The 110938-nt window shown below is 72.7% G+C and carries 109 protein-coding genes and 2 pseudogenes; 70 read left to right on the top strand and 41 right to left on the bottom strand.

Annotation, left to right across the window (positions count from 1 at the left end; genetic code table 11):
• The 4 genes from ABD296_RS12155 to ABD296_RS12140 all read left to right on the top strand — a co-directional run.
• The coding region (locus tag ABD296_RS12155; RefSeq protein ID WP_344265089.1) for an outer membrane protein assembly factor BamB family protein at window positions 1–1200 on the top strand (1200 nt) is incomplete at its 5' end.
• Window positions 1200–3332 (top strand): protein kinase domain-containing protein, encoded by a 2133-nt coding sequence (locus ABD296_RS12150; RefSeq protein ID WP_344265087.1) that lies wholly within the window; start codon window positions 1200–1202, stop codon window positions 3330–3332. The genes ABD296_RS12155 and ABD296_RS12150, both read left to right, overlap by 1 nt.
• A gap of 97 nt (window positions 3333–3429) precedes the next feature.
• Window positions 3430–4317: an oxygenase MpaB family protein gene (locus ABD296_RS12145; protein WP_344265084.1), complete on the top strand. Its 888-nt coding sequence runs from the start codon at window positions 3430–3432 to the stop codon at window positions 4315–4317.
• A 13-nt stretch (window positions 4318–4330) separates the two neighbouring features.
• A complete protein-coding gene (locus tag ABD296_RS12140; RefSeq protein WP_344265081.1) occupies window positions 4331–4951 on the top strand; it encodes a TetR/AcrR family transcriptional regulator in 621 nt (206 codons plus the stop codon).
• A gap of 48 nt (window positions 4952–4999) precedes the next feature.
• Here ABD296_RS12140 and ABD296_RS12135 read toward each other — a convergent pair whose 3' ends face one another.
• The gene (locus ABD296_RS12135; protein ID WP_344265078.1) at window positions 5000–6424 is read right to left on the bottom strand and encodes an aldehyde dehydrogenase family protein; all 1425 of its coding nucleotides are present in this window, start codon (window positions 6422–6424) and stop codon (window positions 5000–5002) included.
• 185 nt (window positions 6425–6609) lie between these two features.
• Here ABD296_RS12135 and ABD296_RS12130 point away from each other — a divergent pair, with 185 nt between their 5' ends.
• On the top strand, window positions 6610–8697 hold the full coding sequence (locus ABD296_RS12130; protein ID WP_344265075.1) for a phosphocholine-specific phospholipase C: 2088 nt from the start codon (window positions 6610–6612) through the stop codon (window positions 8695–8697).
• A 19-nt stretch (window positions 8698–8716) separates the two neighbouring features.
• Here the strand turns inward: ABD296_RS12130 and ABD296_RS12125 are convergent, their stop codons facing one another.
• Entirely contained in the window at window positions 8717–9115 is a 399-nt protein-coding gene (locus ABD296_RS12125) for a VOC family protein (RefSeq protein WP_344265072.1), read from the bottom strand.
• 193 nt (window positions 9116–9308) lie between these two features.
• Here ABD296_RS12125 and ABD296_RS12120 point away from each other — a divergent pair, with 193 nt between their 5' ends.
• The 6 genes from ABD296_RS12120 to ABD296_RS12095 are packed head-to-tail and all read left to right on the top strand — an operon-like array spanning window position 9309 to window position 14922.
• Window positions 9309–10178, top strand: a complete 870-nt coding sequence (locus tag ABD296_RS12120) for an SIS domain-containing protein (RefSeq protein WP_344265069.1) — start codon at window positions 9309–9311, stop codon at window positions 10176–10178.
• The gene (locus ABD296_RS12115; RefSeq protein ID WP_344265066.1) at window positions 10178–11062 is read left to right on the top strand and encodes a 1-phosphofructokinase family hexose kinase; all 885 of its coding nucleotides are present in this window, start codon (window positions 10178–10180) and stop codon (window positions 11060–11062) included. Before ABD296_RS12120 ends, ABD296_RS12115 begins: the two co-directional genes overlap by 1 nt.
• The gene (locus tag ABD296_RS12110) at window positions 11050–11898 is read left to right on the top strand and encodes a class II fructose-bisphosphate aldolase (protein WP_344265064.1); all 849 of its coding nucleotides are present in this window, start codon (window positions 11050–11052) and stop codon (window positions 11896–11898) included. The genes ABD296_RS12115 and ABD296_RS12110 overlap by 13 nt, the downstream gene beginning before the upstream one ends.
• Window positions 11892–13196 carry an alpha-glucosidase/alpha-galactosidase gene (melA, locus tag ABD296_RS12105; protein ID WP_344265061.1) on the top strand — a complete coding sequence of 435 codons (1305 nt, stop codon included), beginning with the start codon at window positions 11892–11894 and terminating at the stop codon, window positions 13194–13196. Before ABD296_RS12110 ends, melA begins: the two co-directional genes overlap by 7 nt.
• The gene (locus tag ABD296_RS12100) at window positions 13196–14104 is read left to right on the top strand and encodes a carbohydrate kinase family protein (protein ID WP_344265058.1); all 909 of its coding nucleotides are present in this window, start codon (window positions 13196–13198) and stop codon (window positions 14102–14104) included. Before melA ends, ABD296_RS12100 begins: the two co-directional genes overlap by 1 nt.
• A 56-nt stretch (window positions 14105–14160) precedes the next feature.
• Window positions 14161–14922 carry a DeoR/GlpR family DNA-binding transcription regulator gene (locus ABD296_RS12095; RefSeq protein ID WP_344265055.1) on the top strand — a complete coding sequence of 254 codons (762 nt, stop codon included), beginning with the start codon at window positions 14161–14163 and terminating at the stop codon, window positions 14920–14922.
• A gap of 35 nt (window positions 14923–14957) precedes the next feature.
• On the opposite strand, the gene ABD296_RS12090 is transcribed toward ABD296_RS12095, so the two are convergent.
• The 3 genes from ABD296_RS12090 to ABD296_RS12080 are packed head-to-tail and all read right to left on the bottom strand — an operon-like array spanning window position 14958 to window position 18012.
• Window positions 14958–15809, bottom strand: coding sequence for a carbohydrate ABC transporter permease (locus tag ABD296_RS12090; protein WP_344265052.1), 852 nt, complete (start codon window positions 15807–15809; stop codon window positions 14958–14960).
• Window positions 15806–16741, bottom strand: a complete 936-nt coding sequence (locus ABD296_RS12085) for a carbohydrate ABC transporter permease (protein ID WP_344265048.1) — start codon at window positions 16739–16741, stop codon at window positions 15806–15808. The genes ABD296_RS12090 and ABD296_RS12085 overlap by 4 nt, the downstream gene beginning before the upstream one ends.
• A complete protein-coding gene (locus ABD296_RS12080; RefSeq protein ID WP_344265045.1) occupies window positions 16741–18012 on the bottom strand; it encodes an ABC transporter substrate-binding protein in 1272 nt (423 codons plus the stop codon). The genes ABD296_RS12085 and ABD296_RS12080 overlap by 1 nt, the downstream gene beginning before the upstream one ends.
• A gap of 389 nt (window positions 18013–18401) precedes the next feature.
• On the opposite strand from ABD296_RS12080, the gene ABD296_RS12075 reads away from it, so the two are divergent.
• The gene (locus ABD296_RS12075; RefSeq protein WP_344265042.1) at window positions 18402–19346 is read left to right on the top strand and encodes a Rieske (2Fe-2S) protein; all 945 of its coding nucleotides are present in this window, start codon (window positions 18402–18404) and stop codon (window positions 19344–19346) included.
• Window positions 19347–19349: 3 nt separating this feature from the next.
• Here ABD296_RS12075 and ABD296_RS12070 read toward each other — a convergent pair whose 3' ends face one another.
• Window positions 19350–20228 carry an NmrA family NAD(P)-binding protein gene (locus tag ABD296_RS12070; protein WP_344265039.1) on the bottom strand — a complete coding sequence of 293 codons (879 nt, stop codon included), beginning with the start codon at window positions 20226–20228 and terminating at the stop codon, window positions 19350–19352.
• A gap of 117 nt (window positions 20229–20345) precedes the next feature.
• Between ABD296_RS12070 and ABD296_RS12065 the strand changes: the two genes are divergently transcribed.
• Complete coding sequence (locus tag ABD296_RS12065; RefSeq protein ID WP_344265036.1) at window positions 20346–21389, top strand: LysR family transcriptional regulator; 1044 nt, start codon at window positions 20346–20348, stop codon at window positions 21387–21389.
• Here the strand turns inward: ABD296_RS12065 and ABD296_RS12060 are convergent.
• The gene (locus tag ABD296_RS12060) at window positions 21308–21934 is read right to left on the bottom strand and encodes a TetR/AcrR family transcriptional regulator (protein ID WP_344265033.1); all 627 of its coding nucleotides are present in this window, start codon (window positions 21932–21934) and stop codon (window positions 21308–21310) included. The two genes, ABD296_RS12065 and ABD296_RS12060, sit on opposite strands and share 82 nt — an antisense overlap.
• A 103-nt stretch (window positions 21935–22037) precedes the next feature.
• Here ABD296_RS12060 and ABD296_RS12055 point away from each other — a divergent pair, with 103 nt between their 5' ends.
• Window positions 22038–23000 carry an AurF N-oxygenase family protein gene (locus ABD296_RS12055; protein ID WP_344265030.1) on the top strand — a complete coding sequence of 321 codons (963 nt, stop codon included), beginning with the start codon at window positions 22038–22040 and terminating at the stop codon, window positions 22998–23000.
• A 37-nt stretch (window positions 23001–23037) separates the two neighbouring features.
• Complete coding sequence (locus tag ABD296_RS12050; protein WP_344265027.1) at window positions 23038–24528, top strand: FAD-dependent oxidoreductase; 1491 nt, start codon at window positions 23038–23040, stop codon at window positions 24526–24528.
• A gap of 209 nt (window positions 24529–24737) precedes the next feature.
• On the opposite strand, the gene ABD296_RS12045 is transcribed toward ABD296_RS12050, so the two are convergent.
• The 3 genes from ABD296_RS12045 to ABD296_RS12035 form a co-directional block, all read right to left on the bottom strand.
• Window positions 24738–24995 carry a phosphotransferase gene (locus ABD296_RS12045; RefSeq protein WP_344265024.1) on the bottom strand — a complete coding sequence of 86 codons (258 nt, stop codon included), beginning with the start codon at window positions 24993–24995 and terminating at the stop codon, window positions 24738–24740.
• A 178-nt stretch (window positions 24996–25173) separates the two neighbouring features.
• Window positions 25174–26118, bottom strand: coding sequence for an aminoglycoside phosphotransferase family protein (locus tag ABD296_RS12040; protein ID WP_344265022.1), 945 nt, complete (start codon window positions 26116–26118; stop codon window positions 25174–25176).
• Between the two features lie 121 nt (window positions 26119–26239).
• Entirely contained in the window at window positions 26240–26734 is a 495-nt protein-coding gene (locus tag ABD296_RS12035) for a winged helix-turn-helix transcriptional regulator (RefSeq protein WP_344265020.1), read from the bottom strand.
• Between the two features lie 104 nt (window positions 26735–26838).
• On the opposite strand from ABD296_RS12035, the gene ABD296_RS12030 reads away from it, so the two are divergent.
• Entirely contained in the window at window positions 26839–28287 is a 1449-nt protein-coding gene (locus ABD296_RS12030; RefSeq protein WP_344265017.1) for an MFS transporter, read from the top strand.
• Between the two features lie 94 nt (window positions 28288–28381).
• On the top strand, window positions 28382–28567 hold the full coding sequence (locus ABD296_RS12025; protein WP_344265015.1) for a hypothetical protein: 186 nt from the start codon (window positions 28382–28384) through the stop codon (window positions 28565–28567).
• 64 nt (window positions 28568–28631) lie between these two features.
• Here the strand turns inward: ABD296_RS12025 and ABD296_RS12020 are convergent, their stop codons facing one another.
• On the bottom strand, window positions 28632–28958 hold the full coding sequence (locus tag ABD296_RS12020) for a hypothetical protein (RefSeq protein WP_344265013.1): 327 nt from the start codon (window positions 28956–28958) through the stop codon (window positions 28632–28634).
• 640 nt (window positions 28959–29598) lie between these two features.
• Here ABD296_RS12020 and ABD296_RS12015 point away from each other — a divergent pair.
• Both ABD296_RS12015 and ABD296_RS12010 read left to right on the top strand, forming a co-directional pair.
• The gene (locus ABD296_RS12015) at window positions 29599–30426 is read left to right on the top strand and encodes a helix-turn-helix domain-containing protein (protein WP_344265010.1); all 828 of its coding nucleotides are present in this window, start codon (window positions 29599–29601) and stop codon (window positions 30424–30426) included.
• On the top strand, window positions 30423–30710 hold the full coding sequence (locus tag ABD296_RS12010) for a DUF397 domain-containing protein (protein ID WP_344265007.1): 288 nt from the start codon (window positions 30423–30425) through the stop codon (window positions 30708–30710). The genes ABD296_RS12015 and ABD296_RS12010 overlap by 4 nt, the downstream gene beginning before the upstream one ends.
• Before the next feature lie 172 nt (window positions 30711–30882).
• Here the strand turns inward: ABD296_RS12010 and ABD296_RS12005 are convergent, their stop codons facing one another.
• From ABD296_RS12005 to ABD296_RS11995, 3 genes are all read right to left on the bottom strand, one after another.
• A complete protein-coding gene (locus ABD296_RS12005; protein WP_344265005.1) occupies window positions 30883–31707 on the bottom strand; it encodes a hypothetical protein in 825 nt (274 codons plus the stop codon).
• A gap of 243 nt (window positions 31708–31950) precedes the next feature.
• Window positions 31951–32589 carry a hypothetical protein gene (locus tag ABD296_RS12000; protein WP_344265003.1) on the bottom strand — a complete coding sequence of 213 codons (639 nt, stop codon included), beginning with the start codon at window positions 32587–32589 and terminating at the stop codon, window positions 31951–31953.
• A gap of 101 nt (window positions 32590–32690) precedes the next feature.
• Entirely contained in the window at window positions 32691–33164 is a 474-nt protein-coding gene (locus ABD296_RS11995; RefSeq protein WP_344265000.1) for a hypothetical protein, read from the bottom strand.
• Between the two features lie 194 nt (window positions 33165–33358).
• Between ABD296_RS11995 and ABD296_RS11990 the strand changes: the two genes are divergently transcribed.
• Window positions 33359–34150: a hypothetical protein gene (locus ABD296_RS11990; RefSeq protein WP_344264997.1), complete on the top strand. Its 792-nt coding sequence runs from the start codon at window positions 33359–33361 to the stop codon at window positions 34148–34150.
• Between the two features lie 11 nt (window positions 34151–34161).
• Entirely contained in the window at window positions 34162–35013 is an 852-nt protein-coding gene (locus tag ABD296_RS11985; protein WP_344264994.1) for a PhzF family phenazine biosynthesis protein, read from the top strand.
• A gap of 84 nt (window positions 35014–35097) precedes the next feature.
• Here the strand turns inward: ABD296_RS11985 and ABD296_RS11980 are convergent, their stop codons facing one another.
• Both ABD296_RS11980 and ABD296_RS11975 read right to left on the bottom strand, forming a co-directional pair.
• Window positions 35098–36678: a caspase family protein gene (locus ABD296_RS11980; RefSeq protein ID WP_344264991.1), complete on the bottom strand. Its 1581-nt coding sequence runs from the start codon at window positions 36676–36678 to the stop codon at window positions 35098–35100.
• Window positions 36633–37013 carry an effector-associated constant component EACC1 gene (locus ABD296_RS11975; RefSeq protein ID WP_344264988.1) on the bottom strand — a complete coding sequence of 127 codons (381 nt, stop codon included), beginning with the start codon at window positions 37011–37013 and terminating at the stop codon, window positions 36633–36635. The genes ABD296_RS11980 and ABD296_RS11975 overlap by 46 nt, the downstream gene beginning before the upstream one ends.
• A 166-nt stretch (window positions 37014–37179) precedes the next feature.
• Here ABD296_RS11975 and nadE point away from each other — a divergent pair, with 166 nt between their 5' ends.
• Window positions 37180–38019: an ammonia-dependent NAD(+) synthetase gene (gene nadE / locus ABD296_RS11970; protein WP_344264985.1), complete on the top strand. Its 840-nt coding sequence runs from the start codon at window positions 37180–37182 to the stop codon at window positions 38017–38019.
• Window positions 38020–38028: 9 nt separating this feature from the next.
• On the opposite strand, the gene ABD296_RS11965 is transcribed toward nadE, so the two are convergent.
• A complete protein-coding gene (locus tag ABD296_RS11965) occupies window positions 38029–38316 on the bottom strand; it encodes a Fe-S cluster assembly protein HesB (protein ID WP_344264982.1) in 288 nt (95 codons plus the stop codon).
• Between the two features lie 316 nt (window positions 38317–38632).
• Here ABD296_RS11965 and ABD296_RS11960 point away from each other — a divergent pair, with 316 nt between their 5' ends.
• From ABD296_RS11960 to ABD296_RS11945, 4 genes are all read left to right on the top strand, one after another.
• Entirely contained in the window at window positions 38633–39757 is a 1125-nt protein-coding gene (locus ABD296_RS11960; RefSeq protein ID WP_344264979.1) for an acyl-CoA dehydrogenase family protein, read from the top strand.
• Window positions 39758–39766: 9 nt separating this feature from the next.
• Window positions 39767–40603 carry a phosphate/phosphite/phosphonate ABC transporter substrate-binding protein gene (locus tag ABD296_RS11955; protein ID WP_344264976.1) on the top strand — a complete coding sequence of 279 codons (837 nt, stop codon included), beginning with the start codon at window positions 39767–39769 and terminating at the stop codon, window positions 40601–40603.
• Window positions 40600–41778, top strand: coding sequence for a ferritin-like domain-containing protein (locus ABD296_RS11950; protein ID WP_344264973.1), 1179 nt, complete (start codon window positions 40600–40602; stop codon window positions 41776–41778). Before ABD296_RS11955 ends, ABD296_RS11950 begins: the two co-directional genes overlap by 4 nt.
• A gap of 75 nt (window positions 41779–41853) precedes the next feature.
• The gene (locus tag ABD296_RS11945; protein ID WP_344264970.1) at window positions 41854–42417 is read left to right on the top strand and encodes a Uma2 family endonuclease; all 564 of its coding nucleotides are present in this window, start codon (window positions 41854–41856) and stop codon (window positions 42415–42417) included.
• Window positions 42418–42436: 19 nt separating this feature from the next.
• Here the strand turns inward: ABD296_RS11945 and ABD296_RS11940 are convergent, their stop codons facing one another.
• On the bottom strand, window positions 42437–43033 hold the full coding sequence (locus ABD296_RS11940; RefSeq protein WP_344264967.1) for a hypothetical protein: 597 nt from the start codon (window positions 43031–43033) through the stop codon (window positions 42437–42439).
• 82 nt (window positions 43034–43115) lie between these two features.
• On the bottom strand, window positions 43116–43589 hold the full coding sequence (locus ABD296_RS11935) for a MarR family winged helix-turn-helix transcriptional regulator (RefSeq protein ID WP_344264964.1): 474 nt from the start codon (window positions 43587–43589) through the stop codon (window positions 43116–43118).
• An 83-nt stretch (window positions 43590–43672) separates the two neighbouring features.
• Between ABD296_RS11935 and ABD296_RS11930 the strand changes: the two genes are divergently transcribed.
• The 4 genes from ABD296_RS11930 (at window position 43673) to ABD296_RS11915 (ending at window position 47556) form a co-directional block, all read left to right on the top strand.
• On the top strand, window positions 43673–44584 hold the full coding sequence (locus ABD296_RS11930) for an SDR family oxidoreductase (protein ID WP_344264962.1): 912 nt from the start codon (window positions 43673–43675) through the stop codon (window positions 44582–44584).
• Window positions 44585–44600: 16 nt separating this feature from the next.
• Window positions 44601–45479 (top strand): amidohydrolase family protein, encoded by an 879-nt coding sequence (locus tag ABD296_RS11925; protein ID WP_344265091.1) that lies wholly within the window; start codon window positions 44601–44603, stop codon window positions 45477–45479.
• Window positions 45476–45931, top strand: a complete 456-nt coding sequence (locus ABD296_RS11920; RefSeq protein WP_344264959.1) for a MaoC family dehydratase — start codon at window positions 45476–45478, stop codon at window positions 45929–45931. Before ABD296_RS11925 ends, ABD296_RS11920 begins: the two co-directional genes overlap by 4 nt.
• Window positions 45932–46029: 98 nt before the next feature.
• Window positions 46030–47556, top strand: coding sequence for an acyl-CoA synthetase (locus tag ABD296_RS11915; protein ID WP_344264956.1), 1527 nt, complete (start codon window positions 46030–46032; stop codon window positions 47554–47556).
• Window positions 47557–47608: 52 nt separating this feature from the next.
• Here the strand turns inward: ABD296_RS11915 and ABD296_RS11910 are convergent, their stop codons facing one another.
• The 7 genes from ABD296_RS11910 to ABD296_RS11880 are packed head-to-tail and all read right to left on the bottom strand — an operon-like array spanning window position 47609 to window position 54331.
• The gene (locus tag ABD296_RS11910; RefSeq protein ID WP_344264954.1) at window positions 47609–48358 is read right to left on the bottom strand and encodes an SDR family NAD(P)-dependent oxidoreductase; all 750 of its coding nucleotides are present in this window, start codon (window positions 48356–48358) and stop codon (window positions 47609–47611) included.
• Entirely contained in the window at window positions 48355–49290 is a 936-nt protein-coding gene (locus ABD296_RS11905; protein ID WP_344264952.1) for a fumarylacetoacetate hydrolase family protein, read from the bottom strand. The genes ABD296_RS11910 and ABD296_RS11905 overlap by 4 nt, the downstream gene beginning before the upstream one ends.
• 15 nt (window positions 49291–49305) lie before the next feature.
• Complete coding sequence (locus tag ABD296_RS11900; RefSeq protein ID WP_344264949.1) at window positions 49306–50244, bottom strand: VOC family protein; 939 nt, start codon at window positions 50242–50244, stop codon at window positions 49306–49308.
• On the bottom strand, window positions 50244–51245 hold the full coding sequence (locus ABD296_RS11895) for an amidohydrolase family protein (protein ID WP_344264946.1): 1002 nt from the start codon (window positions 51243–51245) through the stop codon (window positions 50244–50246). Before ABD296_RS11895 ends, ABD296_RS11900 begins: the two co-directional genes overlap by 1 nt.
• A complete protein-coding gene (locus ABD296_RS11890) occupies window positions 51242–52369 on the bottom strand; it encodes an FAD-dependent oxidoreductase (RefSeq protein WP_344264943.1) in 1128 nt (375 codons plus the stop codon). Before ABD296_RS11890 ends, ABD296_RS11895 begins: the two co-directional genes overlap by 4 nt.
• Before the next feature lie 7 nt (window positions 52370–52376).
• Entirely contained in the window at window positions 52377–53339 is a 963-nt protein-coding gene (locus ABD296_RS11885) for a cyclase family protein (RefSeq protein ID WP_344264940.1), read from the bottom strand.
• Window positions 53336–54331, bottom strand: a complete 996-nt coding sequence (locus tag ABD296_RS11880; protein ID WP_344264936.1) for a fumarylacetoacetate hydrolase family protein — start codon at window positions 54329–54331, stop codon at window positions 53336–53338. The genes ABD296_RS11885 and ABD296_RS11880 overlap by 4 nt, the downstream gene beginning before the upstream one ends.
• A gap of 84 nt (window positions 54332–54415) precedes the next feature.
• Here ABD296_RS11880 and ABD296_RS11875 point away from each other — a divergent pair, with 84 nt between their 5' ends.
• The 4 genes from ABD296_RS11875 (at window position 54416) to ABD296_RS11860 (ending at window position 59622) form a co-directional block, all read left to right on the top strand.
• A complete protein-coding gene (locus tag ABD296_RS11875; protein WP_344264933.1) occupies window positions 54416–55378 on the top strand; it encodes a LysR family transcriptional regulator in 963 nt (320 codons plus the stop codon).
• Window positions 55379–55452: 74 nt separating this feature from the next.
• Window positions 55453–55827 carry a BlaI/MecI/CopY family transcriptional regulator gene (locus tag ABD296_RS11870; protein WP_344264930.1) on the top strand — a complete coding sequence of 125 codons (375 nt, stop codon included), beginning with the start codon at window positions 55453–55455 and terminating at the stop codon, window positions 55825–55827.
• Between the two features lie 114 nt (window positions 55828–55941).
• Window positions 55942–56685, top strand: a complete 744-nt coding sequence (locus ABD296_RS11865; protein ID WP_344264927.1) for a COG4705 family protein — start codon at window positions 55942–55944, stop codon at window positions 56683–56685.
• Window positions 56686–56835: 150 nt separating this feature from the next.
• Window positions 56836–59622: a bifunctional glycosyltransferase/CDP-glycerol:glycerophosphate glycerophosphotransferase gene (locus ABD296_RS11860; protein WP_344264924.1), complete on the top strand. Its 2787-nt coding sequence runs from the start codon at window positions 56836–56838 to the stop codon at window positions 59620–59622.
• Between the two features lie 16 nt (window positions 59623–59638).
• Here the strand turns inward: ABD296_RS11860 and ABD296_RS11855 are convergent, their stop codons facing one another.
• Both ABD296_RS11855 and ABD296_RS11850 read right to left on the bottom strand, forming a co-directional pair.
• Complete coding sequence (locus ABD296_RS11855) at window positions 59639–60580, bottom strand: alpha/beta hydrolase (protein WP_344264921.1); 942 nt, start codon at window positions 60578–60580, stop codon at window positions 59639–59641.
• 2 nt (window positions 60581–60582) lie between these two features.
• Entirely contained in the window at window positions 60583–61341 is a 759-nt protein-coding gene (locus ABD296_RS11850) for a glucose 1-dehydrogenase (RefSeq protein ID WP_344264918.1), read from the bottom strand.
• A gap of 109 nt (window positions 61342–61450) precedes the next feature.
• Between ABD296_RS11850 and ABD296_RS11845 the strand changes: the two genes are divergently transcribed.
• Window positions 61451–62071 carry a PadR family transcriptional regulator gene (locus ABD296_RS11845; RefSeq protein WP_344264915.1) on the top strand — a complete coding sequence of 207 codons (621 nt, stop codon included), beginning with the start codon at window positions 61451–61453 and terminating at the stop codon, window positions 62069–62071.
• Here ABD296_RS11845 and ABD296_RS11840 read toward each other — a convergent pair whose 3' ends face one another.
• The gene (locus tag ABD296_RS11840; protein WP_344264912.1) at window positions 62072–63661 is read right to left on the bottom strand and encodes a FadD3 family acyl-CoA ligase; all 1590 of its coding nucleotides are present in this window, start codon (window positions 63659–63661) and stop codon (window positions 62072–62074) included.
• 117 nt (window positions 63662–63778) lie between these two features.
• On the opposite strand from ABD296_RS11840, the gene ABD296_RS11835 reads away from it, so the two are divergent.
• Window positions 63779–64300, top strand: coding sequence for a flavin reductase family protein (locus ABD296_RS11835; RefSeq protein ID WP_344264909.1), 522 nt, complete (start codon window positions 63779–63781; stop codon window positions 64298–64300).
• Between the two features lie 28 nt (window positions 64301–64328).
• Here the strand turns inward: ABD296_RS11835 and ABD296_RS11830 are convergent, their stop codons facing one another.
• Window positions 64329–64961, bottom strand: a complete 633-nt coding sequence (locus ABD296_RS11830) for a PadR family transcriptional regulator (RefSeq protein WP_344264906.1) — start codon at window positions 64959–64961, stop codon at window positions 64329–64331.
• Between the two features lie 98 nt (window positions 64962–65059).
• On the opposite strand from ABD296_RS11830, the gene ABD296_RS11825 reads away from it, so the two are divergent.
• Together ABD296_RS11825 and ABD296_RS11820 are read left to right on the top strand one after the other, a co-directional pair.
• Window positions 65060–66199, top strand: a complete 1140-nt coding sequence (locus tag ABD296_RS11825; protein WP_344264903.1) for an LLM class flavin-dependent oxidoreductase — start codon at window positions 65060–65062, stop codon at window positions 66197–66199.
• A complete protein-coding gene (locus ABD296_RS11820; RefSeq protein WP_344264900.1) occupies window positions 66196–66930 on the top strand; it encodes a glucose 1-dehydrogenase in 735 nt (244 codons plus the stop codon). The genes ABD296_RS11825 and ABD296_RS11820 overlap by 4 nt, the downstream gene beginning before the upstream one ends.
• 75 nt (window positions 66931–67005) lie before the next feature.
• Here ABD296_RS11820 and ABD296_RS11815 read toward each other — a convergent pair.
• A pseudogene (locus tag ABD296_RS11815) lies at window positions 67006–67932 on the bottom strand (tyrosine-protein phosphatase).
• Window positions 67933–68044: 112 nt separating this feature from the next.
• A complete protein-coding gene (locus ABD296_RS11810) occupies window positions 68045–68833 on the bottom strand; it encodes an IclR family transcriptional regulator (RefSeq protein ID WP_344264897.1) in 789 nt (262 codons plus the stop codon).
• A 148-nt stretch (window positions 68834–68981) separates the two neighbouring features.
• On the opposite strand from ABD296_RS11810, the gene hsaA reads away from it, so the two are divergent.
• From hsaA to ABD296_RS11770, 8 genes and pseudogenes are all read left to right on the top strand, one after another.
• On the top strand, window positions 68982–70148 hold the full coding sequence (gene hsaA / locus ABD296_RS11805) for a 3-hydroxy-9,10-secoandrosta-1,3,5(10)-triene-9,17-dione monooxygenase oxygenase subunit (protein ID WP_344264895.1): 1167 nt from the start codon (window positions 68982–68984) through the stop codon (window positions 70146–70148).
• Window positions 70145–70633, top strand: a complete 489-nt coding sequence (locus ABD296_RS11800; protein ID WP_344264893.1) for a flavin reductase family protein — start codon at window positions 70145–70147, stop codon at window positions 70631–70633. Before hsaA ends, ABD296_RS11800 begins: the two co-directional genes overlap by 4 nt.
• 14 nt (window positions 70634–70647) lie before the next feature.
• Complete coding sequence (locus tag ABD296_RS11795; protein WP_344264891.1) at window positions 70648–72360, top strand: FAD-dependent oxidoreductase; 1713 nt, start codon at window positions 70648–70650, stop codon at window positions 72358–72360.
• A complete protein-coding gene (locus ABD296_RS11790) occupies window positions 72357–73505 on the top strand; it encodes a Rieske 2Fe-2S domain-containing protein (protein ID WP_344264889.1) in 1149 nt (382 codons plus the stop codon). Before ABD296_RS11795 ends, ABD296_RS11790 begins: the two co-directional genes overlap by 4 nt.
• 3 nt (window positions 73506–73508) lie before the next feature.
• Window positions 73509–73739: a ferredoxin gene (locus tag ABD296_RS11785; protein ID WP_344264886.1), complete on the top strand. Its 231-nt coding sequence runs from the start codon at window positions 73509–73511 to the stop codon at window positions 73737–73739.
• 46 nt (window positions 73740–73785) lie between these two features.
• Window positions 73786–74124 (top strand): annotated as a pseudogene (locus ABD296_RS11780) (SDR family NAD(P)-dependent oxidoreductase); the annotation flags it as partial.
• Window positions 74125–74353: 229 nt separating this feature from the next.
• A complete protein-coding gene (locus ABD296_RS11775; protein ID WP_344264883.1) occupies window positions 74354–75466 on the top strand; it encodes an NDMA-dependent alcohol dehydrogenase in 1113 nt (370 codons plus the stop codon).
• Window positions 75467–75657: 191 nt separating this feature from the next.
• The gene (locus ABD296_RS11770) at window positions 75658–76332 is read left to right on the top strand and encodes an HAD family hydrolase (RefSeq protein ID WP_344264881.1); all 675 of its coding nucleotides are present in this window, start codon (window positions 75658–75660) and stop codon (window positions 76330–76332) included.
• 11 nt (window positions 76333–76343) lie between these two features.
• On the opposite strand, the gene dmpG is transcribed toward ABD296_RS11770, so the two are convergent.
• From dmpG to ABD296_RS11755, 3 genes are read right to left on the bottom strand one after another with little or no spacing between them, the layout of a single operon-like run.
• The gene (gene dmpG, locus ABD296_RS11765) at window positions 76344–77378 is read right to left on the bottom strand and encodes a 4-hydroxy-2-oxovalerate aldolase (RefSeq protein WP_344264879.1); all 1035 of its coding nucleotides are present in this window, start codon (window positions 77376–77378) and stop codon (window positions 76344–76346) included.
• Complete coding sequence (locus tag ABD296_RS11760; RefSeq protein ID WP_344264876.1) at window positions 77375–78322, bottom strand: acetaldehyde dehydrogenase (acetylating); 948 nt, start codon at window positions 78320–78322, stop codon at window positions 77375–77377. The genes dmpG and ABD296_RS11760 overlap by 4 nt, the downstream gene beginning before the upstream one ends.
• The gene (locus ABD296_RS11755) at window positions 78319–79116 is read right to left on the bottom strand and encodes a 2-keto-4-pentenoate hydratase (protein WP_344264873.1); all 798 of its coding nucleotides are present in this window, start codon (window positions 79114–79116) and stop codon (window positions 78319–78321) included. Before ABD296_RS11755 ends, ABD296_RS11760 begins: the two co-directional genes overlap by 4 nt.
• A gap of 102 nt (window positions 79117–79218) precedes the next feature.
• Here ABD296_RS11755 and ABD296_RS11750 point away from each other — a divergent pair, with 102 nt between their 5' ends.
• A complete protein-coding gene (locus ABD296_RS11750; protein WP_344264871.1) occupies window positions 79219–79959 on the top strand; it encodes an IclR family transcriptional regulator in 741 nt (246 codons plus the stop codon).
• On the opposite strand, the gene ABD296_RS11745 is transcribed toward ABD296_RS11750, so the two are convergent.
• Complete coding sequence (locus ABD296_RS11745; protein WP_455363855.1) at window positions 79928–82732, bottom strand: FAD-binding and (Fe-S)-binding domain-containing protein; 2805 nt, start codon at window positions 82730–82732, stop codon at window positions 79928–79930. The genes ABD296_RS11750 and ABD296_RS11745 overlap by 32 nt on opposite strands.
• Window positions 82733–83159: 427 nt before the next feature.
• Between ABD296_RS11745 and ABD296_RS11740 the strand changes: the two genes are divergently transcribed.
• The 6 genes from ABD296_RS11740 to ABD296_RS11715 all read left to right on the top strand — a co-directional run bounded on the left by ABD296_RS11740 (window position 83160) and on the right by ABD296_RS11715 (window position 88629).
• On the top strand, window positions 83160–84689 hold the full coding sequence (locus tag ABD296_RS11740; protein WP_344264867.1) for a pyridoxal phosphate-dependent decarboxylase family protein: 1530 nt from the start codon (window positions 83160–83162) through the stop codon (window positions 84687–84689).
• A gap of 74 nt (window positions 84690–84763) precedes the next feature.
• Complete coding sequence (locus ABD296_RS11735) at window positions 84764–86320, top strand: phenylacetate--CoA ligase family protein (protein WP_344264862.1); 1557 nt, start codon at window positions 84764–84766, stop codon at window positions 86318–86320.
• Window positions 86321–86352: 32 nt separating this feature from the next.
• Window positions 86353–86796 carry a hypothetical protein gene (locus ABD296_RS11730; RefSeq protein ID WP_344264859.1) on the top strand — a complete coding sequence of 148 codons (444 nt, stop codon included), beginning with the start codon at window positions 86353–86355 and terminating at the stop codon, window positions 86794–86796.
• Window positions 86797–86824: 28 nt separating this feature from the next.
• The gene (locus ABD296_RS11725) at window positions 86825–87601 is read left to right on the top strand and encodes a hypothetical protein (protein WP_344264856.1); all 777 of its coding nucleotides are present in this window, start codon (window positions 86825–86827) and stop codon (window positions 87599–87601) included.
• Between the two features lie 57 nt (window positions 87602–87658).
• Window positions 87659–88105, top strand: a complete 447-nt coding sequence (locus tag ABD296_RS11720) for a hypothetical protein (RefSeq protein WP_344264853.1) — start codon at window positions 87659–87661, stop codon at window positions 88103–88105.
• Window positions 88102–88629: a hypothetical protein gene (locus ABD296_RS11715; RefSeq protein WP_344264851.1), complete on the top strand. Its 528-nt coding sequence runs from the start codon at window positions 88102–88104 to the stop codon at window positions 88627–88629. The genes ABD296_RS11720 and ABD296_RS11715 overlap by 4 nt, the downstream gene beginning before the upstream one ends.
• Window positions 88630–88683: 54 nt before the next feature.
• Here the strand turns inward: ABD296_RS11715 and asnB are convergent, their stop codons facing one another.
• From asnB to ABD296_RS11700, 3 genes are all read right to left on the bottom strand, one after another.
• On the bottom strand, window positions 88684–90486 hold the full coding sequence (asnB, locus tag ABD296_RS11710) for an asparagine synthase (glutamine-hydrolyzing) (RefSeq protein WP_344264849.1): 1803 nt from the start codon (window positions 90484–90486) through the stop codon (window positions 88684–88686).
• A gap of 129 nt (window positions 90487–90615) precedes the next feature.
• Window positions 90616–91830: a globin domain-containing protein gene (locus tag ABD296_RS11705; protein ID WP_344264847.1), complete on the bottom strand. Its 1215-nt coding sequence runs from the start codon at window positions 91828–91830 to the stop codon at window positions 90616–90618.
• Window positions 91827–92291: an RrF2 family transcriptional regulator gene (locus ABD296_RS11700; RefSeq protein ID WP_344264845.1), complete on the bottom strand. Its 465-nt coding sequence runs from the start codon at window positions 92289–92291 to the stop codon at window positions 91827–91829. Before ABD296_RS11700 ends, ABD296_RS11705 begins: the two co-directional genes overlap by 4 nt.
• A 135-nt stretch (window positions 92292–92426) precedes the next feature.
• Between ABD296_RS11700 and ABD296_RS11695 the strand changes: the two genes are divergently transcribed.
• The 17 genes from ABD296_RS11695 (at window position 92427) to ABD296_RS11615 (ending at window position 109525) form a co-directional block, all read left to right on the top strand.
• Complete coding sequence (locus ABD296_RS11695; protein ID WP_344264843.1) at window positions 92427–92825, top strand: rhodanese-like domain-containing protein; 399 nt, start codon at window positions 92427–92429, stop codon at window positions 92823–92825.
• A gap of 72 nt (window positions 92826–92897) precedes the next feature.
• Complete coding sequence (locus tag ABD296_RS11690) at window positions 92898–93683, top strand: DeoR/GlpR family DNA-binding transcription regulator (RefSeq protein ID WP_344264840.1); 786 nt, start codon at window positions 92898–92900, stop codon at window positions 93681–93683.
• 315 nt (window positions 93684–93998) lie between these two features.
• Window positions 93999–95075 carry a substrate-binding domain-containing protein gene (locus tag ABD296_RS11685; protein WP_344264837.1) on the top strand — a complete coding sequence of 359 codons (1077 nt, stop codon included), beginning with the start codon at window positions 93999–94001 and terminating at the stop codon, window positions 95073–95075.
• A 53-nt stretch (window positions 95076–95128) separates the two neighbouring features.
• Window positions 95129–96049: an ATP-binding cassette domain-containing protein gene (locus ABD296_RS11680; RefSeq protein WP_344264834.1), complete on the top strand. Its 921-nt coding sequence runs from the start codon at window positions 95129–95131 to the stop codon at window positions 96047–96049.
• Window positions 96042–97286 (top strand): sugar ABC transporter permease, encoded by a 1245-nt coding sequence (locus ABD296_RS11675; RefSeq protein ID WP_344264831.1) that lies wholly within the window; start codon window positions 96042–96044, stop codon window positions 97284–97286. Before ABD296_RS11680 ends, ABD296_RS11675 begins: the two co-directional genes overlap by 8 nt.
• 31 nt (window positions 97287–97317) lie before the next feature.
• Complete coding sequence (locus ABD296_RS11670) at window positions 97318–98829, top strand: FGGY-family carbohydrate kinase (protein ID WP_344264828.1); 1512 nt, start codon at window positions 97318–97320, stop codon at window positions 98827–98829.
• Window positions 98826–100301: an FGGY-family carbohydrate kinase gene (locus tag ABD296_RS11665; RefSeq protein ID WP_344264825.1), complete on the top strand. Its 1476-nt coding sequence runs from the start codon at window positions 98826–98828 to the stop codon at window positions 100299–100301. Before ABD296_RS11670 ends, ABD296_RS11665 begins: the two co-directional genes overlap by 4 nt.
• Entirely contained in the window at window positions 100298–100930 is a 633-nt protein-coding gene (locus tag ABD296_RS11660; RefSeq protein ID WP_344264822.1) for a histidine phosphatase family protein, read from the top strand. Before ABD296_RS11665 ends, ABD296_RS11660 begins: the two co-directional genes overlap by 4 nt.
• Window positions 100927–101979 (top strand): 2-hydroxyacid dehydrogenase, encoded by a 1053-nt coding sequence (locus ABD296_RS11655; protein WP_344264819.1) that lies wholly within the window; start codon window positions 100927–100929, stop codon window positions 101977–101979. Before ABD296_RS11660 ends, ABD296_RS11655 begins: the two co-directional genes overlap by 4 nt.
• 53 nt (window positions 101980–102032) lie before the next feature.
• Window positions 102033–102845, top strand: coding sequence for a hypothetical protein (locus ABD296_RS11650; protein WP_344264816.1), 813 nt, complete (start codon window positions 102033–102035; stop codon window positions 102843–102845).
• Window positions 102846–103231: 386 nt separating this feature from the next.
• Entirely contained in the window at window positions 103232–103954 is a 723-nt protein-coding gene (locus tag ABD296_RS11645) for a hypothetical protein (protein WP_344264813.1), read from the top strand.
• A gap of 369 nt (window positions 103955–104323) precedes the next feature.
• Complete coding sequence (locus tag ABD296_RS11640) at window positions 104324–105250, top strand: NAD-dependent epimerase/dehydratase family protein (protein WP_344264810.1); 927 nt, start codon at window positions 104324–104326, stop codon at window positions 105248–105250.
• Between the two features lie 8 nt (window positions 105251–105258).
• Entirely contained in the window at window positions 105259–106131 is an 873-nt protein-coding gene (gene sigJ / locus ABD296_RS11635; protein WP_344264807.1) for an RNA polymerase sigma factor SigJ, read from the top strand.
• A 44-nt stretch (window positions 106132–106175) separates the two neighbouring features.
• Window positions 106176–106667, top strand: coding sequence for a metallophosphoesterase family protein (locus tag ABD296_RS11630; RefSeq protein ID WP_344264804.1), 492 nt, complete (start codon window positions 106176–106178; stop codon window positions 106665–106667).
• Between the two features lie 49 nt (window positions 106668–106716).
• Window positions 106717–107139 (top strand): DUF1877 family protein, encoded by a 423-nt coding sequence (locus tag ABD296_RS11625; RefSeq protein WP_344264802.1) that lies wholly within the window; start codon window positions 106717–106719, stop codon window positions 107137–107139.
• 43 nt (window positions 107140–107182) lie between these two features.
• The gene (locus ABD296_RS11620; RefSeq protein WP_344264799.1) at window positions 107183–108028 is read left to right on the top strand and encodes a crotonase/enoyl-CoA hydratase family protein; all 846 of its coding nucleotides are present in this window, start codon (window positions 107183–107185) and stop codon (window positions 108026–108028) included.
• A gap of 111 nt (window positions 108029–108139) precedes the next feature.
• Complete coding sequence (locus ABD296_RS11615) at window positions 108140–109525, top strand: nucleobase:cation symporter-2 family protein (RefSeq protein ID WP_344264796.1); 1386 nt, start codon at window positions 108140–108142, stop codon at window positions 109523–109525.
• Between the two features lie 57 nt (window positions 109526–109582).
• Here ABD296_RS11615 and ABD296_RS11610 read toward each other — a convergent pair whose 3' ends face one another.
• The gene (locus ABD296_RS11610) at window positions 109583–110425 is read right to left on the bottom strand and encodes a patatin-like phospholipase family protein (protein ID WP_344264793.1); all 843 of its coding nucleotides are present in this window, start codon (window positions 110423–110425) and stop codon (window positions 109583–109585) included.
• Window positions 110426–110635: 210 nt separating this feature from the next.
• Window positions 110636–110938 (bottom strand): hypothetical protein (locus ABD296_RS11605; RefSeq protein ID WP_344264789.1); only part of this gene is annotated, 303 nt, incomplete at its 5' end.

Genomic DNA, 110938 nt, shown 5'->3' with positions numbered 1-110938 from the left:
CTGCGCCTGGCGGCGGTCGCCGCCGTCGCGGTGGCCGGCACCGGCGGCGGCGCCACGGCCTGGGCGCTGAACCGCCGGGACGCGAAGCCCGTCAAGCCCGCCCCGCGCGTCAGCCGCCTCGCGACGGCCCCCGCGCCCGCCTGGGCCCTCTCGTGGCCCGGACGGTTCGACGACGGGCTGAGCCTGAGGGTCTCGCTGGCGGGGGACACGGTGGTGTGGCGCGGGCACCGGGCGATCCTCGGCGTGCACGCCGCCTCGGGGCGCCGGCTCTGGACCTTCGACCGCCCGACCGGGGCCACGTCCATGTTCAGCCCCGGCTACCGCGTCTTCGGCACCACGGTCTTCGCGCTCGCCGCCACCGACGACCCCCGGCCGAACGTCGTCCACGTGATCGACGCGGCGACGGGGTCCGCCAGGCCGGTGGAGCTGCCCGGCGAGGTCACCGAGCTGACCGACGTGTACGGCACGATCGGGAGCACGGTCTTCGTCGGCGGAACCGTCCGCCGCACCGGTGACCAGATGGTCGTGTTCGCCGTGGACATCGGCAGCGGACGCGTCCTGTGGCGCTTCCCGAGCGGGGCCGACAAGATCTCCGGCGTCGCCGACGGCGGTCGCCTGTACGTCATGACGCCGAAGGAACTGCTCGGCATCGACGCCGCGACGGGCGACAGGGCGTGGAGGCGCACCTGGTACACGGGAAAGGCCGACAGGGCCACCACGTATCCGCTGGTGCTCGGCGACGGCCTGCTGTTCTTCGGCGCCACCGGGCTGGGGAACGTCCAGGCGGCCGCTACCCGTGACGGGAGGGCGGTCTGGACGAAGGCCAATGACGACATGCAGAGGCCCGTGGTCGTGCTGGGCTCCACCCTGGTCACGATGGGAGGGAACGGCTTCTACGTCTACGACCGGGCCACCGGGGCCCTGCGCCGGCGGCTGGCCTCCACCGCGGCCGCCCTCGACGCCATCACCCCGTCCGCCGCCGGATCGCCCGGTCTCCTCGTGGCGGCGTTCACCAGCGACCCCGACTCGTCCCGCGTCAGCAAGGACAGCGGCTTCTTCGCCGCCGTCCCGGACGGCGGATCGGCATGGGCGTACCGGGGGGCGTCCTACAACAACGGCGGCTGGAGCCTGGCCGTGTCCGGCACGACCGTCTACGCGACCGACAGCAGGCGGCTGGTCCGCTTCCGGCAGGGCGCCTGATGGCCGCGCTGGAACCCGGCGATCCCCGCCAGGTGGGGCGGTACCGGCTGCTGGGCCGGCTGGGCCAGGGCGGCATGGGGCGCGTCTACCTCGCCGCGTCCCCCGCCGGCCGGGCGGTCGCGATCAAGACGGTGTGGCCCGAACTGGCGGGCGACCCGGCGTTCCGGGCCCGGTTCCGCGCCGAGGTCGAGGCCGCGCGGCAGGTCTCCGGCGCCTTCACCAGTCCGGTGGTGGACGCCGGCCCGGACGCGGCGGTGCCCTGGCTCGCGACCGCCTATGTCAACGGGCCCAGCCTGAAGGACGCCGTCGGCCGGTACGGCCCGCTGCCCGAGCGGATGCTGCGCACGCTCGGCGCGGGCCTCGGCGAGGCCCTCGTCGCCGTCCACCGCGCCGGCCTGCTGCACCGCGACCTCACCCCGGCCAACGTGCTGCTGGCGGCGGACGGCCCGAAGATCATCGACTTCGGGATCAGCCGGGCCGCGGACGGCACCGGGCTCACCGCCGAGGGCCAGTTCGTCGGCACGCCCGGCTACATGGCGCCCGAGCGGTTCCGCGGTGAAGAGCCGGGGCCGGCCCTCGACGTCTTCGCCTTCGGCGCGGTGATGGCGTTCGCCGCCACCGGGCGCCCGCCGTTCGGAGGCGGGCCCGTGCAGAGCAAGATCTACCGGACGCTCCACGATCGGCCCGACCTGGACGGCGTCCCGCCGTCGCTGGCGGCGATGGTCGCCGCCTGCCTGAGCGCCGATCCCGCCCGCCGCCCGCCCGCGGCGCTGCTGCCCCGGCTGCCGGGCGTCCCGCAGGCCGGGCCCGGCTGGCTGCCCGGCGCCATCGACCGGGAGATCCGCGAGCACGAGCGCACCCTCGTCATGGACCTGCGGGACGCCGTCCGGCGCAGGACGCGCCGCCGGCTCCTGGCGGGCGGGGCCGGGGTGGCCGGTCTGGCGCTCGCCGGCGGTGGCACCGCGGCGGCGCTCGCGGCCACCGACCGCGGAAGGCAGGTTCCGCCGCCGCCTCGGTTCCTGTGGCAGGCCGAGCTGCCGCAGGCGGGCGACATCGCGGTGCCCTTCATCACCGCCCACGGGGTCTTCGTCCTGGAGCTCTTCAGCAGGATGGCGGTGTCCTACGACGCGACCACGGGACGGAAACTGTGGTCGGAGAAGGTGCGCAACGCCACGGTCGACAAGGACTCCGTTTATGTCCAGCTGAGCCGGGGCGGCGAGCTCGTCGCCATGGACCCGGCCTCGCGGGCACACCGCTGGACCGCCGCACTGCCGTCCGGCTACGACGTTCACGCCTTCTACGGTCCGACCGGCGGGCTGCTCGCCCTCGGCGACGGCGACGGGACCGTCCTCGGCCATGACGCGCGGACCGGAAGGCACCTGTGGACGTACCGGGGGCGGGACGCGACCGACCTGCGGGGCATCCAGGGCGGCAGCCTCATTGCCGCGTCCGGCAAGGAGGGCGATCACGGGGAGGGCACCCTCCTCGGAATCGACATCGCGACCGGCGCGGTCCGCTGGAGCCGCACCTACGGCGACACGCGCCTGCCCCGGCCGGACGGCGGCGACCTGCTCTTCGGTTTCCGGGCGGAACACACGCTCGACGCGATCTCCGCCGTCACCGGCCGGACGGTGTGGAGCGCCGGGTTCCCGGCCGCCGCGGGCGACCTCGGCGAAAGCACCCCGGCGGTCACCGTGGCGAACGGGACGGCCTACCTCGGCGCCCGGGGCCTCTACGCACTGGACCTGGCCACCGGCAGGCGCAAATGGGCGTACGAACCACCCGCGCCGGGCGGCGACGACCCCACCTTCCTGGTGGAGGGCGAGCGCGCGTACGTCTTCGACGACCACAAGCTGGTCGCGCTCGACGCCCGCACCGGCCATCGCCTCTGGTCGGCGGCCACTCCCGCCGATGACACCGCTCCTCTGATCGTCGCGGGCGGACTGGTCTGCACCGTTGCCGCGGGCGTCACCGGTCCGGGCTTCTACGGCTGGGACGCGGTCACCGGCAAGCTGGTCTGGAGGCACCCGCCGGCGTCCTCGAACACCGACGACCAATGGGTCCTGACCAGTACCGGCCCGTTCCTGGTGGCACTCCAGACCGCCGCACTGGTCGCCTTCCGGTTCGCGTGAGCCGAGCTCGATCCGGCGATCGGCCGGCTGGGTCGGGCCACCGGGCTGAATGTTTGATACAAATGAAGTATCAACGTCTCAGAGCGGGTGATGCGGTATGACCGACCTTGACGTGAAGACCGACCTCGACGTGAAGCCGGGCCGGACCGAGGCCGGTGCCATCCCCGGGCCCGGCTCCCTCATCTGGCGGTACGCGGGCGACTGGCGGGGCGCCTTCAGCGGCCGGGCGATCCTGCTGCTGCAGGTCGCGCACCCCGTCGTCGGGGCAGGGGTCGCCGACCACTCGGAGTTCCTGGAGGACCGCTGGGGACGGCTGCTGCGCACCGTCGAGTCGACGATGAACTTCCTCGGCTACCGGGGCGAGGAGCGCGGCCGGCGGGAAGCGGCCCGGCTGCGCGAGATCCACAAGGACATCAAGGGCGTCGACGCGGAGGGCCGCCGCTACCACGCGCTGAACCCGGAGGCCTACCTCTGGGTGCACGCCACCCTGCTGCACGGCATGATCCAGACGCAGCGGCTGTTCGGCACGCCCCTGACGCCCGAGCGGGAACGCGCCCTGCACGCGGAGTGGGCGCGGCTGGCGCTGGCGCTCGGCATCACCGAACGCCACATCCCCGAAAGCCCGGCGGCGTTCCACGACTACTTCGACACGATGGTGAACGAGCGGCTGGAGGACAACGCCACGGTGCGGCTGCTCATCGAGCTCGACCGCGAGCCGCTGCCGCCCCCGCCGCGCTGGCCGCTGCCGGCGTTCGCCTGGTCCGGGATCTCGGGGCCGCCGACGCTCATGCTCGGCAGGATGGGCGTCGGCTGCCTCCCGCCGGTCCTGCGGGAGCGGTTCGGGCTGCGCTGGACGGCCGCCGACCAGCGCCGCTTCCGGCTGTTCGCGCAGGCGATGCGCGCGGGCGACCGGGTGCTGGTCGACCGGCTGCGCTACTCGCCGATGGCGGCCCGCGCCATGCGCCGGGCCCGGCGCGGACACTAGGGTCGGGAGCATCATGACCGAGCCGACGGAGCGGGCGCCGCTGGGCGACCTGCTCGCCGACCCCGCCGCGTCCGGCCCGCAGGCCGACCGGATCCTCGACGCCGCCCTGGAGCTGTACGGGACGTTCGGGCTGCGCCGCACCACCATCGAGGACGTCGCCCGCGCGTCCGGCCTCGGCCGCGCCACCATCTACCGCCGCTTCCCCACCAAGAACGACCTGGTGACGGGGGTGCTGCTCCGCGAGGCGCGGCGCTTCTTCGCCGAGCTGGACGCCGCCGTCGCCGCCTACCCGTCGGTCGAGGAGCGGCTCGTCGAGGGGTTCGTCGCCACCCTGCGGATCAGCCGCGAGCAGCGGCTGCTGAACCGGCTCCTCGTGCTGGAGCCCGAGCTGCTCCTTCCGCACGCCACCGGCCGCGCCGGGCCCCTGCTCGCCGCCGCGCGCGGCTACCTGGCCCGCCGGCTCCGCGCCGCGCAGCGGCAGGGCGACGCAGGCGCGTTCGATCCCGAGGTCGTCGCCGAGATCCTGATCCGCCTCACCCACTCCCTCGTCCTCACCCCGGAGGGCCACATCCCGCTGGACGACGAGGGCGCCCGCGCCTTCGCCCGCCGCTACCTCACCCCGATGATCCGCTGACCGGCACCCGCACCACGGCGGGCGCCGGCCGGCGCGTCCGGTGGCCTGTCAGGCGCCGTAGCCCATGATGGCCTTGGTCTCGAGGAACTCCTCGAAACCGAGCACGCCCCACTCGCGGCCGTTGCCCGACTGGCGGTAGCCGCCGAACGGCGCGTTGAAGTCGGGACCCGCGCCGTTGAGGTGGACGTTGCCGGTGCGCAGGCGGCGGGCCACCGCCTTGGCGCGGTCGTCGCCGCCGGAGATGTAGCCCGACAGGCCGTAGAGGGTGTCGTTGGCGATGCTGACCGCGTCGTCGTCGTCCTCGTAGCCGATCAGCACCAGCACCGGCCCGAAGATCTCCTCGCGCGCGATCGTCATCTCGTTGGTGACGTGGGAGAACACCGTCGGGCGGACGTAGTAGCCGGTCTCCAGGCCCTCGGGCTTGCCGGGCCCGCCGACCTGGACCTTGGCGCCCTCGCCGATGCCCTTCTCGATGAGCTGCTGGATCCGGCCGTACTGCGTGGCCGACACCACCGGCCCGATCCGCGTGGTCTCCTCGCGCGGGTCGCCGACCACGATGTCGCGGGCGGCATCGGCGGCGATGGCGGCGGCCTCCTCCATCCGCGCGGCCGGGACGAGCATCCGGCTCGGGGCGTTGCACGACTGGCCCGAGTTGGTGCACATGTTGCCGACGTCCCGGGTGATGACGGCCCGCAGGTCGGCGTCGTCCAGGACGATGTTGGCGGACTTGCCGCCGAGCTCCTGCGCGACCCGCTTGACGGTCGGGGCCGCGGCGCGGGCGACCTCGATGCCGGCGCGCGTGGACCCGGTGAACGACACCATGTCGACGTCCGGGTGCGCCGACAGCGGCGCGCCGACGCCGAGGCCGTCGCCGTTGACGAGGTTGAACACGCCCGCCGGGACGCCCGCCTCGTCCAGGATCTCGGCGAACAGCACGGCGTTCAGCGGCGCGACCTCCGACGGCTTGAGCACCATCGTGCAGCCGGCGGCGAGGGCCGGGGCGACCTTGCAGGCGATCTGGTTCAGCGGCCAGTTCCACGGGGTGATCAGCCCGCAGACGCCGACCGGCTCGCGGGCGACCAGGGTGGTGCCCGTCGGACGGTCGAACTCGAAGTCGGCCAGCACGGCCCGCGCGGTGGCGAGGTGGCCGAAGCCGGCGGCCGCCTGCGCGGCCCGCGCCAGCGAGAGGGGCGCGCCCATCTCCTGGCTGATGATGTCGGCCAGCTCCTCCATCCGCCGGCCGTACACGGCGATGATGGCGTCGAGCAGGTCGAGGCGCTCCTGCTTGCTGGTCAGCGAGAACGTCTCGAAGGCCGTCTTCGCCGCCGCGACGGCCGCGTCGACGTCCTCCGCGCCGCCCATGGCGATGGAGGTGATGGGCTGTTCCGTCGCCGGATTGATGACCTCGAGCGTCGTGTCGGTGCGGGGGGCGACCCACTGGCCGCCGATGTAGAACTGCTTGACGTGGTCCACGGGCTTCCTCCGGCAGGGAACTGGCCTTTTTTCGTTGCAGGCTCAACATACGAAACCCGTTCGGTCAGGTAAACGCCCGCCCCGGGCGCGCCGCCGGACGCCACATGAATCTCTTTCATGTTCGTTACCGGCCGGACGCGTGATCGCGGTCGTCCCGTTACCCGTGCGGCTCACGCTGTGCGGTCATGAGCCCTCGCCGCGATGGTCCCTCCCGCCGCTCGTTCCTCGCCTCCGGCGCAGGCGTCGCCGGTGGCGCCGCCGCCGCCTCGCTGCTGCCGCCGTCGGTGCACGCCGCGCTCGCGGAGCCGGTGAAGCCCGGCGGTCTGCGCTCGATCGAGCACGTGGTGTTCCTGATGCAGGAGAACCGCGGGTTCGACCACTACTTCGGGACGCTGCGCGGCGTGCGGGGATTCGGCGACCGCAACGCGATCGGGCTGCGCGACGGGCATCCGGTGTTCGAGCAGCCCGGCCTCCTGCGGCGCGTCAAGCCGTTCCTGGCCCGCGACGCGGTCGGGCACGGGCCGTTCACGGACGTCAACTACATCGCGGGCGTCGACCACGGCTGGGACACCGGCCAGAGAGCGCGCGGCGACGGATGGCACGACGGCTGGATCGCGGCCAAGCTCATGCCGACGATGGTCCACTACGACCGCGAAGACCTGCCGTTCCAGTACGAGCTGGCCGACACGTTCACCGTCTGCGACGCCTACCACTGCTCGGTATTCGGGCCCACGAACCCGAACAGGACGTACCACTGGACCGGGACGATCGGCTACGAGCAGAACGGGCACCGCGCGGTCGAGAACGACGCCTACGACGAGGGGAACCATCCCGGGTACGCGCTGACGCCCTATGTGGAGCGGCTTTCGAAGGCGGGCCGGACGTGGAAGGTGTACCAGGAGTGGGACAACTTCACCGACAACCCGCTGGAGTTCCTGACCACGTTCAAGCAGATCATGCGGAAGGCGCTCGCGCCCGCCGGGTCGTACAAGAGCCTCACCGAGTTCTACGGTGCCGTCGCGAAGGCCGGCGAGAGCGACCGGAAGAGCATGCTGGCCGCACTGGACAAGGGCGTCGCTGCGCTCCCCGGGCCTGAGCGCGACCTTTTCGAGCGCGCCCTGCGCCGGAGCGCGGGCGGAACGCTCGGCGCCGCTTTCAAGGACGACGTCGCGGCGGGGCGGCTGCCGGAGGTGTCGTACATCGTCGCGCCGGCCGCCGAGTCCGAGCATCCCGGCTCCGGCAGCCCGATCCAGGGCGCGGGCATCACCTACCAGGTCCTGGACGCGATCGCCTCGGACCGGCGGACGTGGGAGACCACCGCGCTGTTCCTGCTGTTCGACGAGAACGACGGCTACTTCGACCACGTGCCGCCTCCGCTGCCGCCCGCGGACACCGCTGGCGAGCACTACGACGGCAAGCCGATCGGGCTGGGGTTCCGCGTTCCGATGACCGTCGTCTCGCCGTGGACCGCCGGCGGGCACGTGTGCTCGGAAGTGTTCGACCACACCTCGACGATCCGCTTCCTGGAGCGGTGGCTCGGCGTCCGCGAGCCGAACATCAGCGCCTGGCGCAGGACCGTCGCGGGCGACCTGACCTCGGCGTTCGACTTCCGCCGGACCGCCGGTCCGCCGTCCGTGCCCCGGCCCGGGACGCCGCCGAAGTTCTACCTGCGCTGGCCCGCGCTTCCTCCCGTCGTCCAGAAGGACCCCGTGCCGGAGCCGGGGACGCGACCGGCGCGCGCGCTGCCGTACCGCACCGACGCGTCGGCGCGCCTCGACGGCGGTTCCCTGGTCGTCACCATGACCGAGCGGGGCACGCGCGCTTCGCACCTCGCGCTGTACCCGTACGCGGGCGAGTTCGCCGCGCCGCGCCACTACGACGTGGCCGGACGCGCGGTCGAGCGGGTGGCGCTGAAGGACGGGCGGTACCGCCTCACGCTGACGGGCCCGAACGGGTTCCGGCGCGAGTTCGCGGGCTCGGCCTCCGGTGCCGCCGCCCACGCGGACGTGACGTCGCGCGCCGCCGCCGACGCGGGCCGGATCGACATCACCGTCCGGAACCGCGGCACGCGGCCTCTCACGTTCACCCTGACCGCCCTGGCCTACGGCAAGGCGACCCGCAAGGCGACGGTGGCCGCGGGCAAGAGCGCGACGATCTCCTGGGCCACCGAGCACGGCTGGTACGACGTGGAGATCCGCACCGCCCAGGACGCGGCGTTCCGCCGTCGCCTGATGGGGCACCTGGAGAACGGCCGCCCCTCGGTCTCCGGCTGACCGGACGGCCCGGGGCGGCTCAGGCCTCCTCGACGAACATCAGGGTGTTGCCCTCGGGGTCGCGGAACCAGAACATCGGCGGCACCGGGCCGCCCATGCGGCTCACCTCGGCGTCGACGTCCGCCCCGGCGGCCTTCAGCCGCGCGTGGCACGCGTCGATGTCGGCGGTCGACAGCGCGATGCCGGTCTCCCGGCCGCCCGCGTCGGTGCCCTCGGGCGGCGGGCAGAGCGCGATCGGCGTCTCGGCGCCGGCCGGGGCGACCTCGATCCAGCGGTAGCCGCCGCCGAACGGCTGGTCGGCGCGCTTGTCGAGGCCGAGCGTCCCGCAGTAGAACTCCAGCGCCCGGTCCTGGTCCCGCACCGGGATGATCACATTCGCGACCTTGCGGACGGTTCCGGTGGTGGTCGTGTCGCTCATGGTGGTTCTCCTTCAGCGTCGGATGGTCCGGTCATGGATGCAGACCGGGCGAACCCGCGGAACTCATCGCCCCCTGGCCGTCGATCTGCCGGCGGCATCCCGCTGGAGGCCGGCGCAGCGCACTTGCCGACATGTGCTCACTCTTGTACGTTACTGGCGCATAAGGCGCACAAACGAGCAATTAGGAGCCTTGGTGTCGTTCGTTCTTGAGGAGATCGCCTCGCAGCCGGGCTGCTGGGAGCGCGCCGCGGCGATGGCGGACGGCGTGGAAGGCCTGCCCGCGCGCGGCGAGCGCGTCGCGGTCGTCGGGTGCGGCACCTCGCTGTTCATCGCCCAGGCGTACGCGTCCCTGCGGGAGGCGGCCGGGGCGGGGGAGACCGACGCGTTCCCGGCGTCGGAGTTCCCGCACGGGCGCCGCTACGACCGGGTGGTGGCGATCTGCCGCTCGGGCACCACGACGGAGGTCTTGGGCCTGCTGCGCGAGACCGACCTGCCGACCACCGCGTTGATCGGGGACCCGCAGACGCCCATCGTGGACGTCGCCGGCTCGTGCGTCGTGCTCGACTTCGCCGACGAGCGCTCGGTCGTGCAGACCCGGTTCGCCACGACGGCGCTCGCGCTGCTGCGCGCGCATCTCGGCCTGCTGCCCGCGGACCTGGTCGAGCAGTGCCGCGCCGCCGTCGAGGCGCCGCTGCCCGAAGGGGCCGTCGGACGCGGCCAGTTCACCTTCCTCGGCGCGGGCTGGACGAACGGCATCGCCAACGAGGCGGCGCTGAAGGTCCGCGAGGCCGCGGGCGCGTGGACCGAGTCCTACCCGGCGATGGAGTACCGGCACGGGCCGATCAGCGTCACCGACGAGCACAGCCTGACCTGGTTCTTCGGCGCGCCGCCGGAGGGCCTGGCCGGGCAGGTCGCCACCACCGGGGCGCTGGTCGAGGCCTCCGGGCTGGACCCGATGGCCGACCTGGTGCGGGCGCAGCGGCTCGCGGTGGCGCTGGCCGAGGCGAAGGGCCTGGACCCGGACCGGCCGCGCAACCTCACCCGCTCGATCATCCTGTCCTGATGATCCTCACGGTCACCCTCAATCCCGCCTGGGACGTGACCTACCGGGTCCCCAGGCTCACGCCGCACGGCTCGCACCGCGTCGCGTCGACGCTGCAGCGCCCCGGCGGCAAGGGGCTGAACGTCGCCCGCGTCCTGCACGCCCTCGGCGAGGAGACGCTGGCGACGGGCTTGGCGGGCGGCGCCACCGGGGCCCTGGTGGCGGGCGCGCTGGAGGTCCCGCACGCCTTCGCGGCCATCGCGGGGGAGACGCGGCGGACCGTCACGGTCGTCGACACCGACGCGACGATCTTCAACGAGCCGGGCCCGGACGTCCGCCCGGACGAGTGGGCGGCCTTCCAGGAGTCGTTCGCCGCGCATGCCGCCGGGGCGTCGGTGGTGGTGCTGTCCGGCAGCCTGCCGCCCGGCCTGCCCGAGGACGCCTACGCCGTCCTCACCCGGCTGGCCCGGGACGCGGGCGCCCGGGTGCTGGTCGACGCGGGCGGACCCGCGCTGCGTGCCGCCGCCGAGGCGCGTCCCGACCTGCTCAAACCCAACGAGGCCGAGATGGCCGCGGCGGCCCTGGACCGCGCCGCCCTGGGAGAGGACGGCGCGCTCGTCGTCTCGCGCGGCGCGGACGGCATGCTCGCCGTCACCCCCGACGGCTGCTTCGAGGCGGTCCCGTACGAGGTGGTCGCCGGCAACCCGACCGGCGCCGGCGACCCCGCCGCCGCGGCCCTGGCCGTGGCGTTGCGCGACCGGACGCCCTGGCCGGAGGCGCTGGCCGAGGCCGTCGCGCTGTCGGCCGCCGCGGTCGCCGCGCCCGCCGCCGGCGAGTTCGACCCCGACGTTCTCCGGCGGCACCGCCGGGCCACGAAGGTGAGGGAGACATCATGCCCCTGGTGAGGACGGCCGAGCTGGTGCGGCCCGGACACGGCGTCGCCGCGTTCAACGTGATCACGCTGGAGCACGCCGAGGCGATCGTCGCGGCGGCCGAGCAGACCGGCCGCCCGGTCATCTGCCAGATCAGCCAGAACGCGGTGCGCTTCCACGGCGGGCGGCTCGGCCCGGTCGCCGCCGCCACCCGCGCGGTCGCCGAGGGCTCGGCGGCGCGCGTCGCGCTGCACCTGGACCACGTGACCGACGAGGACCTGATGCACCAGGCCGCCGACCACGGCTTCGGCTCGGTGATGTACGACGGGTCCGAGCACGATTACGACGAGAACGTGTCCCGCACCGCGGCGGCCGCCGCCTGGGCCCACGGGCACGGCCTCTGGCTGGAGGCCGAGCTCGGCGAGGTCGGCGGCAAGGACGGCGCGCACGCCCCCGGCGTCCGCACCGACCCCGCCGAGGCCGCCGCGTTCGTGGCCGCGACCGGCGTGGACGCCCTCGCGGTCGCCGTCGGCAGCTCGCACGCCATGACCGAGCGCACCGCCGCGCTGGATCACGACCTGATCGCGCGGCTGCGCGACGCGGTGCCGGTCCCGCTGGTGCTGCACGGCTCGTCCGGGGTCCCCGACGACGAGCTGCGGCGCGCGGTCGGTCAGGGAATGACAAAGATCAATATCGGCACGGCCCTCAACATCGCCTTCACCGGGGCGGTCCGCGCGAACCTGGACCGGGGGGTCGACCCCCGCCGCTACCTCGCGCCCGCCCGCGACGCCATGCGGGAGCAGGTCGCGCACCTGCTGGAGGTCATCGCGCCCCGTTCCGCCGAGAGCATTGGACGACTTGCATGCTGAACATCGCCTTCGTCGGCGCCGGCTCGGTCGAGTTCACCCGCCAGCTGCTGCGCGACATCTTCTCCTACCCCGAACTCGGCGGCGTCCGGCTCGCGCTGCACGACATCGACCCCGAGCGGCTGGAGGTCGCCGAGGGCCTGGCCGGGCTCACCGCGAAGAAGCACGGCGCCGCGCCCGTCATCACCGCGTCCCTGGACCGCCGCCGCGCGCTGGACGGTGCCGACGTGGTCGTCAACATGGTCGCGGTCGGCGGGCACGCCGCGACGCTGAAGGACTTCGAGGTCGCGGCCGAGTTCGGCGTCCGGCAGACGATCGGCGACACCCTCGGCATCGGCGGGATCTTCCGCGCGCTGCGCACGTTCCCGCTGCTCGAAGGTCTGGCCGCCGACATCCAGGCCGTCTGCCCGGACGCATGGCTGCTGAACTACACCAACCCGATGGCGATGAACCTGCAGTACCTCGCGACGATCGCGCCGAAGGTGAAGGCCGCCGGCCTGTGCCACTCGGTGTACTGGACCGTCCGGGACCTGTCGGAGCTGGTCGGCGTGCCGTACGAGGAGGTCGACTACCACTCGGCGGGCGTGAACCACCAGGCGTGGGTGCTGAAGTGGGAGCACCGTGGCCGCGACCTGTACCCGGCGCTGGACGCCGCCATCGAGGCCGACCCCGAGCTGAGGCGGCGGGTGCGCGTCGACATGTACCGGCGCCTCGGCCGCTACCCGACCGAGACCAGCGAGCACTCGTCCGAGTACGTCCCCTGGTACCTGAAGGACGAGGCGGAGATCGAGCGGCTGCGGATCCCCGTCGGCGACTACGTGAAGATCAGCGCGGGCAACCTGGACGAGTACGCGCGGGTCCGCGACTGCCTGGCCCGCGGCGAGTACCCGTCGCCGCGCGAGGACGAGGACGCCACCGAGTACGCGCCGCAGGTGATCCACAGCCTGGCCACGGGGGAGCGCCGCACCATCCAGGTGACCACCGCCAACACCGGCCTGATCACCAACCTGCCGATGGGCGCGGGCGTCGAGGTCCCCGCCACGCTCGACCGGATGGGCGTCCACCCGCACCACGTCGGCGCGCTGCCCCCGCAGCTCGCCGCCCTGAACCGCAGCTTCCTCAACGTGGTGGAGCTGACCGTCGCCGCCGCCGTCGAGGGCGACCCGGCGCACGTCCGGCACGCCGCGATGTGCGACCCGGCGACCGCCGCCGCGCTGCCCGTCGAGCGCATCGCCGAGCTGTGCGACGCGCTGACGGCCGCGCACGGCGACGCGCTGCCCGCCGCGCTGCGGGGGAAGTGATGCTCGACCTGCTGGTCGTCGGGGACGCCAACCCGGACGTCCTCGTGGACGGCGCCCCCGACGTCCCGCCCTACGGCCAGGCGGAGACGCTGGTCGGGGGCGGCGTGCTCGCGCTCGGCGGGTCCGCGGCGATCGCCGCGCACGGTGCCGCCCGGCTCGGCCTGGCCACCGCGTTCGCGGGCCTGGTCGGCCGGGACGCCGCCGGCGACTTCGTCCTCGACGCGCTGAGCGGCGCCGGTGTCGACGTGTCCCGGGTCGTCCGGCACGAGACGCTCCCGACCGCGCTGACGGTGTGCCTCAACCGGCCCGGCGGCGACCGGGCGATCCTCACCGCGTCCGGCTGCCTCGCGGAATTCGGGCCCGAACACGTTCCCGACGTCGCGGCGCGGCACGTGCACGCCGCGTCCTACTTCCTCCAGCCGCGCCTGGCGGAGGCACTGCCCGCGCTGCTGCGGAAGCACCGTGCGTCCGGTGCGACGACCTCGCTGGACACCAACGACGACCCGTCCGGACGCTGGGAGCTGGCCCCGGGCCTGCTCGCCGAGTGCACGTTCCTGCTGCCCAACGAGGCCGAGGCACTGGCGCTGAGCGGACGCAGCGGGCTGCCCGAGGCGCTGGGCGCGCTGGCGGGCGCCGGCTGCGTCCCGGTCGTCAAGCGCGGCGGGCAGGGCGCCGTCGCCATGCGGGACGGCACCGCCGTGCACGCGGCCGCGCCGCGCGCCGACCCGGTCGACACGGTCGGCGCGGGCGACAGCTTCGACGCCGGGTTCCTCGCGGGCTGGCTCGACCGCGGGGACCTCGCCCACGCGCTGGCGCTCGGCACGGTGTGCGGCGCGCTGTCCACCCGCGCGACCGGCGGCACGGCCGGCCAGCCCACGCTTCCCGAAGCACTTGCGCAAATTGCCTGATTATTTCCGGCTGAAACAGCTATATTCGCGCATCCCAGCCGGTCTATAATGATCGGATGCGTCAGCAGGACCGTCTTCCCCTCATCCTCGAACGGCTCGCCCAGCACGGCTCGGTGAGCGTCGTCGACCTGTCGGCCGAGCTGCGGGCCTCGGCCGCCTCGATCCGCCGCGACCTGCAGGTGCTCGAGGAGCAGCAGCTCCTCAAGCGCACGCACGGCGGCGCGATGGCGGCCGAGGTCATCTACGAGCTGCCGATGCGCTACCGCGGCGGCCGCCGCCAGGAGGAGAAGCGGCGCATCGCGCAGGCCGCGGTGCGGCTGGTCGACGGCTCGGTGCACTCGGTCGGCTTCAACGGCGGCACCACCATCACCGAACTGGCCCGGCTGCTGTCCACCGGCCGCGCGCTCAAGGTCGTCACCAACGCCCTCAACATCGCCGCCGACCTGTCGGTGCGGCCGGCGATCGACCTGGTCGTCACCGGCGGCGGCGTCCGCCCCGAGTCCTACGAGCTGGTGGGGCCGATCGCCGACCGGACGCTGTCCGACATCAGCCTCGACCTGGTCTTCCTCGGCGTCGACGGGATCGACGCCGAGGCCGGCATCAGCACCCACGACGAGATCGAGGCGCGCACCGACCACTGCCTGATGCGCGCCACGCGCCGGGTGGTGGTGCTCGCCGACGGGTCCAAGATCGGGCACCGCGCCTTCTCCCGGATCGCCCCGATCGGCGAGATCGACATGCTGGTCACCGACGCCGGCGCCGACCGCGCCGAGCTGGACCGGATCCAGGCGGCGGGCGTCGAGGTGACCGTGGCCTGAGGCCCCGGTCACCCCCCGTTCGCCCGGCGCCCCCGCTACTTCAGGCCCGCGGTCGCCACCGACCGGACGAAGAACCGCTGTGCGACGAAGAACAGCACGAAGACGGGCAGCTGGCTGATCACCGTGCCGGCCATCAGCCGCGGCCAGTTGGTGGTGTGCGCGCCCTGGAACGTCTGCAGCCCCAGCTGGACGGTCATGTGCTCGGGGCTCTGCACCGCGATCAGCGGCCACAGGAAGTCGTTCCAGGTCTGCAGGAACGTCAGCACCGCCAGGGTCGCCAGGGTCGGGCGCATGAGCGGCAGCATCACCTGGAACAGGATCCGCAGCCGGCTCGCGCCGTCGATCCGCGCGGCCTCCTCCAGCTCGCGCGGCACCGTCATGAAGAACTGCCGCAGCAGGAAGATCCCGAACGCGGTCGCCAGGTTCGGCACGATCAGCGCGCCCAGCGTGTCGGTCAGCCCGACCGCCCGCACCATGATGAGCGTCGGCAGCATGACGATCTGGAACGGCACCATCAGCGTGGCCAGCACCGCGACGAACAGCGCCCTGCTGCCGAGGAAGCGGATGCGGGCGAAGGCGTAGCCCGCCAGCGAGCAGAACACCAGGTTGCCGATCACGCAGCTGACCGACACCAGCGCGCTGTTGCCCAGCCAGTGCCCGAGCGGCGCGTCCCGCAGCGCGTCGGTGTAGTTGTGCCACTCGATCCCCGACGGCAGGCCGGGCGGGAACCGCCGCGACTCGGCCTCGGTGGAGACCGACAGCAGCACCATCCACAGCAGCGGCGCCGTCATCACCAGCGCGATCGGCAGCAGGATCAGGTGCAGCGGGCTCGGCCGCCGGAACCGGAACCGGCGCGCGGCCGGGGCGTTCATCGTCGACATGCTCATCGGCCCTCGTAGAAGGAGGTGCGGCGGGTGATCGCGAGCTGCACCACGGTCACCAGCAGGATCACCAGGAACAGCGCGCAGCCGACCGCGGCGGCGTAACCGCCGTCGAAGTCCACGAACGCCTTGTTGTACAGGTGGTAGACGACGACGGTCGTGGCGCGCAGCGGCCCGCCTTTCGTCGTCACGTACACCTCGTCGAACAGCTGTAGCGAGTTGATGGTCAGCCACACCAGCAGGAAGCCGGACGCGGGCGCCAGCAGCGGCAGCTCGACGTGCCGGAACGCCTTGACCCTGCCGCAGCCGTCCAGCGCCGCCGCCTCCATCAGGTCGTTCGGGACGCTCTGCAGCGCGGACAGGTAGATGATGACCGCGAAGCCGAGCCAGCCCCACACCGTCATGGCGACCAGCGCGAACAGCGCCTGGTTCGGGTCCTGGAAGAAGCCCTGCTTGGGCAGCCCCGCCTTGTCCAGCACGGCGTTGACCGGGCCGAACTGCGGGTTCAGCAGCCAGTTGAAGATGATGCCGGTCGCGACCGTCGAGGTGACCAGCGGGACGAACACCGCCATCCGGTACAGCGTGATCCCGCGGATCTTCTGGTTGAGCAGCACCGCGATGGGCAGCGCCAGCACCATCGTCAGCGGCACGAACAGCACCGTGTAGATCGCCGACCGCTTCGCCGCGTCCCACATCAGCGGGTCCTTGACCAGCTCGGCGTACTTGGCGCCGCCCGCGAACGTGCCGGGCGAGGTGAGGTCGGTGTCCTGGAACGACAGCCAGAACGACCACAGCACCGGCAGCATGCCGAAGACGCCGATCAGCAGGATGGCCGGGGAGACGAAGCCCCAGCCGGCCAGGTGCTCGCTCAGCCGCCGCCGCGACCGGCGCGGCCGCCGGCCCTTGGCGGCGCGCGCGGTCAGTGCGGTGGACGCCATCAGGAGCCCGCCAGGATGTCGTCGACCTGCTTGGCGGCGTCGGCCAGCGCCGCCTGCGGCTGCTCCTTGCCGAGCAGCACGCCCTGCACGGCGGTGCCGAGGACCTTGGAGATCTGCGGGTACTGCTCGATGTTCGGCCGGGCCTTGGTGACGTTCTTGCTCAGGTTGTCGATGAACACCTTGTTGCCGGGGTACTTGGCCAGGTAGTCCTTGTAGCCGGGCAGCTTCTCCTCGGACGTGCGCAGCGGCAGGTCACCGGTCTGCGTGGCGTACCGCAGGTGGATCGGCGCCGAGGTCAGCCACTTCAGGAACGCCCAGGCGGTCTTCTGCGACTTCTTGTCGAAGAGCATGTAGTTGTCGGGGCCGGAGATCGTGGCGTGGGTGGCCTTGCCGGGCAGGTACTGCACGCCGTAGGAGACGTCCTTGTTGATCTGGCCCAGGTCCCAGGGGCCGGTCCACAGCATGGCGACCCGGCCGGAGTTGAACAGGTTGAGGTACTGCTGGTCGCCGGTGTCGAGGTAGACGGACTTGTCGGTGACGGCCATGTCCCGCAGCAGCTGCATCGCCTGCTGCCCGGCCGGGGAGTCGAAGGCGGCCTTCTTGTTCCCCGCGTCGAGCAGGTCGCCGCCGGCCTGCCAGAGCAGGGCCAGGAAGCGCCAGACGGTGTCCTCGGTGCCGTCGTTGACGTACGACCACCCGTACTTGCCGTCGCCCGACAGCTTCTTCGCGGCGTTCCGGAAGTCGTCCCACGTCCAGTCCGGCGTCGGGTAGGCCAGGCCGGCGGCGTCGAAGAGCTTCTTGTTGTAGACGAGGCCGAGGTTGTCGACCAGGGCGGGCACACCGTAGACCTTGCCGTCCACCGTCGCGGCCTGCCGGGCCGCCGGGTAGAAGTCGTCCCAGTTCAGGTCCGGGCTGCTCTTGACCAGCGAGGTGAGGTCCTGGGTCTGGTGCCGTCCGGTCAGCGCGGTGATCGAGGAGCCGAACTGGTAGGCGACGGACGGCGGCTTGCCGGACACGAAGGACGCGAGGGTCTTCTGCAGCGTGTTGTCGTTGTTGCTGAAGACCGGCTCCACCTTCTGGTCGGGGTGCGCGCCGTTCCATTCGCCGACCAGCTTGGTGATCGTGTCGGCCTGGATGTCGGTGTAGCCGTGCCAGAAGGTGATCTTCTTGGCCGTGCCGCCGCCGCCCGAGCCGCAGCCCGAGGAGAGCCCGGCCACCAAGGCGACCCCGGTGACCAGCGCGGTGATCCGGCGACCGCTCGGCTGCCTCATGATCGCCTCCAGATGCTCGTGCTCGATTGTGCAGGATGCGCGGCACTTTAGAACACAATCGCTCAGCGGGCAAGGGATCGGCCACCTACCGTGCCGCTTGCCGATCGATAGCCCGGACAAACGATCACAACGATGCATCGACTCTGCATCTTCACGGACGTTTCGCGCCGCCGGTGTCGCCCTCCCGCCCCGCGGCGGGTAGTCCGGGCCGGCGGTCGGCGCGGACCTCCGCGTCCGCACCGGCATCACCGGCGACCCGCCGGCGGGCGCCCCTTCAGGCCGTAGCGGGGCGGGCGGTTTTGCAGGCCGCAGGGCGGATAGAGAGCGTGACGAGCGACGTCGTGCGATCGCGGAACGTGACCGTTCTCTTGGGCCTTGGGGAGGCAGTGATGAGCATGCCGCACAGGATGGTGCGCCGGCTGGAGAAGGCGGAGGCGCTGGACAGGGTCGCCGGGCCGGTGAGCGCGGTGGTCCGCCGCGCGGTCCGGCCGCGGCTCGTCCGCAACCTGCTCAGCGGGACCAACCTGGGGCATCCGCTGCACCCGGCGCTCACCGACGTGGTGGTCGGCGCGTGGAGCATGTCCACGCTGCTGGACGCCGCCGGCGGGCGCGACGCCGAGCCCGCGGCCGACCTGCTGGTGACGACCGGCGTGATCGCGGCCGTGCCGACGGCCCTGACCGGGCTGAACGACTGGGCCGACACCCTCGGGGCCGAGCGGCGGGTGGGCATGGTCCACGCCACGGCCAACACCATGGCGCTGGGCCTGTACGGGGCCTCCATCGCGGCGCGGGCCCGCGGTAACCGCGGCGGCGGCAAGGCCCTCGGGCTCGCCGGGTTCGCGGTGCTGGCGTTCAGCGCCTATCTCGGCGGCCACCTGTCCTTCGTGAAGGGCGTCAACGTCAACCGCACCGCGTGGCAGCAGGGCCCGCAGGACTGGACGCCGGTCCTGGGCGAGAACGAGCTGCCCGACAGCGAGCACCGCACGGTGGACGTGGACGGCGTGCCGATCATGCTCTACCGGGCGGACCAGCGGGTGTACGCGCTGGAGGCCACGTGCAGCCACATGGGCGGGCCGCTGGACAAGGGCACGATCGCGGACGGCTGCGTCACGTGCCCGTGGCACGGGAGCACCTTCCGGCTCGCCGACGGCGGCATCGTCCGCGGCCCGGCGAGCACGCCGGAGCCCTGCTTCGAGACGCGGGTCCAGGACGGGCGCATCGAGGTCCGGGTGCCTCCGGCGGGCGCGCCGTCCCGCAAGGCCGAGGGCGCGCACGCCGGTTCCGCCGAGCGGATGGGACGGGCGGCCCGCCGCCGGCTCGCCCGGACCTCGTGACGGTCAGCCGAGGACGGCCGGCTTCAGCTCCTCCTCGCACCATGCGCGGAAGGTGGTGGGCGAGGCGGCCTCGGGGGTGCGCGGCTCGGCGTCGTCGAGGCCGTTCTCCTTGGCCACCACCATTTCGACCAGCCCCTGGGCGTTCGCCTCGGACACCCCGCGCGCGAGCATGCTCTCCTTGAACGCCTCGACGGAGATCCGCTGGTGGCGGACCGGCCGCCCGAGGACCTCGGACATGATCCGCGCCATGTCGTCGTTCGACAGGTCCTCCGGGCCGAGCACCGGGACGTCGCCGCGCCCCGTCCACGACGGGTCGAGCAGCAGCTTCACGGCGGCGTCGGAGATGTCGCGGCAGGCGCACGTCGGCAGCTTGCGGTCCCCGGAGAGCGCCGAGAAGAACACGCCCTCGTTCTTGATGCTGTCCACCTGGCCGAGCATGTTGTCCATGAAGGTCGGCAGCGTCAGCGCCCGGTAGTGCACGCCGGTGCCCGCGATGAGGTCGTCCATCGCCAGGGTCGCCGTCACGTGGCCCGCGACGGGGTGCACGCCGCGGCCCAAGGCGGAGACGCCGACGACCCGCTGGACGCCCTGGCTCTCGAACGCCTCGCAGGCCGGCCCGGCGAAGCGGGAGTAGATGTCGTCCAGGCTCGCGGCCTGATGGTCCGGCGGTGCGAGCCAGAAGACGGTGTCGGCGCCGGCGAACGCCTTGGTCACGACGTCGGGGTCGCCGTGCGACCCCTCGACCACCTCGACCCGGTCGCGCACCTCGGCGGGCAGCCGGGACGCGTCGCGGACGATCACGCGGGCCGGCGCACCGGCGGCGAGCACGCCGTCGACGACCCGCCGGCCGATCCTGCCGGTGGGCGTGGTGATGACGATCATTGATGTCTCCAGAGCGGTGAAAGTGCGGGCGCCGGAACGGCGCCGGTACCGACCAGTCAAGCCACCGCTGCCGCGAAGCTGAAGGATCGATCGGGTCCGCATTGATACCCTGGTGATATGAATGACCTGGAGTCGCGGCAGCTCAGGTACTTCGTGGCCGTCGCCGAGGAGCTGAGCTTCCGGCGGGCCGCCGAGCGGCTGGGCATGGCGCAGCCGCCGCTGTCCCGCGCGATCCGCGAACTGGAACGCGGTCTGGGCGTGCACCTGTTCGAACGCACCACCCGCCAGGTCGGGCTGACCGCCGCCGGGGAGGTGCTGCTCCGCGACGCCCGTACCGCGCTGGACGCGATCACCGCCGCCGCCCGGCGGACCCGCAACGCCGGACGGCCCGCCCCCGAGCTGCGGCTCGCGCTCAAGGCCGACTTCGACGCCGGGCTGCTGCCTCAGTTCCTCGCCGCCTACCGGGACGAGGAGGAGGCGATCCCCGTGGAACTGGTGCTGGGCGGACGGGGCGACCAGGAGGCCGCGCTGCGCGACGGCCGCGCGGACGTCGCGGTCGTCCCCGAGCTGACCGACGACCGCGGCCTGGACGTCGAGCCGCTGCTGACCGAGCCCCGGCTCGTCGGGCTGGCCGCGTCCGATCCGCTGGCGGCCCGCTCCTCGCTGTCCCTGTCCGACTTCGCCGGCCGGTTCCTGCCCGACGGGAGGCCCGCCGAATTGGGCGGCCTCGCGCCCGACCCGGCACGCGGGGACGGCGGGCCGCGGCCGCCCGCCGAGCGCGAATCGTTCGCCGGGAGCCGGCGGCCCGTCCGGGATCTGACGGAGCTGTTCAGCCTGGTGGAGGTGGGCGGCGTCATCTGGTTCGTGCCGGTGTCGATCGCGCGGCGGCACGCGCGTCCCGGCATCGCCTACCGGCCCGTCGTCGACCTCCCGCCGGCGGAGTTCTCCATCGCCTGGCCGCAGGACTGCCGCTCACCGGCCGTCGCCGCGTTCGTCCGGGCGGCCACCGCCGTCGCGGCCGCCGCGCAGCCCGTGCTCAGCGCACAGCCGCTGGACATAACGCAGCCCGTGGGTACCGGTCAGTGGGCGGACGCGGCCGGGGCGGCGCCCTCGCCGGGCTTGGCCAGGAGCGAGACGAACCCGGTGACGGTGCGCAGGTAGCGGCGGAGGTCCGCCGGGTCGTCGGCGTCGACGCCGGCGCTGTTCACGAAGACCAGCGACAGCACGATGCGGGTCAGCACGTCGATGAGGACCCGCACGTCGACCGGCGGCAGCTCGCCCCGGTCAATCTTGTCCTGGACGACCGGCGCGGCGAGGGCGGTGACCCGGGCGACGGTGATGTCGGCCTGGACCGTGAACCACGGCAGCACCATGTCGGGGACGTCCCGGACGGCGGCCGACAGCAGCGGGTGCGCGCGGGCCCGGCCGATGAGGAAGGCCAGCAGGTCCGAGACGTAGTCGGCGTCCCAGCGCGCGGCGTCGATGATCGGCACGGCCTCGGCGAGGTAGGCGGTGAGCTCGCGCTCGATCAGCGCTTCCTTGATCTCGTCGAGGGTGCCGCCGTACTTGTACAGCGTCGGCCGCGACACCCCGGCGCGGCGCGCGATCGCCGACAGCATCCGGTTGGAGCTGAACCCGCCCTCGGTCAGGCACGCGGCGGCGGCGTCGAGGATGCGGGCGTGGATGTCCCCGTCCTGCATCGGCATGCGCCGATTCTATGACGGGTCCCACAGCCGGGGCCCATTGACCCGGTAAGCGGTCACTGTTTACAGTTCATATAGGAAGTGTAAACGATCTAGGAGGTCCCCGATGGCACAGGTGACCGAGTACCGCGAGTTCCTGCGGACCCTCTCCAACGGGTCCGTCCACCGCCGGTTCGACCCCTATCTCGACATCGACTGGGACTCCCCGGAGTTCGAAATCGACGCCTCCGACCCGCGCTGGATGCTGCCCGACTGCGACCCGCTCGGCGCGCACCCCTGGTACAAGGCCCAGCCGGACGAGAAGAAGATCGCGATCGGGCTGTGGCGCACCGCCAACATGCAGAAGGTCGGGCTGAGCTTCGAGAGCATCCTGATCCGCGGGATGATGCAGTACGCGATGAAGCTGCCGAACGGCTCCCCGGAGTTCCGGTACTGCCTCCACGAGATGTCGGAGGAGTGCAACCACATCCAGATGTTCCAGGAGCTGGTCAACCGCACCGGCGTGGACGCCCCGGGCATGAAGGCGCCCTACCGGGCGACCTCCTCGCTCTGGCATCTGGCCGCCTACGCCCCGGTGCTGTTCTTCATCGGCATCCTCGCCGGCGAGGAGCCCATCGACCACTTCCAGAAGGACGTCATCCGGGACGGCGCCGCGCGCCCGCCCGCGCTGCTGCGCACCATGGAGATCCACATCGCCGAGGAGGCGCGGCACATCTCCTTCGCGCACCGGTTCCTCAACGAGCACGTGGCGCGGCAGAACAGGGTCGGCAAGGGCGTCACCTCGATCGCCTACCCGCTGGTCATGCGCTGGCTCGCCGGCGCGATCATGGCGCCGCCGCGGCAGTTCGCCAAGGAGTTCGACATCCCGCGCAAGGTGATGCGCGAGGCGTTCTGGCAGAGCGAGGAGTCCAAGGCGATCCTGCGCGGCTACTTCGGCGACGTGCGGATGCTCGCCGAGGAGCTCGGCCTGATGAACCCCGCCGCCCGGAAGGTCTGGAAGGCCTGCGGCATCGACGGCAAGCCGTCCCGCTACCGCGGCGAACCGCACCGCCAGGCGCACGCCGCCTGAGCCGCGCCGCCTGACCCGTTAAGGAAACACCCCCGCCATGCCCCACGTGGTCACGCAGTCCTGCTGCGGCGACGCGTCCTGCGTCTACGCCTGCCCGGTGAACTGCATCCATCCCACCCCGGACGAGCCGGACTTCCTCACGTCCGACATGCTCTACATCGACCCGGTCGCCTGCGTCGACTGCGGCGCCTGCGTGAGCGCGTGCCCGGTGGACGCGATCGTCCCGCACGACCGGCTGGCGGAGTCGCAGGAGCCGTTCGTGCCGATCAACGCGGCGTTCTACGCGGACGGCCGGCCGCGGCCGCTGCTGGCGCCGCACGTCCCGCCGCTGACCGTGCCGCAGGGGCGCGAGCCGCTGGACGTGGCGATCGTCGGGACGGGACCGGCCGCGATGTACGCGGCGGACGAGCTGCTCACCGTCCCGGGCGCGCGGGTCACGATGTACGAGCGGCTGTCCGCCCCGTACGGGCTGGCGCGCACCGGCGTCGCCCCCGACCACGTGAAGACCCGCCAGGTCAGCGAGCTGTTCGACCGGATCGTGGCGCAGGACGGGCTGCGGATCGTCTACGGCACGCAGGTCGGCCGGGACGTGACGCACCAGCAGCTCCTCGACCGGCATCACGCGGTGGTCTACGCGGTCGGCGCGTCCGCGGACCGGCGCCTCGACGTCCCGGGCCGCGACCTGCCCGGCGCCGCGACCGCCACCGAGTTCGTCGCCTGGTACAACGGCCACCCGGACTTCACCGACCGCCGCTTCGACCTATCGCACGAGCGCGCCGTCATCGTCGGCAACGGCAACGTCGCGCTCGACGTCGCCCGCATCCTGACCGCCGATCCCGAGCGGCTGGCGGGCACCAGCATCGCCCCCTACGCCCTGGAGGCGCTGCGGCACAGCCGGGTCGAGGAGGTCGTGATCGTCGCCCGGCGCGGCATCGCCCACTCGGCGTTCACGGTGCCGGAACTCGTCGGGCTCATGCAGACGCCGGGCATCGACCTCGTGCTCGACTCCGCCGACCTGGACCTGGAGAGCGGCGCCGCCGACCCCACGACCTCACAGAAGATCCGGCTGCTGCGCGAGCTGGCCGGACGACCCGCCTCGGGCGAGGGGAGGCGGATCGTCCTGCGGTATCTGGCGTCGCCGCTCGCCATCACCGGCGGCGACCGAGTGGAAGGCGTCGAGCTGGCCCGCAACGCCTACGTCCCCGGCTCCGGCGATCGTGTCGAGCCGACGGGCGAGCGCGAGACGCTCGACGCCGGCCTGGTGCTCAGCTCGATCGGGTACCGCGGCACCGCCGTCCCCGGCGTCCCGTTCGACGAGGCCCGCGCCGTCATGCCGAACGCGGGCGGCCGCGTCCTCACCGAACCGGACGGCGCCGTCCTGCCCGGCGTGTACGCGACCGGCTGGATCAAGCGCGGCCCGACGGGCTTCATCGGCACGAACAAGCAGGACGCCATGGAGACCGTCCGCCACGTGGTGGACGACTACGCCGCGGGCCGCCTGTCCGCACCCCGCACCACCCTCGTCTGAGCCTCGAACCGGCCGAAAGTACGGAAAGGACGTCCGCGGGTCGTGCTCCCGGCCGGTTGGCGTTACGGCCGGAGGGTGAAGAAGGTCTTGACGCGGCGCTCGTGGTAGGCGAGGTCGTCCCCGTCGTGCACCGCGCCCCGCCGCCGGGCGTGCTCGAAGTAGGCGGCGGACGCCACTTCCAGCTCGGGCGCTCCGACGACGGCCTCGTCTCAGTCCAGGACCGCCACCAGCCGGCCGTCCCGGGCCAGGGTGTTGCCGGTGTAGAAGTCCCCGTGCAGGGGGTGGCGCACGCGGTTCCGGCGGTGGAAGGCGGCGAGCCGGCGGTCCAGCTCCAGATCGGCCAGCGCGGGGACGCCGTGCGGGCGCTCCCCGTACAGCCCGGTCTCCAGGAACGAGGGCGTGCGCGCAACGGGGCGACCACCTCCGGCAGGCCGGCGGCGGCATGCGCGGCGATCCCGTGACACCACTCGGTCTCGGCGTTCGTGCGGCCGGCGGGACCGACGCGCACGACGACGTCGCCGAGCCGGTACGCCGCCGACTCCTCTCCGCCGTACAGTCGCATCGGTTCGCCGTCGGCGGGCTGTCCCCAGACGTCGTGGATCGCGCGCCGCACGGCGGCGGTCAGCGGCGTGTCGATGAACCGCATCACGCCCTCCTTTCCAACATCCGGTGGTGCAGGAGGGTGGTGGCGATGGTGACCTGGACCGGGTCCAGCGCCGTTTCGCCGTCTTCGACGTCCCACAACGCGTTCTGCAGGACGCGGCCGAGCGTCCACCCGGCCGCCCGCCGCCGGTCCAGGCCGAGGGCCTCGGTCAGCAGGTCGAAGCGGCGGAGCACCGCGCGGGGGACGTCACCGGCCGCCACGAGCTCCTCCCACCGGTTGTCCAGTGCGGGCAGCAGGTCGAAGCCGGGATCGCCGGCGAGGGGCTTGGGATCGATGGCCAGCCAGGGCTCCCGCTCTGCGGCGAGGACGTTGTCGTAGTGCAGGTCCCAGTGCAGCAGCCGGTCGCCGGGCTCGCCGATCAGCTCGGCCACGGCGGACGCGCAGGTCCGCACCAGGCGCCGATCGGCGGGGTCCGCCAGCGCGGGCACGGCGTGCGGCACCGCGCCGAGTATGGCGGCGGCGATGTCGGCGAGGCGGCGCAGGCCGTCCGGCGCGGGCACCGCGACCAGGCGCACCAGCAGCCCGGCCAGGATCTCCAGGGCCGTGCTGTCGTCGGCCACCGACGACAGCGGCCGGGCCCCGTCGAGGCGCTCCAGGAGCATCGTTCCGGTGCCGGGGTCGTGGTCGAGGAGGCGGACCGCCCCGTCGCCGTTCCACACGCGCAGGCCGACGGGCTCGCTGGCGTGCTCGTCGGTGACCGGCTGGAGCTTGAGGGCGGCCCGCGTGCCGTCCGCCCGGGTCACCGGCAGGACGAGCGAAGCCAAGCCGTGCCATCCGGGACCGTCCGGCCGCAGCGCCCAGCGGTCCAGGAAATCGGCGGCCAGGCCGGGCAGCGCCGCGATCCAGGCACGGCCGGACGCACTGCCGTGCTTGGCGTGCGAGGCAGCCAGCGCCTCGGGGACGTCGATGCGGATCGACGTGCTCATGGTGAAGGTCTCCTTCGTGGATTCGGATGTCGATCGGCACGAAGGAGTCGGCGGCGGCGCCCGGCTTCCGGGCAGGGGTCAACGCATGCCCCGAGCGTAACGGCCGCCGCGGTGAACGCGGTCAGCCCCGGGCCGGCAGGACGGCGCGGGCGATGGCGTCGCGTTCGGCCGCTTCGCGTTCGGCGGCCTCCTGCTCGGCGGCCACGCGCCGGTCGTAGGCGGCGGTCACCGCCGCGATGGCGTTCTGGTGCTCCTCCGTCCAGCCGACCAGGGCGCGGATGGTGCTGTGCAGGGTCGCGCCCATCGGCGTCAGCGCGTAGTCCACCCGGGGCGGGACCGTCGGGTGGACCGTCCGGCTCACCAGCCCGTCGCGCTCCAGATGCCGCAGCGTGCGGGTCAGCATCCGCTGGCTGACCCCGTCGATCGCGCGCCGCAGTTCGGTAAAGCGCAGGCTCCGCTTGTCCAGCAGTGCGATCACCAGGAGCGACCACTTGTCGGCGATGCGGTCGAGGATCTGCCGTACCTCGCAGTCCGCGCGCTGGTCCCACTGGAGAACGTCGTCGTCGACGCCGGTATCCGCGCAGTAACCGAGGGACTTGAGAGTGCCGTCTTCCATGGTCACCGATGGTGCCCGAGGATTCTGCCGGTAACAAGAGGGAACCGGCGGGCACTCGGGGAACCGCCCTGGGACGCGGTTCCCGACGAGGGGGTCGAGCACCGATGTCCAATTCCGTCACCGGATCCGGCGGGCGCCTGACGGGCCGCTCATGGGGCGTGCTCCTGGTGCTGTGCGGCGCGATCTTCCTGGAGGGGATCGACGTGGCGATGCTGAACGTGGCGCTCCCGTCGATCCGGGCCGACCTCGGGCTGTCCACCGGGATGCTCAGCGGCGTCGTCAGCGCCTACGTGCTGGGCTACGGCGGGTTCATGCTGCTGGGCGGGCGCGCCGCCGACCTGCTGGGCCACCGCCGGATGTTCGTGCTGTGGCTGGCGGTCTTCCTGGTCTTCTCCGGGCTCGGCGGCCTCGCCACCGAAGGCTGGACGCTGCTGCTCGCCCGGTTCGTCACGGGGGTCGCGGCCGCGTTCATGGCGCCCGCCGGGCTGGCGCTGGTCACGTCCGCCTTCCCGGAGGGGCCGGCGCGCACCAGGGCCCTCGGCGTGTACGCGGGGACGGCGGCGGGCGGCTTCTCGCTGGGCGTCGTCGCGGGCGGCGCGCTCACCTCGATCGGCTGGCGCTGGGTGTTCTTCGCCCCGGTCGTCGTCTCGGCGCTGATCCTGGTGGCGGCGCTCGTCCTCGTCCGCGACGCGGGCGGCGAGCGCACCTCGGACGGCTTCGACCTGGCGGGGGCGTTCACCCTGACCGGAGCGATGCTGCTGCTGGTGTACGGGGTCGTCCGGCTGGAGCGCGCCGGCGACGGGCCCTTCCTGACCGCCGGCGTGTTCGCCGCCGCACTGGTGCTGCTGCGGCTGTTCACCCGCGTCGAGCGCCGCTCCCCGTTCCCGCTGGTGCGCCCGGGCATCCTGCGGACGGCCCCGCTCGTCCGGGTGAACGCGGCCGCGCTGCTGTTCCTGGCCGCGTTCGCGGGCTTCCAGTTCCTGGCCACCCTGTACTTCCAGGAACTGCGCGGCTGGAGCACGATGCAGACCGGCCTGGCCATGCTGGTCATCGGGACGGACACGGTCCTCGCCCCCGTCCTCACGCCGCGCCTGGTGAACCGGTTCGGCAACACTCGCGTGCTGTTCGCCGGCATCGTGCTCGCGGCGGTCGCGTACGCGCTGTTCCTGCCCGTCGGGATGGACTGGACCTACGCCGCCATGCTCCCGGCGCTGTGCCTGCTCGGCCTGTCCTTCTCCCTGGCGTACGGGCCGCTGACCATGGCCGCCACCGACGGCGTCGCCGAGGACGAGCACGGCCTGGCGGGCGGACTGCTGTACACCTCCATGCAGTTCGGCGCGGCGCTCGGGCTGTCGGCCGTGACCGCCGTCGACGTCGCCGCGGGCGGGGGACTGGGCGGCCTGCGCGCGGCGCTGATCGTCCCCGTCGCGGCGGCGGCGCTCGGCGCGGCCGTCATCGCGTCGGGCCTCCGCACGCGCGCCGGGCGGAACGGCACGCCGCCGGACGCGACGGCCCCGGCCGAGTCCGCCACGTCCGCGACGCCCGCCGCCTGAGCCGAAGAATGAAGTGGGATGAACGGGGCATCTGTTGTCGCGGGACAACGGCCCGGCGCCCGAGCCGGGCCGATGGCGATGAGGAGTGACGGACATGAGCCTCTTGCAGCGGTTCTCACGCGCCCGGGCGGGACGCCGGACCAGGGCCGCCGAGCGGCGCCGCACGCCGAGCTTCCGCGAGATGCGCGCGCAGATGCGCACCGAGAAGGCCGAGGCCGATCTTCTCGCGACCGAGGAGCGCATCCACCTGGAGGCCTCCCGCATCCGCCGCGGCCGCTGACCCCCTCCCTCCGAACCGCGCGGCCGGGAGTACGGGGGGCTCTCCCGGCCGCGCGGCGACTCGTTCACCGGCGGGACCGCGCCTCGGCGATGATCTGGACGAGGTCGCCCGGGTCGGACGCGCTGACCAGGCGCCATCGGGTGCCGCCGGGAAGCAGCGCCCACCACTCGCCCGTGTAGGCGCCCCACCAGCAGACGACGTCCGGGAAGCGCTGCTGCAGCTCGGTGATGATCGCCGCGTGATCCAGCCGCATCGGCGGGCGTAGACCACTCCGGGGGTGCTGGTGATGCGTCCGGGCGGCCTGGATGGCCGTCACGTACGGGACGAGAATCCGGGCGATCTTCTCCGCGGCCTGGGAGGGCTTGGTGTGCGGGGCCAGGTCCTCGCCCATGCTGGAGCGGTACCACCACGTGCCGGCCTCGGCTCCAGGCGCGAGTGCGATGCTCTCCCCAAGGTGCGGCACGTCCCGATCGAAGACGTGGAGAGTCGGCTGCGCTCCCTTGTAGGTAGGTATGGCCGTCCAACCCTCAAGGACGAGTTCCCTAGCGAGACGGTCAAGCGCGTCCGTTATGTGTGAATCGGGAGCGGCGCCATTGCCGGGCTCGATTTCGTCCGACGCCATTACCATTGCACCGCCTCACTGGGCTCGGACGCCGTTCTGTTGGCCGCGCGCATGCGTTCGGTGTCCAACGCCTTGCGAAGTTCCTCCGCACTGCTGCGAACAACGGTCGGGTATAGGCCCGCCCTAGGGTCGTGTAGCGTCGCCACCCAGTCGCCTAGTAGGCCGTCATGGCGTGTCGCACGCCAGATCCGGTGTCCCTGATAGTCCGCGCGCAGCCGGGCCAACGCCTGGTCGGCGGGGTCGACGGGCGTATCCATGATCGCCTGACTTTCTGCTCCGATTTCTCTCCGTAACCGCTCCCCATCTTGCTGTGATCGGGTTATGGTCGGGAAGGGCGAGAAGCCCAAAGCCAGAAAACCCCCGGCGGACGGTTGGAAAATCGCCGCCTTTTCGGATCTTGGAGCGTGCCATGCCTCGCCGCCCCCGCGACCCCGGCGTCCCCTCGTCCCCGACCGAATACTTCGGCACCGAGTTGCGGGCCTATCGCGAAGCGGCCGGCCTCTCCCGCCCCGAACTCGCCGAAAAGCTCGGATACACCCCGCAACGGATCGGGCAGGTCGAGTCAGGCCAGAACGGACCCTCCGAGGACTTCGCCAAGGACTGCGACACCTGCTTCGGCACCAACGGCGCCTTCCACCGCATCTGGGAGTGGATGCAGCGCTTCGGCCGCCTCGCCGTCCTCCCGCCCGGCTTCCCCGACTTCATCGAACGAGAGCGCGAGGCCGAGGTGATGCACATCTTCGAAACGATGGTCATCACCGGCCTCCTCCAAACCCCCGAGTACGCCTACGAGGTACTCATAGAAGGCAGGACGTCCGAGCAGGCCAAGCAGTTGGTCGCAACCCGAATGGAGCGGCAGTCGGTTCTCGAGCGTGAGAATCCGCCGCACTTGGTTGTCGTTCTTGATGAGGCTGCCATCCGGCGTCCCATCGGGAATGTCGATGTGATGAGAGGGCAGATACAACACCTCATCGACATGGCGCAGCGACACCACATCATGCTGCAAATCGTCCCAAGCGACAGGGGCTCGTACGCTGGCCTTCCTGGTGCCTTCATGGTCCTGAGCTTTGCCTATGATTCCGACATAGTTCATGTCGGTGGCTACCTGGGTGCACAGTTGATCGATCACGTCGACGCTGTCAGAACATATGGGCTACAGTTCGATTTGATCAGAGGTGCGGCGAAGTCTGCCGATGAGTCCCTGGAGTTGCTCCAGGCGATCCTGGAGAGCCTATGAGCACGCTGGCCCTCTCGACTGTCCGCTGGCGTAAGAGCAGTCACAGCGACTCATCTGGCGCAGAGTGCGTGGAGGTTGCATTCGTGAACCCTGCTTCCCTTCAGTGGCGTAAAAGCCGGAACAGCGACAACACCGGTGGGGCGTGTGTCGAGGTGGCGGACCTGGCGTCGGCGGTGGCGGTGCGGGACTCGAAGGACCCGGACGGGCCGAAGCTGGTGTTCGGAGCGTCCGCCTGGTCCGCGTTCGCGAGCCGAGCCAAGGCCGGACACCTCGACCTGACCTGACCCGCCCCAGACCAACCGAGAGCCCCGGCCGTCGTCCCGACGACCGGGGCTCTCCGCATCTCCACCCACCCCGCGCTTCGTTGAGTTGCGGCGAGTCGTCGTTACGAGGCGTCCCATAACGACGACTCGCCGCAACTCAACGTGGGGTCGCCGACGGGGCTGGTCGTGGGGGTCAACGTCGGCGTTGTTGGGCGAGGGCTTTCCGAACGCGGTTCACCACGATGCGGGGGCTGCGGAAGAGCCCGTCCTTGTTGACACGGATGACGATCCAGCCGTCGTCGATCAGGCGGCCGTCACGTTCGATGTCGTGGCTGTACTGACCGTGGTCCTGCTGGTGGTGAAGGCCCTCGTACTCGATGGCTATCTTCACTGCGGGGTAGGAGAGGTCGGGACGCGCCAGCCACACACCCCAGTCGTTGAAGACGTCCTGGTTGGCGACGGGGCGCGGAAGGTTCGCGTCGACGATGAGCATCCGCAGCCTTGTCTCCGCGGGGGAATCGCTGCGCGGCTCCAGGTGCGGCATCGCGAACCTGGCCTTCCTGACCCCGCGGCGCCGGTAGCAGTCCTGCAGGAACTTGTTGAGCCGCTCCCTCGTGCAGAGCCGGTGCCGCAGCATGTGGTCGCCGGCGATGATCAGGTCGATGCGGCGTACGGACGCCGCCAGTTCGAGGAACAGCCGCTCGGGGCTGATGACGCGGCGTCCGTGCAGGTTGCGCAAGTGCTCCGCTGTGATGGTGTAGCTGTGGACCTTCAGCTCCCTGATCCGTGGCACGGTCGACGCGGTGGCGGGCACTGCGGCATGAACCCGCGCGTCCGTGTCCGGCACCGGGACGCCGTACAGGCGGGCGGCCGTCACTCCACAGAACACCGCGGTCGGCGGAAGCACCAGCGACGCGGCGTCGCAGCGGACGCGGACGCAATCGTCCAAGCTCGCCGGCACGTACACGTCGTGCAGTACATGCCGGTACTGCGCCGATCGCAGTTCCCTTTCGGTCACGCCCGCCTCGCGTGCCTCCGCGAAGCGAAATGGGCGATTACGTAGTGTATATGGAACATCACGGGGGGTCCTCACGGACCAGTCATAGCCGCACCCAACTCCGCCCGCCGACCTTGTGATCAGACCGCCCCCCACCCGTGTCCTTCCCGTTGAGTTGCGGCGAGTCGTCGTTATGCGGTCCGCCATAACGACGACTCGCCGCAACTCAACGAGTCCGGCGGGGGCAGGGGGTGGGGGTGGTGGTCAGCATGGGTGCCAGGTCTTGCCGCCGGGCGCGTAGCAGCGCGGCCCGTTGTAACCCGGATAGGCGCCGCCGCCGTTACCGCCGCCTGACTTCGACGGGGCTCGCCGGGGCTCCACCCTGGGCTTGGGTTTCGGCTTCGGCTTTGGCTTCGGGATCCCGACCGTCCACTTCTTCTTGCCTTGCAGCAGAACCACTCTGCTGCCGCTCGCGATGCCGGCCGCGCAGAGACTCACGCTGCCGGTGTCCCCCTGACCGGGGAGGACGCCCCAGTTGATGGTCAGGGTCCGCTTGATCGAGCGGATCTTGTGCCCCTGGGCGTCCATCAGGTCGAACGGGGAGGGGAATCGCGTGTACTCGCCGAACCCGACCGAGGTGGTGCCGCCATTGGTCACCTTCACGCGCGCGACCACGCAGTTGCGGCTGCTCGACTTCTTTCCCTTCACAGACGTCACCGTGTAGCTGAGGGCATCCGAGGTCGGGCCGGGCTTAGGAGAGCCGGGCGTCGCTGTGGGTGTCGTCACCGCGCCCACGTCCTCGCTCGGCGAGTCGTCGCCCCTGCTGGCCAGGCAGCCTGTGAAAAGCGCCAGCACGGCGCCGCCGGACGCGAACAACGCGAGCCGGTCCTTCGTGAGATTCACGGCGGGAGTGTAACGGTCCACGCGCGGCCGGCAGCGGCCGGTATGTCCTCTCTGACCTGCACTGGAGTGCTGCTCGGAGCGCGCCTTCGGCGTCTCTGCGGTCAGCGGTGGTGTTCGGCGATCGCCATCGTCCACTCGTAGAAGGCCGCGGGGTCGCCGAGTTCGGCTTGCAGGGCGGGGTCGATGACGGAGGCGTTGGCGGCGGTGAGGAGGTCGAAGAGGCCGAGATGGATCCATTCCCAGACCATGGCGCCGAAATTGTAGGCGAGCATGATCGGGGCGAGCCGCCGCCGGATGCCGGTGATCGCCTCTTGAGCGAATCCGGCTCCGTGCAGCCGGTCGATGGTGGCGCGTTCCTGGTCGGCGTCGATCCGGGTGTCGAGGAATGGTTCGAGCAGATCACCCCATGTGTCGGGGCGGGACACTCCGGCGATCCCGTGGCGGTGGCAGAACGCTTCTAGATCGGCTTTCTGGTCGTGCGGAAGGAAGAGGGTTTCGCCGCGCGCGGTCCGGATCTCGGGTCTGATGGCCTTCCAGTCGGCGTCACGGATCATGGCGGGCGTGAGCATTCCCATGGGATGGACCATGGCACCGCGAAAGCCGTAGCTCAGGAAAGAGATGTGGTCCTCGGCGAAGCGAACCTGCATCGGTTCAGGGTGGTCGTTCGCGGGCGCGGACGGTAGATGGACGCGCTGTGAGGTTCGCCGCTCCCGCTACCCGGGCGAGTGCGGCTGTCGGGGGCTCCGGGGCAGCACGTAGGGTGCCCTGGGTGGCACGTGGGAGGTCGGGCGGGATGGACGCGGCGCAGGCGATTTCCTTGGTGGCGGAGTGGATCCGGTCGCGCGGCCTGGACTACCCCACGGAGGGATTGGCGGCGGATCGGTTCGAGGCCGGCTGGAGCGTGTACGCGCCGGTGGACGTCGACGAGACCGACCCGATGGCCTTCCTGGACATGCCGGTCGGGCGGTCGGTGTTCCTGGTGGGCGACTCCGGCCGCATCGAGGAGGTCTCGTCGTCCATTCCCCCGCAACAGGCCGAAGAACGGTTCACCGCGCGGGAACGCGCCGCCCGATCGTCCGATGGCGGCATGAGGATCGTCGGTCCGATGCCCCATGATCCTTTGGCGGGCGACGATATCGACGTGGTCGCCGCCGAGGCGTCGATGCTGATCGAGCCGATCGTCCAGCAACTGGCTCTTCTCGGGCCGCCCGAATGGGAGTGGCTGTGGGCGGAGTTCGCCTTCACGGTCTCCGCTGAAATCGCCCACCTGCGCTTCTCGTCCTACCACCGGTCGGTCGTCGTCCCGGTGCCGGAGTCGGTGGCCGCGCTGGTCCGCGAGCAGCGGGGGATCGTGGCGATGATGCCGGCCGGGCCCTGGTGGCGGCTGCTGCTCACCGTCACCAACCGCGGTGAGACGACGGCGAACTACGACTACGGCGACGGCCCGTTCCCCTACGACCGACTGCTGGCGCCCGAGCATTACCGCAACGACCTGGAAGCTTATCCCCGGCCGAGCGTGCCGGCATGGCTCGCCCGGTACATCGACCGGCCCGGCCTGTGAGCGGGCGCGGCGTGCCCGTCACGATCGTGGACGCGTGCCGGCGGGACGGCCGGGGCGGCAGCCCCACCGCCGTCCTGGACGACGGGCCCTTCAGCGACGCCGAACGCCGCGCCGTCCCCGCGCTGATGGGCACCTCGCACGCCGTGTTCGTCTCCCCGGAGAACGACGGGCCCGCCGTCCCGGTGCGGTTCTTCACCACCGAGGGCGAACTGCCGGCCTGCGGCCACGGGACGGTCGCCGCCTTGGCCGTCCTCGCCGAACGCGCCGGTGGCGACGACCACCGGGCCGTCCTGCGCACTTCCCGGCGGACCTTCACCGGCCACTGCGTCCGGAACGCCTCCGGCCTCACGGCCGAGTTCGACCCCGGACCCGTGGACCTGCGCGAGCCCACGGCGCGCGAACGCGCCCTCGTCCTCCCCGCGCTCGGCATCGCACCCGGCGCCCTCGGCTCCGGCCTCCGCGTCGCGTCGGTCGGACGGCCCCGGATGCTCGTCCCCGTCACCACCCGCTCCGCCCTGACCGCCCTCGCCCCCGACCAGGACCGGCTCCGCGCCGCCTGCGACGAACTCGGCCTCCTCGGCGCCTACGTCCACACCCCGCCGACCGGCGAGGGCAGCCTCGCCGCCCGCCTGTTCGCCCCGTCCATCGGCGTCCCCGAGGACATCGCGAACGCCAACAGCACCGCATGCCTCGCCGCCCACCTGGCCGGACGGGGCATCACCGGCATCAGCGTCGACATGGGCGACGCCCTCGGCGCCCCGTCCACCATCACCGCCACCACCCGGCAGGGCCCGTCCGGCCCGGTGGTCCGCGTCGGCGGCACCGCCACGATCGAGCGGACCACCGTCCTCCCGCAGGCGTAAACGGGTGTGAGGCTACGAGTGGTCGCCACCGTCGACGGGACATCGCGGTCCTGCCGCGCGGATACGACACCATGCTGAGCAGGTTCACGCCGCCTCGGCGCGGTGCGCGACGCCGACCTCATCGTGGTGCTGAGCGAACCTTCCGCGGTAGGCGAAGCTTTCAGCGACGCGCCCCAGCCCCGTGATCCGCGGTCTCCGCCTGCGCGCGAGCGACGCCAGGCAGTAGAGCCGCAGGACGAGCGGCAGGAGCAGGAACGCCACCATGAACCCGTTGAGGCCGGGATCGTTCTGGGGCACGGGATCGCTGCCGTACCGGACGCCGGAGTAGACGGCGCCGACGATCACGCCGCCGATCATGAACGCCGCGTCGAAGGCGTCGATGAGCGCGCACTGCCACGCGTGGTACCTCGCCTCCCTGTCGCGGACGAGCAGCAGGAAAAGGCTGCTGAAGAAGGGCATGAAGTAGCAGGCCGCGAACAGGCCGAGCCCAGGAGGCCGGCCTGGCTCCGGGGCCGACCCGCGAGGCGGCGGCATCGCCGCAGGCGGCGGGGCGGCGTGCGGTGCCGGCGCGAAGGGCGGCCACGTGCCCGAGGCAGGGGCCGCGCCACCTGGCGCGCCGCCGGGAGCGTTGCCCGCCGGTCGGGGTCCGGTGCTCCCGCCGAGATGCAGGTCGACGTCCCGGAGCGCGGCTCGGGCACGGGACGAGACGTCGCGGCTGTCGTCGTCGGTCATCGCCTCGAGCTGCTCGCAGGCCGTCCGCCCGAGGGCGTCACCGGCCCGCGCGAGCCGCCGCAGCGCTTCGACGGCGCCGCCCCGCACGTCCGCGAGCGGGCTCGTGGCCGCCGACAGCAGGTCCGGCGGCAGGCTCGCCGGACGCGGGCCGCGAGGGCTCCTGGCGATCACCAGTTCGCCCTGCACGTCCAGGTACTTGGTCGGGTTCTGGTGCGGCGTGGCCGCCACGGTCGCCTCGTAGGCGTACTCGTAGAGCTCGTCGATGGAGACGAGGCCGTCCCCGTTCAGGTCGGCGTCGCCCGTCCGCAGCCCGCGGACGACGGCGCCGGTGAAGAGGGACGACGGCGCCGCGTCCGACGCGGCGGGGACCTGCGACAGGCGCCCGTCCGCCACCTCGAACGAGTACTCCAGCGCGGACGACGAGCAGATCACCGCGCGGCCGGACCCGCCGAGCCCTCCGGCGGGGTCCACCGCGCCGCCGCCCCGGTGCAGCAGGCCGCGGCTGAACGCCCCGCTGTAGCAGCAGTCGAGCAGCACGACGATGTTCCGTGACGGGCACTGCGCCACCTGCTCGCTGAGATAGGAGGCGGGCACGGCGGTGGAGTTCGGGCGGTCCAGCCGTGTCGCCGTCGTGGCGAAGAAGAGCCGGCCGCTCTCGTCCTTCCAGCCGTGGCACGAGAAATGGACGAGGAGGACGTCGGTGGAACGCGCGTCGGCGAAATGGTCTTCCAGCGCGGCCATGATTTCGTGCGCCGGCCGGTTCTCCATCGTGGACACGGTGAAGTCGCCGACGGCCGGGTCGGAAAGGACCGCGGAAAGGCTCGCCGCGTCCTGTGCGGGCGACCGGAGACCGTGCAGTTTCGGGTCGGTGTACCGGTCGGCGGTGATCAGGAGTGCTCGCCGGGGCCGGTGCCGCGGTCGCTCGTCAGCCATTCGATCAGCCGGTGTTCCTCTTCGCGGGTCGGATGGGAGAGTTCGAGGCTGCGGTCGTCCACGGTGATCTTGATGGTGCGGCCCTCGCGCGCGGCGAGCCAGGTGAACACCCCGGTGACGAAGGCGGCGGTCACCGAGCTCGACGCGAGCACCGTCGCGATCGTGCCGATCGCGGCCGCACCGCCCGACTTCGCGCCCGGCGGGGGCGCCGCCGTGAGCGGCAGGAGCGGCACGCCCCTTTCGCGGAGTTCCCGGCGCAGCCGGCGGCATATCTCATCGGTCCGGGCGGCGTCGGCGTATTGCTCGCCTATTTCCGTGATCGCGATTCCGGGCATCGTCCCCGTCTCATCGTTCGGCCGTAAATCGTGGTCGGTCCTTCTTGGGACGCGGCGCCGCGGGGCGCGGTGCACGGTCCGGTGTATCGATCCGGTGAACACCGGCGCGTAATAATCGCATTCCGGGCCATTTGGACATTGAGCTGGTTTCGGCTAGAATGTCCCGGTGACGAACCTACGTGAGCAGATAATCGCCGAGCTCGGCGTCAAGGCGTCCATTGTTCCGGGAGACGAGATCCGGCGGCGGGTCGGGTTTCTGAAGGACTACCTGCGGTCGACCCCCGGCAAGGGGTACGTGCTCGGGATCAGCGGCGGGCAGGACAGCACGCTCGCCGGCAGGTTGTGCCGGCTGGCGTGCGAGGAGCTGCGCGCCGAGGGCCACGAGGCCACATTCGTCGCGGTGCGGCTGCCCTACGGCGTGCAGGCCGACGAGGAGGACGCGAGGGTCGCGCTGGAGTTCATCCGGCCCGACCGGTCGATCGCGGTGAACGTCAAGCCGAGCGCGGACGCCGTCGCCGGCGAGGCGGCGGAGGGCCTGCGGGAGCTGCTGGACGGCGAGCCCCGGCTGCGGGACTTCGTGCGCGGCAACATCAAGGCCCGCGAACGCATGGTGATCCAGTACTCGATCGCCGGGCAGCTGAACCTGCTGGTGGTGGGCACCGACCACGCGGCGGAGGCGGTGACCGGCTTCTTCACCAAGTACGGCGACGGCGGCGTCGACCTCACCCCGCTGACCGGGCTGACCAAGCGCCAGGGCGCGGCGCTGCTGCGGGAGCTGGGCGCGCCGCCGAGCGTCTGGAAGAAGGTGCCGACCGCCGACCTCGAGGACGACCGGCCCGCGCTGCCCGACGAGGTGGCGCTCGGCCTGAAGTACGCCGAGATCGACGACTACCTCGAAGGCGTCGACGTCGCGCCGGAGGTGGCCGCGAAGGTGGAGTCGGTGTACCGCGCGACCCGGCACAAGCGGACCGTCCCCGTCACGCCGCTCGACGACTGGTGGCGCTGAGGCCCGTGCTCAGCGCGTCGGGGCGTTGATGAGGAACGAGACCGTACCGTGGTCGTCGAGGCGGACGTCGAGGACCTTGTCGTGCAGGTAGGCGGCGGCTGCGGAGTCGAGGAACAGCCGCGCCCCCTCCGCCTCGACGACCTCGTCGGTGGAGGCGGGACGCTCCGCCGGCGTCACGGCGAGGAGAGAGGCTTCGTCATCGAGCGGCGCTATGCGCATGCCCGCGCTGTCGGGCAGGTCCGGTCCGCAGGACAGGTGGCAGATGGCGCTGGCGGCCGTTCCCGTGACGATGAGCACAACGAACTCCTGAGCCTCGCTTGAACCAACCGGTGGTCATGACTGCCGTATTTTGTCTACCCCAGGGTCTGAGCACCGAATCCGTGACGCGCGCCACGGGTAAGGGAAGAGCCTGACCCGCGACAACCGGGGGAGAACATGAGCGAGCCGACGGCGGACGGCGGTATCGAGGGCGAGGGGCGCGGCGGCCGGCTCGAGGATCTCAGCCCCGACGACTTCGAATAGCGGCCGGCGGAACGGCCCGCGCCGGCGCATTCGCCGAGCGCGGCCATTGCGCCGACGTTCCGTGAACTCAACGTGAAAAGGAGCGGGCCGCTTGTCCTGCGACTATGCACGCGCCATTCAGGACGTCATCGAGGAATCCATCGCCCCGCGGGCGGACGAGGTGGACCGCGGCGGGGCCTTCTGCCGCGCCAACATCGACGCTCTCTCCGCCGCCGGGCTACTCGGCCTGATCAGCGCCGAGGACGCGGGAGGACGCGGCGAGGGGCTCGCCGCCGCCGCGCACGTGGTCGAGAGGCTCGCGGGCGCCTGCGGGTCGAGCGCGATGATCCTGCTCATGCACTACGCCGCCACGGCGGTGATCGAGACCCATGGGCCCAAGGACGTCCGGGAGGCCGTCGCCGCCGACGCACACCTCAGCACCCTCGCGTTCTCGGAGGCCGGGTCCCGCAGCCACTTCTGGGCACCGCTCGGCACGGCGATGCCGGAGGGCCGGGGCCGCATCCGGCTGGAGGCCGACAAGAGCTTTGTCACCTCGGCGGGCGAGGCCGACAGCTATGTCTGGTCGAGCCGTCCGCTCGCGGAGGACGGGCCGATGACGCTCTGGCTGGTGCCGCGCGACCGGGAGGGACTGAGCGTCCGCGGCGGGTTCGACGGCCTCGGGCTGCGCGGCAACGCGTCCAGCCCGGTGAAGGCCGACGGCGTGCTCGTCGACCGCGACGACATGCTCGGCCCGGACGGAGAAGGGCTGAACATCGCCCTCCAGACGGCGCTGCCGCACTTCCTGATCTTGAACGCGGCGTTCTCGCTCGGGCTCATGGAGGCGCTCACCGCCAGGGCAGCGGCACATCTCACCGGGACGAGGCTGGAGCACCTCGGTCAGACGCTGGCGGACCAGCCGATGCAGCGTGCGCAGTTCGCCGAACTGCGGATCCGCACCGACCAGGTCCGGGCGTTCCTGCTCGACGCGCTCGACGCGCTGGCCGGCGGCCGGGACGACGCGACGCTGCGCGTGCTGGAGGTCAAGGCCGTCGCCGCCGAAGCCGCGTCCGACGTAGCGGACGCGACCATGCGGCTGTGCGGCGGGTCGGCGTTCCGCAAGGAGTTCGGCGTCGAACGGCTGTTCCGCGACGCGCTCGCGGCCCGGGTGATGGCGCCGACCACGCAGGCACTGCACGACTTCGTGGCCCGGGCGAGCCTCGGCATGCCGCTCTTCTAGGGGGCACGGATGACGCTGGTGATGGGCGCCGTCGCCTACGACCCCAAGGTCGTCACGATCTGGGCGGGGTTCCGGGCCTGGTTCGCCCGGCAGGGCTTCGACTTCGACTTCGTCCTCTACTCCAACTACGAGCGGCAGGTCGACGACCTGGTCGCGGGCCGCATCGACGCCGCGTGGAACTCGCCGCTGGCGTGGGTCCGCGCCCGGCGCCTCGCCGGGGAAGAGGCCGTCCCGCTCGTCATGCGGGACACCGACCAGGACCTGACCTCGGTCGTCGTCGTCCGCGACGACTCCCCGTACAAGGACGTCGCCGACCTCAAGGGCGAGACGGTCGCGACCGGCGCGATCGACTCGCCGCAGGCCACGCTCCTTCCCCGCTCGCTGATCCGCGAGCGGGGGCTCCGGCCGGGCGGCGACGTCGCGATCCGGCGGTTCGACGCCGGCGCCGGCCTGCACGGCGACCACATCGGCGGCGAGCGGGACGCCGCCCGCGCGATGATGTCCGGCGACGTCGCGGCGGCCTGCATGGTCGACGCCAACCACCTGCTGTTCGTCCGGGAGGGCACGCTGCCGGCGGGCGGCACCCGCGTGATCGGCCGGACGCGTCCCTACGACCACTGCAACATGACCGCCACCGGCACGGGACCCGGAACGGAGCGGTTCCGCGACCTGCTGCTGTCGATGCGGGCGACCGACCCCGACGTCCGGACGCTCTTCGACCTCGAAGGGCTCACCGCCTGGCGGCCCGGCCGGACGAGCGGCTACGCGCCGCTGGAACGGGCCGTGGAGGAGGACGGCTTCTACGACGCTTCCGGCGCGATCACCGCGCCGGGCTACCGGCCTTGACCGACCCCGTCCTCGACCTCGAAGACCTCGGCTTCGAGAGCGGCGCGCACCTGCTCGTGCAACGGGCGCTCGGCGGCCTCTCTCCCGGCGCACGGCTCGGGATCAAGGGCCGCGACCCGCTCCTCGACCTGCACCTGCGCGCCTGGTGCCGTCCGCGCGGCCACACCGTGACGGCGGCGGACGGCCCCGTCCGCGCCTGGGTCGCCCCGGGCGGCCCGGACCGCTGGACGAACGCCGAGCGCGCCGGCGGCCCCCACGGCGTCGTCGGCGAGGCTCCCGCGCACTGGGGCCTGGCCGCCCGCGGCGCCCTCGTCGAACCGGGCGGCCCGGAACCGCCGTTCGACCTCGCCGAACGCGACCTGGTCTGGGCCGACATCGCCCCGGCCCTCTACGCGAGCGCCGCGTCCGCGCAGTGGGACCCGGCGACCGCCGTCCCGTGGGACGCCGAGTTCACCCTGCCGCCCGACATCGAACGGGCCGTCGTCCAGGTCATGACGTACCTGGTCGAGAACGAGCAGGCCGCCCTGGTCGTCCCGGCCCGGCTGCTCGCCCGCGTCCACCCGCACTTCCGCGAGGTCGTGCAGCTCCTGGCGGTCCAGGCCGCCGACGAGGCCCGGCACGTCGAGGTCTTCGCCCGCCGCGCGGCCCTCACCGGCGGGCCGCTCGGCACGTCCGCCGCCGGGGGCCGCGAGTCCCTCGCCACCCTGCTCACCGAGCCCGATTTCTCCCTGGCGTCCTTTCTCCTGTCGGTGCTGGGCGAGGGCAGCTTCCTGAACCTGCTCGCCTTCCTCGACCGGCACGCCCCTGACCCCGTCACCCGGCGGGCCGTCCGCCTCGCCCGGCAGGACGAGGCCCGCCACGTCGCGTTCGGCGTCGCGCACCTCCGGCACCGCTCCGAGGCCGACCCGCACCTCCGGTCGCGGCTGCGCGCCGCCGTCGAACGCCGCCACGACGCCCTCGCCGCGTCCACCGGCCTCAACCAGGACGTCTTCGACGCGCTGATCCTCCTCGCCGCCGGCGGCTGGTCACCGCAGGCCATCCGACGCGGCCACGCCGCGGTCCTTGACCTGCGTCACGAGATGGACGAAGGACGCCGTCGCCGCCTCGTCCACCTAGGCTTCCCCGACGACGAAGCCGCCGCCCTATCAGCCCTCCACACCCGCAACTTCATGTAGCCCGCCCGCACCGGGGCGCGGTGCTAGTTTGAAGAACACGGCGCCAGCACCCTTGAGAGGACCAGGAGAATCCCGATGACGGCGATGCCCGACGAGCCGCCGTTCGTTCGTGACGACCTGCGCGAGGCGTTCGCCGCGCTCGACGTGATGCCGGGCTTCCGTGCGGAACTGGTGGATGGAGAGATCATCGTGTCGCCGACGCCTGACGGCCAGCACGAGACCGTCGTCGTGGCCGTCGACGACTGGGTGCGCGATGTCCATGGTCTGCGCCTGCATCGCAATCTGACGCTGATCAGCCCGGAGGGGGAGTACGTCCCCGACGGGATCGCCGCCCCCAAGGGCGCTTTCGCCGGCCGGGAGTGGCACAGCAAGCCGGACGGCGTCGTCATGGTCCTGGAGGTGACCTCCGGCGGACGGCGGGACCGCAAGAGCGCCGAGCGCGACCGCGGACCCAAGCGCCGCGGGTACGCCGCCGCGGACATCCCCCTCTACCTGCTGATCGACCGCCTGGACGGCAAGGCGACGATCTTCTCCGAGCCGCGGGGCGATGACTACGCCCACAGCGTCTCCGTCGCCTTGGGCGAGGACCTGCCGGTCCCCGCCCCGCTCGAGGGCGTCCTTCCCACCCGCGACCTCTGAGCCGCCGGGCCTCGAACCGTCAGGCGACGCCGATCAGGATTATCAGGATGATCAGCAGGGCCGGGACGAGGGCGCCGATGATGGCGATCGGGCGGGACATCAGCGGCGGGCCCGGGTCGGCGGGGTGGCGGTGCGGGCTGCCGTCGGGCGGCGGCATCGGGGGAGCCAGGGAGGCGACCTTGCCGTGCCGGGTGAGGTTGATCAGGACGGTGACCGGCGTCGCGATGAAGGAGATGTAGCCCCACCAGCCGCCGATCAGGGTCTTGGCCGTCATGTCGCGGAACACCGCCAGGCCGCAGTCCCGGCAGAACGGGCCCTTGGTGTGCAGGAACGACATCATGAGGATCATGCCGCGATGGCCGCGGAAGGTGGTCTCGGCCGCCGGGACGCAGCCGCAGAAACGGCACTGGGGCCCGTAGTGGGAGGCCTGCTGCGCGCCGTAGGGCAAGGGCTGGGCGGGTGGAGCGCCGTACGGCGCCTGCTGCGGCGGCGGGCCGTACGGGGCCTGCTGCTGCGGCGGCGCGTACTGCTGCTGGCCGGCATAGGGCGCCTGCTGGGGGGCGCCGTAGGGAGAGCCGCCGTATCCGTACGGCGTTTGGTCCGATGGTGGCTGCACAGCCGCCGCCTCCGCTCTTCAGGGGGATCGGCTGATCTTGCCATGGGAACGCCGCCCGGGACGGCGATTCGCCGGTCCCGCGTCAGGACAGGGCGCGCCAGGTCTCGGTGAGGGTGTCGCGGAACTGGCCCACCTGCCGGGACGTCAGGTCGCGGATCATGTGCCGTTCGAGTTCGCGGATCGGGCCGGCGAGGTCGTCCAGCAGCGCGCGGCCGGCGGCGGTGAGCAGGATCAGCAGCTCGCGACGGTTGGCGGGGTTGCGCTCGCGGCGGACGAGGCCGCGCGTCTCCAGGGCGCGGACCATGTCGGCCATCGACTGGGCGGTGACGAACGAGTCGCGGGCGAGCTGGGCGGCCGACAGGCCGTCGTGCCGCTCCAGCACGGTGAGCGCCGTGTACTGCAGCGCGGTGATGCCGGCCGGCTTCACCAGTTCCTCCAGCCGCGACCGGACGAGCAGCTCCAGCCGCTTGACCAGGTAGAGCAGCGACGGCGGCGCCTTGCCGTCGGACGGCTCCGGCGGGCCGGCGGTCATCGGCTCTCCCTCGTCGCGGTGCACGGGCCCAGCGTAGGGCATTGACAGGAAACCTGTTGAATGTGAACACTGGCCATCAACAGGATTCCTGTCGATTGTGGGGAGCTATGGAACTGGACGGGAAGGTCGTCGTCGTCACCGGGAGCGGGCGCGGCCTCGGCCTCGCCTACGCCGAGGCCCTGGCGGCCGCCGGCGCCTCGGTCGTGGTCAACGACGTGGACCGGGACGCGGTCGACGCGGCGGTCGGCAAGATCACCGCGGCGGGCGGCACCGCGACCGGCGTGGTCGCTGCGGTCGGCGGCACCGAGGCCGCCGACGAGCTGGTCGGCACGGCCGTCCGGGAGTTCGGGCGGCTGGACGTGCTGGTCACCAACGCGGGCATCCTGCGCGACCGGGTGCTGTGGAAGATGACCGACGAGGACTTCGACGACGTCGTCCGGGTCCACCTGCGCGGCACCTTCACCTGCGCCCGCGCCGCGGCGGCGCGGATGCGCGAGCAGGGCACGGGCGGGCGGATCATCCTGATCTCGTCCCCGGCCGGGCAGCGCGGCAACTTCGGCCAGACCAACTACGCGGCGGCCAAGGCCGGCATCGCGGCGATGGCGCGCACCTGGGCGATGGAGCTGGCCCGGGCGGGTGTCACCGTGAACGCGGTCGTGCCGGTCGCGGCGACCGAGATGACCAAGACGATCCCCGCGTTCGGCCCGGTCATCGAGGAGTCCGAGCGCACGGGCGAGCCGCTGCCGGACTGGCTGCGCAAGGACGAGGGCCTCGGCACCGTCGAGGACGTCACCGGCCTGATCGCCTTCCTGGCCTCGGACGCGTCCAAGGACGTCACCGGGCAGGCGATCGGCATCGGCGGCGACCGGCTGGCGCTGTGGGCCCACCCGAAGGAGAAGGCGGTGGCGTTCGCCGACGGCGGCTGGAGCGCGGAGGCGATCGCCGAGCAGTGGAGCACGGGCGTGGGCGCCGAGCCCGAGACCTACGGCATGCCCGCGCCGAAGGCACCGGAGGGCTGACATGGCCGACCTGACGATCGACGTCGATGCGCTGACCGCCATCGACGTGCACACCCACGCGGAGGTCAGCAAGGACGGGCACGGCTCGCTGAGCCCGGAGCTGTTCGGCGCGTCCGAGGAGTACTTCAAGGCGCACGGGCACCGGCAGCCGACCATCGACGAGATGGCCGCGTACTACCGCGAACGGAGCATGGCGGCCGTCGTCTTCACCGTGGACGCCGAGCACGCCACGGGCTGGCCGCGCATCTCCAACGAGGAGGTCGCCGAGAGCTGCGCCGAGCACCCGGACGTCCTCATCCCGTTCGCCAGCATCGACCCGCACAAGGGGAAGGCGGGCGTGCGCGAGGCGCGGCGGCTCGTCGACCAGTACGGGGTGCGCGGGTTCAAGTTCCACCCGAGCATCCAGGGCTTCGCGCCCAACGACCCGATCGCCTATCCGCTGTACGAGGCGATCGAGGAGCTGGGCGTCCCGGCGCTGTTCCACACCGGGCAGACCGGCATCGGGGCGGGCGTCCCGGGCGGCGGCGGCATCCGGCTGAAGTACTCCAACCCGATGCTCGTGGACGACGTCGCGGTCGACTTCCCGGAGCTGCGGATCATCCTGGCGCACCCGTCCTTCCCCTGGCAGGACGAGGCCCTCGCGGTCGCCAACCACAAGCCGTACGTGTACATCGACCTGTCCGGGTGGTCGCCGAAGTACTTCCCGCCGCAGCTCGTCCGGTACGCCAACAGCCTGCTGAAGGACAAGGTGCTGTTCGGCTCGGACTACCCCGTCATCACCCCGGACCGCTGGCTCGCCGACTTCGCGAAGCTGGAGATCAAGCCCGAGGTCCGCCCGAAGATCCTCAAGGACAACGCCGCCCGGCTGCTCGGGCTCAGCAAGGAGAACGCATGATCACCGCCAACGGGCTCGACGAGATCAGGGCCCTGGCCGGCAAGGACCTCGGCCACAGCGCATGGCTCGACATCACCCAGGACCGGGTGAACACCTTCGCCGACGCCACCGACGACCACCAGTGGATCCACACCGACCCCGAGAAGGCCAAGGACGGCCCGTTCGGCGCCGCCATCGCGCACGGCTACCTGACGCTGTCGCTGGTCATCCCGCTGTTCAACGACCTGCTCGGCATCCAGGGCACGAAGATGAGCATCAACTACGGTCTGGAGAAGGTCCGCTTCCCCAGCCCCGTCAAGGTCGGCGCCCGGATCCGGCTCGCCGGGAAGGTCGCCGAGGTGACCGACGTCGCGGGTAACGGCGTGCAGATGGTGTGCGACTTCACCGTTGAGATCGACGGCGAGGCCAAGCCCGCCTGCGTCGCCCAGGCCGTCTACCGCCACTACGCCTGACCCGCCCCACCCGCCTGGACGACCGCGCGGCCGGCCCGCCTGGTCGACCGCGCGGCCGGCCGTCCGCACACGCTGCTCAGCAAGAGGAGTGAAACACCGTGCTCAACGCAGGACTCGGGGGATGGCCGGCCAGGCGGGCCGTGATGTCGCCCGGTCGCACCGCCTTCGTCTACCAGGACCGGCGCACGACGTTCGGGGAGGTGCACGACCGGACGGCCCGGCTCGCCGGCCGGCTGCGCGCCGCCGGCGTCGGCAAGGGCGACCGGGTCGCCTACCTCGGGCCGAACCATCCGGCGTTCGCCGAGACGATGTTCGCGGCGCACGTACTCGGCGCCGTCTTCGTCCCGCTGAACTTCCGGCTGGCGGCGCCGGAGATCGACTACATGCTCGGCCACAGCGGCGCGTCCGTGCTGGTCTACGCGCCCGAGTGCGAGCCGGTCGTCCGTGCGGCCGAGCAGACGCCGGGCACCGTCGTGGCGGTCGGCGAGCCCGCCGACGGCGAACTCGCCTACGAGGAGTGGATCGCGTCCGGCGATGCGACCCCGATCGACACCGAGGTCACCCTCGACGACGTGGCGTGCATCCTCTACACCTCCGGCACCACTGGACGTCCCAAGGGCGCGATGCTCACCCACGGGAACCTGGTGTGGAACTGCTACAACCTCCTCGTCGGCGTGGACGTCGCCGGTGACGAGGTGACCCTGGTCAGCGCGCCGCTGTTCCACGTGGCGGCGCTCAACCAGTGCCTGCTGCCGACGTTCCTCAAGGGCGGATGCTCGGTCATCATGCCGTCGTGGGACGTCGACGCGTGCCTCGACCTCATCGCGCAGCACCGCGTCACCTGGATGTTCGGTGTCACCGCGATGTTCGCCGCGCTCGCGCAGTCGCCGCGCTGGGACGGCGCGGACCTGTCGTCCGTCCGCAGCCTGATGTCCGGCGGGGCGCCCGTGCCCCCCTCGCTCATCCACACCTACCAGGAGCGCGGCCTCGTCTTCTGCCAGGGCTACGGCCTCACCGAGACCGCGCCGGGCGCGACGTTCCTCGAAGCGGCCGAGAGCGAGCGCAAGGCCGGGTCGGCGGGGGTGCCGGTGTTCTTCGCCGGCGTCCGGTGCGTCCGCCCCGACCTGACGGACGTGGAGCCCGGCGAGCCCGGCGAGGTCATCATCAAGGGGCCGAACGTGACGCCGGGCTACTGGAACGCCCCGGACGCCACCGCGTCCGCGTTCACCGACGACGGCTGGTTCCGCTCCGGCGACATCGCCCACGTCGATTCCGAGGGCTACTTCTACATCGTCGACCGGGTGAAGGACATGTTCATCTCCGGCGGCGAGAACGTCTACCCCGCCGAGGTCGAGGCGGCGGTCTTCGAGCATCCGGCCGTCGCCGAGGTCGCGGTGATCGGCGTGCCGGACGCCAAGTGGGGCGAGGTGGGCCGCGCGTTCGTGGTCACCGCGCCCGGCGCCGCCCTCGACCTCGCCGACCTGCGGACGTTCCTGGCCGGTCGGCTCGCCAAGTACAAGGTCCCCGTGTACCTGGACGTGGTCGACGACCTGCCCCGCACCGGCTCGAACAAGGTCCAGAAGGCCCGCCTCCGCGACCGCCCCCTCCCACCCGCCGCCCGTTGAGTTGCGGCGAGTCGTCGTTATGCGGCCGTCCATAACGACGACTCGCCGCAACTCAACGAAGGGCGTCGGAGATGGGTTTGGCGCCGCCGTGGGCGGTGTAGCCGCCGTCGACCGGGATCTCGGCGCCGCTGATGTAGGACGCCTCGTCGGAGATGAGGAACACGACGAGCGGGGCGACCTCGTCGACGGTGCCGGGCCGCCCGAGCGGCGTCTGCGCGTTGTTCGCCTCGCGGAACGCCGCCGGGGCGGACGCGGTCATCGGCGTCTCGATGAACCCGGGGTGGACGGTGTTGACGCGGATCCCGGCGCGTCCCAGCTCCGTGCACGCCGTCGCCGACAGCCCGCGCAGCGCCCACTTGCTGGCGGTGTAGGCGACCGGGTAGTGGCCGGTCAGCCCGGCGGCGGACCCGACGTTGACGATCGACGACCCGGGCGGCATCAGCGGCGCGAGGTGCTGGACGCCCAGCAGCGCGCCGGTGACGTTGACGCGGTGCACCCGCTCCCAGTCGGCGACGGTGACCTCGCCGAGGCGGGCCCGCCAGGTGACGCCCGCGTTGTTGACCAGGCCGTCCACGCGGCCATGGGTCTGGCGGAGCCAGGCGGCGAGATCTGCCCAGCCGGTTTCGGACGTCACGTCGAGCCGCCGGTAGGCGACGCCGTCCGGAAGGCCGGCGGGCGCGTCGTCCGCGAGGTCGGTGGCGATGACCGCAGCGCCCTCGCGGGCCAGGGCGGCGGCCTCCGCCGCGCCCTGGCCCTGCGCGGCGCCGGTCACCACGACGACCTTCCCGGCGACCCGGCTCACGGGCGTTCCCGGGTCCGCTTGCGGGCGCGCGGGACCGGGACGGGTGCGGCCCCCGGGACGATCGTGTTGGAGACCGTGCCGATGCCCTCGACGGTGAGCGCGACGGTGTCGCCCGGCTGCAGTGGCGGCGGCTTCTGCTCGCCGCCGCGCCCCCACAGTTCGGCGAGGCAGCCGCCGTTGCCGCAGGTCCCCGAACCCAGGACGTCGCCGGGACGCAGCCGGGCGCCGCGCGAGGCGTAGGCGACGAGGTCGTCGAACGGCCAGCCCATGTTGGACAGCAGGTCGCGGCCGACGACCTCGCCGTTGACCTCGGCGGTCAGGCCGAGCCGCAGGAACCCGTCCGCGTCGCGGTAGGGCTCCAACTCGTCGGCGGTGACCAGCCACGGCCCGAGCGTTGTGGCGAAGTCCTTGCCCTTGCAGGGCCCGAGCCCGACCTGCATCTCGCGGGACTGCAGGTCGCGCGCCGACCAGTCGTTGAAGATCGTGTAACCGAAGACGTGTTCGCGCGCCTGCTCGGGGGACAGGTCGGCGCCCGCGCGCCCGATGACCGCCGCGACCTCCAGCTCGAAGTCGAGGGCCTGGCAGCCGGGCGGCAGCGGGACGTCGTCGTGCGCGCCGACCATGGCGTGCGGGTTGGAGAAGTAGAACGTCGGCGCGTCGTACCAGGCGTCCGGGACGCCGGACACGCCGTCCACGGCCTTCCGCACGCCCTCGACGTGCTCCTCGAACGCGACGAAGTCCCGCACGGACGGCGGCTCGATCGGCGGCAGCAGCCGGACGTCCGCCAGCGGCACGGCCGGCCCCGTCCCCGGAACCGAACCGGAGGCGATGACGTCGAGCAGGTCGGTGCCGTCCGGGAACGGCAGGACCCGGTCGTCTTCCACGGCGCCGCAGCGGCGGACGCCCTGGTGCAGGTAGGTGGCGAGTCGCATGGGGCTCCTAGCGGGTCAGACCGGCGGGGCGACGAACACGCCCCGGTCGGGGTCGTTGAACGACTCCTTGGCGATGAGCTCGTTCATCGGGTTGGCGGTGCCCCACTGGTCGGTGACGTCGGGGTCGGAGAAGTCGTACAGGTGCGGGTGCCAGGCGTCCTCGTCGAGGGTCTCCAGCTCGGTCGTGTACTCGATGGTGTTGCCGTGCGGGTCCAGGAAGTAGGAGAAGGTGTTGTCGCCCGCCTTGTGGCGCCCCGGCCCCCAGATCATCCGCACTCCCGCGCGCAGCAGCCGGCCGGTGCCGAACATGTACTCGTCCAGGCCGCGCATCTCGAACGACACGTGGTGCAGGGACGTGTGCGGGCCCTTGGCGATCGCCATGCTGTGGTGCTGCGGGTTGCAGCGCATGAAGTGCATGACCTTCCCCATGTGCGGGGACGTCAGCGTGTCGCTGAGCGCGAAGTCCAGGTGCGTCTCGTACCAGGCGCGAGTGGCGTCCAGGTCGGGGGCGTTGAGCACGACGTGCGACAGCCGGACCGGCACCGCCTCGCGCTCCTCCAGCTTGCGGTGCTCGCGGACGGCGACGTCCGCCGACACCTCGACCGTCCGGCCGTCGATGTCGAAGAACCGGAACCCGTAGCCGCCGCCGGGCGTGGCCAGCTTCCCGGGCTGGGCGACGATCGTCACCCCGGCCGCGCCGAGCCGCTCGGCGAGGGCGTCGACGTCGGCGGGGGACGCGGCGCCGAACGACACCAGGTCGAGGCGTTTGTCGTCGGCCTTGCGGAGCCGGACGACGTACTGCTCCGGCGAGCCCTCCGCCGCCAGGAACGAGATGCCGGTGTCGCCCGCGACCTCGGTCAGGCCCCAGACGCCGGAGTAGAACTCGCGCTGCCGGTCGTAGTCGGGGACGGCCAGGTCCACATGGCGAAGATGGGTGATGAGCCTTTCGGGCATCAGTGCTCCTTGAGGTCGAAGAGGGCGGCGGCGTTGCCGCCGCGCACGGCGTCCAGATCGGGGCCGGGCGGCAGCGCGGCGCGCAGCCGGTCGAGCGGGTCGTCCACGCCCATGTCGAACGGGTAGTCCGAGCCCATGACGACCTGGGACGCGTCCGCCGCCTCGATCAGCGCGCGCAGCGCCGCCGGCTCGTAGACGAGCGAGTCGAACCAGATCCGCCGCAGGTAGCCGCTCGGCGGCTCGGCGCAGGTGCGGGACTCGGGGCGGACCCGCCAGCCGTGGTCGGCGCGGCCGAGGTAGGTCGGCAGGTAGCCGCCGCCGTGTGCCGCAACGATCTTCAGGCCGGGGTGCCGGTCGAGCACGCCGGAGAAGATCAGATGCGAGAGCGCGACCGCGTTCTCGGTCGGCTGTCCGACGATGTTGGACAGGTAGAACCGGTCGAGCCGCTCGTCCAGCGTGCAGCCGAACGGATGCAGGAACACCACCGCGCCGGTCTCGGCGGCCCGCGCCCACAGCGGCTCCAGCCCCGGGTCCGACAGCTCGCGGCCGGGGGCGTGCGAGGAGATCTCGACGCCCTTCAACCCGAGCGACAGCGCGTGGTCGAGCGCCTCGACGGCGAGATCCGGATGCTGGAGCGGGACGAGCCCGAGCCCGTGCAGCCGGTCGGCGGCCTGGGCGCAGTGCGCGGCGGTGGCCTCGTTCGCCATCCGGTACACCGTGCGGGCCAGGTCGGGCGCGGCCCAGTAGTGGTAGTGCGACGGCGACGGGCTGACGATCTGCACGTCGACCCCGGCGGCGTCCATGTCGGCCAGCCGCGCCTCGATCCGCGTCAGCCGCGCGAACCGCTCGCCGATCATCTTGCCGCTGGCCTGCAACGATTCCGGACCGTTGCGGCGCGCGTCCAGTTCGCGGTGCTCGGCGTGGCCGGGCGCGCCGGCGACGGTCTCCTCGATTTGCGGCAGCAGGACGTGCGCGTGCACGTCGACGGTCGAAGTGTTCACGGTCGCTCCGCAACGATCGCGCTGATACGTCCCATCAGGCCGGGCACGTCGGCGTCGGGGGACGGGTCGAGCTGCCATTCCCCGAGCTGCACCGACGCCTCGACGACCGCCTTGGCGCGCTCGTACCGCCGGTCCATGAACGCGTCGAACAGCGCCTGGTCGAGACGGTCGGCGCCCAGCAGCAGTTCCGCGAGGACGGCGGCGTCCTCCAGGCACTGCGCCGCGCCCTGCGCGAGCGTGGGCGGGCACGCGTGCGCCGCGTCCCCGATCAGGACGGTGCGCCCCCGGTTCCACGGCCGGTCCACCAGCAGCGACTCGAACCAGGTGTAGTTGATCCGGTCCGGGTCGGTGATGTCGGCGCGGATCTCGTCCCAGGCGCCGCCGTACCCCTCGGCGAGCGCGCGCATGTGCGACGGCTTGTCGGCATCCGCGATCGACTCGCGGGGCCGCGCCTTCTCCACCAGGTAGGCGTACATGGTGTCGGGCCCGGTCGGGCAGTACCCGGCGATGAAGCACGGCCCGCCGTAGATCAGGTCGGTGCGCTCGACGTCCTTGGGGCGGCGGGTGTGGATCCGCCAGATGCCCATCCCGGTCGGCTTCGGCGACACGTCGATCCCGAGCAGCCCGCGCACCGCGGAGCGGATGCCGTCCGCGCCCACGACCAGGTCGTACGTGCCGGACGTCCCGTCGGAGAAGCGCGCGGCGACATGCTCGCCGGAGTCGTCCAGCGCGGTGACCGTCAGGCCGAACCGCAGGGTCGCGCCCGCGTCCCGCACCGCGTCGGCGAGGGCCGCCGCCAGCTCGGGACGGTTCATGCCGAGCGTCGCGGGCAGATCCGGGCCGCCGGTGCGGGCGTCGGGGATCTCCGCGATCAGGCTCCCGTCCGGCGCCCGCAGCCCCAGCACGTCGAACGCGTAACCGGAGGCGCTGACCCGCTCCCACAGACCGAGGTCGCGCAGGACCCGCAGCGCGTTGCCCTGCAACGTGATCCCGGAGCCGAGCGCGGTGATGTCCGGCTGGATCTCCGCGATGTCCACCGCGACGCCGCCCCGCGCCAGCAGGACGGCCAGCGCCGACCCGGCCGTGCCGCCCCCGACGATCAGGACGTTTCCGACTGCTGCCATGCCGACCTCATTTCACCGCGATGGGATTGACGGGGGAGCCGACCGCACCGGTGACCGGGATCGGCCCGGCGGTCAGCCAGAACGCGTACGCGCCGTCGGCCGCGCAGTCGGCGGCGAGGGCGTCCAGGTCCCACAGCTCGCCGATCAGCAGGCCCATGTTCGGGATCGCCACCTGGTGCAGCGGCTGGAACGCGTCGTCGAACTCGTTCGGCCGCACCTCGAACCCCCACGTGTCCGTGGCGATCGCCGCGATCTCCGTGCGGTGCAGCCACCCGGCCGTGGTGAACGACAGGCCCGGCGCGGGACCGCCCGCGTAGTCGCCCCAGCCGTCCCGGCGCGCGCGCGTGAGCTGCCCGGTGCGGACGCAGACGATGTCGCCGCGGCCGACCGTCACGCCGTGGGCGTCGATGGCGGCCTGGAGGTGCTCCTCGGTGATGGCGAAGCCGTCGGGCAGCTCGCCGTCCTCCCCGGCGACGCGCCCCACGTCCAGCAGGACGCCGCGTCCGGCGACCGGCGCGGCCATGTGCTCGATGCCGGTGACCAGGTCGCCGTCGGACGTGACTACCTTCTCCGCCGGACGGCCGTTCCACGCCTTGCCGTGGTCGAAGATGTGGCCGAGGCCGTCCCACTGGGTGGAGCACTGCAGCGGCATCGCGACCACGTCGTCCGCGCCGCCGATGCCGTGCGGGAAGCCCTGGTTGCCGAGCGCGGCGTCCGTCCCGGTGTCCAGCATCGTGTGGACGGGGTTGGTGCGGCGCCGCCAGCCCTTCTGCGGGCCGTTCATGTCGAAGCGCTGCGACAGCGAGAACGACACGCCCCGCCGTACCAGCGCGGCGCCCTCGCGCCGCTTCGCCTCGTCGATGAAGTTCACGGTGCCGAGGACGTCGTCGTCGCCCCAGCGTCCCCAGTTGGAGTACTTGGCGGCGGCCTCGGCGATCGCGCCTTCGGGGTCGGTCCGGTCGAGCATCATGCCTCTCCCTCGTCCGCGGATTCCGCCACGCACCGGTTGCGCTGCGCGCCCAGGCCCGTGATCGAGCCCTCCATCACGTCGCCGGACCGCAGCAGCCGGCCCCAGTGCATGCCGTTGCCGGCCGGGCTGCCGGTCAGGACCAGGTCGCCGGGCAGCAGCCGGACGGTCTGCGAGGCGTACGCCACCAGCCGCGCCACGCCGAAGATCATGTCCTTGGTGGACTCGTCCTGCATGGCGTCGCCGTTGAGGCGCAGCGTGACCCGCAGGTCGCCGGGGTCGCCGACGAACGCCGACGGGACCAGGTACGGGCCGAGCGGGGTGAACGTCGGCGGGTTCTTCGCCCGCAGCCAGTCGGTGCCGATCTCCGGCATGTCCCGGCGGAACACCGCCTCGCGCGCCGTCAGGTCGTTGGCGATCGTGTAGGCCGCGACGTGCTCCAGCGCCTCGTCCGCGGACACCCGGTACGCCGGGCGGCCGATCACCGCGGCCAGCTCCAGCTCCCAGTCCGGCTTCTTGCACCAGCTCGGGATCACCACGTCGTCGTACGGGCCCGTCACCGACGACGGCAGCCCGATGAACATGTACGGCTGGTCCTCGGCCGCACGCCTGTCCATCATCGCCGCGGTCTCCTCACGGACCTGCTCGGCGGGGCGTCCGCCCTCCGGCTCGTGCGCAACCGCGAGGTCGACGACGTGGGTGCGGTAGTTCGCGCCCGACTGAAGGATCTGGCGCGGCTCGACGGGCGCGTGCACGGCCAGTTCGTCCAGGGGCAGCCATTCACCGTCGGACTCCGCTGCGGCGTGCAGCAGGGGCAGGACGTCGTCCCAGTGCTCCAGCAGCGCGCGCGTCGAGGCCGCGCGGTCGCCCAGCGCCGGGACGGTGCGCAGGTCCAGGACCCGGCCGCCGGCGACCAGGCCGGCGAACCGCGGGCCGCCCCCGCCGGAGAAGGTGCCGACCGCGAACGGGCCGGACGGTTGCGCGTGTGCTTCCAACGGGTGTCCTCTCGGTGCCTGCCTCCGCTGCCTGCCTTAACCTTGGGGCACCGCGGGAAATCTGGGAAATAGATTCCTCGGATAGTGACCATCGACCGTGTGGATAGGGCGGACGTCGTGAACCTGGCGAGCCTCGACCTCAACCTGCTCGTCGCGCTGCGCGCGCTGCTGGAGGAGCGCAACGTGACCCGCGCCGGGCAGCGCATCGGCCTGAGCCAGCCCGCCACCAGCGCCGCGCTCGCCCGGCTGCGCCACCACTTCGCCGACGACCTGCTCGTCAGGACGGGCAACGCCTACGAGCTGACCCCGCTCGGCACGGCCCTGCTGGTGCCCTGCGCGACCGCCTGCGGGCTGCTGGAGCGGCTGTTCACCAGCCGCGCCGAGTTCGACCCCGCCACCGAGCGCCGCGAGTTCACGATCATCGCCTCCGACTACGCGATCGCGGTGTTCGGCGCCGCGCTCGCCCGCGCGCTGCACGCCGCCGCGCCCGCGTCCCGCCTGGTGTTCCGCCAGGTCGGCCCGGAGATCACCGACACCACCGACGCGACGCTCAGCGCCGTCGACGGGCTGCTGATGCCGCACGGCGTGGTCAGCGGGTTCCCCACCGTCGAGCTGTACCGCGACGAATGGGTCTGCGTGATCGCCGACGACCATCCCGGCGTCGGCGACCGCATCACCATGGACCACCTGGCCGACCTGCCCTGGGTCGTCTACCAGAGCGTCTACGACGCGCCCGTCGCCCGCCAGCTCAGCATGTTCGGCCTCGAACCGCACGTGGAGGTGTCGGTGCAGAGCTTCCAGCTGCTGCCGAGCCTCGTCGCGGGCACCCGCCGGGTCGCCCTCATCCAGCGCCGCCTCGCCGACCTGGTGAGCCCGATCGCGGCCGTCCGCGTCCTGCCGTGCCCGTTCGAGGCGGTGCCCGTCCAGGAGGCGCTGTGGTGGCACCCCGTCCACACCCAGGACGCGGCGCACATCTGGCTCCGCGAGACCGCCGCCCGCGTCGCCGCCGATCTCGGCGCCGTCGCTCGTCCGCACGCCGGCGCGTGACACGATGCCCCATGGACGGGCCGGGTCCGGCCTTTCTACTATCGATGTCGTAATCCCGTACGGATGGGGGCGGAGTGAGCGAGGACGACCGGGGGCGGCGCCCGGCGGGGATGCTCGAGGACGCCGTGCTGGCCGTCCTGTGGGAGGGCGGGGGCCCGATGAGCCCCGCCGACGTGCAGGCCGTCCTGCCGGGGGAGCCCGCCTACACGACGGTGATGACGACGATGGCGCGGCTGGCCCGCAAGGGGCTGGCGACGCGCGAGCGCGCGGGGCGCGGGTTCGTGTACTCGGCGGCCGTCGACGAGGCGGGGCACACCGCCGCCGCCATGAACGAGTTGCTGCGCCGCCGCCGTGACCGCGCCGCGGTGCTGGCCCGGTTCGTCTCCGAGCTGGCGCCCGAGGACGAGGAAATGCTGCAGCGGCTGCTGCGCGAAGGCGGCACGGACTGACCGGGGACTGACTGCGGCCGGATCCCTGGCTGGAGGCGGCGCGCGAACTTCTACAAGCCTGTAGTATCCGATCGGTCACCCAACGTAGCCGATCGGGGGTCGGTCTTGCCCGCCATGAAGAAGCTGCCCGAGATCACGCTGGTCTTCTGGATCATGAAGATCGCCGCCACCACGCTCGGGGAGACGGGCGGCGACCTGCTCGCCCAGACCCTGCGGGTCGGGTACGCGGTCAGCTCGCTCGTCCTGGTCGCGGTGTTCCTGGCGAGCCTCGCCGCCCAGCTCGGCGTCCGCCGGTTCCATCCCGTGCTGTACTGGTCGGTCATCCTGTCCACCAGCACCGCCGGCACGACGATGTCCGACTTCATGAACCGCACCGCCGGCCTCGGCTACTTCCTGGGCGCGCTGGTCCTGACCACCGCGCTCGGCGCGGTGTTCGCCGTCTGGAAGCTGAGCGGGCGCCCGTTCGACGTCACGCGCGTCACCGGGTTCCGCGGCGAGGCGCTGTACTGGACGGCGATCCTGTTCTCCAACACGCTCGGCACCTCGCTGGGCGACTTCCTGTCCGACGACACCCGGCTGGGCTTCGGCGGTGGAGCGCTGCTGATCGCCGGCGCGATCGCGCTCGTCCTCGCCCTCCGGCGGTTCACCGCCGTCTCCGCAACCCTGCTGTTCTGGGTCGCGTTCGTGCTGACCCGCCCGCTCGGCGCCACCACCGGCGACTTCTTCAGTAAGCCCGTCGCCAAAGGCGGGCTCGGCTACGGGACGATCGGCGCCTCGCTCATTCTGGCCGCCGTCCTGCTGGCGCTGGTGGCGTACCAGACCCGGCGGACGCGGCCCTACGCACCTGCGGCGCCCTGAGACCGGCGGGCGGTCCGCCCGGTGGGATGTCCGGTTCGGGGTATATCCCCAGGCCGGGCGAGGGGCGCCCGGCGCTTACGTTCCGATTACCCCCAGACTTTTACTATCGCGGTAGTAGGTGTTGGACGAGGAACGAGGGCGGTGGGGCCGATGCCACCCGAACCCGACGTGACCGTCGTGGTGATCGTCTACAACGACGCGCCGCGGCTGCCCCGCGCCGTCCGCTCGGCGCTCGGGCAGTCGCTGCCCGGGGTCGAGGTCGTGATCGTCGACGACGCGAGCACCGACGCGACGCCCGAGGTCGCCGCCCGGCTGACCGCCCGGGCCCCGGACCGGGTGCGGGGCTTCACCCTCCCGGTGAACTCCGGCGGCTGCGGGCGGCCGCGCAACATCGGCCTCCGGCACGCCAAGGGCCGGTACGTGATGTTCCTCGACAGCGACGACACCCTCGACCCGCACGCCTGCCGGAACATGGTCGCCGCCGCCGACGGCACCGGCGCCGACCTGGTGTCGGGCCGCTGCGTCCGCGTCCTGCCCGACCGCGAGCACGTCTGGTACCCCCGGCTGTACCGGGAGAGCGCCGTCTACGACGACATCCTCGACAACCCCGACCTCCTCTACGACACGCTGGCGACCAACAAGTGCTACCGGCGCGCGTTCCTCGACCGCGCCGGGCTGCGGTTCGTCGACCGGCTGCACTACGAGGACCTGCTGTTCAGCGCCCAGGCCTACCTCGGCGCCGACCGGATCGCGGTCATCCCGCACCGGGTCTACAACTGGCTGGTCGACCCGCGCGGCGGTGCCCTCTCGATCACCAACCGGCGCGCCGAGCTGAGCAACTTCGCTGACCGGCTGGAGATCCACCGGCGCATCGACGCGGCGCTGCGCGCGCACGGCGCGGACGAGATCGCGTTGGTCAAGGACGTCAAGTTCGTCAACCACGACCTGCTGCTCTACCTGCGCGAGATGCGCAGCCGCGACCCCTGGCACCGGGAGGCGTTCGCCGGCCTGGCCCGGCCCTACCTCGCCGGCCTGGACGACGCGGTGTTCGAGGCCGCCGAGAAGATGCCCGCGATCGCCGCGCTGATGATCCGCGAGGGCGACATCGAGGCGGCGCTCGCCGCCGCCGACCACGCGCCGAAGGGCGGCGGCCGGCCGGTCCTGTCGATCGCGCCCGCCGAACGCGACGGGCGGATCTACTGGACCCGCGACCACCTCGGCACCGAGTCGGCCCGCCGCGTCCTGGACATCACCGGCCTCGGCGTCCACTCGGCGCCGCTCGGGGACCTGGTGCTCGGCGGACGGGTCACCGCGATGCGGCGCGACGGCAAGGCCCTGCGCATGTCGGGCACCGTCGTCAACCCGCTCGGCCGGATCCCCGAGGACGCCGAGCTGGGCGGCCGGCTGGAGATCCGCGACCGCCGCCGGCCCCGACGCGCGTTCCGCGTGCCGGCGACCGTGCGCCGGGAGAACGGCCGGATCGCGTGGGAGACGGTGTTCTTCCCTTCCCATGTGATCCGCCCGATCGGCCTGGTCGACCAGACGTGGGCGCTCTGGCTGCGGCTGACCGCCGGCGACACCGCGGTCGAGGTGCGGCTGACCTCCGAGGGCACCGCGCACTGCGACCTCGCCGTCCCCGTCCGCCCCCGCCTGACCCGCGCCGCCGGCGACCGGCTGGAGGCCTACGTCGCCGCCACCGGCGAACTCGCACTGCGGGTGGAGGCCGGGCGCTGGCCCGCCCGCGTCACCCTGCCCGCGCTGCGCCGGGTGGCCCGCACGGGCGCCGGACGGCGCTGGTGGCGGCGGGCGGTCCGGGCCGAGCGCAGGCTGCGCGAGCGGTTCACCGCCCGCCGGACGAAGATCGCCGTGTTCAACCGGGTGCTGGTCCGGCTGCCGGTGCGCAAGGGCACGGTCGTCTTCGAGAGCCGCCTCGGCGCCCGCTACTGCGGCGACCCCAAGTACATCTACCGGGCGCTGCGCGACAGCGGCGCCCCCTACCGGGCGATCTGGTCCTACCGCGACGCCCGGCGCGGCTTCCCTGACGAGGCGCTGCTGGTCAAGCGCGGATCTTGGGCCTACTACCGCGCGCTCGCCCGCGCCGAGTTCTGGATCGACGACCGGAGCCTGTCCGGCGAGCTGAGGAAGCGCCCGCAGACCACCTATATCCAGACGCAGGGCCCGGCTCCGAGACCGCCCGGCCTGGACGAGCCGCCCGCCGAGCCCGGCGCCGGGGAAGACCGGTCCGACCACTTCGTCGTCCGGTCCGAGGACGACGTCCGCGCGGCGGCGGGCGGCCCCGGCGCGACCGCCCGGCCGCTGCGGACCGGCTGCCCGCGCAACGACCCGCTGATCAACGGCGGCGACCCGCACGAGACGGCCGCGGTGCGGCGGCGCCTCGGGCTGTCCGGCGACCGCCGTTCCGTCGTGCTGTACGCGCCGGCGTTCCGCCCCGGTGAGGACGGCCGGCCCGCCAGGCCGTTCGAGGTCCCGTTCCCGCTGGAACGGTTCGCCCGGGAACTCGGCGACTCGCACGTCCTGCTCGTCCGCGCCCCCGGCCCCGGCACCGCCGTGGTCCCGCCCGGGATGGACGGCGCCGTGATCGACGCGGGCGCGGTGCACGACGTCGCGCTGCTGATGCTGCTGTCGGACGCGCTGGTCACCGACCGTTCGCCGGTCCTGTTCGACTACGCGCTGCTGGACCGTCCAATGATCTTCTATACGCCGGACGCCACGGGCCGCGCAGGCCTTCCGGCCCCGGAGCCCGGCCCGGTCGTCACCGACGAGGACGTGCTGCTGGACGTGCTCGCCGACCTGGACGGCGTCCGCCGCGAGCACGCCGCCGCCCGGCGCCGGTTCGCCGAGCGGCACGGCGAGTACGACACCGGCACCGCCGGCAAGGCGATCGTCGAGCGGTTCTTCACCGGTGGCGGGCGATGACCGCGCGATCCACCGGTCACGGGGGCGGGGCGGTGCCGAGCGCGGCGCGAAGCGCCTCCGTGGTCGCGCGGCGGGCCTCGACGGCGACGGGAAGGACGTGGTCGAGCCCGAAGAAACCGTGGAAGGCCCCGTCGAACCGGCGGACCTTCACCGGGACACCGGCCTCGGCCAGCCGCGCCGCGTACGCCTCTCCCTCGTCGCGCAGGGGATCGCACTCGGCGGTGAGGACGAAGGCCGGCGGCAGACCGGACAGATCCGGGGCCCGCAACGGTGAGGCGTACGGGTGGTCCGCGTCTGACGGGTCGGCGAGGTACTGCTTCCAGTACCAGCGCATGTGCGCCGCCGTCAGGAACCCGCCCTCGGCGTGCTCCCGGTAGGACGCGGTGTCCTGCCCGGCCTCGGTCACCGGATAGACCAGCAGCTGGAACGCGATCGGCGGCCCCGCATGGTCGCGGGCGGCCAGGCACGCGACCGCGGCGAGCGCGCCGCCCGCGCTGTCGCCCGCCACCGCCAGCCGGTCCGGGTCCCCACCGAGCACCGCCGCGTTAGCGTGCGCCCAGACCACGGCGGCCCGCGCGTCCTCGACGGCGGCGGGGAACGGGTGCTCGGGCGCCAGCCGGTAGTCGACCGAGACCACGATCGTGCCGGCGCCGGACGCGAGGATCCGGCAGAAGCGGTCGTGGCTGTCCAGCCCGCAAAGGGTGAAGCCGCCGCCGTGGAAGAACACGGTGATCGGGTGCGGGGCGGCGCCGTCCGGCCAGTAGATCCGGACGGGAAGGCCGACGCCATCCAGGACGCGGTCCTCCGTGCGGGCGACGGGGACCGGTGCGAGGTCGGGGCCGGGCGCGGCGGCCAGCAGCCGCCGCGCCTGTGCCGCATCGGTGACCTCGGCGCCGATCGGGGGGAAACCCGCCGTCATCGCGGCGGCGATCCTCTGCGCGCGGGGGTCGAGGGGCATGGTCAGCCGGCCGCCTGCGCCATCATCACGACCTCGCCGGCCGTCCAGCCGCCGTCCACCGCGAGCTCGGCGCCGGTCACGTAGGCCGCCGCGTCCGAGATCAGGAAGGACACCGCCTCGCCGATCTCCTCGGGCACGCCGACCCGGCCGAGCGCGGCCAGCGGGAAGCCGCCCTCGCCCGGGGTGGCGTGCTCGGCGGTCATCGGCGTGTAGGTCATGCCGGGGTGCACCGAGTTGACCCGGATCCGGTGCCGGCCCAGCTCCGTCGCGGCGATCTTGGTGAGGCCGCGGACGCCCCACTTGGACGCGCCGTAGCCCGAGGTCAGCGGCAGCGCGGTCAGCCCGGCGGCGGAGGAGATGTTGACGACCGAGCCGCCGCCCGCCGCCCTCATCGGCTCGATGACCGCCTGCAGGCCGAGGAACACCCCGAACAGGTTGATCTTGAGCACCTTCTCGAAGTACTCCGGGGACTCGTTCTCGATCAGCGAGTTCGACGCGATGCCGGCGTTGTTGACCAGCCCGTCGATCCGGCCGTAGGCGTCGAGCGCCGCCGCGGTGACGGCCTGCCAGCCGTCCCGGTCGGTGACGTCGTGCCGGACGAACAGCCCGCCGACCTCGGCCGCGGTCCTGGTGCCCGGCTCCTCCAGCAGGTCGGTGACGACGATCCTCGCGCCGTCCCGCGCCATCCGCGCGGCGGCCGCGGCGCCCAGGCCCCGGGCCCCGCCCGTGACGATCACTACCTTGTCCTGCAGTCCGGACATGATTCTCTCCCTGCTCTGACGTGCGCTTTCTTCACAACATATTCCAATTTGGAACATCTTGGTCGGGGTGTGACGTGCCGGACGCCCGCGGATGGCTACGCTGGGCGCCATGGCGCTCCCCTCCGAACCGTCCGGTGAACGGCTGCCCGCCACGGCCTGGGCCGTGCTCGGCATCCTGTCCTTCGGCGAGGGGCTGACCGGCTACGAGATCCGCCAGTGGGCCGAGCACATCCTGCGGTTCTTCTACTGGAGCCCCGCGATGAGCCAGATCTACACCGAGCTCAAGCGGCTGGAGCGCGTCGGATACGCCGAGTCCCACATGGGCACGGCCGCCGACGGCCGGTCCCGGCGCGTCTACACCATCACCCCGGCCGGACGCGACGCGCTCGCCGGCTGGGTCGAGCGGGCGCCGGTCGAGCCGCCCGTCCTCAAGCACGGGACGGCCCTGCGCGTGTGGCTCGGGCACCTGGCCACCCCCGAGCGGCTGCGGCAGATCGTGACCGAGCACCGCGACGACGCCCAGCGGCTGCTGGAGGAGGCGGAGTACTCCCGCACGTACGCCGCGTCCGTCTCCGGCTGGGCCTACCCCGAACTGGTGGCGCGGTGGGCGACCCGCTACTACGCCGCCGAACGGGACCTGGCCGACCAGATGCTCGCCGACCTGGACGAACTGCTCGCGTCCGGACGGGCCGTCCCGCCGGCAGGCACTCCCACGCAGGCCCCCGGCTGATCACGCCCGCTCCCGCAGCCGCTGCTTGACGACCTTCCAGCTCGCGTTGCGGGGCAGCTCGCCGACGACGTGGAAGTGCCGGGGCACCTTGAAGTTGGCGAGCCGCTCGCGCAGCCAGCCCGCCAGCTCGTCGTGGTCGATTTCCTCGCCGTCCCGGGGCACCAGGAAGGCCGCGCCGACCTCGCCGAGCCGCGCGTCCGGCACCCCGACGACCGCCGCGTCCGCGATCGCCGGATGCCGGACGAGCACGCTCTCGATCTCCGCCGGGTAGGCGTTGAAGCCGCCGACCACGAACATGTCCTTGAGCCGGCCGGTGACGGTCAGGTAGCCGCGCTCGTCCAGGCGTCCGCAGTCGCCGGTGCGCAGCCAGCCGCCGGAGCCGATCGCCTGCGCGGTGGCGTCCGGATCGTCCAGGTAGCCCTTCATCACGTTGTAGCCGCGCACCAGGATCTCGCCGGTCTCGCCGGGCGGCAGCGGCCGGCCGTCCGCCCCGGCGATCCGGATCTCGGTGCCGGGCAGCGCGGGGCCGGTGGTGCGCGCGACGGTCTCGGCGTCGGCGTCCACCGGGCAGACCGACGCCACGCCGCACGCCTCGCTCAGCCCGTACGCGGTGAACACGTCCGGTACCCCGAGGTCGGTGCGGATCCGGCGGACGAGGTCGACCGGCACGTCGGCCGCGCCGGTCCCCGCCAGCCGCAGGGCGTGCGGCGGGCGGCCGGGCAGCGCCAGCAGCGAAGAGAAGATCGTCGGCGGGCCCATCAGGACGGTGACCCGCTCATCGGCCAGCCGGCGGGCCGCGCGCTCCGCGTCGAACACCGCCTCGGGCAGCATCGTCGCGCCGTTCAGCAGGCACGCCAGCACGCCCGCCTTGTAGCCGAAGGTGTGGAAGAACGGGTTGATCAGCAGGTACCGGTCGCCGGGCCGGAGCGTGGCGACCTCGCTCCAGGCCTCGAAGACCCGGAGCGTCTGCCCGTGCGTCGACATCGCGCCCTTGGGCCGTCCGGTGGTGCCGGAGGTGAAGACGATGTCGCAGACGTCGTCGGGACGGACCTCGCCGGCCCGCTCGCGCGCCTCGCCGGCGCTGACGCCGGCGCCGCCCGCGAGGTGGTCGGCCCAGCTCACGGCGGTCCCGTCCGGCTCACCCGCCAGCAGGACGACCAGGCGCAGATCGGGCAGGTCGGCGCCTGACGCGGCCAGCATCGCCGGGTAGTCGTTGCCGAGGAACCCGCGCACGGTGAACAGCGCGGTCGCGCGGCTGCGGCGCAGGATGTCGGCGGCCTCGGCCGCCCGGTAGCGGGTGTTGAGCGGCACCAGCACCGCGCCCGCGCTCACCAGCCCGAGCGCCGCGACGATCCACTCCGCGCTGTTGGGCGCCCAGATCGCCACCCGGTCGCCGGGCCGGACACCGGCGCCGACCGCCGCCCGCGCCGACGCCTCGACATCGGCTCCGAGCTGCGCGAACGTCCGCCGGACCGGGCCCTGCGCGGTCTCGGCCGCCAGCGCCTCGCGGTCGCCGTGGAGGCGGGCGGCGTGCCGGACGAGCGCGGGGATCGTGGCGGGGGCCGGGTCGGCTGGCAGGTCGGGCGGCATGGACTGCTCCTTCGGGGCCGGACGGGGAGCCGGGCGCCTTGACATGGAACCACAGGGATGCTTCTAATCGGAATGTTTCTATTAGAAATATATCGGTTCGATGCATGGGGAGGGCGCATGGCGGCGCACGCGGTGAGGGACGAGACGGCGGCACGCGCGGGCACGGGCCCGGTGACGGGGGAGCGGATGCGCCGCGTCCTCGGCGCGTTCTGCACGGGAGTCGTGGTGGTCACGGCCATGGACGGGGACGAGCCGGTCGGCATGGCCTGCCAGTCGTTCTCGTCGCTTTCGCTGGACCCGCCCCTGGTCTGCTTCTGCCCCGGCGTGGCGTCCACCACCTGGCCGCGCGTGCGCTCGGCCGGCCGGTTCGCGGTGAACGTGCTCGCCGCGGACCAGGGCGAGCTGTGCCGGGCGATGGCGGGCCGGGACAAGTTCGCCGGTGTCGCCTGGACGCCGGGCCCGGGCGGCTCGCCGCTGCTGAACGGCGCACTCGCCTGGATCGAGGCCGACATCGAGCGGGAGCTGCCCGGCGGCGACCACGCCATCGTGGTCGGCCGCGTCCGGGACCTGGCCGCCGGCCGCGCCGCCCGGCCGCTGCTGTTCTTCCGCGGCGCCTTCGGCCATGCGCTCGCGGATTGAGCGCGGCGGACCAGTCGGTCGCCCGGTGCTAGTGCTTCGCGGACTCGGCGGCGAGTTCGTCCAGGTCGGCGAGCATCTGGCGGGTGAGTTCCCGCTCGGCCTCGTAGTAGCGCTGGGACCAGCGCAGCACCAGCTCCGGGTACGCCCACTCGGCGACCTCGGCGGCGCCCCCGGCGTCGCCCGCCGCACGCCGGCTCATCTTCTCGGCGTAGTCGCCGTGCTGCTCGAGGATCTCGCGGAGCCGGGCCGGTTCCATCAGGTGGCCGAGCCAGGTGCGCAGCATCACGCCGTGCTTGAGGACGGGCGGCTCGACCGGCGCCTCGCGCGCCCAGCGCGACACCGCGGCCATGCCCTCCTCGGTGATGGCGTAGACGCGCTTGCCCCGGGTGCTCTCGGTCAGCTCGACGCGGGACGTGGCGAACCCGAGCCTCTCCAGCCGCTTCAGCTCGCCGTAGATCTGGCTGTAGGAGGGGCTCCAGTAGAAGAACTTCAGGCTCCAGTCGGCCCACTTCTTCAGGTCGTAGCCCGACAGCTCCTCGCCGAAGGACAGCAGCCCGAGCACGGCCCAGCTGGTCGGCGGGAGGTTCGGCGTCCCGTCCTTCGCCGCCCTGTCTTTCCCCGTGCCGCGCGTTGCCCTGTCGTTCGGTGCCGTGTCGCTCACCCAGCCAGCGTACTGGCCGCCGCATGCCGGACGGTCATGTGGCGGCACAGCAATATATCTGTTAGGAATATTTCGAACCGGAATACTGGAGGACCCCGATGCAGTTCTCGATGATCTTCGAGGCCCAGCTGGCGAAGCCGACCCCCGAGCGCGAGCGGCAGCTGCTGCTCGACAGCGTCGACCAGGCCGTCTACGGCGAGGAGATGGGCTTCGACCGCGTCTGGGCCGTGGAGCACCACGGGCTGGAGCGCTACGCCCACATGAGCGCGTCCGAGATCTTCCTCAGCTGGGTCGCGGCGCGGACGTCCCGGATCCGCATCGGGCACGGCGTGGTCTGCATGCCGTTCAACTACAACCACCCCGTCCGGGTGGCCGAGCGGGTCGGGATGCTGGACGCGCTGTCGGGCGGCCGGCTCGACGTCGGCGGCGGGCGCGGCTCCACCCGGATGGAGATGGGGATGTACGGCGTCGAGCCGTCCACGACCTACCCGCAGATGGAGGAGTCGCTGCGCTTCCTCGCGAACGCGTGGCGCAAGGACGAGGTCGACTGGCACACCGACCTGCTGGACGTCGGCCCGGCGAAGATCCTGCCGCGGCCCGTGCAGACGCCGCACCCGCCGCTCTACATGGCCTGCTCGAAGCGCGACACCGTCAAGCTCGCCGCCGCGCTCGGCGTCGGCGCGCTGGTGATGGGCTTCGCCGGGCCCGAGGAGGTCAAGGAGATGTACGGCCTCTACTGGGACACCGTCCGCACCCGCACCCCGGAGCGGCTCGTCACCGCCGAGACCACGGACAGGTTCGTCGCGCTGTGCCCGACGATCGTGCTGGACGACGGCGACCGCGCCCTGCGCATCGGCGCGCGCGGCCAGCGGTTCTTCGCCGAGTCCATCGCGCACTGGTACGGCCACGGCCCCGCCCCCGCCGAGGACACCGAGGACGACGACAACATCGCCGCGCTCGCCCGCGACAAGGAGGCGCTGGTCGCCAAGCTCAACGAGGCCAACATCCCGGCGCGCCCGCAGGACACCGGCACCTTCAACGCCGAGCACGCCTACGGCACCGCCGAGTACGCGATCGAGTACGTCCAGCGGCTCGCCGACATCGGCGTCGACGAGATCATGTGCCTGATCCAGATGGGCACCGTCCCGCAGGAGGTGTGCATGGAGACGATCCGGCAGTGGGGCGAGACGGTCATCCCGCACTTCCGCGCCGCCGAGCGGTCCGGGTCCCGCGGATGAGGCTCGACGGGAAGGTCGCGATCGTCACCGGCGCCGCGCGCGGGCAGGGCGAGGCCGAGGCGCGGATGTTCGCCGAGGCAGGGGCCCGTGTCGTGCTCACCGACGTCCTGGAAGCCGAGGGCACGGCGGTGGCGGAGTCCCTTGGGAACGCCGCCCGGTTCGTCCGGCACGACGTGACGTCGGTCGGCGACTGGGAGCGGGTCGTCGCCGTCGCCGCGGAGGCGTTCGGCGGCGTGGACGTGCTGGTCAACAACGCCGCCATCTGGCGCACCACCCCGGTCGCAGAGGAGACCCGCGAGAACTTCGAGGAGATCCTGCGGGTCAACCTCGTCGGCCCGTTCCTCGGCATCCAGGCTGTGGTGCCCGCGATGCGCGAACGAGGCGGCGGCTCGATCGTGAACATCTCCTCGACGGCCGGCCTGCGCGGCATCCGTGGCCACTCCGCCTACGGCGCCAGCAAGTTCGGGCTGCGCGGCCTGACCCTGTCGGCCGCGCTCGACCTGGGCGCCGACGGGATCCGCGTCAACTCCGTCCATCCCGGCGTGATCGACACCCCGATGATCGCGAGCATCGGCGTGCAACGCGGCGCCGGAAAGGCGCCACGCGTCCCACTAGGCCGGGCGGGCATCCCCGAGGACGTCGCGGGCCTCGTCCTCTTCCTCACCTCGGACGCCTCCGCCTACATCACCGGCGCCGAACTCGCCGTGGACGGCGGCCTGAGCACCGGCTGACCCCTTCTCGTTGACTTGCGGCGAGTCGTCGTTATGAGCAGCGTCATGACGACGACTCGCCGCAACTCAACGCAGTTAGCGGGCGAGTAGTTGGTGGCGCAGGCGGGCTTCGGTGCGGGCGTCGATGCCGAGGCCGACGCGCAGGTAGCGGTCGAGCGTGCCGTAGGAGCGGCGGACCTGGTCGAGCGCCGCGTCCAGGTAGTCGGCCCGCACCTCCTAGATCGGGACGAGCAGGTCGGGATCCTGCATGTACCCGGCCGCCTTCAGTTGCGCGCGGGTGGCAGCGTCGGCGTCCCGCCGGTAGTCGTTCGACAGCAGGTAGTCGTACCGGGCGGTCTTGTCCGGGACGCCGAGCGCGCGCAGCAGCAGGTAGCTCGTCCAACCGGTCCGGTCCTTGCCGCTCGTGCAGTGGAACGCCAGGGGCGTCCGCGACCGGTCGGCGATGTCGCGCAGCGTCCGGCCGAAGGCCGCGCGGGAGCCGGCGTCGCCGACGAAGCTCCGGTACAGCACGCGCATGATCTCCGCGCCGCGCCCGCCGCCGAGCACGGACTCCTGCTTCGCGGGGTCCTTCGAGCCGATCGCGGCGTTCACGGCCGCGTACATGCCGGTGTCGGAGATCGGCCGGGCCGTCGCCGAGAGCCCCGGCGGCAGCCGGTCCGCGCCGTCGCCCGCGACCTCGCCCGGCGTGCGGAGGTCCACGACCTCGCGGATGCCGAGCCGGGCCAGCGCGCCGAGGTCGGCGTCCGTCGTGCGGTTCAGCGCGTCGGTCCGGAAGACGAGGCCGGACCGGACGCGCGCGTGCGACACCGTCCGGTATCCGCCGAGGTCGCGGAAGTTGACGGTGCCCTGCAGCGCGTCCCGCGCCTGCGCGACGGCCGCCGGGACGGGCGGGGGCCCGTCCCCCGCGCGGGGGCGGGGGAGGGGGGGGGGGCCCCGCCGCGACCGCGGCGGGGGAGGCGAACAGGCCGCCGACCGCGATGAGCGCGGCGACGCCCGCGCCACGAATCGAAGGCATGGGGATCCTCCTGGAAGGGGGTGAGAGGTGGCTCACACCGTAGGAACCCCTGCCGCGCGCGCTTGCGCGCCTTCCCGATGAGCGGGAGACCGCCTCCAGTCAGCGCAGCCGCGGGTGCGGGCCCGCGGTGAACAGGGCCCGCCACACGTCGCGGGCGGTGGTGAGCAGCGGCGGGACGATCCGGCGCGCGTCCATCCGGGCCGGCGGCCCGCAGACGGAGATCGCCGCGACCCCGCGCCCGGTGGCGTCGCGCAGCGGCGCGGCGACGCAGGACACGCCCCGGTGCCCCTCCTCGCGGTCGAACGCGACGCCGTGGTCGCGGATGTAGGCCAGCTCGCGGCGGAGCGCGCCGGGGTCGGTGATCGTGAACTTGGTGCGGGCGGGCAGCCCGGCGGCGAGCGTCTCGGCCAGCTCGTCCTCGCCGGCGAACGCCAGCAGCGCCTTGCCCGCGCCGGTGCAGTAGGCGGGCTGCCGGCCGCCGAGCCGGGACGGCACGCGCTCCTCCGTCCCGCCGCCGATCTTCTCCAGGTAGACGATCTCGGGGCCGTCCAGCACGGCCAGGTGCACCAGCGCGCCGGTCGCCTCGTGCAGCCGGCGCAGATGCGGAAGGGCCGTCTCGCGCAGCCGGTTCTGGTGGACCGCGAGCGCGCCGAGTTCGAGCAGGCCGAGGCCGAGCCGGTAGCGCGACCCGGTCCGCTCCAGGGCGCGCAGCTGGACGAGCTGGTCGAGGATGCGGTGCACCGACGACCGGGGCAGCCCGGTGCGCCGGACCACCTCGCTCATCGACAGCTCGGGGCTCGTGCTCGTGAAGGAGTACAGGATGCGCGCCGCACGGGCCAGCATCGAGGTCTCCAGGGGCGGCTCGGTCGCCGCGGCGGGTGCCGGCATGGGCTGATTCCTCCCGGCTTGTCTCCCGCTCAGCGGGAAGTCGTTATTTCTAATTGGAACACCATGCCTAGCGTGCACGCAACTCCCGGGTGAGCCGGATCACCCGGAACGGCGATCCGGGAGACGAGTGTCCGAGCGAGGAGCGAGCATGAGCGAGCAGGTTCTGGAGGCGGTGCGCGACCTCGTGCCCGCGATCGCGGAACGGGCCGGCGAGGCCGAGGAGGCGCGCCGGGTCCCGGAGTCCACGATCAAGGAGCTGGCCGGGACGGGGTTCTTCCGGCTGCTGCAGCCGAAGGCGTTCGGCGGCCACGAGGCCGACCCGGTCACGTTCTACACGGCCGTCCGGGAGATCTCCGCGGCCTGCGGGTCGACCGGCTGGGTCGCCTCGGTCGTCGGCGTGCACCCCTGGCAGCTCGGCCTGTTCCCGGTCCGGGCGCAGGAGGAGGTGTGGGGCGCCGACCCGAACACGCGGATCTCCTCGTCCTACGCGCCGACCGGGAAGATCACGCCGGTGGACGGCGGGTTCCGGGTGAGCGGCCGGTGGAGCTTCTCCTCCGGCTGCGACCACGCCAACTGGGTGTTCCTCGGCGGGCTCGTCCCAGGACCTGACGGCAACCCGGTCGATATGCGGACGTTCCTGCTGCCCCGCGCCGACTACCGGATCGACGACGTGTGGCACACGATCGGGCTGCGCGGCACCGGCAGCAACGACATCGTCGTCGAGGACGCGTTCGTCCCCGAGCACCGGACGCTGAGCTTCACCGACACCTCCGCCTGCGCCTGCCCCGGCCACGAGGTCAACAAGGCGCCGCTGTACAGGCTGCCGTTCGCGGCGGTGCTCTCCACGACGATCAGCATGCCGATCGCGGGCATCGCGCAGGGCGCGCTGGACGCCTACCTGAAGGCGACCCGCGAGCGCATCCGCGTCTCCTACGGCGGCCAGAAGGTGGCCGAGGACCCGCACGCGCAGGTCCGCATCGCCACCGCCGCCGGCGAGATCGACGCCGCGTGGACGCTGATGGAGCGCAACATCCGGGAGCTCATGGCGGCGGCCGAGGCGGGGGAGGAGTACTCGCTGAAGCTGCGGCTGCGCACCCGCCGCGACCAGGTCATGGCGACCGCCCGCGCGATCCGCGCCGTCGACCTGCTGTTCGAGAACGCGGGCGGCCACGCGCTCAAGGAGGGCCACCCGGTGCAGCGCGGCTGGCGCGACGCGCACGCCGGGCGCGTCCACGCCGTCAACGACCCGGAGCGGGCGCTGACCCTGTACGGCATGGGCGCGCTGGGCCTCGAGGTGACGGACACGATGATATGAGCGGCCCGGACTCCGCAGCCGGATTCCGGGACGTGCTCGGCCGGTTCGCGTCCGGCGTCACCGTCGTCACGTCCGTGGACGCCGACGGGCGGCCGGCGGGCCTGGCCTGCCAGTCGTTCGCGTCGCTGTCGCTGGACCCGCCGCTGGTGATGTTCTGCGTGGCCCGGACGTCCACGAGCTGGCCGCGCATCGCCGCGACCGGCCGCTTCGCCGTCAACGTCCTCGCCGAGGACCAGCGGGAGGTGTGCCGGGCGTTCGCGGTGAGCGGCGCCGACAAGTTCGCCGGCGTCGGCTGGACGGCCTCGCCGCACGGCACCGCGCACCTTGACGGGGCGCTCGCCGCGATCGACTGTGCGATCGAGGACGTCCACGAGGCCGGCGACCACCTCATCGTGGTGGGCGCCGTCCGCGAGCTGCACGAACGGCGCGACCACGGCCCGCTGCTGTACTTCCGCGGCGGGTACGCCGCCGGCGCCTTCCACTAGCCGAGAAGGGACCCATGCAAGCAGAACACGAGTACGACGTCGTGGTGGTCGGCTCCGGCGCGGGCGGGCTCACCGCGGCGGTCACCGCCCGGGCGCACGGCCTGACCGCGCTGGTGGTGGAGAAGACCGACCGGTACGGCGGGTCGACGGCACTGTCCGGCGGCGCGGTCTGGATCCCGAACAACCTCTACCTGGAGGAGGCCGGCCGGCACGACACCCTGGAGAACGCGCGCGCCTACATGGACGCGACGGTCGGCGACCGGGTACCGGGCGAGCGCAAGCACGCTTACCTGACGCGCGGCCCCGAGATGCTGCGCTTCCTGCGCGACCGGACGCGCTGGGTGCGGTTCGAGTACACACCGGGCTACTCCGACTACTACCCGGAGGCGCCCGGCGGGAAGCCGGAGGGCCGCTCCGTCGAGCCGTGCATCGTCGACGGCCGCAAGCTCGGCCCCGAGTTCGCCAGGATGCGCCGCGCCGGACTGCCGACGTACGGGATGACGATGACGTCCGCCGACTTCGGCAAGCTCAACATGGTCACCCGGACGTGGAAGGGCAAGCGGACGGCGATGCGCGTCGGCCTCCGCGCGGTCGGCGCCCTGCTGACCGGCCGGAGGCTGCTGTCGCTCGGGGAGGCGCTGATCGCCCGGCTGCGGCTCTCCCTCGCCGAGGCGGGCGGCGAGCTGTGGCTGTCCAGCCCGTTCCAGGACCTGGTCGTCGAGGACGGCCGGGTCACCGGGGTCACGGTCCGGCGCGGCGGCCGGGACGTGACGGTCCGCGCGCGGCGCGGCGTCGTCCTGGCGGCGGGCGGGTTCTCCCACGACCAGGCGCTGCGCGAGCAGTACCTCCCCACCCCGACCAGCACGGAGTGGACGCACGCCGCCGAAGGGCAGACCGGCGACACGCTCCGCGCCGGGCAGAGCCTCGGCGCCGCGACCGACCTGATGGGCAAGGTGTGGGGCGCGCCGTCCGTCCCGACCCCCGACGGCCGGCTGTTCTTCCTCGTCGCCGACCGCGCCATCCCGTCCATGATGATCGTGGACGGGACCGGGGAGCGGTACGCGCGCGAGTCGCTGCCCTACCACGAGTTCGTCGACCGGATGTACGAGCGCGGCATGCCCGCGATGGACTCCTGGATGATCATCGACGCGCGCGCCAAGGCCCGCTACGTGTTCGTCGGGCTGTTCCCCGGCCAGCCGTTCCCGAAGAAGTGGCGGGAGAGCGGCTTCCTCAAGACGGGGGACACGCCCGCCGAACTGGCCGCGCAGATCGGCGTCCCGCCCGGCCGGCTCGAAGCGGCCTTCAAACGGTTCAACGAGTTCGCGCGCGCCGGCAAGGACGCCGACTTCGGACGCGGCGACAGCGCCTACGACAACTACTACGGCGACCCGACGCTGCCGAACCCGAACCTCGCACCGCTGGAGAAGGGCCCGTTCTACGCGGTCCCGGTCGTCCCCGGCGACATCGGCACCAAGGGCGGCCTCGTCACCGACGCCGACGCCCGCGTGCTGCGCGCGGACGGGTCCGCGATCGAGGGCCTGTACGCCACCGGGAACTGCTCGTCGGCGGTGACCGGCGAGACCTACCCGGGCCCCGGCGCCACCATCGGGCCCGCCATGACGTTCGGCTACGCCGCCGCCACCCACATCGCCACCCACATCGCCACCCGGGCAGCCACCGTCCAGGCCGCCGGCGACGAGCCGGCCACGCAAGGAGGCACATCATGAACCACCGCGTCATCGAGGCCGCAGCGCCGCCGGAGCGGTTCGCCCGGGGCTGGCACTGCCTCGGCCTGGCGGACGCGTTCCGCGACGGCGAGCCCCACGCCGTCGAGGCGTTCGGCACCAAACTCGTCGTGTTCCAGGGCGAGAGCGGCGAGCTGAACGTCCTCAACGGCTACTGCCCCCACATGGGCGGCGACCTCACCCAGGGCACCGTCAAGGGCGACGCCATCGCCTGCCCGTTCCACGACTGGCGCTGGGGCGGCGACGGCAAGTGCGCGGGCATCCCCTACGCCAAGCGGGCGCCGCGCGGCGCCCGGACCCGGGCGTGGCCGGTGCTGGAGGAGAACAAGCAGCTGTTCGTCTGGAACGACCCGCAGGGCAACCCGCCGCCGCCCGAGGTGACGATCCCGCGGATCGAGGGCGCCTTCAGCGACGAGTGGAGCGGCTGGACCTGGAACACGCTGCGGGTGGACGGCTCGCACTGCCGCGAGATCGTCGACAACGTCGTGGACATGGCGCACTTCTTCTACATCCACTACGCGCTGCCGACCTACTTCAAGAACGTCTTCGAGGGGCACGTCGCCGCCCAGTACTTCGACGGGACGTCCCGCGACGACGCCTACCTCGGGTTCGTCCCGGGCCCGCCGCAGAAGATCGACCAGAAGTCCGAGGCCGCCTACTACGGCCCGTCCTACATGATCGACTACCTCTGGAACGAGGCGGAGGACATGACGGTCGAGACCGTCCTGATCAACTGCCACTACCCGATCAGCCCGACCTCGTTCATGCTCCAGTGGGGCGTGATCGTCAAGAAGTTCCCCGGCATGTCCGCCGAGGAGGCCGACGCGACGGCCGCGCAGGTCGCCGAAGGCGTCGGGCTCGGCTTCATGCAGGACGTCGAGATCTGGAAGAACAAGACCGCCATCGACAACCCGCTGCTGTGCGACCAGGACGGCCCCGTGTACCAGCTGCGCCGCTGGTACGACCAGTTCTACGTGGACGTCGAGGACGTCACGCCGGAGATGACCGACCGGTTCGAGTTCGAGATCGACACCTCCCGCGCCGTGGAGAACTGGCGCACGGAGGTCGCCGAGAACGTGGCGAACGGCGTGTCGTTCTCCGCGATCCCCGAGTCGATGCGGGCCTAGCGGATGCAGCCGGTCGACTGCCGGGCGTGCGGGGCCCGCGTCCTGGCCGAGAAGAACAGCCCGCCGCACACGAGCGTGCAGTGGACCGCCGCGGCCGGCGCCGCCTGCGGGGAGATCGCCCCGCGGGTGGCGGCCGGCGAGCCCGGCGCCCGCATCCCGCACTGCGGCGCGCTGCGCGCGTCCATCGAATGGGCGGTCGCCGAGGGCCTGGTGCGGATCGAGAACCCGGAGTGAGGGGTGGGGATGGCAAGCGGCGGCCACCGGCGCGGTGTTCGTCCCGATGGACGTGACGAGCGAGGACGACTGGGAGCGCGCGGTCGCGACCGCCGTCGACCGGTTCGGAAAGCTGAACGTGCTGGTCAACAACGCGGGGATCCTGCGGCACCGGCTGCTCACCGACATGACGCGCGAGCAGTTGCAGCAGGTCCTCGACGTGAACCTGGTCGGCCCGTGGCTCGGGATGCGGGCGGTGGTCGGGCCGATGAAGGCGGCGGGCGGCGGCTCGATCGTCAACACGTCCTCGATCGAGGGCTACGCGGCGGCGGGACTGTCGGCGTACGCGGCGAGCAAGTTCGGCGTCCGCGGCATCACCAAGGCCGGCGCCCAGGAGCTCGGCAGGTTCGGCATCCGGGTCAACTCGATCCACCCCGGCGGGATCGCGACGGAGCCACTGCACCGGGACCGAGATCCTCGTGGACGGGGGTCTGCTCAGCGGCCCCGGCTACTGACCGGGCCGGGCGGGACGCCGCTCGCCCGTCCCGCCCGGTTCGCGCCCTATGCGGCGGAGGATCGCGGGGTTACGTTGTGGTGTATCCCACCCATGGACCGCGATCCGGGAGGTCAGGCGCGTGAAGACCAGGGCAGCAGTACTCGCGGGACCCGGCAAGCCATTCGAGATCACCGAGCTCGACCTGGACGGCCCGAAGGACGGCGAGGTCCTCATCCGCTACGTGGCGGCCGGCCTGTGCCACTCCGACCTGCACCTCACCGACGGGGATCTGGTGCCGCGGTTCCCGATCGTCGGCGGGCACGAGGGCGCCGGCGTCATCGAGGAGGTCGGCGCCGGCGTCACCAAGGTCGCGCCGGGCGACCACGTCGTGTGCAGCTTCATCCCCAGCTGCGGGACGTGCCGCTACTGCTCCACCGGGCGGCAGAGCATCTGCGACATGGGCGCCACCATCCTGAACGGCGACATGCCCGACGGGACGTTCCGCTTCCACGGCGGCGGCGAGGACTTCGGCGCCATGTGCATGATCGGCACGTTCAGCCAGTACGCGACGATCTCCCAGCACTCGGTGGTGAAGGTCGACGAGTGGCTGCCGCTGGAGACGGCGGTGCTGGTCGGCTGCGGCGTCCCGACCGGCTGGGGGAGCGCGGTGTACGCGGGCGGCGTCCGTCCCGGCGACACCGTCGTGGTGTTCGGGATCGGCGGCATCGGCATCAACGCCGTCCAGGGCGCCCGGCACGCGGGCGCGGCCAACATCGTGGCGGTGGACCCGATCGCGTTCAAGCGCGAGAAGGCCCTCGAACTCGGCGCCACGCACGCCTTCGGCGACGCGGACGAGGCGCTCGCCAAGGTGATGGAGCTGACCTGGGGGCAGGGCGCCGACCAGGCGCTGGTGACGGTCGGCGTGGTGGACGAGGACGTCGTGAGCGCCGCGTTCAACGTGACCGGCAAGGGCGGCACGCTGGTGGTGACCGGGCTCGCGCATCCGGAGAAGCTCACGATCCACGTGTCCGGCGCCGTCCTGACGCTCTTCGAGAAGACGATCAAGGGGTCGCTGTTCGGGTCGGCGAACCCGCAGTACGACATCCCGCGCCTGCTGCGCCTGTACGACCAGGGCAAGCTCGACCTGGACGCGCTCGTGACCAGGCGGTACACGCTCGACCAGGTCAACGAGGGCTACCAGGACCTGCGCGACGGCAAGAACATCCGGGGCGTGATCGTGCACGAGCACTGACGCGCCGCCCGCTCCGCACCGCCCCGCGGCCCCGGCCGCGGGGCGGTTCCTTTGTTGGCGCTGCGCCAATAGCTATTGTCACTCCGCCAATAAGCGCCTAGACTCCGAGTCGATCCGGTGCCGGCCGCTCGCGCGCCCTAGGGTTGCGGCCGGCACCGGTTCTCCCGCCCGCGCGCGGGTAGGGCCCCGGCATGATCGATGCGGTGCTCTTCGACGTCGACGGAACGCTGGTCGACACCAACTACCTGCACGCCGCGACGTGGTGGCAGGCGTTCCTGCAGTACGGCCACACGGTCCCGATGGCGAACGTCCACCGGGCGATCGGGATGGGGTCGGACAAGCTGCTCGACCACCTGCTCCCGGACGACCGGGACCCCGACGCCGACGACGCGATCCGGTCGGCGCACAGCGCCCTCTACGCGCAGTACTGGACGCGGCTGAAGCCGTTCGACGGCGCCGCCGACCTGCTGCGCGCATGCCACGGGCGGGGGAGCCGGGTGGTGCTGGCCAGCTCCGCCGCCGAGCCCGAGCTGAAGGCGCTGCGCGCCGCGCTCGACGCCGACGACGCGATCGACGAGGCCACGTCGTCCTCGGAGGTGGAGGCGAGCAAGCCGTCCCCCGACCTCGTCGAGCTGGCGATGGAGCGCGCCGGCGTCCCCGCGTCGCGCGCGGTGTTCGTCGGCGACACCCGCTGGGACGTCGAGGCCGCCGCGCGGGCGGGCATGCCGTGCGTGTGCGTCCTCAGCGGCGGGTGGAGCCGGGACGAGCTGAAGGAAGCGGGCGCGGCGGCCGTCTACGACGACCCCCGCGCCCTCCTCGGCGATCTGGACGGGAGCCCGCTCGCCGGAGCGGGCTCCCGGACCTGATCAGGTCATGATCAGGAGGCGCGCTCGCGTTCGGCCGCGAGCTGCAGCGCCACGTCGATGATCATGTCCTCCTGGCCGCCGACGTAGCCGGCCTCGCCGACCTTCTGCAGGATCTCGTGCGTCGGCACGCCGTAGCGCTCCGCGGCCCGCTCGGCGTGCAGCAGGAAGCTGGAGTACACGCCCGCGTAGCCCTGCGTGATCGCGCCCCGGTCCGCGAACGGCAGCCGGTGCAGGAACGGCTTCACCACGTCGTCCGCGGCGGCCATCGCACCCTGCACGTCCACGCCGGTCGGGATGCCGAGCCGCTCGAACGTCGCGACCAGCACCTCGGTCGGCGAGTTGCCCGCGCCCGCGCCGAGCGCGCACAGCGCCCCGTCGATCTGCAGGGCGCCGTTCTGCTGCGCCAGCACCGAGTTCGCGACGCCGAGCGAGAGGTTCTGGTGGCCGTGGAAGCCGACCTGCGCCTCGTGCCCGATCTCCTTGACCAGCGCGCTGACCCGCTCCTGCGCGTCGCCGAGCACCAGCGCGCCCGCCGAGTCGACGACGTACACGCACTGCGCGCCGCCGTCCACCATGATCCGCGCCTGCTTCGCCAGCTCCTGCGGGCCGACCCGGTGCGACAGCATCAGGAACCCGACGGTCTCCATGCCGAGCTCGCGGGCCGCGGCGAAGTGCTGCAGCGACACGTCCGCCTCGGTGCAGTGCGTGGCGACCCGCGCCACCCGCGCGCCCGCGTCGTGCGCCATCTTCAGGTCGTTCACCGTGCCGAGGCCCGGCAGCAGCAGCACCGCGATCTTCGCCTGCGTCGCCTCGTCCACGGCGGCGGCGACGAGCTTGACGTCGTCCTCCAGCGAGAAGCCGTAGTTGAAGGACGAGCCGCCGAGGCCGTCGCCGTGCGTCACCTCGATGACCTCGACGCCCGCCCCGTCCAGCGCGTGCACGACGCCGCGGACCTGCTCCTCGGTGAAGCGGTGCGCCATCGCGTGGCTGCCGTCCCGCAGCGTCGAGTCGGTGATCCTGATCTTCTCTGCGGTCTGCTCGGTCATGAGGTGGCCTTCCTGCGCGCGAGCTGCTCGCCCACCCGGGCGGCGGCCGCGGTCATGATGTCGAGGTTGCCGGCCCACGGCGGCAGGTAGTCGCCGTTCCCGCGGACCTCCAGGAAGACCGCCACGCGCGCCATCCCGTTCCACAGGTCGCTGGGCCCGTCGAACTGCGGCTCCGCGCGCAGCGTGTACCCGGGGACGTACGTGGCGACCTCGCCGACCATCTTCTCGATCGACGCGGCGATCGCCTTGGTGTCGGCGTCGGACGGGATCGCGCAGAACACCGTGTCCCGCATGATCATCGGTGGGTCGACCGGGTTCAGGATGATGATCGCCTTGCCCCGGGCCGCGCCGCCGACCTGCTCGATCGCGCGCGCCGTGGTCTCGGTGAACTCGTCGATGTTCGCCCGGGTGCCGGGACCTGCGGACCGCGAGGAGATCGACGCGACGATCTCCGCGTACGGCACCGGGACGACCGACGACACCGCGTGCACGATCGGGATCGTCGCCTGCCCGCCGCAGGTGATCATGTTGAGGTTCGGCACGTCCGACAGCGTGTCCAGGTTCACCGGCGGGCACACCAGCGGCCCGGTGGCGGCGGGCGTCAGGTCGATCGCGGTGATCCCGGCCTCTTCGTAGCGCGGGGCGTTGGCGAGGTGCGCCTTCGCCGACGTGGCCTCGAACACCAGGTCGGGCAGGGTCGGCTGGTCCAGCAGCCAGTCCACGCCCTCCGCCGACGCCGGCACGCCCATCTCGCGGGCGCGGGCCAGGCCGTCGGACTCCGGGACCACCCCGACCATCGAGTGGACGTCGATCAGCTCGCTGCGCTTCAGCTTGACCAGCAGGTCGGTGCCGATGTTGCCCGGCCCGACGATGGCGGCCGTCAGCTTGCCCGTGCCTTCTCGAGGGGGGACGACCCCCCGCGCCCCCCGGGTCGCTTCGCTCATTCGCGCTCCTCCTTTCCGAACCGTGCGGTGACGGAACCGATCCCGGCGAACGTCGCCGTGAGCGTCTCTCCTGGCGCGACCGGGACGGCCGCGGTGATCGAACCGGGCAGCACCACGTGCCCGGCCTCCAGCGCGATGCCGCGCTCGCCCAGCACGTTGGCCAGCCACACCAGCGCGTTGATCGGCGAGCCCAGCACCGCACCGCCCGCGCCGGTGTCGATCAGGTTCCCGTCGCGGTGCAGCAGGCAGCCCATCAGCGCGAGGTCGAGGTCGCCCAGCCGGACCGGCCGGGTGCCGAGCACCAGGCCGCCGCTGGAGGCGTTGTCGGCGATCGTGTCCGGGAGGGTGATCTTCCAGTCCGCGATCCGCGAGTCGATGACCTCCAGCGCGGGCAGCACGTACTCCACCGCGGCGACCGCGTCGGCGGCCGTCGCGCCCGGCCCGGACAGCGGCCGGCCGAGCACGAACGCGACCTCCGGCTCCACCCGGGGCTGCAGGAACCGGCCCGCGTCGATCGGGGCGCTCTCCGGCAGGAACATCGAGTCGAGCAGGATCCCGAAGTCCGGCTGGTCCACGCCCATCTGGCGCTGCATCGCGGCCGACGTCAGGCCCACCTTGTGGCCCTTGATCCGGGCGCCCGCGGCGGTCCACGCGTCCGACTGGGCGCGCTGGATCGCGTACGCGTCGTCCACCGACATGTCGGGGTGCGACGCGGTCAGGGGCGGGATCGGGACGCCGGAGGCGTACGCGTCGAGCAAAGCCGTCGCGGCCTTCTCCACTGAACCCGGGTCCATGGCCGTTCCTTTCGTTGTCTCTGCGCCGAGCCTTCCGCGCCGGAGGCCGTCCCGGCAACGCGGTCGTCCCGCGTGGTGGGACACGTCTTCTACAGTGAGGCCATGCCGTCCGACGACACCTTCCTGCGCCGCGCCGTCGCGGTGCTGACCGCCTTCCGGGCGGACGACGACGGCCTGGGCGCGGCGGAGCTGGCGCGGCGCAGCGGCCTGCCGCGCTCGACGGCGCACCGCATCGCGCTCGACCTGGTGGAGGCGGGCCTGCTGGAGCGGCAGGGCCCCCGGGTGCGGCTCGGCCTCAAGCTGTTCGAGATCGGCCAGCGGGTGCCCCGGCAGCGCGTGCTGCGGGACGCGGCCGTGCCCTACATGTCCGACCTGCGGGAGGCGACGCGGCAGACCGTGCACCTCGCGGTCCTGGAGGGCGCCGAGGTCGTGTACGTGGAGATCCTCGGCGCCTCCGACGCGCCGAAGATGCCGTCGCAGGTCGGCGGGCGGCTGCCCGCGCACGCCACCGGCGTCGGCAAGGCGATCCTGGCGTTCTCGCCGCCCGAGGTCGTCCAGCGGGTGCTGGACGCAGGGCTGGTCAAGGTCGGCGAGCGGACGGTCGTCGCGCCCGGCCTGTTCACCCGGGAGCTGGCCAGGATCCGCGAGGAGGGCGTCGCCTACGACCGGGAGGAGTCGGGCAACGGCATCCTGTGCGCCGCCAGCCCCGTCCTCGGCCCGGACGGCGAGGCGATCGGCGCGCTGTCGGTGTCCGGCTGGTCCAACCGCATGCGCCTGGCCGCGGTCGCCCCCGCCGTCCACACCGCCGCGCTCACCCTCTCCCGGACGCTCGCGCACCGCTGACCTCGCCGGGGAGGTGGCGGGCGAGGAGCTGGGCGAGGTGCTCGCCGGGGCGGCCGGCGAGGTCGTCGAGCTGGGTGCGGCAGCTGAAGCCGTCGGCCAGGACGACGTCGTCCTCGGCGGCGCCGCGGACGGCGGGGAGGAGCGCGTGTTCGGCGATCGCGACGGAGACGTCGTGGTGTCCCTTCTCGACGCCGAAGTTGCCGGCGAGGCCGCAGCAGCCGCCGAGCCTGCCGACCTCGGCGCCCGCGTCCTTGAGCAGGGCGGCGTCCTTGTTCCAGCCCATGACGGCGTGGTGGTGGCAGTGCGGCTGTGCGACCCCGGTGACGCCGGTCAGGTCGGGCGGCGACCAGTCGGGCGTCTCGGCGAGCAGCTCGGCGAGGGTGCGGGTCGCGGCGGCGACCTCGCGGGCGGCGGCCGCGTCGGCGCCGCGCAGGAGCTCCTCGGCGTCCGAGCGGAGCACGCCGGTGCAGGACGGTTCCATGCCGACGACCCGGGCTCCCCGCCGCACGTGCGGCAGAAGGGCCTGGACGGTGCGCCGCAGCTGGGCGCGGGCGCCGTCGAGCTGCCCGGTGGAGATCCAGGTGATGCCGCAGCACACCGGCCGTTCGGTGACGGCCACGCGGTAGCCGGCGTGTTCGAGGACCTTGACGGTGGCGTCGGCGACGTCGGGGGAGAAGGCGTCGGTGAAGGTGTCGACGAACAGGACGACGTCGCCGTTGCGGCCGGCGGGGCTGCGGTGGGAGGCGAACCGGCGGCGGAAGGTCACCGGCGCGAACGCGGGCAGTGAGCGGCGGCGGTCGATGCCGGCGCTCCAGGCGACGAGCGGGCGCAGCGCCTGCGACTGCATCGCGGTGTTCATCAGCTTCACTGCGGCCGGTGCCTTCGCGGCCAGGCGCGTCCAGCGGGGCAGCCATCCCAGCGCGTAATGGGCACGGGGGCGGAGCCTGCGCCGGTAGCGCTGGTGGAGGGCCTCGGCCTTGTAGGAGGCCATGTCGATTCCGGTGGGGCAGTCGGACGCGCACCCCTTGCAGGATAGGCAGAGGTCGAGCACGTCGTGCACGGCCCGGGTCTTCCAGCCGTCCGGGCCGAGGTGGCCGGACACGACGTCCTGCAGGACGCGGGCCCGCCCTCGCGTGGTGTCCTTCTCCTCGCGGGTGGCCAGGTAGGAGGGGCACATCACCCCGCCGGTCCCGGTGTTGTCGGCGCGGCACTTGCCGACGCCGGTGCAGCGGTGCACGGCCCGCGACAGGTCGCCGCCGTTGTGGCGGTAGGCCAGGCCCAGCGTCGGCAGTTGCGCGCGGGTGACCGGGGGAATGCCCGCCATCCGCACGTCGGCGTCCACGGGCGCGGGCCGGACGATGATCCCGGGGTTCAGCAGGTCATCGGGGTCGAAGAGGTCCTTGACCTGCGCGCACAGCGCGAGCGCCTCGGGGGAGTACATGTGGGGTAGCAGTTCGCCGCGCGCCCGCCCGTCGCCGTGCTCACCGGACATCGTGCCGCCGTGCCGTGCCGCGAGGGCCGCCGCGTCGTTCAGGAAGTCGCGGAAGACGCGCGTGCCGCCGGGGCGGTCGAACGGGAAGTCGATGCGGACGTGCACGCATCCGTCGCCGAAGTGCCCGTACGGGACGCCGAACAGGCCGTGCTCGCCGAGGAGCGCCTCGAACTCGCGCAGGTAGGAGCCGAGCCGCTCCGGCGGGACGGCTGCGTCCTCCCAACCGGCGTGCGCCTGCCTGCCGTCCGGGGTACGCGCCACCAGGCCCGAGCCGTCCTCGCGGATCCGCCACAGCGCGTCGGCCAGCGTCATGTTCTCGACCAGCATCGAGCCGGCGCTCGCCGAGTCGGCGACGACGCGCCGCGCGGTCTCCCGCAGCGCGCCGATCTCCGGGCCGGCCAGCTCCACCAGCAGCCAGCCCGATCCGTCCGGCAGCGGCGGCACGGCGTCCGGCCCGCGCCGGTCCCGCACGACGTTCGTGATCCGGGAGTCGAGCCCTTCGCAGGCGACCGGGCCGTGCGGCAGGATCGCTGGGACGGCGTCCGCCGCCTCCGCCATCGAGCCGTACCCGAGCACGACCAGCAGCCTGCAGGCGGGTTCACGGACCATCCGCAGCCGCGCCGCCAGCGTCACCGCGAGGGTCCCCTCGGTGCCGACCAGCGCCCGCGCGACGTCGAAGCCCTTCTCCGGCAGCAGATGCTCCAGGGAGTAGGCCGACACCTGCCGGCCGAACCGCCCGAACTCGGTCCGGATCAGCGCGAGATGCCCGCCGACCAGGTCCCGCAGCCGCTCCAGCAGCGGGCCGCCGGCGGCGGGTCCCGGGACGTCGCCGAGCCGCAGCCGCTCCCCGGAACCGGTGACGGCGTCGAGGCCGAGCACGTTGTCGGAGGTGCGCCCGTAGCCGAGCGCCCGCGACCCGCAGGCGTTGTTGCCGATCATCCCGCCGAGCGTCGCGCGCGTCCGGGTGGACGGGTCGGGCCCGAACCGCAGCCCGTGCGCGCCGGCGACCTGGTGCAGCCGCGCCTGGACGATCCCGGGCTCGACCAGGGCGGTCCCGGCGTCCGGGTCGATCTCCAGGACGCGGTTCAGGTGCCGGCTCGCGTCCACGACGACACCGGGCCCGACCGCGTTGCCCGCAATGGACGTGCCCGCGCCGCGCATCGTCAGCGGCGCCCCGTACTCCCGGCAGACCGCCAGCACCGCGGGCAGCTCCTCGGTGTCCCGGGGCGTCACCACCACCTGGGGCGCGACGCGGTACAGCGAGGCGTCCGAGGAGTACATCGACCGGGCCAGCGCCGAGTCGTCCACGCCGCCGACGCCGGCGCGCCGCAGTGCCTCCACGAGACCGCCGTGATCGCTCACATCCGCCCCTTCGCCTGGACCGCCGCCCGCGGCGGCGCCTTGCGGACGACGGTAGTACCGCGCCGCCCCGGTCGCGGTGACCGGGCGCCGGGTGGGTCGCGCCCGGCGCCCGGCGTGGCCGCGCCGGGCGAATCCCGATGGCCGCTCACCGCGGCCCCTTTTCGGAGAACGGTCGTTTAAATACGACAAAGCAGGCATTCAGAACTGATCAAGGAGTTGGGCGGCCAAAGGAGGCGGTGTCCCGACGGTTAGCACTACATGCCCTTGTTGCACACGTTGAATTCTGCCTACACTCGCCCGTGTCAGGTGAGTTTCCTCAGTGGTCAGACAAATGGAGGACGACAACGTGACCGACGTGTCGGAAGAATGTCCGCCGTCTTATCCGCACTCGGCGGAGGCGAAGGAGTCGCTGTTCGCCGCGTTCGATCCGGCGCTCTTCCGAAGGAATTCCGAGGCGGTCGTCGCGCGGCTGGAGTCGCATCTGGCCGACCTGTCGGTCCGCGGCCTGGACCTGTCCGACCCGGGCGCGCTGTCGCGGGCCGCGCGGGCGCTCATGACCACCGAGCGCGAGACCATCGCCGACTTCGACGACAAGCGGCTCGCCGCGATCGTCGACCTCTACGTCCGCACCGGGATCCAGGTGCACTCGCCCGGCTACATGGGCCGGCAGTTCTCCGGCACCGTCCCGCTGGCCGGCGTGGTCGACTTCGTCGGCTCGGTCGTCAACCAGCCGTCGTCCTACTACGAGGCCGGCCAGCTGCCGATCACCGCCGAGCGGATCATGGCCGACGAGCTCAACCGCTTCATCGGCTGGGAGCCGGGCCGGTTCGCGATGGTCACCACGTCCGGCGGCTCGCTGGCCAACCTCACCGCGCTGCTGGCCGCCCGCAACCGCGCCTGCCCCGGCATCTGGGCGCGCGGCGAGCACCGCGGCCGCGGCCGCCCGGCGATCGCCGTCGGCGAGGACGTGCACTACAGCGTGACCCGCGCGGCCGGCATCCTCGGCATCGGCGAGTCCCGGATCGTCCGGCTCCCGCTGGACCGGCGCGGCCGGATCGCCGCCCGCCGGGTGCCCGCCGTGCTCGCCGCCGCCGAGCGCCGCGGCCTGGAGGTCTTCTGCATGGTGGCGTCGGCCGGCACCACCGCGCTCGGCGCCTTCGACCCGATCGACGAGCTGGCCGGCATCGCCGCCGGGCGCGGCATCTGGCTGCACGTGGACGGCGCGCACGGCGCCAGCCTCCTGGTCTCCGACGCGCTGCGGCACCGGCTGCGCGGCATCGAGAAGGCCGACTCGCTGACCTGGGACGCGCACAAGCTGATGTTCGTCCCGGCGCCCTGCACGATGCTGTTCTACCGGAACGCGCAGGACGCGCCCGGCGCCTTCCAGCGCCGCGTCGCCAGCTACGTCTTCGACGAGGAACCGGACGCGCACTGCGAGTTCGACAGCGGCGACAGGAACGTCGAATGCACGAAACGCCCGATGATCATGCCGTTGTGGACGCTCTGGGCGATGTACGGGCGCGCGCTGTTCGCCGAGAAGATCGAGCATTTGTGCCGCACCACGAATGAGGCTTACGGCGTCCTTACCGAGGAACCCGACTTCGAGACCCTGCACCAGCCGGAAGCCAACATTCTCTGTTTCCGCTACCGCCCGCAAGGAATAGGCGAGGACCAGGTCCACCGCCTCCAACTGCGGATCAGGAAACAGGTCAGGCTGGCCGGCCGGTTCTTCATTTCCAAGGTGAACGTGCGGGGCGTCGCCGCCCTGCGCGTCGTCCTGATGAACCACCAGGTGAGCGCCGAGCATTTCCGGATGCTCCTCGCCGAGATCAGGACCACCGGCGAGCGCCTGCTCCGCGACGACGACCTCGCCTGACGGCCCGCCCGTCCCCGCAGGACATCTCTCGCAAGACCCGGCATCACGAACCCGTGACGAACAGGAGAGCACCTATGACCTCGATGATCCTCGCCCCACCCGGGCGATCACCCGGAGACGGCGCGGAACTGGCGGCGCGGCTGATCCCCGAGGAGGAGATGCGGCCCTGGTCGGTGGACGACGTCCCGGCGCTGCCCTCCTTCGCGAGCAAGATGCGCGAATGCGAGCGGATCTGCGGCGTCCCCTACAGCGAGACCCCGCACGAGATCCAGGACGCCCTGGTCCTCCGCCGCCTCGGCCAGATGATCAACACGGTGCTGCTCAACCCGCTGTGGCGGGAGCGGCTCGCCGCCACCGGAGTCACCGGCCCGCCCGCCACCTACGAGGAGTGGGAGCGGGTGCCGCTGTCGGACAAGACCGTCCAGCGCGACATGTTCATGGGCGCGCGCCCCGGCATGGTCGTGCCGCTCGGCCACGGCGGGTTCGAGGTGGTGGCCAGCGGCGGCACCAGCGACGGGCTGCCGCTGGAGATCGTCTACTCGCTGCGCGAGCTGCGCGACACCTACCGGATCGCGGGCGCCTTCATGGGCACCTACCAGCTCCGCGACCACCTGGCCGGCGGCGACCCGAAGTGGCTGTTCACCAACCTCGCCGACTACCAGATGTGGAGTAGCGGGACGATGGTCGGCGGCGTCCTGCAGCAGGTCCCCGGCGTCAACTACATCGGCGCCGGGCCCGTCACCGCGCCGGTGCTGGAGCACATGTTCTCCTACCCCGGCCCCAAGGCGATGATGGGGATCTCGGCGGGCATCGCGATCCTCGGCGACCTCGGCGCCGGGCTGAGCCGGGAGGCGCGGGAGAGCTTCCGCGTCGCGATGTACGGCAGCGGTGTGCTGCCGCACCGCAAGCGCGCCGAGCTGCGCGCGGTCTACCCCAACGTCGCCATCCTCAGCTACTTCGCCGCCACCCAGGCCGAGACGATCGGGCTCCAGCTCGACGACGACTCGCCCTGGCTGGCCTCGGTGCCGGGCCTGCACCTGGTCGAGATCGTCGACGAGTCGGGCCGCGCCGTCGCCGAGGGCGAGGAGGGCGAGCTGGTCGTCACCCGGCTGCACGCGCACGAGGCGCCGCTGCTGCGGCTCAAGCTCGGCGACCGGATGGTCCGCCGGCCCGCCCTCGACGGGCCCGGCCTGAAGACCGGCCGGTTCGAGTTCGCCGGCCGTACCGGCGACGTGCTGCACATCGGCGACAGCCAGTACTCGGCGGCGCTCGCCTACGCCGCCGTCCGGGAGGACCTGCGCAAGGCGACCGGCGTCGACCTGGACGAGGCCGCCCACGACCTCCAGTTCGTCAACCACCGCGAATGCAAGTCGATCACGCTGCTCGCCGCGGTCGACGACCCCGACGGCCTCGCGCACGCGGTGTCCGCCGCGCTCGGCCCGGCCGGCGTCCAGCGGGTGTTCGCCGGCGCGCTGCCCCGCTCCCTGTCGCTGTTCAACGACCGGGAGGCCACCCAGGCGGCGGTCGAGCGCACCGGCTACCGCTTCCACCTCGCGTTCGTACACCGGTCGTCCCCCGAGATCGAGCGGACGGCCGTCGGCAAGGTCCCCCTGGTCCGCGACCGGGGGTGACGTGCGGCAAGCAGCCCAGAACAGGAGAACCAGTGAATCCCCACGTCAACATCGTCGTCCTGGTGGACGCCGTCGGAGCCCTGTCCGACCAGACCCTGCACAACGGCAACCTCTCCCTGGTGGACGACGGGTCCTTCGGCAGCCGGGGGCAGGGCACCACCGAGCTGTGCACCGTCGTGATGCCGGGACAGGTCGTCCAGTGGACCGCGATCGCGATCGACGTCCAGACGACCGCCGAGATCTCCGCGATCACCTTCCTGCCGCCCGGCGGGACCGGCGCGGCCGGGGCGGAGCGGGCACCGGCCTGGGAGGCGCAGGACGGCGGCCACGAGAACCTCGACCTCAAGGTGTGGGAGGGGATCGTCCCCGCCCACCTCGTGCGCGGTGTGCCCTACCGGTACCGGCTGGAGGTGCAGATGCACGAGGGCCGCGACAGCCTCCTGCACATCGACACGCCCGCGCTGATGTGCGCGTGATCCGACCCGCGACCCGGAAGGCGGCCCCATGGCCCAGCAGCAAGGGATCATCGTCCTCGTCGACATCGCCAACGCGCTCCAGTCCCGGGCGCTGACCGGCAACGTCTACCTCTTCGACAACATGAGCTTCCTCGGCTCCACCGGCCAGGGCACCCCCGACCTGGTGACCATCTGCCCCGGCACGTACTGGTCGGACGGCTCGCAGGCCACCGAGCAGGTGCTGAACTGGCTGCCCTCGAGCCTCGGCTCCATCCCGCCGACCGTGCCCCGCAGCTACCACGCCGACCGGGCGCAGGCCGCCGACCAGGAGGCGCTGGAGGAGATCGCGGGCGTCGCCGACCGGGCCGAGGACCCGTCCGTCGACACCGCCGCCGAGCTGGAGGGGCTGCGGCGCCGCGTCGGCGCCCGCACCCGCCGCCGCGGCGGCCGCACCCCGGCCGCCGGGAAGATCCTCGACGTCACCGGCAACGTCGTCACCGCCGAGGGACAGGCCCACAACCACCCCAACCCCGTCATCACCGACATCACCGGGCCGGCCGTGGAGGAGAAGGTCATGTACCCGGCGCAGTACGGCTCGCCGGACATGGTGTCCGACGGCTGGTACTGGGCCGCGTCGGTCGACACCTCCCGCCCCGGCACCTACCGCTACACGATGCACATCCAGCTGCACGAGCTGGTGTGGCGCAACGGCGAACCGGCCTGGGAGCCGGTCGACTACACCTGCGACTCCGCCGTCAAGGTGATCAGCGACCCCAAGCGCAACGCCTTCACCGGGGCGGGGCTCGGCGTCCTGCCGATCCCCTGAGACCCGACGTCCGCCCGCAGCCCGAGCCTCGCCGCCCGAGCCCGAAACGGAGAGCCGATGCCCAGCAAGGCCAAGCCGCCCGAGTCCCGGCCCGTGTCGATCACCGCGGTGGTCGACCCGGTCGCCGCCCTCGCCTCCGGCACCCTGGAGGGGAACCTGTACCTGTACGACACCAACAAGGCCGAGGGGTCCACCGGATTCGGCACCCTCGACCTGCGCACCCGCGTGCGCTCCGGCGACCGGATCATCTGGAACGTCGTCGTCCTGGAATGCGAGACCTACGCCGCCCTCGACGAGATCGTGATCGACGAGAAGGTCTGCACGCCCGAACGGAAGACCTACCCCAACACCGACATCGCCTACTGGACCGCGACGGTGAAGCGGCACGTCACCGAGCCCGTGCCGTACCGGCTGAAGTTCCGGCTCGGCACCGTCACCGAGCCGTACGCCGTGTCGTCGCCGGCCCTGGTCGGGCAGGCGGCCGCGGGGAGGGAGCGCCGATGACCACCGAGACCCGCGGCCAGCTCAACTCCGTCCAGCTCAACGTCGTCACGCTGGTGAACATGGAGCGGGCCGCCGAGACCGGCTCGCTCGACGACGCCCTCTACATGATGGACAACAGCGTCGGCGGGGTCGGGCAGGGCACCGACCACCTGGAGACGATCTGCAAGCAGGGCCAGGTGATCAACTGGATCATCCGGCCGATCGCGATGCACAAGCGGCCGGACGGCACCTGGCCGCCCATGCCGAAGATCAACAACCTGGTGTTCCTGGACACCGAGCGGGGCGACGAGGAGGACGTCGCCGAACGGCGCATCATGACCGAGCTCAAGATCTACGGAATGCCCGACCTGATGCGGTCGCCCTACACGTCGATCTACTACTACTGGGCCGGCGCCGTGCTCAGCACCGCGAGTCCCGGGCTGTACCGCTACCGCCTCGTCCTGGAGCTGGAGCAGGACGGCACCAAGGAGAAGCTCTACCTGAACACCGTGAACCACGCGTCGCTGCGGGTCCTTCCGGTGTGAACCGGGCCGGGCGGACCGGGCCGACCGCGCCGGCCCGGTCCGCCCGGCTGCGGATCAGGCGACCGCGGGGTGGTACTCGGCGAGCCAGTCGCTGATGGCCAGCGCGCGCTCGATGGGGACGCGGTCGCGCTGGATGCTGGCCTTGCCGACGGGCCGGTCGAGCGCGGTCTTCACCGCGTCGAGGTCGAGGTAGTCGTGGACGGGAGCGGAGGAGTCGGCGGCGACGGCGCGCAGGCGCTCGCGGACGGCCCGCTCGTAGCCGGGGTTCTGGGTGGCGGGGTAGGGGCTCTTGCGGCGCCGGACGACGGAGTCGGGGAGCACGTCGGCGACCGCGCCGCGCAGCAGGCTCTTCTCGCGGCCGTCGTAGGTCTTGTGCGACCACGGCGTGTTGAACACGTACTCGACCAGGCGGTGGTCGCAGAACGGGACGCGGACCTCCAGGCCGACGGCCATGCTCATCCGGTCCTTGCGGTCGAGCAGCAGCCGGACCATCCGGGTGAGGTGCAGGTGGCAGATCTCCCGCATGCGCCGCTCGCGCGGCGAGGCGTCCGGCAGGTGCGGGACCTCGGTGAGCGCCTCGTGGTAGCGGTCGCGCAGGTAGGCGTCGGCGTCGCCGCGCAGGGACGGGTCGAGCAGGTCCAGGCCCTGGCCGAGCGCGGCGGACGTCCACGGGAACGCGTCGGCGCCGACCACGTCGGGGTCGTGGAACCAGCGGTAGCCGCCGAACACCTCGTCCGCCGACTCGCCGGACAGCGCGACCGTGGACTGCCGGCGGACCTCGGCGAACAGCAGGTACAGGGAACTGTCCATGTCGCCCATCGCGGGCAGGTCGCGGGCCCGCAGGACGGTGCGCATCGCCTCGGGGGAGGCGAGCTGGTCGTTGCCGAGGACGACGTCGGCGTGGTCGCAGCCGACGTGGGCGGCGACGTCGTGGACGTAGGGCCCGTCGGCCGTCTCGCGCATCTCGTCGGGGACGAACCCGCCGGTCTCGTCGACGAAGTCGACCGCGAAGGAGCGGACGTGGTCGCGGCCGAGGGCGCGGTCCGCGAGGGCGGTGAGCGCGCTGGAGTCCAGCCCGCCGGACAGCAGCGTGCACAGCGGGACGTCGGAGATGAGCTGCCGCTCGACGATGTCGTCGAGCAGCTCGCGGACGTGCCGGACGGTCGCCGGCACGTCGTCGGTGTGCTCGCGGGCGGTGAGCGCCCAGTACCGGCGGTCGGTGACGCCGCTGCGCGAGACGGTGACGGTGTGCCCCGGGACGACCTCGTACATGCCCTTGTAGATGCCGTGCCCGGGGGTCTTGGCGTTGGTGAGGAGCTCCAGCAGGCCCTCCTCGTCGACCCGCGCGTCGAAGAGCGGGTTGGCGAGGATCGCCTTGGGCTCGGAGCCGAACAGGACGCCGTTCTGCGTGGGAGCGTAGAAGAGCGGCTTGATGCCCATGCGGTCGCGGCCGAGGAGCAGTTCCTCGCGGCGGGCGTCCCACAGCGCGAACGCGTACATGCCGTTGAGGCGCTCGACGAACTCCGCGCCCCATTCGAGGTAGGCGTGCAGGACGACCTCGGTGTCGCTGCGGGTCCGGAACCGGTGGCCGCGTCCCTCCAGGTCGCGGCGCAGTTCGTGGAAGTTGTAGGTCTCGCCGCTGTAGACGAGGGTGGCGGGGCCCTCGGTCATCGGCTGGACGCCGCCCTCGACGTCGATGACGGCGAGGCGGCGGTGGCCGAGCGCGGCGTGCGGGCTCGTCCAGAGCCCTTCATCGTCGGGCCCGCGCAGGGCCATGGTGCGCGTCATCGCGAGCGCGGTCGCGTGTTCCCTGGTGAGGTCCCGTTCGTAGTCCACCCATCCGGTGATGCCGCACATAATGTCCCTTCTGACATGTGCGTCGTACAGCTAACCGTCCTTCCTTACCGCGTTTGACAGGAAACAAATCTGTAACGAACCTCACCGCCGCCCGCCCTTGCCATCGCGCCGGAACCGGTGGCCCGCCGGTCAGGCGGCCCCGTTCCACAGGTCGGGCCCGAACACCTCGTAGTGGACGCGCTCTTCGGACACGCCCGCCTCGATCAGCCCGCGCCGGACGGCCCGCATGAACGGGATCGGCCCGCACATGAACACCCGCGCCTTCGGCGGCAGCGGCAGCGCGGCCACGTCGACCCGGCCCGGCCGCACGTCCGCGTCTGCGTCGTTGCCCGCGCCGTCGAGGTCCTCGTACCAGGTGATCTGCCGGAAGCCGGGGATCCGGGCGCCGGCCTCGGCGATCTGGGCGCGCAGCGCGTGTGTCCGGACGCTGCGGTCGGCGTGCACCGCCAGCACGCGCCGGCCCGGCCGCCCGGCCGCCACGTGGTCGATCATCGCCGCGGCGGGCGTGATGCCGATCCCGGCGCTGATGAGGACGAGCGGGTCGCCGTCGTCCTCCATCACCACGTCGCCGAACGGCGCGGACATCTCCAACTCGTCGCCGGGCCGCACCGCCTCGTGCAGGAACGTCGACACCGCGCCCGCCGGCGAGGCGTCCTCCGCGCGCACACGGCGGACCGTGATCTGCAGGACGCCGTTCCCCGCGGCGCGCGACAGCGTGTACTGCCGGGGCTGGCGCAGACCGTCCGGCAACGTGACCGCGACGCTGACGTACTGGCCGGGACGGTGCGCCGGCACCTTCCCGCCGTCGGCCGGTTCGAGGACGAGCGACACGACGTCCTCCGCCTCGTCCACCCGGTCCACCACGCGCCACGTCCGGTAGGCGGCGCCGGCGGAGCAGCCGGCGTCCTGGTAGAGCCGGGCCTCCTCAGCGATCAGCAGCGTCGCGAACAGCCAGTACACCTCGGACCAGGCGGCGTGCACCTCGGGCGTCACCGCGTCGCCGAGCACCTTCGCGACGGCCTCCAGCAGGTGCCGGCCGACGACCGTGTACTGCTCAGGGCGGATGCCGAGCGAGGCGTGCTTGTGGGCGATGCGCGACAGCATCTGCTGGAACGGGGCCGCGGACTCCTCGCTCACCAGGTGCTGCGCGAACGCGGCGACCGCCCCGGCCAGGGCGCGCCGCTGCTCGCCGTTGGCCTGGTTCCCCCGGTTGAACAGGTGCAGCAGCTCCGGGTGGGCGGCGAACATCGCGTCGTAGAACTCGCCGGTGATCTCGGCCCCGTGCGCCGCCACCGCGGGGATGGTGGCGCGCACGGTCGCGGCATGGTCGGACGAGAGCATCATGTGCCTTCCTCTGGCTCGGAGGGCGCGCCGGCGGGGGCCGGCGACGCCAGGGACAGCAGGATCGGTTCGGGGGGATCGGACACCAGATCGCGCAGGAGCACCTGGTCGAGCGAGGCGAGGAACGCCTCCTGCGCCGCGCGCAGGGCGCCGCGCAGCCGGCAGCCGCCGCGCAGCGGGCACGGCGGGTGGTCGCAGTCGACCACCTCGCCGGGCCCCTCCAGGACCCGGACGATCTCCCCGACGGAGGTGCCGGGGGCACAGGCGGCCAGCACGACGCCGCCGCCCCGGCCGCGCGCGGTCTCCACCAGGCCGTGCCGCCGCAGCCGCTGGACGATCTTGGCCATGTGCTGCGGCGGGACCCGCAGCCGGGCCGCGAGGTCGGCCGCCGAGCGGCGCTCGTCTCGGGCTCCGAGCAGCATCAGCGCGCGGAGCGCCAGGTCCGTGGAGTGGGTCAGGTGCACGGCCCGATCCTAGGTTTGAATCGGAATCTGAAAGTCCTATTAAGGGTGTGCGCCTCGCCACACCACCCGCCGCGACCGGGCGGGCACGCAATTGCCGACTCGCTCAGTAGGAAATCTGGTGCCATTCTTGGGGGCATGCCTCGCACCATCGATGAGATCCTCGCCGCCGCCCGCGAGCGGCTGGAACGGCTCGACCCCGGCGCGGCGCACGCCGCGGCCCGCGACGGCGCGGTGCTGGTGGACATCCGCCCGGCCGCGCAGCGGGCCGCCGAGGGCGAGGTCCCCGGCGCGCTGATCGTCGAGCGCAACGTCCTGGAATGGCGGTTCGACCCGCGGTCGCGCGCCCGGCTGCCGCAGGCCACCGGGCACGACGTGCGCGTCATCGTGTTCTGCTCGGAGGGCTACACCTCCAGCCTGGCCGCCGCGTCGCTGCACGACCTCGGCCTGGTCCGCGCCACCGACGTCGTCGGCGGCTTCAAGGCGTGGCGCGCGGCGGGCCTGCCGGCCACGGCGGGGAGTGACAGCGCGGGTTGAGCTCTTAACATCGGTGATGTTAACTTCCCCTCGACCCGCCGCGGCCGCGGCGTCCGGACGGAGGAGCCCAGCATGAGCAACCGGCAGCGGCGGGGGCCCGCGCAGCGCCAGGACGCGATCGCCGAGGCGGTGCTCGCGCAGGGCTCGGCGACGGCGGCGGAGCTGGTCGAGCGGTTCGGGGTCAGCCTGATGACCATCCACCGCGACCTGGACGAGCTGGAACGGCAGGGCATCGTCCGCAAGTACCGGGGCGGGGTCACCGCGCAGCGCTCCGGCGTCTTCGAGAGCAGCGTCGCCTACCGGAGCAAGTCGATGCGCGAGGAGAAGGAGGCGATCGCCGCCGCGGCGGCGGAGCTGGTCGAGCCCGGCATGGCGATCATGCTGGACGACTCCACCACCGCGCTCGCGCTCGCCCGCCGGATCAAGGACGCCGGCCCGCTGACGATCGTCACGAACTTCCTCGACTGCCTGAACCTGCTGGCCCCGGTGCAGGGCGTCCGGCTGATCGCGCTGGGCGGCGACTACGACCCGCTGCACAACTCGTTCATGGGCGTCTCGTGCGTCGAGGCGATCGAGGCGCTGCAGGTCGACATGTGCTTCGTGTCGACCTCGGCGGTGTCGGCCGGCAACGCCTGTCATCAGGAGCAGCGGGTCGTGGTGGTGAAGCGGGCCATGCTGCGCAGCGCCGTCCGCAACGTCCTGCTGGTGGACCACACCAAGCTGGGGCGCACCGCGCTGCACCGCGTCGCGCCGCTCGGCGAGTTCGAGCGCGTCATCACCGACGACGGCGCCTCCGCCGCCGCGCTCCGCGAGCTCGACCGGCACAAGGTCGAGTACGGCGTCGCCGCGCGCGCCTGACGGCGGGCTCCGCCGCGTCTGAGAGCCGGTCTCCGCTCGTCCATCATGTGATGGGCGATGTTAGAACGAACACCACGATCGCCCATGCCGCCAAGAGGCCGTGCACGGTCGATATCGACTTGTGACCTGCGCGTTCCGGCGGCCGGCCGGCGACCGGTTCGCGCTCGTGGATGTTAATTAACGCTGCAGTATTGACACTTCTAACGTTCCTGGTGTTACGTTCTCACCGCGACGGCCGCCGCGGCCCCGGCTCGGCCGGCCGCCGCGCTGGATCGGTCGCCCTTTCATCGCGGGCGCAGCACCGAGGAGACCTCAGTGAAGAAGCTTTCCCTCCGGACCGCCGCCGCGGCCGGCGCGGCCCTCGCCGTGCTCGCCCCCGCCGCGGCCTGCTCGTCCAAGAGCGCGGGCTCGACCGGCGGCGACGCGAAGAACGCCAAGATCGCGTTCCTCATGCCGGACATCGCCTCGACCCGCTACGAGCTGTACGACGCGCCGCTGTTCAAGGCGAAGATGAAGCAGCTGTGCGGCGGTTGCCAGGTGCTCTACCAGAACGCCGGGGCCGACGCCTCCAAGCAGCAGCAGCAGGCGAGCTCGGTGCTCGCGCAGGGCGCCAAGGCCATCGTGATCGACCCGGTCGACTCGGCCGCCGCCGCGTCCATCGTCCGGATGGCGCAGTCCCGCAAGGTCGCCGTGATCGCCTACGACCGGCCGATCCCCGCCGCCAAGGCCGACTTCTACGTCTCCTTCGACAACGAGAAGATCGGTGCGATGATCGGCCAGTCGCTGGTCGACCACCTGAAGCAGGCCAAGGCGAAGGGCGGGATCCTGGAGGTCAACGGCTCGCCCACGGACGCCGCGGCGAACCTGATCAAGAAGGGCATCCACAGCGCGGTCGACCCGTCGGGGTTCAAGCTGCTCGCCGAGTACGACACCCCCGGCTGGGAGCCGGCCAAGGCGCAGGACTGGGTGAGCGGCCAGATCAGCAAGTTCGGCGGCCAGATCGCGGGCGTCGTCGCCGCCAACGACGGCACGGGCGGGGCCGGCGTGGCCGCGTTCAAGGCGGCCGGGAAGCCGGTCCCGCCGGTCACCGGCAACGACGCCGAGCTCGCCGCCGCGCAGCGGATCGTCAACGGCGACCAGTACAACACGATCTCCAAGCCCATCAAGATCGTCGCGGAGGCCGCGGCGGAGGCGGCGAACGAGCTGGTCAAGGGCGAGAAGCCGAAGGCGAACGCCACCCTGTTCAACACCCCGTCGCAGCTGTTCACCCCGACCGTGGTGACCCGGGACAACATCGCCACGGTGCTGCTCGGGCCGGGCGGGGCGCTCAAGGCCTCCCAGGTCTGCACGGCCGAGTACGCGGCCGGCTGCACCCAGCTCGGCATCAAGTAGCCGCCCGCGCGAGCGGCGGCAAGGCACCAGGCAACGATCCACGAAGGTCGGTCATGTCACCAACGCCCACCCCAACGGCCCCCGCCCCGGCCGCCGCGAAGGACGGCGCGCTGCTGTCGCTGCGCGGCATCAGCAAGTCCTTCGGCGCGGTCGCCGCGCTCACCGGCGTCGACCTGGACGTCGCGGCGGGAGAGGTCGTCGCCCTCGTCGGCGACAACGGCGCCGGCAAGTCCACGCTGGTGAAGGTCCTGTCGGGCGTGCACCCGGCGGACGCGGGGACCGTCACCTTCCAGTCCCGGGAGGTGGCGGTCCCGAGCCCGGCCGCGGCCCAGCAGCTCGGCATCGCGACCGTCTTCCAGGACCTCGCGCTCTGCGAGAACCTGAACGTCATCGAGAACCTGTTCCTCGGCCGCGAGCTGCGGGCGCTGCGGCTGGACGAGGTGGCGATGGAGGTCCGCTCCCGGGAGCTGCTGCGCCAGCTGTCGGCGAAGATCCCGTCGGTGGAGGCGCCGGTCGCGGCCCTGTCGGGCGGGCAGCGCCAGACGGTGGCGATCGCCCGGTCGCTGCTCGGCGACCCGAAGGTCATCATCCTGGACGAGCCGACCGCCGCGCTCGGCGTCGCGCAGACCGCCGAGGTGCTGAACCTGATCGAGCGGCTCCGCGAGCGCGGCCTCGGCGTCATCATGATCAGCCACAACATGGCGGACGTGAAGGCGGTCGCGGACCGCGTCGCGGTGCTGCGGCTCGGCCGCAACAACGGCGTGTTCGACGCGGAGACGACCTCGGCCGAGGAACTGGTCGCGGCGATCACCGGCGCGAGCGACAACGTCGTCAGCCGCCGCTCCAAGCGCACCCGCCCGGCCGGCGACGAGCCCGCCACCGAGCCCGGCGACGAATCCGGCGTTGAATCAGACAGCGCGCCCGGTGGGCCCGCCGAACCGATCGCGATGACGAAGGGGGACGGCGATGAGTGACGTCACCACGGCGCCGCCATTGGAGCAGGCGCCGGCGGAGGAACCGCAGGACCGGGGCCTGCGCGCCACCCTCACCGGCATGGCCGACCGGGTGCGCGGCGGCGACCTCGGCGTGTGGCCGGTCGTCGCGGGCCTGGTGGTCATCTGGACCGTCATGCAGATCCTGAACCCGGTGTTCCTGTCCAGCGCGAACCTGGTGAACCTGGCGATGGAGTGCGCGCCGGTCGGGGTGATCGCGCTCGGCGTGGTCTTCATGCTGTTGGTCGGGCAGATCGACCTGTCGGTCGGCTCCATCAGCGGGCTCAGCGCGGCCGTCACCGCGGTGCTGTTCGTCGACCAGGGGATGCCCGCGGTGGTCGCGATCGTCGCGGCGGCGGCAGCGGGCTGCCTGATCGGCTGGTTCTACGCGCAGGTGTTCAACCGGCTCGGTGTGCCGAGCTTCGTCATCACCCTCGCCGGCCTGCTCGGCTTCCTCGGCCTGCAACTGTGGATCCTCGGCGCGAAGGGCTCGATCAACCTGCCGTTCGACTCGTGGCTGGTGACGTTCGCGCAGCTCGACTTCGTCCCGGCGTGGCTGGCGTACGTCCTGGTCGCCGCGGGCGCCGCCGCGTTGTACTGGACGGGGCACGCGCGGGCGGTGGCGCGCCGCAAGGCCGGCCTGCCCGCCACCACCGAGCAGACGCTGCTGCTGCGCAGCGCGGTCCTGCTGGTGGGCCTCGCGGTCGCCGTCTGGTACCTCAGCCGGGACCGGGGCGTCGGCTGGATGTTCGTCCTGTTCCTCGGCCTCGTGCTGGCGATGCACTACGTCCTGTCCCGGACGAAGTACGGCAAGTCGGTGTACGCGGTGGGCGGGAACGTCGAGGCGGCCCGCCGCGCCGGCATCAACGTCAAGGCGGTCTACACGTCGGCGTTCGTGGCGTGCACGACGCTCGCCGCCGTCGGCGGGATCCTCGCGGCGGCCCGGCTCGCCGCGGCGAACCAGAGCAGCGGCGGCGGCGACGTGAACCTGAACGCGATCGCGGCGGCCGTCATCGGCGGGACGAGCCTGTTCGGCGGGCGCGGCAACGCGTTCGCCGCGCTGCTCGGCATCGTCGTGATCCAGTCGATCTCCAGCGGGCTGACGCTGCTGAACCTCGACTCGTCCTACCGGTTCATGGTCACCGGCGCGGTGCTGCTGCTGGCCGTGGCGCTGGACTCGGTCGCCCGCCGGTCGCGGCGGACGCACGGCCGCGCCTGACCCCCTGTTTCCGCACCCCACGGGAGAGCTGATGGCGGTCGTCTGCGTCGACGCGGGCACCACGATGATCAAGGCGGTCGGGTACGCCGAGGACGGCACGGAGCTGGCCGTCGTCCGCCGGCCCACCGCGGTGTCCCGGCCCGCACCCGGCCGGGCCGAGCAGGACATGGGCGAGGTCTGGGACGCGGTGGCGGGCGCGGTGCGCGAGGCCGCCGCCCAGGTCACCGCGATGGGCGCGGCCGTGGACCTGCTCGCGCTCACCGCGCAGGGTGACGGCTGCTGGCTCGTCGACTCCGCCGGGGCGCCGACCGGCCCGGCGATCCTGTGGAACGACGGCCGCGCCGCCGCGATCGTCGAGGAGTGGGCGCGCGCGGGCGTCATCGCCGAGGCGTTCCGCGCGAACGGATCGCTGCCGTTCCCAGGGTTGCCCAACGCGATCCTCACGTGGCTGCGCGAGCACGACCCGGACCGGCTCGCCCGGTCCGCTGCGGCCCTGACCTGCGGCGGCTGGATCTTCGCGCGGCTCACCGGGCGCATCGCGGTGGACTCCTCGGACGCCTCGGCGCCGTTCATGGACGTCCGCGAACGCGCGATCTCCCGCGACCTGCTGCGCCTCTACGGCATGGAATGGGCGTCGGCGCTGCTGCCGGATGTGCTCGGCGACGACGAGCGGGCAGCCCCGCTGACATCGGACGCGGCGGACGTCCTCGGCCTGCCCGCGGGCATCCCGGTCGTCCTCGCGCCCTACGACATCGCCTCCACCGCGATCGGTGCGGGCGCGGTCGGCACCGGGCAGGCGTGCACGATCCTCGGCACGACGCTGTGCACCGAGATGGTCGTGGACGAGCCGCGCCTGGACGGCGAGCCGTCCGGGTTCACGGTGGCGATGGGCCTGCCGGGCCGGTGGCTGCGGGCGTTCCCGACGCTCGCGGGCGGCCAGGTCGTCGACTGGGCCCGCCGGATGCTCGGCCTCGGCGACGACCCGTCCGCGCTGTCCGCGCTGGCGGCGCAGTCTCCGCCCGGTGCCTGCGGCCTGGTCTTCCTTCCCTACCTGTCGCCCGCCGGCGAGCGCGCCCCGTTCCTGGACCCGCGGGCGCGCGGTGCCTTCCACGGGCTCACCGTCGAGCACGAGCGCGCCGACCTGGCCCGCGCCGTCCTGGAAGGGCTCAGCCTGGTCGTCCGGGACTGCCTGGAGGCGGCCGGGACCCGCCCGACCGAGCTGCGGGTCAACGGCGGCGGCTCGGCGAGCGCGTTCTGGCTCGGCATGCTCGCGGATGTGACCGGCGTCCCGGTCGTCCGGTCCGCCGACACCGAGGCGGGCGCGCGCGGCGCGTTCATCGTCGGTCTGCTGGCCACCGGCCGCGCCAAGGACGCGCGGGAAGCGGTCGACCAGTACGTCCACCCGGGCGAGGTCTACGAACCCGATCCCGCGCGGGCCGCGCACTACGCGCAGACGTACCGGGACTTCCTGGACATCCGGCAGGCCACCGCGCCGGCCTGGCCCACGCTCGCCGCCCTGCGCGAGCGCGGGGGTGAGCGGTGACCGCCGAACCTGTCTGGGTCGGCGTCGACCTCGGGACGCAGAGCGTCCGTGCCCTGGCCGTCACCGCGACCGGGCAGGTCGCGGGCAGCGGGACGTCCCCGCTGGCGGGCCGGCGCGACGGCCCGCGCCACGAGCAGGACCCGGAGCAGTGGTGGACGGCCGTCGCCGCGGCCTGCCGCGAGGCGCTGGCCGACGTCCCGGCGGGCGCGGTGCAGGCCGTCGCGGTGGACGGCACGTCCGGCACCATCCTGCTGACCGACCGCGACGGCCGGCCCCTGACCCCGGCGCTGATGTACGACGACACCCGCGCCGCCGGCGCGGTGGAGAAGATCAACGAGGCCGGCGGCGAGGTGTGGCGCAGGCTCGGCTACCAGCGCATGCAGCCCGCCTGGGCGCTGCCCAAACTGCTGTGGCTGCTGGAGCACGGCCCGGCCCTGCCGGACGGGGCGCGCCTGGCGCACCAGGCCGACTTCGTGAACCGGCGGCTGACCGGGCATCCCGTTGCCGCCGACCTCAGCAACGCCCTCAAGACCGGCGCCGACCTCATCGCCGAGGCCTGGCCGGCGGACGTCCTCGACGCGCTCGGCGTCCCGGCCGGTCTGCTCCCCGAGCTGGAACGTTCCGGCACCCCGCTCGGGGCCGTCTGCGCCGAGGCCGCCGCCGCGACCGGCCTGCCGGAGGGGACGCCCGTGGTCGCGGGCGCGACCGACGGGTGCGCAGCCCAGCTCGGCACCGGCCGCCTCACGGCCGGCTCGTGGAACTCCGTCCTCGGCACGACCCTCGTGCTCAAGGGCGTCACCGACGGCCTCGTCCAGGACCCGTTCGGCGTCGTGTACTCCCACAAGGCACCGGACGGGCGGTGGCTGCCCGGCGGCGCGTCCAGCACCGGCGCCGGCGCCCTCACCCGCGACTTCCCCGGCCGCGACCTCGCTGATCTCGACCGCCGCGCTGCCGCCCGCGAACCCGCGACCGCGCTGACCTACCCGCTCGTCGGCGCGGGGGAGCGGTTCCCGTTCGTCGCGCCCGACGCCCGCGGGTTCACCCTCGGCGAGACCGGCGACGAGGCCGACGCCTACGCCGCCGTCCTGCAGGGGGTCGCCTTCATCGAACGGCTCTGCTTCGACCACCTCGACCTGCTCGGCGCCCCGACCGGCGGCGACCTCACCCTCACCGGCGGCGCCGCCAAGTCGCGGTACTGGTGCCGGTTGCGCGCCGACGTCCTCGGCCGGCCGGTCGTCCTGCCCCGCCAGGCCGAGCCCGCGCTCGGCGCCGCCGTCCTGGCCGCGTCGCCCGGCCGCGACGTCGCGGACGTCGCCGCGTCGATGGTCGCCGTCGCGGCCACCGTCGACCCGAGCCCGGAGAACGCGGGCGGGTTCGACGACGCCTACCTGCGCATGGTCGACGAACTGGAAGGACGCGGATGGCTCCCCGCCCCGACCGCCGCCCACGCACGGACGAGGACGGCCCGATGACGCGGCTCGTCCTGGTCCGCCACGGCGAGACCGAATGGCACGCCGAGAACCGCTACGCCGGCATCAGCGACGTCGCGCTGACACCGCGCGGCCTGGAGCAGGCGCGGCTGCTCGGCGCATGGGCGCGGACCGCCCGCCCCGACGCCGTCTGGTGCTCGGACCTGAGCCGCGCCCGGATCACCGCCGAGCCGGCCGCCAAGGCGATCGGCGCGGACCCCGCCGTCGACGCGCGGCTCCGCGAACTCGACTTCGGGCGCGCCGAGGGCCTCACCCGCGAGGAGATGGCGCGCGCGTTCCCCGACGCGCTGCGCGCCTTCCACGCCGACCCCGTCGCGGACCACCTGCCCGGCGGCGAGGACCCGGAGGCCGCGGCCGGCCGCTTCACCGACTGCCTGCACGACATCGCCGGACGGCATCCCGGCGGCCGCGTCCTGGTCGTCGCGCACTCCACCGCCCTCCGGCTCGCCCTCTGCCGGCTGCTGGGGCTGCCGCTCAAGGACTACCGGCGGCGGTTCCCGTCGCTGGGCAACTGCGCACTGACCGAGATCCGGCTCCGGGACGGCGACGCCGCCCTCCTGGAGTTCAACACCGCGATCGAAGGATCGCTCGTTCCCTGGAGCCTGCAATGACGACCCGCGTCCTCGCGGCCGGTGACCTGTTCGTCCGCAACCGCCTGTTCATCGACGCGCTGCGCGCCGCCGCCCCCGGCGAGCTGGAGTTCGCCGAGCTCACGCTGCCGTGGCCGGTCGAGCCGTTCGGGCGGGTCGCCGAGGTGGACGAGGCGTCCGGCACCGAGGAGCGGCTCATCGAGGCGCTGCGCGGCGCGCGGATCTGCGTCACCCAGATGGGGCCGCTCACCCGGCGCGTCCTGGAGGCGTGCCCGGACCTGGAGCTGTTCGGCATCAGCCGGGGCGGGCCCGTCAACGCCAACCTCGAAGCGGCCACCGAGCACGGCGTCGCCGTCTGCTACGCGCCCGGACGCAACGCCGGCGCCACCGCCGAGCACACCCTCGGGCTGATCCTCGCCGCCGTCCGCCGGATCCCGCAGACCCACGCCGACCTGGTCGCGGGCCAGTGGCGCGGCGACTACTACCGCTACGACGACGTCGGCGTCGAGCTGCTCGGCAGCACCGTCGGCCTGGTCGGCTGCGGCGCCGTCGGCCGCCGCGTCGCCCGGATGCTGGCCGCGCTCGGCGCGAAGGTCCTCGTCCACGACCCGTTCCTGGACGACCTCGGCGACCTCGCCGACGTCGCGGAACTGGTGCCGCTCGACGACCTGCTGGCGCGCGCGCAGATCGTCTCCCTGCACGCCCGCGCCACCCCGCAGACCACCGGGATGATCGGCGCCGCGCAGATCGCCGCGATGGCGCCGGGCTCGATCATCGTCAACTGCGCGCGCGGATCGCTGCTGGACTACGAGGCCGCGTGCGACGCGGTGGAGTCCGGGCACCTGTTCGCCGCCGCGTTCGACGTCTTCCCCGAGGAGCCGATCCCGGCGGGCTCCCGGCTGCTGACCACGTCGAACATCATCGTCACCCCGCACCTGGCGGGCGCCAGCAAGCAGACCGCCGCCAACGCCGCCCGCATCATCGCCGAGGACGTCGGCCGCCACCTGCGCGGCGAACCGCTCCTGCACTGCGCCAACCCCGGCGTGCTCGACATGCCGCGACCGGTCTGACCCCGCCGCCGCTCCCGAGACTCCCCGCGCAACCCCCACCACGAGGAGGCACGATGCACGCATCACCACCCCCCGCCGAGACCCCGTTCACCCGCCGCGCGGCGCTCGGCTTCGCGGGCGCCGCCGCACTCGCCGGCGCCGCCGCGCTGGCCGGTCCGGCCCGCCCCGCCGCCGCGGCCGAACGCTCCTCCACCTTCGACCTGGTCTTCGACGTCCCCGACACCGGCAACATGCAGGGCCTGGCCTACCGGCGCGGCCGCTTCTACGTCGGCTTCGACGTGGGCGGCGGCAAGGGCGTCATCCGCGAGTACGACGGCGACGGCACGAAGATCAAGGAGAGCGCGCCGCTCGACGTCGGGCACGCCGCCGAGGTCAGCGTCCGCGACCGCGACGGCCTGCTCTACGTCGCGACCGGCGGCGGCACCAACCCCACCAAGGTGAACGTCGTCGACTGGACGGGGGAGCCGCGCATCGTCCGCACCATCGACTTCGGCTCAATCGGCAATTCCGGGCTGGTCGCGGTGGACAACAAGCGCGACGGGCTGCTGGTCCACGCCGGACCGGGCGACAACGGCCCGTTCGTCTTCGCCTTCACCGACCTGGACGGGAATGTCCGCTCGACGTTCCCGCTCGGCTACCAGGGCGTTCCGCAGGGCCTGGAAATGTCCGGCGACAAGGTCCTCTACTACACCAACAACACGATCACCGTCCTGGACCGGTCCGGCACGATCCTGGAGGCGATCACGATCCCGCTGACGGGCGAGAGCGAGGGCCTCGCCGTCGCGCCGGCCGGCCGGGGATCCCGCGTGTTCGTCGGCTACAACAAGCCCAACCGCGTCTACGCGATGAAGCCCGTGTTCCGCTGACAGACCAGGCGCGCGGCCGGGTCCGTCCGTACCTCCCAGCCCGGCCGCGCGCCTTCCCAGCGGAGATTCCGCAGGCGCGGGAAACTTTTCCCCCTGCGATCGTTCCAATTTCGGTGGCATTTGTAAGATGAGGTGACAGGGTGCGTTCGGCGCAGGCGCGGATACGGCCGATACACGGTCAGATTAGTGATCATCTCCCTCGCCTTATCGGAATCCGATAAAATGCGAGCCTCTTTCTGATCCGCTCTTTGCTTTCCGGGATCACTCGGGTATGAACACATTGTGTTCGGTGCGGTCATGGCGGGCGTCCGCCGGCCGCGCTCAGGGGGCCGCACGCGGGCGACCCCGCGCGCGGAGGCAGGAAACCCTCTCCGAGGAGGAACCCCGTGAAAGCTCCCGCCCGATCCGTCCCGCTCGCCCGGCTCGCCGTCCCGGCGGCCGCCGCGTGCGCCGCGCTCGCGCTGGCGGCCGGCCCCGCGTCCGCCGCCACCACCACGATCCACCAGGACACCGCCACCGGCGCGCCCTACGCCGGGAACTGGCAGATCGCCACCGTCGGCACGCTGAACTTCTCCACCAGCTTCCTGGGCATGAACGTCACCGGCACCTGCGACAGCGCGCAGATGCAGGGCACGACCACCTCCGCCGGCACCGGTGAGCTGACCGCCGCCTCCATCGGCGCGTGCCACACCTCCAACGGGTTCAGCTCGCCCGCCACCGACCTGGACCTGGGCGGCGTCTCCGACCGGTCCGGGCAGATCTCCTATGACCCCGTGCAGGGCGGGCGCGACGGCGTCATCGCCATCGGCGGCGACCTGCGGATCAGCCTGAAGGGCCAGGTGCTCGGCATCACCGTCACGTGCATCTACGGCTTCCGCACCGGCGGGTCCGACGGGCTGACCTTCGACGTCTACAACCGCGACAACCCGAACCGGCCGCTGTCCGACGACGATCTGCAGGGCAAGTCCGACAACATCCAGCTCGTCCGCGAGTCCGGCAGCAGCGGCGTCTGCCCGTCCAGCGGTACCGGCAGCGGCGCCGCCGTCGGCCGCGGCGAGAGCACGGCCGGTTCCGGGGTGTTCGACCGCAAGCTCTACCTGACCTCGTAGCCGGGCAGGGGTAGCGGCCGGGCCCCGGGGCCGGTGCAAGGGAGTGGTCTTCCACCTCGGCGCCCGGCCGCCCCCTGATCCTCGCGGTGCTGGGTCGCCGTGTCGGAGCGGCCGGGGGCGTACGGCCGGATCCTGCGGACGATTCGCGAGGACCTCGAGCCTAACCCCGCAGGTCAGCACGGGGTAATGACACAGCGCTTACAGTTGTTTCCCACCTGTGTCCAGATCCCGGGGTGGCTAAATCACCCGTTTCCGGTCATGTGCCCTGAATCACATCCGGGACTGTCACGCCCGCCGCGCCCGCCCCGTCCTGATGCCGTAACCGACATTCTCCCGGCCTCCGCGCCGGGACGGACATCAGGAGCCGTCATGCGAGTTCTCGTCGCCGGATCCACCGGAGTCATCGGCGCCCGGCTGATGCCGCTGCTCGAGGCCGTCGGACACGAGGCGGTCGGGCTGTCCCGCTCCGGCCGCGGCCCGGGCCGCACCCTCGCCGCCGACGCGCTCGACCGGGACGCGCTGTCCCGCGCCGTCCGCGAGGCCGCGCCCGACGCCGTCGTCAACCTGCTCACCGCCATCCCGGCCGCTCCCGACCCCAAGCACCTGGCCCGCGACTTCGCGCTCACCAACCGGCTGCGCACCGAGGGCACCCGCAACCTCTACGCCGCCGCCAGCGACGCCGGCGCCGCCCGGATCGTCGCCCAGGGCCTCGCCTACGCCTACCAGCCAGCGGACGGCCTCGCCGACGAGGACGCCCCGCTGTGGACCGAGCACACCCCGAAGCAGTTCGCGCCCGTGCTGTCCGCCCTCGTCGAGCTGGAGAAGGCGACCGCCGCCGCCGGCGGGCTGGTCCTGCGGTTCGGGCACCTGTACGGGCCCGGCTCCGCCTACGCGCCCGGCGGCTCGTTCACCGCCCAGGTCCGCGCCGGGAAGGTGCCCGTGGTCGGCGGCGGCCGCTCCGTCCTGTCGTTCACCCACGCCGACGACGCCGCCACCGCGATCGTCGCCGCGCTCGACAAGGACCTCACCGGCGCCCTCAACGTCGTCGACGACACGCCCGTCCCGATGGCGGACTTCCTCACCGGCTACGCCCGGATGCTGGACGCGCCCGCACCCCGGCACGTCCCCGCCGCGCTCGCCCGGCTCGCCGTCGGAGGCTGGGGCGTGGCCTTCATGAACGGGCTGCGCGGCGCCGGCAACGCCCGCGCCCGGCTCCGCCTCGACTGGCGGCCGCGCCACCCGAGCTGGGTGCACGGCATCGAGGCCGACAGCGCCGTCTCCCGCGACGCGGCATGATCGTCCGCATGGACGCACGGGAAGGCGCCGCCGGCGCGTTCGAGGAGCACCGCCCGCTGCTGCTCGGGCTCGCCTACCGGCTGCTCGGCAGCATGTGGGACGCGGAGGACGTCGTCCAGGAGGCGTACCTGCGGTGGACCAGGACCGACCCCGCCGAGGTCGAGACGCCCCGCGCCTACCTGGTGACGATCGTGTCGCGGCTCGCCCTCGACCAGCTCCGCTCCGCCCGCGTCACCCGCGAGGCCTACACCGGGCCCTGGCTGCCCGAACCGGTGTCCGCCGCCGCGTTCGGGCCGCTGGAGACCGCCGAGATGACCGACACCCTCGCCTACGCCACCCTGCACCTGATGGAACGGCTCTCCCCGCCCGAACGGGCCGTGTTCGTGCTGCGGGAGGCGTTCGAACTGCCCTACGAGGAGATCGCCGGCATCGTCGGCGTCCCCACCGCGACGTGCCGCCAGCACCACCGCCGCGCGGCGGCGCGGCTCGCGGAGGGCCGCGACCGGTTCCAGCCGTCCACCGCCGACCACACCGAGCTGCTCGGCCGGTTCCTCGACGCCGCCCGCGGCGGCGACCTCGCCGCCCTCACCGGCCTGCTCGCCGAGGACGTGGTGGCCTGGAACGACGGCGGCGGCAAGGTCCGCGCCGCGCTGCGGCCCGTCCGGGGACGCGCCGCCGTCGCCGCGTTCATCGCCGGCCTCGGGTCCCGCTACGGCTTCGGCGAGGTCCGGATCGTCGAGGCCAACGGCGCGCCCGCGCTCTGGACGCACATCGACGGGCACGAGCAGCTGGCGGCGTTCAACATCCGTGATGGTCGCGTCCACGGGGTGTTCGCCGTCCTCAACCCCGACAAGCTCGACCGCGTCCGTCCCGCCTCCTGACCCCCGGCGCCGGCAGTCGGCACCGGGCGTCGGACAATGGGTGCGTGAGAGTCGTGGTCGTCTCCGACACCCACGCGCCACGGCGCTGGAAGACGTGCCCGCCGCGGGTGGCCGAGCACCTGCGCGGCGCCGACGTCATCCTGCACGCCGGGGACGTCTGCGTCGCCTCCGTCCTCGACGAACTCGCCCAGTACGCGCCCGTCCACGCCGTCCTCGGCAACAACGACGGCCCCGACGTCGCCGATTGGGGCGCCCCCGAGCGTCTCGAACTCGACCTCGGCGGCCTCGCCGTCGCGATGGTCCACGACAGCGGCCAGGCGCGCGGCCGCACCGCCCGGATGCGGCGCTGGTTCCCCGCCGCCGACCTCGTCGTGTTCGGGCACTCGCACATCCCGATGGACGAGTCCGGCGACGGCGTCCGGATCTTCAACCCGGGCTCGCCCACCGACCGGCGCCGCCAGCCGCACGGCACCATCGGCCTGCTCGACATCGCGGGCGGCCGGCTGAGCGCCGCGGAAATCGTTCCCGTCACCTGATCATCGGCGGGCACAATGGCCCCATGGACGGCGACGGCCCGGTGGAGCCATGGGCCGCTGGATGACGATCGGCCGGCACTCCTGGAGCGAGGTCCACGCGTTCCTCGACCACCCCCACGGCCTGCCGGGCGGACTGCGCCGCAAGGGCGTGCCCCGCGGGCCCGCGCCGGCCCGCGACGTCGTCATGGGCGGGCTCGTCCTGACCGGCGGATCGTCCCGCCTCGACGCGCCCCTGCTGCTGAGACCGGCGGGGGTGCGCGCCGTCGACGCCCACCTGCGCGGAATCGACCTGGACGCCCTCATTCAGAAGCGGCACCCGCTGCTGAAGGAGACCGGGCCGTACTCCTTCGGTGACGACGACGGAGGCGACATGGTCACCGACGGATCGCTCGCCCGCGACTTCGAGGTGCTCCGCGGCGTCTACGCGCGCGCCGCGGCGGGAGGCGACGCGGTCATCAAGGAGATCTTTTGAGACGATCGGGCTTGCGAGCCCGCATCTGCGAAGGGATCCCGGCATGACCGACCGCGTGACCGTGCACGTCCACGAGGGAGTCGCCGACGTGCGGCTCAACCGTCCCGACAAGCTGAACGCCCTCGACCTCGCGACCTTCGAGGCCCTCGCCAAGACCGGCGACGCGCTCGCCGCCGACTCCTCCGTGCGGGCCGTCGTGCTGTCGGGGGAGGGCCGGGCGTTCTGCGCCGGGCTCGACTTCTCCAACTTCGCCGCGATGGCGGGGGACGGCCCGTCCGGCGGCACGGCCTCCGACCAGGGACGGTCCAAGCGGCTGCTGTCCGACATCACCGACCGCGAGCCGGGCCGTATCACCAACCTCGGCCAGCAGGCCGTGCACACCTGGCATGAGCTGCCGCAGCCGGTGGTCGCCGCCGTGCACGGGCACGCGCTCGGCGGCGGGTTGCAGATCGCGCTCGGCGCCGACATCCGGATCGTCGCGCCGGACGCGCGGCTGTCGGTGCTGGAGATCCGCTGGGGCCTGGTGCCGGACATGACCGGGACCGCCGCCCTGCTGCGCCTCGTCGGCGAGGACGTGGCCAAGGAGCTGACGTTCACCGGACGCATGGTGTCCGGCGACGAGGCCGTCCGGCTCGGGCTGGCGACGCGCACCGCCGAGGATCCGCGCGCGGCGGCGTTCGAGCTGGCCCGCCGGATCGCGGGCAGCAGCCCCGACGCGATCCGCGGCGCCAAGCGGCTGCTCAACCGCGCCGCCGAGGGCGGCGACCTCGCCGGGCAGTACCTGGAGGAGTCCCGCGAGCTCGGCGCGCTGCGCGGCTCTCCCAACCAGGCCGAGGCCGTCCGCGCCTACTTCGAGAAGCGCCCGCCCGCCTTCACCGACCCCGCCTAGCGCCGCCGGGGGTGGGGCCGGGCATCGGGGCCGCGGCGCGGCACCGGTATCTTCTGCCGTCGTGATCAGGGCGTCCACCTGGTCGGACCCACCCCCGGAAGGCAAGCAGGCATGCCCCAAGAAGGACCGCGCCGGCACCCCGTCGACGAGGTGCTCCCCGCCCCCAGACTCGCCCTCTACGGCTTCCAGCACGTCCTGGCGTTCTACGCCGGCGCCGTCGTCGTGCCGATCCTGGTCGCCGGCGCGATCGGGCTGTCCCCGCAGCAGCTCGTCTACCTGATCAACGCCGACCTGTTCACCTGCGGGATCGCGACCATCGTCCAGTCCCTCGGCATCTGGAAGATCGGCATCCGGCTGCCCATCGTGCAGGGCGTCACGTTCACCGCCGTCGCCCCGATGATCGCGATCGGGCAGGGCGCGCAGAACGCCACCGCCGGGCTGCTGGCGATCTACGGCGCCACCATCACCGCGGGCCTGGTCACCCTGGTCGCCGCCCCGTTCCTCGGCCGGGTGCTGCGGTTCTTCCCGCCGCTGGTCACCGGCACCGTCCTGACGATCATGGGCCTGGTGCTGCTGCCGAACGCGCTCACCGACGCCGCCGGCGGCGCCGCGGCGAAGGCCGCCGGCAAGGACTTCGGCAGCTGGAAGCACCTGGTGTACGCCGGCGGCACCCTGCTGTTCATCATCGCCCTCTACCGGCTGCGGCGCCCGTTCCTCAGCAGCATCGCCGTGCTGCTCGGCCTCGTCGGCGGGACGGTCGTCTCCTACGCGCTCGGCGACACCGCCTTCGACCAGGTCGGCGAGTCCGACTGGTTCGGCGTCACCACGCCGTTCCACTACGACGCGCCCACGTTCCACATCGGCCCGATCATCGCGATGCTGCTGGTCATGATGGTCACCGTCGTCGAGACGGTCGGCGACTCCAAGGCCACCGGGGAGATCGTCGGCAAGGAAGTCACCGACGCCGACATCACCCGCGCGCTGCGCGCCGACGGCCTGTCGACCTTCCTCGGCGGCTCCCTGAACGCCTTCCCCTACACCTGCTTCGCGCAGAACGTCGGCCTCGTCCGGCTCACCGGGGTCCGCAGCCGGTTCGTGGTCGTCGCGGCGGGCGCCGTCATGATCGTGCTCGGCCTGTTCCCGAAGGCCGCCGCCTACGTCGCGTCCATCCCGCCGGACGTCCTCGGCGGCGCCGCCGTCGCGATGTTCGGGATGGTCGCCGTCGTCGGCATCCAGACCCTCGGCAAGGTCGACCTGCGGCAGGAGCGCAACGCCCTGGTCGTCGCCGTCAGCATCGCGCTCGCGCTGCTGCCCACCGTCGTCCCGCAGTTCGGCGAGAACATGCCGAAAGACGTCGCCGCGATCCTCAACAGCGGCATCACCGTGGGCAGCATCAGCGCCATCGTGCTGAACCTCGTGTTCAACGTCTTCACGCGCACGCCCTCGGAGGAGGAGGACGCCGCCGTCCCGCCCACGGAACCGGCCACCACGTCCTGACCCGGCACGCGGGCCCCGCGGCAGGTGGTGCGACCGCCTGCCGCGGGCCCCGTCCAGTCAGTTCCAGAAGGCCGCGATGCTCGCGGCGATCGCCCTGCCCTGTGCAAGCCCCGCCTGGGCCGACGGCGTCCGCGTCGCCGGGTCCAGCGGGTCGGCGCCGAAGGCCTGCTGGGACGCCTCGTCCGGACGGATCACCTCGACCCGTCCGCCCTCCCGCGTCATCGCAGCGATCTCACCCTCCAGATACGGGTCCTCCATCGGCGCGATCAGCAGCACCCGCTCGTACCCGGCGGCCAAGGCGAGATTGTTGGCCGAGTACACGCCGCCGTCCACGTACCGGACGCCGTCGATCGTCACCGGCGGCCAGATCATCGGCACCGCGCAGCTCGCGGCGACCGCGTCCACCAGCCCCACCCCGGAATCGCGGTCCAGCACCCGCAGGTCACCGGTCAGCGCGTTCACGGCCGTCACGAGCAGCCTGCGGTCCGGCCACTCGTGCGAGGGGAGCCGCTCCTCGATCACCGCGCGCCGCTCCGCCTCGGGCACCGTGTCGGCCGCGAGTGCCCGCGCCCCCAGCCCCGACCGCACCGCCGCCGGATCCCCCTGGTGTTCGTAGGCCAGCTGCATCCAGGTCTCCATGACCGCGCTCACCGACGCCCCCACCGGCACCAGCTCCCGGTTCTGCAACGCGGGATCCGCCTGCCGGGCGTACAGCTCCTTCAACGGCCGCCCGCTCGCGACCTGAGCCGCCACCGCGGAGCCCGCCGAGGTGCCCACCAGCAGGTCGGCGCCGGTCACGTCCGCGCCCTCCTCGGCGAGGCCGGCCAGCAACCCGTTCAGCCAGGCGATGCCGGCGACCCCTCCGCCGCCGAGCACCAGCGCGTGTCCCTTGTCGCTCATACCCGTCCCTTCGTCGGTGAAGGACAGAGCGTAGGACCACGAAGATCCATTCCCTGTCGGCCCCTGTCCCGCGGCCTCTCCCAGGCGGTGTGCCGCCCCGGCCCCGCGCGCCGATTTGACGAGGCCGCGCGGACCACGTACGTTAACCCTTCGTCCCCCTAACGGATGCAGGACGCCCATGCGGCGGCCGGCCGATGGGGAAACCACCACTCAGCAGCCGACGCGGCTTCGCCGTGTCAGCCGTGCCGTGGTGGGGTCGGAGAAGGCCCGATTTTGCAAAACGAGCCGGATCTGATGAAATAGCTTCACCGCCCGGAAGGGACGCGCAAGCGGACCAGAAAGGCAATCGGAAAAGCCCGGAAATTGACACTCCGAGCGGATCTGATAAAGTAAGAGCAGTCGCCCCGGGGCGGGAAACGCGAAAGCGGGACCAGCACGGTGGGTGTCCGTTTCTTGAGAACTCAACAGCGTGTTAAAAGCCAGTGCCTTTATCGGTCCGGCCGGTTGGTCGGA

It is taken from the genome of Actinomadura napierensis (genome assembly GCF_039529375.1).
Classification (GTDB): domain Bacteria; phylum Actinomycetota; class Actinomycetes; order Streptosporangiales; family Streptosporangiaceae; genus Spirillospora; species Spirillospora napierensis.
The sequence above is the reverse complement of the archived record's forward strand: the minus strand, read 5'-3'. Positions and strand labels throughout refer to the sequence as shown.

Coding starts and splice junctions, on each gene's coding strand:
- ABD296_RS11750 (WP_344264871.1), top strand. CDS start 79,219: ATGCCGTCCGACGACACCTTCCTGCGCCGCGCCGTCGCGGTGCTGACC.
- ABD296_RS12075 (WP_344265042.1), top strand. CDS start 18,402: ATGAGCATGCCGCACAGGATGGTGCGCCGGCTGGAGAAGGCGGAGGCG.
- ABD296_RS11945 (WP_344264970.1), top strand. CDS start 41,854: ATGACGGCGATGCCCGACGAGCCGCCGTTCGTTCGTGACGACCTGCGC.
- ABD296_RS11725 (WP_344264856.1), top strand. CDS start 86,825: ATGGCCCAGCAGCAAGGGATCATCGTCCTCGTCGACATCGCCAACGCG.
- ABD296_RS12035 (WP_344265020.1), bottom strand. CDS start 26,734: ATGGAAGACGGCACTCTCAAGTCCCTCGGTTACTGCGCGGATACCGGC.
- ABD296_RS11620 (WP_344264799.1), top strand. CDS start 107,183: ATGACCGACCGCGTGACCGTGCACGTCCACGAGGGAGTCGCCGACGTG.
- ABD296_RS11795 (WP_344264891.1), top strand. CDS start 70,648: ATGCAAGCAGAACACGAGTACGACGTCGTGGTGGTCGGCTCCGGCGCG.
- ABD296_RS12030 (WP_344265017.1), top strand. CDS start 26,839: ATGTCCAATTCCGTCACCGGATCCGGCGGGCGCCTGACGGGCCGCTCA.
- ABD296_RS11890 (WP_344264943.1), bottom strand. CDS start 52,369: ATGGCAGCAGTCGGAAACGTCCTGATCGTCGGGGGCGGCACGGCCGGG.
- ABD296_RS11755 (WP_344264873.1), bottom strand. CDS start 79,116: ATGGACCCGGGTTCAGTGGAGAAGGCCGCGACGGCTTTGCTCGACGCG.
- ABD296_RS11610 (WP_344264793.1), bottom strand. CDS start 110,425: ATGAGCGACAAGGGACACGCGCTGGTGCTCGGCGGCGGAGGGGTCGCC.
- ABD296_RS11615 (WP_344264796.1), top strand. CDS start 108,140: ATGCCCCAAGAAGGACCGCGCCGGCACCCCGTCGACGAGGTGCTCCCC.
- ABD296_RS12010 (WP_344265007.1), top strand. CDS start 30,423: ATGAGCACGCTGGCCCTCTCGACTGTCCGCTGGCGTAAGAGCAGTCAC.
- ABD296_RS11825 (WP_344264903.1), top strand. CDS start 65,060: ATGCAGTTCTCGATGATCTTCGAGGCCCAGCTGGCGAAGCCGACCCCC.
- ABD296_RS12140 (WP_344265081.1), top strand. CDS start 4,331: ATGACCGAGCCGACGGAGCGGGCGCCGCTGGGCGACCTGCTCGCCGAC.
- ABD296_RS11810 (WP_344264897.1), bottom strand. CDS start 68,833: ATGCCGGCACCCGCCGCGGCGACCGAGCCGCCCCTGGAGACCTCGATG.
- ABD296_RS11995 (WP_344265000.1), bottom strand. CDS start 33,164: ATGGGAATGCTCACGCCCGCCATGATCCGTGACGCCGACTGGAAGGCC.
- ABD296_RS11745 (WP_455363855.1), bottom strand. CDS start 82,732: ATGTACTCCTCGGACGCCTCGCTGTACCGCGTCGCGCCCCAGGTGGTG.
- hsaA (WP_344264895.1), top strand. CDS start 68,982: ATGAGCGAGCAGGTTCTGGAGGCGGTGCGCGACCTCGTGCCCGCGATC.
- ABD296_RS12050 (WP_344265027.1), top strand. CDS start 23,038: ATGCCCCACGTGGTCACGCAGTCCTGCTGCGGCGACGCGTCCTGCGTC.
- ABD296_RS11735 (WP_344264862.1), top strand. CDS start 84,764: ATGACCTCGATGATCCTCGCCCCACCCGGGCGATCACCCGGAGACGGC.
- ABD296_RS11640 (WP_344264810.1), top strand. CDS start 104,324: ATGCGAGTTCTCGTCGCCGGATCCACCGGAGTCATCGGCGCCCGGCTG.
- asnB (WP_344264849.1), bottom strand. CDS start 90,486: ATGTGCGGCATCACCGGATGGGTGGACTACGAACGGGACCTCACCAGG.
- ABD296_RS11855 (WP_344264921.1), bottom strand. CDS start 60,580: ATGCCCCTCGACCCCCGCGCGCAGAGGATCGCCGCCGCGATGACGGCG.
- ABD296_RS11675 (WP_344264831.1), top strand. CDS start 96,042: ATGAGTGACGTCACCACGGCGCCGCCATTGGAGCAGGCGCCGGCGGAG.
- ABD296_RS12015 (WP_344265010.1), top strand. CDS start 29,599: ATGCCTCGCCGCCCCCGCGACCCCGGCGTCCCCTCGTCCCCGACCGAA.
- ABD296_RS12145 (WP_344265084.1), top strand. CDS start 3,430: ATGACCGACCTTGACGTGAAGACCGACCTCGACGTGAAGCCGGGCCGG.
- ABD296_RS12055 (WP_344265030.1), top strand. CDS start 22,038: ATGGCACAGGTGACCGAGTACCGCGAGTTCCTGCGGACCCTCTCCAAC.
- ABD296_RS12095 (WP_344265055.1), top strand. CDS start 14,161: ATGCGTCAGCAGGACCGTCTTCCCCTCATCCTCGAACGGCTCGCCCAG.
- ABD296_RS11900 (WP_344264949.1), bottom strand. CDS start 50,244: ATGCCCGAAAGGCTCATCACCCATCTTCGCCATGTGGACCTGGCCGTC.
- ABD296_RS12020 (WP_344265013.1), bottom strand. CDS start 28,958: ATGGGCGAGGACCTGGCCCCGCACACCAAGCCCTCCCAGGCCGCGGAG.
- ABD296_RS11690 (WP_344264840.1), top strand. CDS start 92,898: ATGAGCAACCGGCAGCGGCGGGGGCCCGCGCAGCGCCAGGACGCGATC.
- ABD296_RS11975 (WP_344264988.1), bottom strand. CDS start 37,013: ATGCCCGGAATCGCGATCACGGAAATAGGCGAGCAATACGCCGACGCC.
- ABD296_RS11835 (WP_344264909.1), top strand. CDS start 63,779: ATGGCGGCGCACGCGGTGAGGGACGAGACGGCGGCACGCGCGGGCACG.
- melA (WP_344265061.1), top strand. CDS start 11,892: ATGCTGAACATCGCCTTCGTCGGCGCCGGCTCGGTCGAGTTCACCCGC.
- ABD296_RS12100 (WP_344265058.1), top strand. CDS start 13,196: ATGCTCGACCTGCTGGTCGTCGGGGACGCCAACCCGGACGTCCTCGTG.
- ABD296_RS11625 (WP_344264802.1), top strand. CDS start 106,717: ATGGGCCGCTGGATGACGATCGGCCGGCACTCCTGGAGCGAGGTCCAC.
- ABD296_RS11840 (WP_344264912.1), bottom strand. CDS start 63,661: ATGCCGCCCGACCTGCCAGCCGACCCGGCCCCCGCCACGATCCCCGCG.
- ABD296_RS12090 (WP_344265052.1), bottom strand. CDS start 15,809: ATGAGCATGTCGACGATGAACGCCCCGGCCGCGCGCCGGTTCCGGTTC.
- ABD296_RS12110 (WP_344265064.1), top strand. CDS start 11,050: ATGCCCCTGGTGAGGACGGCCGAGCTGGTGCGGCCCGGACACGGCGTC.
- ABD296_RS11845 (WP_344264915.1), top strand. CDS start 61,451: ATGGCGCTCCCCTCCGAACCGTCCGGTGAACGGCTGCCCGCCACGGCC.
- ABD296_RS12060 (WP_344265033.1), bottom strand. CDS start 21,934: ATGCCGATGCAGGACGGGGACATCCACGCCCGCATCCTCGACGCCGCC.
- ABD296_RS11800 (WP_344264893.1), top strand. CDS start 70,145: ATGAGCGGCCCGGACTCCGCAGCCGGATTCCGGGACGTGCTCGGCCGG.
- sigJ (WP_344264807.1), top strand. CDS start 105,259: ATGGACGCACGGGAAGGCGCCGCCGGCGCGTTCGAGGAGCACCGCCCG.
- ABD296_RS11655 (WP_344264819.1), top strand. CDS start 100,927: ATGACGACCCGCGTCCTCGCGGCCGGTGACCTGTTCGTCCGCAACCGC.
- ABD296_RS11680 (WP_344264834.1), top strand. CDS start 95,129: ATGTCACCAACGCCCACCCCAACGGCCCCCGCCCCGGCCGCCGCGAAG.
- ABD296_RS12150 (WP_344265087.1), top strand. CDS start 1,200: ATGGCCGCGCTGGAACCCGGCGATCCCCGCCAGGTGGGGCGGTACCGG.
- ABD296_RS12115 (WP_344265066.1), top strand. CDS start 10,178: ATGATCCTCACGGTCACCCTCAATCCCGCCTGGGACGTGACCTACCGG.
- ABD296_RS12040 (WP_344265022.1), bottom strand. CDS start 26,118: ATGAGCACGTCGATCCGCATCGACGTCCCCGAGGCGCTGGCTGCCTCG.
- ABD296_RS11695 (WP_344264843.1), top strand. CDS start 92,427: ATGCCTCGCACCATCGATGAGATCCTCGCCGCCGCCCGCGAGCGGCTG.
- ABD296_RS12070 (WP_344265039.1), bottom strand. CDS start 20,228: ATGATCGTCATCACCACGCCCACCGGCAGGATCGGCCGGCGGGTCGTC.
- ABD296_RS11790 (WP_344264889.1), top strand. CDS start 72,357: ATGAACCACCGCGTCATCGAGGCCGCAGCGCCGCCGGAGCGGTTCGCC.
- ABD296_RS11930 (WP_344264962.1), top strand. CDS start 43,673: ATGGAACTGGACGGGAAGGTCGTCGTCGTCACCGGGAGCGGGCGCGGC.
- ABD296_RS11760 (WP_344264876.1), bottom strand. CDS start 78,322: ATGAGCGAAGCGACCCGGGGGGCGCGGGGGGTCGTCCCCCCTCGAGAA.
- ABD296_RS11920 (WP_344264959.1), top strand. CDS start 45,476: ATGATCACCGCCAACGGGCTCGACGAGATCAGGGCCCTGGCCGGCAAG.
- ABD296_RS11860 (WP_344264924.1), top strand. CDS start 56,836: ATGCCACCCGAACCCGACGTGACCGTCGTGGTGATCGTCTACAACGAC.
- ABD296_RS11770 (WP_344264881.1), top strand. CDS start 75,658: ATGATCGATGCGGTGCTCTTCGACGTCGACGGAACGCTGGTCGACACC.
- dmpG (WP_344264879.1), bottom strand. CDS start 77,378: ATGACCGAGCAGACCGCAGAGAAGATCAGGATCACCGACTCGACGCTG.
- ABD296_RS11865 (WP_344264927.1), top strand. CDS start 55,942: ATGAAGAAGCTGCCCGAGATCACGCTGGTCTTCTGGATCATGAAGATC.
- ABD296_RS11955 (WP_344264976.1), top strand. CDS start 39,767: ATGACGCTGGTGATGGGCGCCGTCGCCTACGACCCCAAGGTCGTCACG.
- ABD296_RS11850 (WP_344264918.1), bottom strand. CDS start 61,341: ATGTCCGGACTGCAGGACAAGGTAGTGATCGTCACGGGCGGGGCCCGG.
- ABD296_RS12080 (WP_344265045.1), bottom strand. CDS start 18,012: ATGAGGCAGCCGAGCGGTCGCCGGATCACCGCGCTGGTCACCGGGGTC.
- ABD296_RS11650 (WP_344264816.1), top strand. CDS start 102,033: ATGCACGCATCACCACCCCCCGCCGAGACCCCGTTCACCCGCCGCGCG.
- ABD296_RS12065 (WP_344265036.1), top strand. CDS start 20,346: ATGAATGACCTGGAGTCGCGGCAGCTCAGGTACTTCGTGGCCGTCGCC.
- ABD296_RS11670 (WP_344264828.1), top strand. CDS start 97,318: ATGGCGGTCGTCTGCGTCGACGCGGGCACCACGATGATCAAGGCGGTC.
- ABD296_RS11720 (WP_344264853.1), top strand. CDS start 87,659: ATGCCCAGCAAGGCCAAGCCGCCCGAGTCCCGGCCCGTGTCGATCACC.
- ABD296_RS11785 (WP_344264886.1), top strand. CDS start 73,509: ATGCAGCCGGTCGACTGCCGGGCGTGCGGGGCCCGCGTCCTGGCCGAG.
- ABD296_RS12085 (WP_344265048.1), bottom strand. CDS start 16,741: ATGGCGTCCACCGCACTGACCGCGCGCGCCGCCAAGGGCCGGCGGCCG.
- ABD296_RS11885 (WP_344264940.1), bottom strand. CDS start 53,339: ATGATGCTCGACCGGACCGACCCCGAAGGCGCGATCGCCGAGGCCGCC.
- ABD296_RS11705 (WP_344264847.1), bottom strand. CDS start 91,830: ATGATGCTCTCGTCCGACCATGCCGCGACCGTGCGCGCCACCATCCCC.
- ABD296_RS12125 (WP_344265072.1), bottom strand. CDS start 9,115: ATGAGCGACACGACCACCACCGGAACCGTCCGCAAGGTCGCGAATGTG.
- ABD296_RS11905 (WP_344264952.1), bottom strand. CDS start 49,290: ATGCGACTCGCCACCTACCTGCACCAGGGCGTCCGCCGCTGCGGCGCC.
- ABD296_RS11980 (WP_344264991.1), bottom strand. CDS start 36,678: ATGGCTGACGAGCGACCGCGGCACCGGCCCCGGCGAGCACTCCTGATC.
- ABD296_RS11820 (WP_344264900.1), top strand. CDS start 66,196: ATGAGGCTCGACGGGAAGGTCGCGATCGTCACCGGCGCCGCGCGCGGG.
- ABD296_RS12025 (WP_344265015.1), top strand. CDS start 28,382: ATGAGCCTCTTGCAGCGGTTCTCACGCGCCCGGGCGGGACGCCGGACC.
- ABD296_RS11715 (WP_344264851.1), top strand. CDS start 88,102: ATGACCACCGAGACCCGCGGCCAGCTCAACTCCGTCCAGCTCAACGTC.
- ABD296_RS11660 (WP_344264822.1), top strand. CDS start 100,298: ATGACGCGGCTCGTCCTGGTCCGCCACGGCGAGACCGAATGGCACGCC.
- ABD296_RS12130 (WP_344265075.1), top strand. CDS start 6,610: ATGAGCCCTCGCCGCGATGGTCCCTCCCGCCGCTCGTTCCTCGCCTCC.